This is a genomic window from Yersinia similis (assembly GCF_001053095.1).
GTDB lineage: Bacteria > Pseudomonadota > Gammaproteobacteria > Enterobacterales > Enterobacteriaceae > Yersinia > Yersinia similis.
Genome location: NZ_CGBP01000007.1, coordinates 57672 through 173014, shown reverse-complemented (window position 1 = coordinate 173014; position 115343 = coordinate 57672). Strand labels below are relative to the sequence as shown.

Below are 115343 nucleotides of genomic sequence, written 5' to 3'. Positions count from 1 at the left end.
CGGTAATATGACCGTCGGGGTAAAGTTGCTTACCGCACAAATAGCGGTCCGGCGGAATGTGACGTAGCTGTACAACCCAATAGATGCGGGCCAGTGGGCATAAAAACCGGAATAATTCGAGAGCGAATCAGCTCCTTCTGTAGGGCTAGGAATACCGGGACCTTTAAAGGAGATATAGGCATTCGGTTGCTTACGGTTATAGAGAAAAGACGGTGTGTTGTTCGCACCGCTACGGGCATAATCAATACGAAATAGCTCGGTATACACATTACTAAAATTTTTCACTTTGACTAAGATGCGTCCGCTACTGTCAGTATCAAGCCCGGTTAAACGGCGTGCTCTCCAGTAACGAGAGTAATACTCCCCCGTTGCCAGGTTAGTAAACCGAATAACCACATTCATCACTGTGGTGGCATAGCCATAGGGCACATTGCCTGCAATAGCGCCATCTTCAAATTTGCCACCATAGGTACTGTCACCGTTAGTGGCATACATCTCATAGAGCTGATCCACATCAGCCGCCAGGCATCTATAAATAACTTGTTCAGGACTATAACCGGTATTTCGAGCAAAGGTGGTGAAGTCTGATGTCGCCGATGCTAATAACGTACCATCAGGTTGAAAATTCGCATTGGTGCTGAGATCAACAATACTGGGTAAGTTGAGTGAACCATTATTATCGTCTCTGGAACCGGCCCATGGGCCGGCTATCCCATCACTGGGACTTATCTGATTTTGTGCGGTAATACGGGTACAGTTTGACCACGCGGAGGTGCTAAATAGCCCAATAAGTAATGTCAGCCCGGCAAGAAAATATGGGCGGCGGCAATAGACCGCAGTGGTGGGTTGCGAAATGCCGCAAGATATTAATAGCTTTATTGGTCTTAACATTATTTTTCTCATATTGTTAACGGCGGCAACTATTGTTAACGCTGGCAACTCGCGGTTATATGAATGATATCTTGCTCGGTATCCTGGCGATTAAAAGCATAAGGTAATTGACACTGATCACCGCTGTTTTCGCCCCAACGGACATAAAGCGTACCTTTGTCGCCAGCTACCCGTGCGTAGATCTGATTCCCCTGACCTACCATCCCAACCAGTTCATCTTTGCTGTTATACACATCAGCACCCAGTGGTAACCCTTCACCTTCAGTTTGAATTAACACCGCATAGCCAGTCAGCGTTTCAAATTTCACTTTTACCGCCGCCCCGGCATAAGGGACGACACGGCCCTGATTCTCTTTCAACTCGGTGTTGCGGTTAATCCCCTTGGTATCCAGCCCTATCGTGTTGTAGTTATAAGGTGTTAGCGCGGGTACCAGAGCAAATCCGTTACTATCAATCCTTGCCCCTTGGGCATTACGAACCGTCGCCCCTTCAGCACCATTAGCTTCAATTAAACCAAAGGTTTCACCCAGATAGGGGCCCAGAGTCACACCTTGTCGATGTATTACCGCCGCACCACGAGCGCCTGCGCCATATTGGGTGTAATTATTGCCGCGAGAATAGCTGCCATTAACGGTGGCATTGGGGAATTGCTTCTGTACGTTGGCCCCCCAATTATTTGAGCTGCTACCGATGTTGCTGTCGTCATAGCCTGCATTTAATGCATAGTTGAAGGAATTTCGCTCACCAGCGGTGCCTGATAATGATGTTTGATAGTTATTACCGCTTTTCGGATTACGGCTGGCTGACATTGATAGATATTGGTTGTTGCTACCAATATTCAGTGGAATAGAAACGGTGAATGTTGCAATGTTCTCGGTATTACCGTAGCGCGTGGTGGTTGCCGTCTCGTCGGTATCATCGCTATCCCAGTTATACAGGGTTGAGGTATAAACACTGCGCTGGCGGCTGATAGCCAAATTGTAACTGATTTGCTGATAACTATTTGAATAGCCTAGCTGTAACTGGGTATCTCTCGCCGTATCGTTATAATAATCACTGGTTGAGGCTGAGGCGTATAACTGGCCCAAATTACCGAGGTCTTGGTTAATGGTGGTTGTGAATTGGCTACGCTGTTTATAGGTTGATGAATCCCACGTTCCCCCGTTTTTTTGCACTGAACGCACCCCAAACACATCATTTAAATCACGATACCCTTTCGTTGAGTAGCGATACCCGGCTAATGAGAAAGTGGTTCCGGTTTGATTAAACGTCTGGCTATAGGTGGCCTGCATCCGCCAGCCATCTTGTGTTTTATCATTTTCGACTTTGGCGTGAGAATAGGTGGCATTAAGGCCTAAAGCACCTACCGGTGTCCCTAATACGCCACCGGCAAGTAATGCTGTGTAGTCTTTTGCTAAACGAACACCACTGTTGGCCGTCAATTGATTGGTGAGGCCGCGCTCATAGGTGAAGTCAGTGAAATAATTATCAATATTGGTGAAATCACGTGATTCCCCGATCACCGCATTATAGCGGCTAACGCCTGGCCGCATTGAATCAGGAACAGCACTGAATGGTACCGTAAATGTTGAGCGGCTACCATTGGCCTCGATAACCTCAACATTAAGGTCGCCCTGACTGCTAGTGCTGTATAAATCGTTAATAACGAATGGGCCAGGAGCGACGTTCGTTTCATAAATTTCACGCCCATTCTGACGAATGATAACGCGTGCGTTGGTACTGGCGACACCCCGGACCTCTGGGGAGAAACCGCGCATTGACACTGGCCACATGCGTTGGTCGGTAGCCATTTTCGCACCGCGGAACGACATACTGCCAAATAATGTACTGTCAGTGAAAGTTTCGCCTAACGTTAACTGGCTATCCAACTGTGGGATCGGGCGTTGCACATAAGTGCGGAGACTATTCCACTGGGTATCGCTGCCACTATCATTGCTGGCGTAACGGACGTTCGATTGCTGGCGTACTTGCCACAATCCCAGATTGATCCCACTTTTAAGGCCAATAAAACCAAAATCAGAGGTTCTCTTTTGCTGGCCGCGAGTATCACTGCGATAAGCGTTGGCGCTGTAGTTAATGAATGCGAGTTTTTCGCCTTCCTGCCATTCCGCCCGCTCAATGTAGCCTCTAGGCCGTTTTTGCAATAGAGCCTGTGGAATCGAAAGCTCTAAACGTAATTTAGCCTGATCAAATAGAAAGGATGCACCTTTTACCCGCGTAGACAGAGGTATACATTGGTCCGTTGGGACGCGAGTTTCAGGCATAGGAGTGCTAGCCTCGGTAACATGGGGTTCTTTGGTCGTCGTGCTATTTTCTCTACCCAGATCAACGCCAGCTGCGGTTAATAACTCGTCGCTCAGACAGGGATAAATCTCAGATGAGTTGGCATCTTTAATAAATTTCACGCTCATACGTTTGAACAGTTTGTTATTAACCAAAACATCTACAGCATCATAATTTCCGGCAGTTATAGAGTTCTTTTTATTAAGTTGGGTCAGACCTGATGCATATTTTGTCCCTAAAAAAAGAGATTCATCAAATTCGAAATTTTGTGGTTCTTCCTGACCAAAAGCGGTATCAATATGTAAAATTAAAGTGATACATAATGTTAATACTTTCCTACGGCCTGAGAAATTTGTTTTCGGAATAACTCGTGCCTGTACCATAAATGTTCCTTTACCGGAAAGTTACTGCTAAATACGATAACTACCTGCATCTTGCCCGCCGAAATCATTCATGATTAGAAAGTTAATAGTTGCTGAAGAGGGGGCAGATGCATTTGGGATCACCCACTCAACTTGGGACATAGGAGCGATCATATTTGATTTTATTTTAAGTTTTATACTCCCACTCACTATTTCACCACTGGCAATTGTGGCATAGAAGCCGGTTGGGTTTTTACCTGTTAAAACAAGGTCTTTCCCCTGTTTTCGTAGGCTAAAAGTCAGTGCGGTAGAGACTTGGTCAACACGGCCGATAATGCTCTCGGGCCGATAAAATACTTTAATGCGGTTACGCAACAGCACTAACATCTTGTTATCTTTCTCTACTTTATTGACGGGAGGGATCTGTAAAAAATTAAGATAAAATATGGATTCCCTATCTGTAGGAAGACCATTCCCCGTATATTTTAACCGTAATGTTTGGCCCGAATTTGCTTCAATACGAAAGAAAGGCGGGGTCACTATAAAGGGTGATTTGCCCGTTTCTGGTGTCGATTTTTCATCTCCACTGTCTAACCATACCTGAACAGCATTAGGGAAACTGTCATTATTGGTTAGCTGTATGCTGTGCTCGCTTGTCCCCGCAGAATATACGATACGACTCCCTGTCATCACGACACTGGCATTAGCAAAAGACAGACTCATAGCCACTAATAAAGTTACAAACAGATAATGATAGTGGCGGGCATATATACTAAGCATGATGAGCGTACCCTCTGAAGTCATTTACCGAGTGGTTATACCACCCGGTAATAAATACATTTATTACAAGTAAGAAACGGCATACTGTACAGATGCAATTACAGACCCTGGCGTTGATTGCCCAGTGGCATAATACTGAACAGCAAAATCATGCTCCGCAGATGTATCACCTGCTAGCAACACGATGCCGTCTTGTGCCAAACCACTATTCAGGTCGATACCCGTCGTTGTCGTTGCATCTTTCAATAATTGAAGTTCAACGTTCCCTGCGGTACCTGTATTTTGTAAATTACCAGTAGCAGTAACCAGGCTACCGATGAAAATAGTTTTGATATCAAGATCATCTGTTCCTGATGTACAGCCAGATACACCTAGCGTAAAGGTTGTTTTGCCCTTAGTTTGGCCCGAATCGCTTAGATCGCTACTCGATACTGTAGGCAACAAGACAATTGGATTTGCTTCAAGGCCGTTTACGGTCACAGAACAGGTTTGTGCTGTAACTTCCCCTTGGAATGTAATCGTATTATTACTGGCAGACATGGCAACTGTTGTAGATGCAGAGAATAACGCGATAGCTAAAGTAATTTTTTTCATTTAAAACCCCGATGTAATCATTGAAATGGAGTTAATTCCCCATTCGGATTTTAATGAAATCCGAATGGGGAATGTGACTTAATGAATATATATTCTTATTTTTCAGAGTTATATTTTGTGCTTCCAATTTATCTTTTTATTTTAAAAGTAATCTGGAGGATTTTCTCTGATTTATTATTATTTGATGAAAGGATGATATAGAAACTAATGTTGGTTTTACATAGGAAAAGATAACCGAATTGTGTAGGAATATTCCCACTCTATATTTATTGTCTTTTATTAACTGATTGTATTTATTGGTTTTTAAATTTCATGAAAAGTATGTAAAATAAATTGTATTTACTGTTTTCATTGCCAACTATACTCTTAGTTACTATTTCCCATGTATTTAAATACCGATATTTTTAATGTTTCTGTCGGTCTACTTTCTACAGTGAGGCACGATAAATCCATATTCAATACAAGGGTATGATGGCAGAGAGAAGAAATTACATTAATATTTTTACTATAATTAAGGCGCGTAATGCCTTCTGAACTAAAGATATGATGGAGTGTTGTTACCGTAAAATAGAACGTTATTATTAAAAATTACTAATGTAATGCGAGTTAGAGTATTAACTATTGTTAATGAAATATGGGTTATTATAACAGGGTTTTTTATTAGCGTGCGTTGGAATGGGTTATCTTAGGCTTATGGTTAAAAGGGGGTGAATAAAACGGTGATATAAAAAATTAAGCTTAATGCAACGATTCACTCAAATCCTGTACTCTAGCGATGGATGACATCAGCCTCTCTGAGAGTGATACTGTCGACGACCAAGAAGTATTGTCAATGACAGATTATTTTAAAATTACATAGAAATAAACTCGTCTGTGCATAATAAAATAACGAAAATATACGACTAATATCAAAACTATAATGCTATGGAGTAATATAATTATATCTTGTTTGGGAGACTACGAGGAGATAAATTCATGAGTATGAATTACGCCACCTTTTATAGCGTGGCGCATTTCAGGATTAGCTGCGGTACAACACTTTAATGATGTGATATCCAAACTGAGTTTTGACCGGGCCATAAGGTTGCAGCAATTCGCAGCTAAATACCGCTTTATCGAATGCCGGGACCATATCCCCTTTATTGAACTCACCCAGATCGCCACCGTTGCGTTTTGACGGGCAGTTAGAGAACTTTTTCGCTAACTCCTGGAAATTAGCCCCGTTATTCAACTGGGCCAGAATGTCATTTGCCTGCTTTTCATCATCAACCAGAATATGCAGTGCAGAAGCTTTATTTGCCATAGTAACAGTCACCATCAGATTATTTTAACGACAGGGTTATTTTAACGCAGAGTCTCTTCGATAGGCTCGCGGAGCGCGTCAGTGTAACGTATTTTGGTTGCCGCTGCGTGCGTATTGCCAATCAAAAAAGCAGGCAGTTTTTTTTCATCTGTGGCTTTCTGGTACAATTCGCTTCCCCGTAAACCCACTGAGCAACCGAGCGTCATGCGATTAAACCCCAGTCAACAAGAAGCCGTCGAATTTGTCACTGGACCCTGTCTGGTGCTGGCCGGTGCGGGATCGGGTAAAACCCGAGTCATTACCAACAAGATTGCCCACCTGATCCGCCAGTGTGGTTATCAGCCTAAGCATATTGCTGCCGTGACCTTCACCAATAAAGCGGCCCGGGAGATGAAAGAGCGTGTTGCTCAAACGCTGGGGCGTAAAGAAGCGCGGGGATTGATGATCGCGACTTTCCATACCTTGGGGTTGGAAATTATCAAGAAAGAGTATGTAACGCTGGGGATGAAGTCGAACTTCTCACTGTTTGATGCACAAGATCAGATGGGGCTATTGAAAGATCTGACCCATAAGTGGTTGGAAGATGACAAAACGTTGCTACAACAACTGGTGTCGGCGATCTCCAATTGGAAAAATGATCTGCTGGATCCAGCCGCCGCCGCTGCGACAGCACGATCCGAGCGTGATAAGTTATTTGTCCATTGCTACGGCTTATATGACGCCCATTTGAAAGCCTGTAATGTGCTGGATTTTGACGACCTTATCTCGCTACCTACGTTATTGTTGCAAAAAAATTTGGAGGTCCGTGAGCGGTGGCAAAATCGTCTGCGTTACCTGCTGGTTGATGAATATCAGGATACCAATACCAGCCAGTATCAAATGGTGAAATTGCTGGTAGGGAATCGGGCGCGTTTTACTGTCGTGGGTGATGACGACCAATCTATCTATTCATGGCGCGGTGCCCGGCCACAGAACCTGGTACTGCTAAATGAAGATTTCCCTGCGCTACGGGTGATTAAGCTGGAACAGAATTACCGTTCTTCAGGTCGCATCTTGAAGGCGGCAAATATTTTGATTGCCAACAATCCACATGTTTTTGAAAAAAAACTCTTTTCTGAACTGAGTTACGGCGATGAGTTGAAAGTGATTACCGCCAATAACGAAGATCATGAAGCGGAGCGGGTGGTCGGCGAACTTATTGCACATCACTTTGTTAAAAAGACCCAATATAGCGATTACGCCATTTTGTATCGTGGGAATCACCAATCGCGGTTGTTTGAAAAATTGCTGATGCAAAACCGTATTCCTTATCGAATTTCGGGTGGCGATTCATTTTTCTCTCGTCCAGAGATTAAGGATTTGTTGGCTTACTTACGGGTATTGACTAATCAGGATGATGACAGCGCATTCTTACGAATTGTGAATACACCAAAGCGTGAGATTGGTGCGGCTACGGTCCAAAAATTGGGTGAATGGGCTAATGTACGCAATAAGAGCCTGTTTCGGGCCAGTTTTGATTTAGGGTTAGGTGAGCACCTGAAGGGCCGTGGCCTGGAGTCATTGCAACGTTTTACTCATTGGATGGATGGGGTTATTCGTTTGGTTGAGCGTGAACCCGTGGCGGCAGTGCGGGATTTGATCCACGGTATTGATTACGAAAGCTGGTTATTCGAAACCGCGCCCAGCCCGAAAGCCGCTGAAATGCGTATGAAAAACGTTAATTTATTATTCAGTTGGATGACCGAAATGCTTGAAGGGTCGGAACTGGATGAACCGATGACGCTGACTCAGGTGGTAACGCGTTTTACCCTGCGTGACATGATGGAGCGAGGGGAGAGTGATGAAGAACTGGATCAAGTGCAATTAATGACGTTGCATGCGTCTAAAGGGCTGGAGTTCCCTTATGTATTCTTAGTGGGGATGGAAGAGGGTTTACTGCCGCATCAAAGCAGCATTGATGAAGATAATGTGGATGAAGAACGGCGATTGGCTTATGTGGGTATCACCCGCGCCCAGCGTGAACTGTTCTTCACCCTGTGTAAAGAACGGCGGCAATACGGCGAGTTGATTCGGCCAGAACCTAGCCGTTTTCTGATGGAGTTACCGCAGGACGATTTAAACTGGGAAAACGAGCGTAAAGCCGTCAGCCCGGAAGAGCGTATGCAAAAAGGCCAGAGTCATCTGGCCAATCTTCGTGCTCAGTTAGCGAATGCGAAGAAACCGTAGCTAACACGAAAAACAGTAATGAAGACAATAACGGGCAGTATATTGCCCGTTAGCCATGCATTAAGGCGCGACTGATTTACCATCAACCGTGACATTTTTAACGTCGCTGAAGTGCCATGGGGTATCACCTCGCAATTCAGTGAATACCACGTTATTAAATTCACTGTCACGTAAATCACTGATTGCCGTTGGAGCGACTTGTTTCAATTGCAGATTATCGATATGTACCAAGCGGTGCCAGGCTTGGTTTGCGCTGTCCCCTTTGATTTCAATCACTGCACTTTTGCCTATGGTGTTATCTAACGTCACATTTTTCACTGTAAAATCATAGAACTGTGCAGGAACCTTCGCTGGGGGGTAATCCAGATTGGCGTTACTGTCGGCATAATCCAGGGTCATGACCATCGCTTGTTTAGCTAAGTCACGCATCGCATTATTACGGAACATAATATTGCGAGCGCCACCGCCAATAGTACTGGTGCTCTTGGCTCGTAGGCCGATATCGGTCAGATACATCACATTATTTTCGGCCAGAATATCTTCAATCCAAGCTCCGGTATGGCTACCGGTCACAATCGCCCCGTGGCCCATACGGAAATAGTTATTAAATAACCATGCGCCTTTCATCGGCTCTTGTTGCTGTGCTTTCTCTCCAGTACCGGCGGCAAAGTTGATACAGTCATCGCCAGTATCAAAGAAGTTATTAAACACCATCACATTCTGGCTGTTACCAAACTCAATCCCATCACCGTTGTTGGCATCATAAGTTTGATGAATTAAGCCGTTGGCGACGACATTGTGGTTTTCTAAATTCATAATGCCGTGGAAGGCGGGATTACGCACAGTGAAATCGGCCAGATAAACGTTTTCTACTCCACGTAATGTCATCAGACTGGAGCGGCGTTGACCGTAGGCATTCTTCAGGTCCATACCGTCAGAAACCGCCTTTTCAACCTGATTTTTTGCCAGAATGCCGTCTTTATGTACTTGGCTGTTCTTGCTTGCCACATATTGTGGTAATGGGCGACCTAGCTCATCGTTAATCTCAGCTGTTTCTGCCCGTAGCCAGCCATTGCCGTCAATCACCCCTGAACCGGTAATGCGGATATTACGGAATGTACCTGGTTTGCTGTTGTTGGGGTCAATAGCGTTGATCAGCGACGCCGGGCGTTCAATCGTGGAATAGGGATACAGGCGGTAACCAGCGGGATAATCGTCTGGGTTTTCTGAACCTAGTAGGGTCGCTCCCGCTTGCAGGTTGAGGGTCATATCACTTTTCAGCCAAAGTGCGCCACTTTTATAGATACCAGCTGGGATTTCAACACGACAACCGGGCTTACAACTCTCTATGGCCTGCTGAATCGCCTTGGTATTTAAGGTCTTGCCATCATCTACTGCGCCAAAATCACGAATATTGACAACCTGCGGCTTGGCGCTGGTTTTCGCTGTAATGAGATTGCTGTCGGCAGATAAAGAGCCATCGGCATAACGCGCTTTTACCGTAAATTGGTAGCGAGTATCTGGTTTTAGCCCCGCCACGGTGAAGTTTTGCATAACAATTTTATGCTGGAAATTATTTTTGTCATTAGCATAAAACTGGTCGATATAGGGTTTAGCAGGCGAGAATTTAGTATTGTTCTCGTTGGCGTTACCCAGCAGCTTACCAGCAGAATAAATTTGATAATCGACGATTTTTCGGGTGTCTTCCGGCGCTTTCCACACCAGAACAATGCTGCTCTCGTCATAGGCGAGCGTGGGAACCTGCAATTGCTGTGGGGCGTCGGGGCTACTGGTTTTCGCTGCCATTGCCATCGGTGTTCCCACCATCAGGCTGGAGACAATCACTAACATACCTTTGGTACAAGAGGATTGAAGCTGTGCTCGCATTATTATCCCTTATGAATGAATATCCTTCAGTCTTGGCGTTACAGCATTGTTAGCGGCTCTCGTCACAGGCCTCATTTCTGTGAGACCACTGCAAACAGAGTTCAAATTCTTGCTGCCTGGCTGTCGCGCCAATGATGTTGGATATAAGATGGATGCCCCAACAAAGAAACGATGTTTTATAAAAATACACACAACGTTTCTTTTTTAAGCTGAAGATGATCACAATCTGGCAATTTGCTTGGTTTTATAAGGGACTAGAATGAAAATAACAGGACGTAATGAAGAGAGGACTATACAGCGAAACGAAAGGGCGATCGAGATCGCCCTACAAACAGACTTAGCTAAACTCTTCCAATAGTAGTGGCCATTGGACATAACTTTGCCAGTGACTCTCTTGTTCTAACGCTTCAGCGCGGTAGGGGTGCAGTTTCAACCAACCGTGGGGGACCAGCACATAAAGTGCATTATTATCGGCCCGCAATCTGACCGCTGGCAGGGTATCATCCCGGCGACGGCTGGAAAAAATAATGGCCAAGCGCAGTAAACGGCACAGATGCTGTGCCATATCGGCAGGTAATGCATTTTGCTGGTTTAATAGCAATAGGTCGATAGTGCCACTCTGATTTTGTAACAGAGCAGAAAACAGTAACTTTTGTGCAGGGGTAAAACCGGGTAGATCCAGATTACGGATCAGGTAAGCGGCATGTTGCGGAGCACGTTTAAAATCGACACTGAGGCCAATTTCGTGGATCAAACAGGCGTTTTGCAAAAACTCGCGACATCGGCCATCAAGACGCCACTCTTTTTCCACTTGTAGGAAAAAGTTATCTGCCAAACAACTGACGCGCTTAGCTTGCTCGATATCCAGTAAATAGCGACGCTGTAAATTACGCACTGTCCGGCGGCGAATATCTTGCTCAACCGGTAAATGGAGCATGCCATAGACCAGCCCTTCGCGTAGTGCACCACCTGCCAGTGTCATGCTTTCAATGGACAACTCCTGGAATATCGCAATTAAGATAGACAGACCACTGGGGAAGACCAGCGCCCGTTCCAGGGTTAAACCGGGGATTTCCAACTCTTCTAATTTGCCACATTGAATCGCTCTTTGTTTGAGCTGTTGCAGCTTGGCTAAGGTGATCAGCTCATCCATACCTTGAGCGACCATGATCTCTTGTAGTGCCTGAACGGTGCCTGAAGCTCCGACACAAACTTGCCAGCCATGTTCACGAAAACGTTGGGCGACCGGTTTGATCATCTCATGAGCGGCCAATTCAGCGCGTTCAAAATTTTCCTTTGCCAGATTGCGATCACCGAAATAACGTTCTAACCAGGTAACGCAACCCATTGATAGGCTGACTAAAATATTCGCCTGAGCACCATTGCCTGTAACCAGTTCGGTGCTGCCCCCCCCAATATCGACGACTAACCGCTGCTCTGGCCCGCCAGTCGTATGCGCTACGCCGTGATAAATCAGACGGGCTTCTTCTTCGCCACTGATTACTTGAATAGGGCAGCCGAGGATCTCGGTTGCAGTACGCAGGAATTCATCGGCATTAGAGGCCAGGCGCAAGGTTGCCGTTGCGACCACACGGATTTGATCCAGAGGGATATCCTGCAAACGCTCTGAAAAAAGCTTCAGGCATTGCCAGCCTCGCTCCATCGCTTCCTGCGATAGATGATTTTGGTTATCCAGACCTGCCGCCAGACGGACCTTCCGCTTAATACGCGCCAGCGTTTGGATACTGCCAGCCACCTCACGTACTACCAACATATGAAAACTATTGGAGCCAAGATCGATGGCAGCATAAAGTGAGGTGGAACTTAGCATCATTTATCAGCCTGGTCGCTTACGGTTATTCCGTGGTGCTCCACTGCGACGTGGGGCAGAATTACGGCGTGGGCCATTCCCGGTACGGGTACGGGCCAGGCGTTTAGGCGCTGGTAGATCAGTTAATAGCGCATCACTGTTATATTTGCTTACCGGGATGCTATGACCCGTGTAGGTCTCAATAGCTGGCAAGTTTAATGCATACTCTTCACAGGCCAGACTGATGGAGTGACCACTCTCGCCAGCACGGCCAGTACGGCCAATGCGGTGAACGTAATCTTCACAGTCATCTGGCAGGTCATAGTTGAAGACATGGGTCACTAATGGGATGTGTAAACCACGGGCAGCAACATCGGTGGCAACCAGAATATCCAAATCGCCTTTGGTGAAATCTTCCAGAATACGCAGGCGTTTTTTCTGAGCAACATCACCTGTCAGTAAACCGACGCGGTGGCCATCAGCAGCCAAATGCCCCCAGATCTCTTCACAACGGTGTTTGGTATTAGCAAAAATAATACAGCGATCAGGCCATTCTTCTTCAATTAACGTCTGTAACAGACGCATTTTTTCTTCATTTGAAGGATAGAACAGCTCTTCTTTGATGCGGTGACCGGTTTTTTGTAACGGTTCCACTTCAACATATTCTGCATTATTCATTTGTTCGAATGCCAATTCACGTACTCGATACGAGAGAGTGGCAGAAAACAGCATATTTAAACGTTTATCAACGGAAGGCATACGGCGGAACAGCCAGCGGATATCTTTAATAAAGCCTAGATCGTACATGCGATCAGCTTCATCCAATACCACGACTTGAATCGCACCGAGGTTAATATAATTTTGTTTCGCGTAATCGATTAAACGGCCAGTTGTACCGATCAAGATATCAACGCCACTTTCCAGCACTTTGAGCTGTTTGTCGTAGCCATCCCCACCATAAGCCAGACCTAACTTCAGCCCGGTTACCTGGGAAAGTGATTCTGCATCGGAGTGAATTTGCACGGCTAATTCGCGCGTTGGTGCCATAATTAATGCGCGTGGTTGATTAGTCTGGCGACCCTCTTCTGCCGGGTGAGAAAGCAAATAATGGAAAGTAGACGCCAAGAATGCCAGCGTCTTGCCTGTACCGGTTTGCGCCTGACCTGCTACATCACGCCCAGAGAGGGTGAGTGGCAATGCTAACGCCTGAATCGGCGTGCAATACTGAAACCCTTTGTTTTCAAGGGCTTCAACAACTAGCGGGTGCAGGGCGAAGTCGGAAAACTTCTGTTCAGTCAAGTGTGTTTTGCTCATAGTGTGGTAGAATATCAGCTAACTATTGCTTTACGAAAGCGTATCCGGTGAAATAAAGTCATCCTACTGTTGGTTAATGCTACACCAACGAGGTAGACACAATCCTTTGGAGTAGAACATGAGCGATAAAATTATTCATCTGAGTGACGACAGTTTCGATACTGATGTGCTGAAAGCCAGCGGCTTGGTCTTAGTCGATTTCTGGGCTGAATGGTGTGGTCCGTGCAAGATGATTGCTCCGATTTTGGATGAGATCGCTGAAGAGTATGAAGGTAGACTGACTATCGCTAAATTGAACATTGATGATAATCAGGGTACAGCACCAAAATACGGTATCCGTGGGATTCCTACGCTGCTGTTGTTTCGTGACGGCGAAGTTGTCGCCACCAAGGTCGGCGCCTTGTCTAAGGGGCAACTCAAAGCGTTCTTGGATGCAAATCTGTAATTGGTGCTAGCCGTCTATACCCCAAGTCATTGGAGTAACAAGAGCTGCTAACACAGTGGCGGCCCCAAGGACGTAGGGTATGTTTAGCGGCAGTTGTGATTTCTCACACTGACCGCTAGACGCCTGCAAAGAAGCGTGTTAAGTTTACCTCACTGCATATAGAACATTCCTGTGTATTGAGTCCGGGTCTGTAGCATCTAAACAGTTTGAATCTAAAGTTTTACTCTATGTCGAATTGATTTGTGTTGAGAATGTTTATGAACTCAATCATTTTTTTGACAGTCTAATGGCTTTACAAAATCAGTCTAAGGCACCTTCAATCTTTATACCGTTGTGTCGCAAAAATCTTGCGTAAGTCATTACTTATGTAGTTTGCCCAAGGCCGGTGGTTGAATGTCCCATTAACAGGCACGTATGACGCTGCCATACCATTCACGACCATAGTTCGAGACATACCCCGAGTTTAAGAACCCACCATTATGAATCTTACCGAATTAAAGAATACGCCGGTTTCTGATCTGATAACACTTGGCGAAAATATGGGGCTGGAAAACCTGGCCCGGATGCGTAAACAAGATATTATTTTCTCTATTCTAAAGCAGCATGCCAAAAGTGGAGAAGATATCTTCGGTGACGGTGTATTGGAGATATTGCAGGATGGATTTGGTTTTCTCCGTTCTGCAGACAGCTCCTACCTCGCCGGTCCCGACGACATCTATGTATCCCCAAGCCAAATTCGCCGTTTCAACCTCCGCACTGGTGATACCGTTGCCGGTAAGATTCGTCCGCCTAAAGAAGGCGAGCGTTATTTTGCATTGTTGAAAGTTAATGAAGTTAACTATGACAAGCCGGAAAACGCCCGTAATAAAATCCTATTCGAAAACTTAACACCGTTACATGCCAACTCTCGTCTGCGCATGGAACGTGGTAATGGTTCGACTGAAGATTTAACCGCCCGTGTACTGGATTTGGCATCGCCAATCGGTCGTGGCCAACGTGGTCTGATTGTGGCACCACCGAAAGCCGGTAAAACTATGCTGTTGCAGAACATCGCGACCAGCATTGCTTACAACCACCCTGATTGTGTTTTGATGGTATTGCTGATTGACGAGCGTCCAGAAGAAGTAACCGAGATGCAACGTCTGGTCAAAGGTGAAGTCATTGCTTCTACTTTTGATGAACCAGCCTCCCGTCACGTTCAAGTCGCTGAAATGGTTATCGAGAAAGCAAAACGTCTGGTTGAGCATAAAAAAGACGTTATTATCTTGTTAGACTCTATTACCCGTTTAGCCCGTGCTTACAACACCGTAGTACCTGCTTCAGGCAAAGTATTGACCGGTGGTGTTGATGCGAACGCGTTACATCGTCCTAAACGTTTCTTTGGTGCCGCACGTAATGTTGAAGAGGGCGGAAGCCTGACCATCATTGCAACCGCGCTGGTTGATACCGGTTCTAAAATGGATGAAGTTATCTACGAAGAATTTAAAGGTACCGGTAACATGGAATTGCATCTGTCCCGTAAAATTGCGGAGAAACGTGTATTCCCAGCCATTGACTTCAACCGCTCTGGTACCCGTAAAGAAGAGTTGCTTACTACGACTGATGAGCTACAAAAAATGTGGATCTTGCGCCGAATTCTTCATCCAATGGGTGAAATTGATGCAATGGAATTCCTCATCAGTAAGCTGGCGACTGCGAAAACTAACGATCAGTTCTTCGATAATATGAGACGCTCGTAAGTTTATATGCCTAAAGAAACTGGTGCTGCAGGTAAATGTGTGTAGTTAGCACCTCTGCGGCGTCAAGTACTATAAGGTATAGTTGAATCACTAAAGGTATTAGTGTTGAATCAGTCAAAACGCCACGCCAGTCGTGGCGTTTTTTGCTTTTGGAATATACGATAGTTGGGATCATTGTCCATGGAGAGGGTAAAAATATCGAACTGACAAATATTTTTGTATCTATACCCAAAATAATTCGAGTTTCAGGAAGGCGGCAACTGAGGGCGTCCCAAAGAGCTTACACAGGCAAGTAACTGGGGTGAACGAAGACAGCCAGCGACATACAACTTGAAGTATGACGGGTATATTCTCATAACCAATGAGACAATACCAAAATAGAGTTTGGAATAGCCGGTAAGGCTATCATCATATTCAGATATAACTGAAAGCGTGTTGGAGGCATAGCAAGTGCTAATCTACATGCTAAGCTGTCGTATCTTTTTGCAGAGAGCGGTTAAACGTGAACCTACTCACTATGAGTACTGAATTAATCTATATATTCCTATTTTCTATGGTATTTCTATTTGTTGCTCGCAAAGTTGCCATAAGAATTGGACTTGTCGATAAACCCAATTACCGTAAGCGCCATCAAGGACTCATCCCTTTGGTGGGTGGAATATCGGTATTCGCGGGGGTCTGTTTTGCTTTTCTGATTACCAATCAGCAAATTCCCCATTTTCGTTTATATCTTGCGTGTGCCGGGTTATTGGTCTTCGTTGGTGCTTTAGATGATCGTTTTGATATCAGCGTAAAAATTCGCGCTTTTGTTCAAGCACTGGTCGGCATTGCGATGATGGCAGTCGCGGGGCTATATTTACGTAGCCTGGGGCATGCCTTCGGTCCATGGGAAATGGTATTAGGGCCATTTGGTTATGTGGTCACCCTATTTGCGGTTTGGGCGGCAATCAATGCTTTCAACATGGTTGATGGGATAGATGGCTTACTGGGTGGCCTATCCTGTGTTTCCTTCGGGGCCATGGGGATTTTGTTGTACCAAAGTGGGCAGATGTCATTGGCGTTATGGTGTTTCGCCATGATAGGCACGATTATTCCCTATATCTTACTGAATCTAGGGTTACTGGGTCGCCGCTATAAAGTCTTCATGGGCGATGCTGGCAGTACTTTGATTGGTTTCACCGCGATCTGGATCCTGTTACAGGCGACTCAGGGTAATGCTCATCCAATCAACCCTGTGACTGCATTATGGATTATCGCCATTCCGTTGATGGACATGATTGCCATCATGTATCGCCGTTTACGCAAAGGCATGAGTCCTTTCTCTCCGGATCGCCAACATATTCATCATTTAATCATGCGGGCCGGTTTTACCTCCCGGCAAGCTTTTGTTCTCATCACACTGGCTGCCGCGTTATTAGCCATGATTGGTGTTATCGGCGAACGGCTGACATTTATACCCGAATGGGTCATGTTGGCATTGTTCTTGCTTGCATTTCTATTGTATGGCTACTGCATTAAACGGGCGTGGCGGGTGGCGCGTTTTATTAAACGCTTCAAGCGTCGGATGCGGCGGGCATCGAAAAATAAGCATGAATCTTAACCAGAGGCGTTTAGGCAGTGATGAAACCAGAATCTATGTCGACTGATAAAACAGGGTCTACCAATAATGAACCGTCTGTGGATAACGAATTAGATATCCGTGGCCTGTGTCGTACTCTATGGCGTGGCAAGGTATGGATTATCGGTATGGCAATTATTTTCGCTGCAATTGCACTGGGAGTCTCCTATCTGGTGAAGCAGCAGTGGAGTGCGACAGCCATTACTGACAGACCAACAGTCAACAATTTGGGAGGGTATTATTCGCAACAGCAGTTTTTACGTAATCTTGATACCCATCTCAATAGCGGGCTTGTCAGTGAACAGCCGGGCATTTCCGATGAAGCTTACAGTGAGTTCATTACTCAGCTAGCGGCTTACGATACCCGTCGTGATTTTTGGCTACAAAGCGATTACTACAAGCAACGGCTTGAGGGAGACGCTAAAGCGGATGCGGCATTACTCGACGAGTTAGTGAATAACATTGTTTTCACGGCGCGTGATGACAAAAAAATCCCGAATGACAGCATTAAATTGACGGCAGAAACGGCCAGTGATGCGAATAAGCTACTGCGTGGTTACATTGATTTTGCCAGTCAACGTGCGTCAAGCCACCTGAATGATGAAATTCAAGGCGCTTGGGCCGCGCGGACTCAATCAATGAAAGCGCAGGTTAAACGTCAGGAAGCGGTGGCTCAAGCGGTCTTTGATCGTGAAGTGGCGGCGGTTAAGCAAGCATTGAAAGTGGCTGGGCAACAAGGTATTACCCGTAGCCAGACAGATACGCCAGCCGAGCAATTGGCAGACTCCAAGATGTTCATGTTGGGTAAGCCGATGCTTGAAGCCCGTTTAGAAACATTACAGGCTACTGGCCCAAGTTTTGATATTGATTATGATCAAAACCGTGCCATGCTGGCAACATTGAACGTTGGTCCGACGCTAGATGATAAATTCCAGACTTACCGCTACTTACGTACACCAGAAGACCCGGTTACCCGTGATAGCCCACGTCGTGTTTTCCTGCTGATTATGTGGGGCGCTATCGGGGCATTAGTCGGTGCGGGAGTGGTGTTGGTTCGCCGTTCCAGTAAGTCACTGTGACTGGTATGGCCGGTGTCGTGTGGAATCAGTAACGATATGCGTCAGTAACTGCACGTGTCAGTAACTACACGTGATCGGCCATTGTATGTAATCGGCCATTGTATGTAATCGGTCATTGTATGTAATCAGTAGTTGGATGTAATCGATAGTTGTATGTTGCTCGTGATTGTATGTAGTTCATAGTCGTATGTAGCTCATCACTGTATGAACCCGTATCGAGTCACGCACTGAGTTACAAGAAATCGTTAATGGACGCATTGTGCGCCCAATTTGCAGGCATTGCCTGCGGCTAACTGACCTAAAGAGATTCACTGTGAAAGTGTTGACTGTTTTTGGCACCCGTCCTGAAGCGATAAAAATGGCTCCTCTGGTGCATGCCTTGGCTCAGGATGAAGCCTTTGAATCGAGAGTCTGCGTAACTGCCCAGCATCGTGAGATGCTGGATCAGGTATTGCGTTTATTTGAGATTCAACCGGATTATGATTTAGACATCATGAGGCCAGGACAGGGATTGACGGAAATAACCTGCCGCATTCTGGAAGGGCTAAAGCCGGTTCTCGAAGAGTTTAAGCCAGATGTTATCTTGGTGCATGGCGATACCACAACCACACTGTCAGCCAGTTTGGCCGGGTTCTATCACCGCATACCTGTCGGTCATGTCGAGGCTGGGCTACGGACCGGGGATCTCTATTCTCCATGGCCGGAGGAAGCCAACCGTCAACTGACTGGGCATCTTGCCATGTATCATTTTGCACCGACCGAGAATTCCCGCCAGAATTTGCTACGTGAATTGGTGCCGGAAAACCGTATTTTTGTCACGGGTAATACCGTGATTGATGCGTTGTTCTGGGTTCGTGATCGGGTGATGAATACCCCTGATTTGCGAGCAAGCTTGGCACAACGTTACGCCTTCCTTGATACCAATAAGAAGATGATTCTGGTCACTGGCCATCGTCGTGAAAGCTTTGGTGGTGGTTTTGAGCGGATTTGCAGTGCGTTAGCGGAAATTGCCCGGAAACACCCTGAGGTGCAGGTTGTTTATCCCGTGCATCTTAACCCCAACGTCAGCGAGCCGGTAAACCGCATCTTGAAGGGGATTGATAATATTATTCTGATCGACCCGCAAGATTACCTGCCATTTGTTTACTTAATGAACCATGCGTATTTGATCCTGACTGACTCAGGGGGCATTCAGGAAGAAGCGCCGTCATTGGGCAAACCTGTATTGGTGATGCGTGACACCACCGAGCGCCCGGAAGCCGTAGATTCTGGCACTGTGCTGCTGGTGGGGACAAATATTAATAAAATTGTTGATGCAGTAACCCGCTTGCTGACTGATGAGACGGCCTATCATCAAATGACCCGGGCACACAATCCTTACGGTGACGGGTATGCCTGTCAACGCATCCTTAAAGCTTTAAAGAATCATCAGGTGACGCTATGAGTTTTGAAACTATTTCTGTTATCGGTCTTGGGTATATTGGTCTGCCAACAGCGGCGGCTTTCGCATCGCGTAAAAAGAAAGTGATTGGTGTAGACGTCAATGCTCATGCGGTTGAAACCATTAATCGCGGTGCTATCCATATCGTGGAGCCAGATTTAGACAAAGTGGTGAAGATTGCAGTTGAAGGCGGGTACCTGCAAGCGGTGACGAAGCCACTGGCAGCTGATGCATTCCTTATTGCTGTACCAACACCGTTTAAAGGCGATCATGAGCCGGATATGATTTTCGTCGAATCAGCCGCTAAATCCATCGCACCAGTGTTGAAAAAAGGTGATTTGGTCATTTTGGAATCTACCTCCCCGGTGGGTGCTACTGAGCAAATGGCGCAATGGCTGGCTGAGGCTCGCCCTGATTTGAGTTTCCCACAGCAAGCTGGCGAAGAAGCCGATATCAATATTGCTTACTGCCCTGAGCGCGTGTTACCGGGCCAGGTTATGGTTGAACTGATCCAGAACGACCGGGTGATTGGTGGCATGACACCAAAATGTTCTGCCCGTGCCAGTGCGTTATATAAAATTTTCTTGGAAGGTGAGTGTGTGGTGACTAACTCACGCACCGCTGAGATGTGCAAACTGACGGAAAACAGCTTCCGTGACGTTAACATTGCCTTTGCCAACGAGTTATCGCTGATTTGTGATGAGCAAGGCATCAATGTGTGGGAGCTGATTCGTCTGGCGAACCGCCATCCACGCGTTAATATTTTACAGCCGGGTCCGGGTGTAGGTGGTCACTGTATCGCCGTCGATCCATGGTTTATTGTTTCTCAGAATCCACAATTGGCCCGCCTGATCCACACGGCACGTCTGGTGAACGACGGTAAACCGTTGTGGGTGGTTGACCGGGTTAAAACCGCTGTTGCTGATTGTCTGGCTGCCAGCGATAAACGCGCTTCTGAAGTGAAAATTGCCTGCTTCGGTCTGGCTTTTAAACCTGATATTGATGACCTGCGTGAAAGTCCGGCAGTGGGTGTTGCCCGTTTGATCGCAGAATGGCATGTGGGTGAAACACTGGTTGTCGAACCCAATGTTGAGCAATTGCCAAAATCACTGACCGGTCTTGTCACCTTGAAAGATACCGCAACTGCTTTACAACAGGCTGATGTCTTGGTCATGTTGGTGGACCACAAACAATTCAAGGTCATCAAACCTGAAGATATTAAGCAACCGTGGATTGTTGATACCAAAGGAGTATGGCGTTGAGGCGAATTCTCGTCACCGGCGGGGCCGGTTTTATCGGCTCTGCAGTGGTCAGGCATATTATTGATGGTACTTCAGATAGCGTGGTGGTGGTCGATAAACTCACCTATGCCGGTAATCTGGAGTCGCTGTCAGTTGTCGCGGGCAGTGAGCGTTATGCTTTCGAACAAGTCGATATCTGTGACCGCAGTGAGTTGGATCGGGTTTTCGCACAGTATCAGCCGAATGTGGTGATGCATTTGGCTGCCGAGAGCCATGTTGACCGCTCAATTGATGGCCCCGCCGCGTTTATCGAGACGAACGTGGTTGGCACTTACACCCTGTTGGAAGCTGCTCGTCACTATTGGCAACAAATGAGTATTGATGCCAAGCAGGCTTTTCGCTTTCACCATATCTCAACAGATGAGGTGTATGGCGATTTGCACGGCACTGACGATTTGTTTACCGAAACCACACCGTATGCGCCAAGCAGCCCATATTCGGCGTCTAAGGCGTCCAGTGACCATTTAGTACGGGCTTGGTTGCGTACTTATGGTTTACCGACTTTAGTGACCAATTGTTCAAATAATTATGGCCCGTATCACTTCCCAGAAAAGCTGATCCCGTTGGTTATTTTAAATGCGTTGGCGGGTAAGCCACTGCCCGTTTATGGCAATGGTGCTCAGGTCCGCGACTGGCTGTATGTAGAAGACCACGCCAGAGCGTTGTATCAGGTGGTTACTGAGGGTGTGGTGGGTGAAACCTACAATATCGGCGGCCATAATGAGCGCAAGAATATTGAAGTAGTTGAAACCATTTGCACGCTATTGGATGAGTTGGTGCCAGCAAAACCGGCGGGTATCGCACACTACCGTGATTTAATTACCTACGTAAAAGACCGGCCTGGTCATGATATGCGCTATGCCATTGATGCTGGCAAGATTGAGCGGGAACTGGGTTGGCGTCCACAAGAAACCTTCGAAAGCGGTATCCGTAAAACGGTCTTGTGGTATTTGAATAATGAATCTTGGTGGCGTCGTGTTCAGGATGGCTCTTACGCCGGAGAGCGTTTGGGCTTGAGTGACTAATACCCGTCATCTTTCACGTTGTAGGTGTATTGGCTGCGCTCAGTCACCCGAATAACTTACTTATGTAAGCACCTCGGAGTTCGCTTGCTTGCCGCCTTCCTGCACCTTGAAATCTATATGTCTATCTTTGGGTGACCTACGATAGACACAAAAATCGATTAATCATCGGGATGACGTCATCCAGTCGTTTGCATGATGTTTTGCCTGCGTATAGCCTCTGCCTGATGGTCTCAGGAGATGGTATGTATCAGGAAATTGTATGTATCAGGAGATTGTATGTATCAGGAGAACGTATGAAAGGCATAATTCTGGCTGGTGGTTCAGGTTCCCGATTACACCCCATCACCCGTGGCGTCTCTAAGCAACTACTTCCCATTTACGATAAACCCATGATCTATTACCCGCTGTCAGTATTGATGCTGGCAGGGATCCGTGACGTGTTGATTATCTCAACTCCGGAAGACTTGCCGTCGTTTCAGCGTTTGCTGGGCAACGGTGATGAGTTTGGTATTAATCTGAGTTATGCCGCGCAGCCCAGCCCAGACGGGCTGGCACAGGCATTTATCATCGGTGAAGCGTTTATTGATAATGAGCCATGCTGTTTGGTGCTCGGTGATAATATCTACTTCGGCCAAGGCTTTAGTCCAAAACTGAAAGCAGTCGCTGCACGTCAGCAGGGCGCGACTGTTTTTGGCTATCAGGTGATGGACCCAGAGCGCTTTGGCGTAGTGGAGTTTGATGACAACTTCCGCGCCTTGTCTATAGAAGAAAAACCGAGCCAGCCAAAATCAAATTGGGCGGTGACCGGGCTTTATTTCTACGATAACCAAGTGGTTGATTTTGCCAAGCAGGTTAAGCCTTCTGCTCGTGGTGAACTGGAAATCACTAGCATTAATCAAATGTATCTGGATCGCAGTGAGTTAACGGTTGAGCTGCTTGGGCGTGGTTTTGCCTGGCTGGATACCGGTACCCATGACAGCCTGATCGAAGCCAGTACCTTTGTTCAAACGGTTGAAAAACGTCAAGGTTTTAAAATTGCCTGTTTGGAAGAGATCGCCTGGCGCAATGGTTGGTTGGATGATGATGGCGTAAAACGTGCGGCAACAGCGCTGGCGAAGACCGGTTATGGCAAATACCTATTGGATCTGTTACATGCCCGTCCACGCCAGTATTGAGCCATTGGGCTGGGAAAGTGAATTTTTCCAGCGCCAAAGTGCAAAATTGATTTTTTCCGACTCAGCCCCGCAACTTAACCCGGCTGAGTTGGCTGCTTTTACTCTCGTTCAGGCTAAAGTGCCTACCCATCGCCTTGATCTGATCGATGCCCTGAGTCAGCTTGATTTTCATTTGGTTGAAGGGGAAATTGATCTGTCGCTGGCCGTGGGTGAAAAAGAAAGTATTGGCACGGAAAATGCTACATCAGAACCCAATATGGGGACCTACTCGCAACGGGTTGCTACCGAGGCAGATATTCCGCAGTTGCGCAGTGTTGCCGCCAGTGCTTTTGCCTTAAGCCGCTTTCGTGCGCCTTGGTATGACACACAGGATAGTGGGCGATTTTATGCATTGTGGGCTGAAAAGGCGGTGCTGGGAACCTTTGATCACCAATGTTTATTGGTGCTCGATCCTACGGATCAACCCGTCGGGTTTGTGACGTTGCGTGACTTGCAAGACGGGAGTGCGCGTATTGGCCTGTTGGCTGTATTTCCCGGTGCACAGAGTAAAGGTATAGGGTTAAGATTAATGTCGGCGGCAAAGCAGTGGTGCCAGCATCATGGGTTACACCGGTTACGGGTAGCCACACAAATGAGCAATATTGCTGCTTTACGTCTCTATATTCGTAGTGGTGCCTCCATTGAGAGTACCGCGTATTGGTTATGCAGGGGATGAGATGATTCCATTTAACACTCCACCGATAGTGGGCACCGAACTGGGTTATATGCAGGCTGCGATGAGCAGTGGCAAGTTATGCGGTGATGGTGGTTTTACCCGTCGCTGCCAGCAGTGGATGGAGAAGCGTTTTAACTGCCCAAAAGTGTTACTGACGCCATCTTGCACCGCCTCGTTGGAAATGGCCGCGTTATTGCTGGATATCAAGCCCGGTGATGAAGTGATCATGCCAAGTTTTACCTTTGTTTCCACTGCTAATGCCTTTGTGCTGCGTGGGGCCAAAATGGTGTTTGTCGATATCCGTCCAGATACCATGAATATCGATGAAACCAAGATTGAAGCGGCAATTACCGATAAAACCCGGGTTATTGTGCCAGTCCACTATGCAGGGGTTGCCTGTGAGATGGATACCATCATGGCACTGGCGAAAAAGCATAATTTGTTTGTGGTAGAAGATGCGGCTCAAGGCGTGATGTCAACCTACAAAGGCAAAGCTCTGGGCACCATTGGCCATATTGGTTGCTTCAGCTTCCATGAAACTAAAAATTACACTGCAGGTGGTGAAGGTGGTGCGACGCTGATCAATGATCCGTCATTGATTGATCGTGCAGAAATCATCCGTGAAAAGGGCACCAACCGTAGCCAATTCTTCCGTGGTCAGGTGGATAAATACACCTGGCGTGATATCGGCTCCAGCTACTTGATGTCTGATTTACAAGCCGCTTACCTGTGGGGCCAGTTAGAGGCAGCAGAGCAGATCAACGAACGTCGTTTGGCGCTATGGCATGGTTATTATAATGCTTTCAAACCGTTGGCTGATGCTGGACGCATTGATTTACCGGTGATCCCAGACAACTTGGTGCAAAACGCCCACATGTTTTATATCAAGCTGCGTGATATTGAGGAGCGCTCTGCATTTATCAGCTATTTAAAAGAAGCTGACATCATGGCGGTATTCCACTACATCCCATTACATGCGTGTCCGGCAGGTGAGGAGTTTGGTCGTATGGCTGGCGAAGACTGCTTTACCTCCAAGGAGAGTGAGCGCCTGGTGCGTTTACCTATTTTCTACAACCTGACCGATGTTAGTCAGAACACGGTCATTAATACTGTGCTGAGTTTCTTCGTCTGATATGTCTCTGGCAAAAGCATCAATTTGGACTGCCTGCTCTACGCTAATCAAGATTGGCGTAGGGCTGTTGGTGGTTAAACTGTTGGCGGTCACCTTTGGCCCTAGCGGTGTGGGGCAGGCGGGTAATTTTCGTCAGCTAATTATAGTATTAGGCGTGCTGTCTGGCGCGGGTATCTTTAACGGTATTACTAAATATGTTGCTGAGTATCATCAGCAACCTGAACGTTTGCGGGCCATGCTGGGCACCTCGTCCACCATTGTTCTGGGGTTCTCGACCCTATTGGCCTTGGTTTTTCTGCTGGCCGCGAAACCTGTCAGCATCGCGTTATTTGGCCATGCGGATTATCAGAATGTGGTACGCGCGATAGCATTTATCCAGATGGGGATTGCCTACGCCAACTTGTTTTTGGCGATCCTCAAAGGTTATCGCGATGCCATGGGCAATGCGCTGGCGATCATTGGCGGTAGCCTGATTGGGGTCGTAGCATATTATATTTGTTTTCAGATCGGGGGCTATTCTGGTGCGTTAGTTGGCTTAGGATTAGTCCCGGCGTTGGTTGTGCTCCCCGCTGCGGCGATGCTGTACCGCCGTCGGACGATCCCGCTAAGTTACCTTAAACCGCATTGGGATAAAGTGCTGGCCAGCCATTTGGGCAAATTCACGCTGATGGCGCTGATTACGTCAGTGACCTTGCCTGTGGCCTATGTAATGATGCGTCACTTACTGGCGAATAACTATGGTTGGGATGCCGTCGGGATCTGGCAAGGGGTAAGCAGCATTTCAGATGCTTACCTACAATTTATTACGGCCTCATTTACCGTCTATCTGTTGCCAACACTGTCTCGGCTGAAGGATAAAGGGGCGATTTCCCGTGAAATCCTCCGCTCACTAAAGTTTGTGTTACCTACGGTGGCGGCAGCCAGTCTGACAGTTTGGTTATTACGTGATTTTGCTATCTGGTTGTTGTTCTCTCACCAGTTTACGGCGATGCGTGATCTCTTTGCCTGGCAGTTAGTGGGCGATGTATTAAAAGTTGGGTCTTATGTGTTTGGCTATTTGGTCATTGCCAAAGCATCGCTACGTTTTTACATTTTGGCGGAAGTAAGCCAGTTCTTACTGTTGACCGGGTTTGCCTACTGGTTAATTCCAATGAATGGCTCTCTTGGTGCGGCACAGGCGTATATGGCAACTTATATCGTCTATTTTGCGCTCTGTAGCTGCGCATTCCTTGTGTATCGTAGACACTCATCACCGTAAACACTCTTTACAGTAGAAAAAAATGATAACCCTGACTCATGTACTGGGATCTGATATCCCGCACCATAATCTGACCGTGTTGCGTTTCTTTAATGACGTGCTGGCGAAACGCCTGCCTGTAGAACGGGTACGGCACTTTATGGTAGCGGCAAAAGAAACGGCCCCCTTTTCGTCATTCCCGCAGTTAGATATCGACACCTACAGTGATAAAAAAACCTTGGCGGAGGCGGTTATTGCCCGTGCGCAGGCGGATCGCAGTACGCGTTTCTTTTGGCACGGTCAGTTTAATGCCACTCTCTGGCTGGCGCTGCTAAGCGGTAAAATTAAGCCAGGGCAGGTGTATTGGCATGTATGGGGGGCGGATTTATACGAAGATGCCAAAAGCTTGAAATTTCGCCTGTTTTACCTGCTGCGCCGTATAGCACAAGGGCGGGTTGGGCACGTGTTTGCCACCCGGGGCGATTTAATTCATTTCCAGCAGCGGTATCCTCGCGTGCCAGCGTCATTACTCTATTTCCCGACCCGTATGGATCCGGCCCTGACGGCTATCAATATTGATAAACCCTTAGCTGGGCCGATGACAATCTTGGTGGGGAATTCCGGTGACACCACTAACCGCCATATAGAGGCGCTGAAGGCGATTCATCAGCAATTTGGCGCTGACGTCCGAGTGATTATCCCAATGGGTTATCCGGCGAATAATGAGGCGTATATTGAACAAGTCAGGCAGGCTGGGCTGGCACTGTTCTCGCAAGACAATCTACGTATCTTAACCGAACAGATCCCCTTTGATGATTATCTGAATATTCTGCGCGAATGCGACTTAGGCTACTTCATTTTTAACCGTCAACAAGGTATTGGTACCCTGTGTTTATTGACACAGTTTGGCGTGCCCTTTGTGCTAAGCCGTAAAAATCCGTTCTGGCAAGATTTGGCTGAGCAGCATATTCCCGTATTCTTCTACGGTGACACTCTGGACGAGCCGCTGATCCGTGAGGCACAACGTCAACTGGCGGGGTTAGATAAACAAGCGATCGCTTTCTTCAATCCAAATTATATTGAGGGTTGGCAGCAAGCGTTGGCTCTGGCTGCGGGGGAACACCCATGACGCTGGGGCAATTTGGTGGTCTATTTTGTGTTTATTTGATAGCAGTCATTTTTATTCTGACATTAACCTATCAGGAATTTCGACGGGTTAAATTCAATTTTAACGTTTTGTTCTCAATGCTCTACCTGTTGACCTTCTATTTTGGCTTCCCATTGACCTGCATGCTGGTATTTCAGTTTGGGGTGGCGGTGGTGCCAGTTGAGTATTTGTTGTACGCCATGCTGTCGGCTACGGCCTTCTATGGCATTTACTATGTAACCTATAAAACACGGTTGCGTCAGCCCCGTAGCCAGGCACGCACGCCAATATTCACCATGAACCGGGTAGAAACCAATCTGACCTGGGTTCTGCTGGCTCTGGTCGCGATAGGGACCGTCGGCATCTTCTTTATGCAAAACGGTTTCTTGCTGTTTAAGCTGGATTCCTACAGCAAAATATTCTCCAGCGATGTCTCTGGTGTTGCCCTGAAGCGTTTTTTCTATTTCTTTATCCCGGCGATGCTGGTGGTCTATTTCCTCAAGCAGGATATGCGGGCCTGGTTCTTCTTTCTTGCAAGTACGGTAGCGTTTGGCATTCTAACTTATGTCATCGTTGGCGGGACGCGTGCCAATATCATTATCGCGTTCTCATTGTTCCTGTTTATCGGTATTGTCCGTGGATGGATAACCTTGTGGATGCTGGCGGCGGCAGGTGTCTTCGGAATTGTCGGTATGTTCTGGCTGGCCCTTAAGCGTTATGGCCTGGATGTGAACGGTGCAGAGGCATTTTACACCTTCCTCTATTTAACGCGGGACACCTTCTCGCCTTGGGAAAACCTCGGGTTATTGCTACAGAACTACGACAAAATAGATTTCCAGGGGCTGGCACCGATTATCCGTGATTTTTATGTTTTTATCCCCAGTGCTCTGTGGCCAGAGCGCCCTGATCTGGTACTGAATACCGCCAATTACTTTACCTGGGACGTTTTGGATAATCACTCTGGGCTGGCTATCTCGCCAACGCTGATTGGTTCTCTGGTGGTCATGGGAGGAGTGCTGTTTATCCCATTGGGGGCCATTGTCGTGGGGCTTATCATCAAATGGTTCGATTGGTTGTATGAACAAGGCAAGGCAGAGAGCAATCGCTATAAAGCGGCTATTCTGCAAAGTTTCTGTTTTGGGGCGGTGTTTAATATCATTGTCCTGGCACGTGAAGGGCTAGATTCCTTTGTCTCACGAGTGGTGTTTTTCTGCGTTATCTTTGGTGCCTGTCTGGTACTGGCAAAATTGTTGTACTGGTTGTTCGATACGGCGGGTTTGATAAAGCGTCAGGGGATTAAATCCAAACGATTATCAACGCCTAACGCGGGCAGTCAACTGTAAGGATCGTAATGGAACCAAATACTGTCATTCCAAAATATAATGTCCGTGGCTTCGAAATCTGGGGGTTTCGTGACATGGCTCAGGTGCTGGATCATCTACTGGGCAGTGGGCCGGTAAAGACGGGCACCTTGGTGGCGATGAATGCGGAAAAGCTATTAAAAGCCGAAGATGATGCCGCACTGCGTGAACTGATCAAGAACGCGGAGTATCTGTATGCCGATGGCATCAGTATGGTCCGGGCTATCCGCCGTAAATATCCGCAGGCTGAGCTATCACGCGTTGCGGGTGCTGACCTCTGGGAAGCCCTGATGCAGCGCGCTGGGCAGCAAGGGACGCCAGTATTTTTGGTTGGCGGTAAGCCTGATGTATTGGCTGAAACCGAGGCGAAATTGCGTGCCCAATGGAACGTGAATTTAGTCGGTAGCCAAGATGGCTATTTCACACCGGAGCAGCGTGAAGCCCTGTTTGCCCGTATTGCCGCCAGTGGTGCAGCAATTGTAACCGTGGCCATGGGGTCACCTAAGCAGGAGATCTTCATGCGTGACTGCCGTAAATTTTACCCTGATGCCCTGTATATGGGGGTTGGCGGCACTTACGATGTCTTCACCGGTCATGTCAAACGTGCCCCCAAAATTTGGCAGAATATGGGGCTGGAGTGGCTATACCGGTTGTTGGCGCAACCTAGCCGTATTCGTCGCCAGCTTAAGCTGCTTAAGTTTGTTGGTTATTACTATAGTGGCCGTCTGTAGTTTTTGTTCTTAGTAGCGCCCCTTCTTATCTTGACGCCGCAGCGGTTAGCGGCGTCACTCAGTTGAATTACATCTCTGCTCTGCGTCAGTTCGTCTAACTAATTTCCTTATGGAATCAATTTTCTTATTTTTATTCCATAAAGTTTTAGTTTGCTGTTTGCTAATTTGCATCAAATACGGAACGATACGGACCGGTTACGGTTTTGAGGGTAGATGGTCGTTCTTTCCTGGTGGTAGTGGTTCCCTTCGTTAACCTACAAAATAACAATTAATATTTTGATAAATATACTGAATATTTAAATTCGGTCATTAAATTCATTTGCATAATAACGATAATAACCGGGGATTCCGGAGCAGACATACACCAGTCAGTTAACAGAGGATATATGGCAGACAACGCAGAGAAAAAAGGATTACACCGTGGGCTGGAAGCTCGGCATATCGAACTGATAGCGTTGGGCGGTACCATTGGTGTCGGGTTATTTATGGGGTCAGCAAGCACGCTGAAATGGGCAGGGCCATCAGTATTACTGGCTTATATTATTGCGGGCTTGTTTGTCTTCTTCATTATGCGGGCAATGGGGGAAATGCTGTATCTGGAGCCCGTGGCTGGCTCCTTCGCAGTATATGCGCATAAGTATCTCAGCCCCTATTTTGGCTACCTGACGGCTTGGGGCTACTGGTTTATGTGGATTGCGGTGGGGATATCTGAAATTACCGCCATTGGCGTGTATGTTCAGTTCTGGTTCCCGGAAATCCCCCAGTGGCTACCGGCTATCGCTGGGGTAGCGATTGTAGCATTGGCGAATCTGGCCGCGGTCAAACTATATGGCGAGCTTGAGTTTTGGTTCGCGATGATTAAGGTCACGACGATCGTTGTGATGATTCTGGTTGGCTTGGGCGTGATATTTTTTGGCTTTGGTAATCACGGCCAGCCGATTGGCTTCGATAATCTGACCGCTCATGGCGGTTTCTTTGCGGGGGGATGGAAAGGCTTCCTGTTTGCGCTGTGTATTGTGGTCGCGTCTTATCAAGGTGTTGAACTGGTCGGTATTACGGCGGGAGAAGCCAGAAATCCACAGGTGACGTTGAGAAGAGCGATCAACAACATCTTATGGCGCATTTTGATTTTCTACGTCGCTGCAATATTTGTCATTATCACCATTTTTCCCTGGAATGGGATTGGTACAGAGGGCAGCCCTTTCGTGCTGACCTTCGCCAAAATAGGTATAGTGGCCGCGGCGGGTATTATTAACTTTGTGATACTGACCGCAGCTCTCTCAGGTTGTAACAGTGGTATGTATAGCGGCGGGCGCATGTTGTATGCTTTGGCAAAAAACCGTCAACTACCGGCCTGCCTAACCAAACTGTCGGCCAGTGGTGTGCCGGTGTACTGCATTGCGATCACCATCCTGTGTCTGCTAGTGGGTTCGAGCCTGAATTATATTATTCCCAACCCGCAGCAAGTGTTTGTTTATGTCTACAGTGCCAGCGTGTTACCTGGTATGGTGCCGTGGTTTGTGGTCTTGGTCTGTCAGTTGCGTTTCCGGCAGGTACATAAAGCGGCACTACAGCAGCACCCGTTTAAATCGATTCTATTCCCATATGTAAACTACCTCACCATCGCATTCCTGATTTGTGTATTAGTGGGGATGGGGATAAATCCAGATACGCGCTTATCTTTACTGGTTGGGGCCATTTTTCTGGCATTAGTGACGGGATGCTATTTTGTGCTGGGAATGCATAAACCCAAGGCGACGGAAGCGGAGTGCCTATAAAATCGGCGATAAATACGGTGTGGGAGCTATTATTCGCTGAGTTTTGTGGCAGAGTGAGCAAAGCGTAAGCAAACGCATCATTTCTTCTAAAAAAGCACTAGACAGCCAGGTATTAAAACCGTAGTATCCCCACCCGCAACGGCGCTAAGCGCCCGTAGCTCAGCTGGATAGAGCGCTGCCCTCCGGAGGCAGAGGTCTCAGGTTCGAATCCTGTCGGGCGCACCATTAATTTTGTGTGCAAGAGCTGCGGTGGTAAGATTGCCGCGTACGACGATGTAAGCTGTAAGAAAGGTTGTAAAGAAGTGATGGTGGCTATAGCTCAGTTGGTAGAGCCCTGGATTGTGATTCCAGTTGTCGTGGGTTCGAGTCCCATTAGCCACCCCAATTTTTTGTGGAACATGCGATGGTGGCGGAATTGGTAGACGCGCTAGCTTCAGGTGTTAGTGTTCTTACGGACGTGAGGGTTCAAGTCCCTCCCTTCGCACCACACAAACATGTAGATATTTATTAATATTTACATGGACATAGGTCGAGAGACCATGTAGAGTAAGCAGCAAGAAATCGGCGAGTAGCGCAGCTTGGTAGCGCAACTGGTTTGGGACCAGTGGGTCGGAGGTTCGAATCCTCTCTCGCCGACCAATTTCAGAAGAAACCCCGCAATGCGGGGTTTTTTTTCGCCTGAACATAATGACTCTATTTTGTCAGACCGACAGACCGACAGACCGACAGACCGACAGACCGACCTGCAACTTTCCCCCTTTTATACCGCCGTATCCTCCGCGCAGCGTTAAGCCATCGCGTGCTATAACCAGCTTTTCTGACATCCAAAACCATTATGGTCTTCCTTTGATTAAATTCTGCTGTCAGTTCCGTTAGCGGTGTTGTTTCGTTGAGTTGGGAGCCTGTGTTGGCTTTTCACGACAATAAACGATCACATTGTCGTGAGAAAGAGACATTTAATTCATTGAAAAATATATTAAAAACTAATATCGGTTTATAGCGTCGTTTTGTAGCGACAGTTCATTCCGGTTGTCTGGATATCACTCTGTTAGGCGATGGAGATGAATGAAATGCAGTTAAAAAATAAACTTATTGTTTATCAATTGATTAGCAATTTTCGAGTGGGTGTTTGAGATAAAAGGCCTGCCTGCTGCCAGATTTGGCACGCTAAGTGCAATATCTAACATGTAGATGCTCATCCCACTTATTATGACAGCTTAGCCATTAGGGCTAATTTAGCTTCATAAACCCAGGGATGACGCAGAGCCGATTTTAGAGTGCCTATTGTCCATGTAAACGATGTTGAGTATTTTCATCACATACCGGGCATAACGTTGAGTGAGGCACTGATATTGTTGTCTATCGACCTGAAAATTTTAGACACTTGCCCTTTTCGGCAAGTGTTTTTTTTTGCATACACTTCGCACTTCAAGCTGCATGTGCGTTGGCAACGCTCGCTACTTGGCCCGTCCATGGGCCTCATCTGCGGGCTAGCATCAATGTATTAACTTGGTTAGAGTGATGGCTCGCCGTTCTGCCGTAGGGTCAGCAATAACCCCTCACGACGCGCTTGAGCGGCATCCTCAGGGCGATGCAGTTTATCCAAGGCATCTGCCAGCCATGCGTAATCATAGCCATCAGGCCGCTGTGCAAGCGCTGCTTTAAAGGCTTCGCTGGCTTTCTCCCATTCACCGTGTTTCAGCATCAACTGACCCAAGGTACTATTGAGCAACGGTGTGGCCCCATGCTGTTTGATTTGCTGACGCAAAGACTTTTCCAACGGCTCTGGGTTACCTGACTTCAGACGCGGGATCAACAGTACCAGACGTTCATCATATTGGTGTTTCAGGCTGTCCAGAATGATCTTTTGAGCCACATCATGATCATCACATTCAATCAGATGTTCTGCTAATGCGACCTGTAATGGGATCTCATTCCGTACTTTGCGGCTTTGATCTTTCCACCAGCGCTTCAGACCCTCGCTGCCTTCGTCCGCCATACACTGATTCATGATGCCAATATAGGCTTGTTGCTCAAGGGTAGCGACTTCTTCAGGGGTGTGGATCTGTGTTTTACCCATCGCCGGTAAAACGTCCAGTAATGAGCGATAAGCACCGGAGCGCAGGTAAGCTTGTTCAGCCAGACGCAGTACTTCTGGATGTCGTGGTGCTTGATCTAACAAGCGGTCAATACCGTGGCGGGCGGCATGAATATGCCCCTGCGCCAATTGAATACGCACCCTGGTGATATTCACCGGCAGTTGGTCGCCATCGGCAACTTCTGCCGCGCGCTCCAGATATTGATTGGTACGAAATTCATCCCCACGTTGCTGGGCCGCTTCGGCTGCCAGCAGGTAGTTAACCATGGGTTGTTCCGCGTGGTCAGCATTGCGGGTGAGGAGCTTTTCAACTTGCAGAAAATCACCTTCAGCCAGTTTAATCAACGCCGCTTTCATCTGGTTACGGGCGCGGGTACGTTTACGGCCAAGGAACCAGCCACGAGTGCGGGCACCTGTGCGGAAAATACGACGTAGTACCCATTCAATAATAAAGAAAGCCACCAATAACAGGACCAGCATGATGGCTAACCCGGTCACACTGGTTGTAACGTTATAGTTGTCAGTCTGGATCAGCACATAACCCTGATGCCCGGCCAACATCGGGCCAAGCACGATACCCACAGTTAAAATAAGGAATAACAGCAAGACTCGCAGCATATTTATTCCCCCTGAGCATCAACTGGCGTTTGTGCCAGTAAGTTACGGACCCTGGTTTGCATCAATTTTTCCAGCATTGGTTGGCTTTTCAATTGATCAGGTACGTCCATTGAGATAGGTTGCTGGCTCAGATTTTCCAGCTCATCCAAGAACGCTTTGGTACTTGGGTCGTTCACATCAAAATAAGCGCGGACCCACGTAGAAATAGTTTCCAATGACTGCTTATAAACTTCGTCTTGATGGCGGGGGACTGCCTGAGCGGCAACCAGCAGGCGGGAGCGAATGTTTTCTCGCAGATACACGTCCTGATTCGGTGCCAGCAAAGGTTCCGCGCTACTATCACGGCGGCGAATACTAATGAAGTCAGACATAAAGCTGCGCCAGCTTTTGCTCAGATTCTGACGCCATTCAGAGAGTGAACTGGAGAGTTCGTCACTGTTGGCATCCATGGGAGAGTCATCAATATTGTTATCGGCCAAACGCAAGTTATCTACTTGATTAGACAACTGGTTTAACTTGAGGATAATACCGTCAAAGTCCACCTGACTGACGGCAGAGAGTGTGCTGATATCTTCTGTAATCGCGCGGCGGACATCGATAAGACTTGGGTCATTCATATCGGCAAGACTGGCATCGGCGCTTTTCAGTAAGGTGACTGCAGTGGTGACATCTTGATCATTCCACAGCTTGCGCCCGGCCATTTTCACCAAGAAATCAGCCTGAGCTAGCAGCCAGGTTTTGGCATCGTTGCCTGAAATAGTCGCGACTTTTTCTTGTAATTCATTGAGCTGGCGAGTCAGCGAGGCCTGCTGATTTTCTGCCGACTCCAACGCTTTCCCCTGCTGTTGCAGTAAGGACTCCAGTTGCTGTTTTTCCTGCAATAGCGTCTGTTTTAGTGACACCAACTGTTCTTGCAGCGCAATATTCTCTGCATTCTGTAACTGGGCCTGCTGCTGTCCATGATAATAAAGCCCCGCTCCCAACGCTATTACCAAGGCGATAGCAATAACACCCAGAATTGGTCCAGTCCGTTTTTCACGATGGCCTTTTGGTTCTGGCTGTTGGGGCCTCTCAACCGCAGTGGTTGGCTCTTCCACTGGTGCGGATGGGGTATTTTGTTCCGTCATATTGGGCATCCCATAAGTCAGGTTTTAGGTTTATTGAAGGTCTTGTAACGCACGGATCAGTGCGTCATTGTCGGCATTTTCTGCTATCTGGACCTCCGTCCACCCCATTTGGGTGGCTAAGGCCGCTAAACGATCACTCACAACGATTAAACGACAACGCAGTAACCAGGAAGAACGATAGTAATCAGGAACTAAATTATAGATCTGTTGTAACATTTCGCCGCTGGTGACCACCAGAATATCAACACCGGCACGTTGCCAGTGAGCACTTTGTTCGCTGCCATCATAATAGATGGGACTGCGTTGATAGCATTCACAGAAGGTCACGGCCACTCCGCGTTCTGCGAGGGTTGCGCCTAGCAACTCCCGGCCCCCATTGCCGCGCAATAACAGTGCTTTTTTACCGGCTAAATTTTGCAACTGGGGTAATGATAACAGCATTTCACTTGTCTCTCCCATTGGCGGGAAAGCAACATGCAAACGGCTGGCGGTATGCAGTGCTAATGCGGTTGTACGGCCAATAGCATAATAAGATAACTGCACAGGCCATGACAGTTTATTTCTTTTTAACAGCGGGTTAGCGTAGCGGACTGCGTTCTGTGACAAAGCAAAAACCAAGTCTCCAGCCTGCATATCTTGCAATAATTCCGGCAGTTTGGGCAGGTCTCTTCCTGGGGAAAAATCAATCAATGGCGCATGATAGGCAACCCGGCCCAGAGCACGTAGGCGAGTGACTAATTGCTCCCCCGCAGGGGATGGACGGGTTACCAGGATTGTCATCGCGCAGGATTATCCAGATAAACCGTAGCCAGGATTTCCCGTGCGCCGCGTGATAGCAACTCATCGGCAAGTTCAATGCCCATCTGCTCTGCATCCGCCGCAGGGCCACGGCGTTCACCCCGGATCATCTGGCTACCATCGGGTGCTCCCACCAGCGCCCGTAGCCATAAAGTATCACCTTCCAATTCAGCATAGCTACCGATGGGGACTTGGCAGCCCCCTTCAAGGCGAATATTCATTGCCCGCTCTGCACATACCCGTAATTCGGTGTGCCGATGATTCAATGGGGCCAGCAACTGGCGGGTAAGGTCATCATCCAGACGGCATTCGATACCTACGGCACCTTGGCCGACAGCGGGCAGAGACTCCTCCGCTGACATGGCATAGCGAATCCGTGTTTCCAGACCGAGGCGCTTGAGACCCGCGACAGCCAGAATAATGGCCTGATAGTCACCATTATCCAGTTTGGCAAGGCGGGTACCGACGTTGCCCCGTAGATCGCGAATAATCAGGTCCGGTCGCCGTTCGCGTAGCTGACACTGGCGGCGTAGGCTGGAGGTACCGACAACACTGCCCGCTGGGAGATCATCCAGATGGGCATAATGTGACGAGACGAACGCATCACGCGGGTCTTCACGTTCACAAATCGCGACTAAACCCAGCCCTTCGGGGAAGGCAATGGGCACATCTTTCATCGAATGCACGGCAATATCCGCTCTGCCGTCCAGCAGCGCCAGCTCTAACTCTTTGACAAATAGACCCTTACCACCGACTTTGGCCAATGGTGTATCCAAAATGATATCCCCACGGGTGACCATTGGGACTAGTTCTATTTGCAGGCCAGGGTGATTGGCTTGCAATAAATGTTGAACATAATGTGCTTGCCATAAGGCGAGCGGGCTTTGTCGTGTGGCAATTCGAATAATTTTGTCTAACATGCTTGTTACCGTTTTATATTTTACGGCCCATCCTATCACTGACCGGTGAACACTGTCAGTGTGATAGCCGCATGAACAAGGCGGATAAATGCATAAGAAAGCAACTATTGCAATGAATGCATGACTGTAATAAGTGAGTGATTGTAACAAATGTGTGATGAGATTAGTGGGAGAACCCCGTTTCTTTACGCAGCGGCGCGGTGATCAGCGCTTATGACTCCGAGAAACTCATTGGAGCCAGTGATTCGGGCATAAAGAGGCTTTACAATGGTAGAGATAGCTTTACTTTCTTTACGGTTAATCGGCAAGGTGTTAGATTGATCACGTTTCCAGCAATAATTCGCTAAATATTCTTCAAATAAAATGTTTTTTGTGTTTTTCAACAAAAAACGCAAAGCAATAAGCGAATTTGGAACACGGGCTTTTTTTCCAGACACCGGAATAATCAGGCGAGACGTCTTGTACCTCTACATCGAGACACTGAAACAGCGACTGGATGCGATCAACCAATTACGAGTCGATCGCGCTTTGGCGGCCATGGGTCCAGCCTTCCAAAAGGTCTACAGTCTGCTACCGATCCTACTACATTGTCATCATCCGCAGATGCCAGGTTACCTTGATGGTAACGTTCCCCATGGCGTCTGTCTTTTCACACCTAATGAAATACAACAAAATTATATTGCTGATGTTGAAGCTCGGTGGGGCGAACCTCTGGCACCAAGTGCGGGGGGCGAATTGCCTATTACCGGCGTCTATTCCATGGGGAGCACCTCCTCTATTGGGCAGTGCCACACATCGGATTTAGATATCTGGGTGTGCCATCAGGCCTGGCTGGATATTGAAGAGCGTAATCAACTCCAGCAAAAATGTAGCCTGTTGGAAAAATGGGCGGCGTCAATGGGGGTCGAGGTCAGCTTCTTCCTGATTGATGAAAACCGCTTCCGCCATAATGCCAGTGGCAGCTTGGGGGGGGAGGATTGCGGCTCGACTCAACACATCCTGTTATTGGATGAATTTTACCGTAGTGCGGTTCGTCTGGCAGGGAAGCGTATTCTGTGGAATATGGTCCCGGTTAAAGAGGAAGAGCATTACGACGATTACGTGCTGTCACTTTATGCGCAAGGTGTACTGACGCCGAACGAATGGCTCGATCTGGGCGGTTTAAGCACACTGTCAGCAGAAGAGTATTTCGGTGCCAGTTTGTGGCAACTGTATAAAAGTATCGATTCGCCGTATAAAGCGGTGCTTAAAACATTATTGCTGGAAGCTTATTCTTGGGAATACCCAAATTCCCAACTGCTGGCGATGGAAATCAAACAACGCTTGCACGCTGGCGAAATTGTCTCGTTTGGTCTTGATGCTTACTGCATGATGCTTGATCGTGTTACCCGTTATCTGATCCAAATTAATGACACCACCCGTTTAAATCTGGTGCGTCGCTGCTTCTACCTGAAAGTGTGTGAGAAACTGTCTCGCACGCCAGCCAGTACGGGTTGGCGGCGTGAGGTACTCAGCCAATTGGTGAGTGAGTGGGGTTGGAGCAATGAAAAACTGGCAGTGCTGGATAATCGTGCCAACTGGAAGATAGAACGGGTGCGTGAAGCGCATAACGAATTATTAGATGCGATGATGCAGAGCTATCGTAATTTGATCCGCTTTGCCCGCCGTAATAATCTGAGTGTCAGTGCCAGCCCACAGGATATCGGTGTCTTGACCCGTAAGTTGTATGCGGCATTTGAAGCATTGCCGGGTAAAGTCACATTGGTTAACCCGCAAATTTCACCCGATTTATCGGAAGAGCATCTGACATTTATCCATGTCCCAGCGGGCCGTGCTAACCGCCCTGGCTGGTATCTGTATAATCAAGCGCCGTCAATGGATGCTATTGTCAGCCATCAACCGCTTGAATATAACCGCTATCTGAACAAACTGGTCTCTTGGGCTTATTTCAATGGTTTATTGACCAGTAAAACGCACCTGCATATTAAAAGCGCCAATCTGTGTGATACGGTCAAGTTACAGGAGCTGGTGACCGACATTTCGCATCACTTCCCGTTGCGCTTAGCTGCACCAACACCGAAAGCACCGTACAGCCCATGTGAAATTCGCCATTTGGCGATTATCGTCAATTTGGAACATGATCCGACGACGGCCTTCCGTAATCAGGTGGTGCATTTTGATTTCCGTAAACTAGATGTGTTCAGTTTTGGTGAGCAGCAGCAGTGTCTGGTGGGCAGTATCGATTTGTTGTATCGCAACTCATGGAATGAAGTGCGCACCTTGCATTTCAGTGGCGAGCAGGCGGTACTGGAAGCACTGAAAACCATTTTAGGCAAAATGCATCAGGACGCTGCGCCACCGGAATCGGTGGATGTGTTCTGCTACAGCCAGCATTTGCGCGGTTTGATCCGCACCCGTATCCAGCAATTGGTGTCTGAATGTATTGACCTGCGCTTGTCCAGTACTCGTCAGGAACCAGGCCGTTTTAAAGCGGTACGGGTTTCCGGCCAGACGTGGGGCTTGTTCTTTGAGCGCTTGAGTGTCTCGGTACAAAAGTTGGAAAATGCTGTTGAATTTTACGGTGCGATTTCCAATAACAAATTGCATGGGTTATCGGTTCAGGTCGAAACTAACCAAATTCATTTGCCGCCAGTGGTTGATGGCTTTGCCAGTGAAGGGATTATTCAGTTCTTTTTCGAAGGTACCGCTGATGAAAAAGGGTTCAATATTTATATATTGGATGAAGCAAACCGGGTTGAGGTTTATCACCATTGCGAGGGCAGTAAAGAAGAGTTGGTGCGGGATGTCAGCCGGTTCTATTCGTCTTCTCACGATCGCTTTACTTATGGCTCCAGCTTTATCAACTTTAACCTGCCGCAGTTCTACCAAATTGTGCAGTTAGATGGCCGTACTCAGGTGATCCCGTTCCGCAGCAGTACCTTATCGCAGCTGTGCGCTAATATTGCCGGAAAAGAAGCCAGCTTACCGAGCAAACAATGCCAGTTGCATTGATATGGCCTTTAATGGCGCAGGTGTGCGGGATACGGCAAGAACGCTAAAAATCGGTATCAATACCGTTAGACGCACTTTAAAAAACGCTCGCCGAAGCGAATAACGTCCTTGCCAGTCGCTCATGTAGACGTGGCGCTCATCTGTGAACTCGATGAGCAGAGTGGAGTTTTGTCGGCAAAGGCCCGTCAGCACTGGCTCTGGTATGCGTACAATACCAAAACAGGTGGCGTACTGGCCTACACCTTCGGCCCGCGAACTGATGAAACCTGCCGTGAATTGCTGGCACTGTTGACCCCCTTCAATATCGGGATGATAACCAGCGACGACTGGGGTAGTTATCGCCGGGAAGTGCCGAAGGATAAACATCTGAACGGTAAAATATTTACTCAGCGTATTGAACGTAACAACCTGACATTACGAACTCGCATAAAACGTCTGACCCGTAAAACAATCTGCTTTTCACGCTCAATTGAATTGCATGAAAAGGTCATTGGGGCCTTTATCGAAAAATACATATTCTACTCATTGGCGTCATTACCAAGCAAGGGAGCAATATTTGCAATTGTTTATTATCCAATTGATACAGTCTGTTCTGTTCTGTTCTGTTCTGTTCTGTTCTGTAATTTATTTATTTATTTGGTCTAGTGTTTTTCTGAATGCATCAGTTTCTTTCATCTCTTTCTGATAGAAATTACTACCGAGGTGTATTTCTATGGACTCTTCTGGTTTTATATACTGTTATTTCTTAGAGAGAGGAAGGTATGGGATATTATCCAAATCTATTTGGACATGGTCAAGGTTTGTATTCCACCAATAAATGCCATTGAGTTTTGCATTGATCATGGATGATCCGCTTAGGTCTGCATTCATCATGTTTGTGTGACTAATATTAGCACCATTAAAATTAGCACCGCAAAGATTGGTTGACGTTAAATCAGCGCCAGATAAATCAAGGTTACTTAAATTCACTCCGCTGAGATCCATATTTGATAAGAAGAGTGTTATATCTGCACGTTTATTTTGGCATATATTCACTAATATCTCTCTTTTTAATTCTCGAAGAGATTTTTTTCTATCTGGAGTGAGATCTTCTGATATTACTTTCTTTAATACCTTATATTCATCAGTCTGCATAGATTCTTCATTGTTATAAAGAGGTATAGTTAAAAATAATTTGTCATTGAGATTGTTAATAGGGGGCATAGATCTTCTCGCTATAAAAATAGTTAAATTATTTTTCGAAGGAAATAATTTTAATTTTTTTATTCTTATTACGTATCGGTTGATGACCTGATTGGATATTCGGCTAGACTTAAAACGAAAGAATATATTGATATCTATAACCAAGTTACTTCAAGATGCAGGTAGCCAACGTACATGCCGCTTGAAGTATGGCGGGTATATTAATACCAACCGAGTTGCTCGGCTGGTATTGCGATTTTACTCACTGAAACTGACTTTTTCACCCGCCTGTGTGGTCACCGCCTCGGACAATTTGGCAAAAAACTCTTCGCCACTGCGTGAGCAATACCAGTGGCCGTCACGATAATTAAAGTGGTAGCCACCCGCTTTGGTCGCCAGCCATACCTGATGCAAGGGTTCTTGACGGTTAATCACAATCTTGCTGCTATTCTCGAAGGTCAGGGTCATCACCCCGCCATTGGTTTCATAATCGATATCACTATCGCCAGTAAAACCATCCAGTGTCTCTTCAATGTAAAGCATCAATTGATCGGCTAACTGATGAAACTCGCTATCGTTCATATTCAATTCCTATTGCTTTTCATGATCCACCTGCGATTATAGAGAGCTTGGACGCATGAGTGACAGGTTTAATACGATTTACAGGTTTAATACGATTTACAGGTTTAATACAATTTACAGGCGTTAAAAAATGAAAAAAGAACTACGTTGGCCGATGGCTGCAATGATGGTACTTGCACTTGCCGGTTGTGGCCTGAAAGGCCCGTTATATTTTCCACCGGCGGATAAACCCCCGGTCAATGCGGCGCAACAAGAGAGTGGGCAGGTAGAGAAAAACCAGCAGGTTCTGTCTGGTACACAACAGACCCCCCCTAGTGCCGAGCCACAGTGATCTGAAAACCCTGAGTTTGATACCTTAGCGGTGTATGATCTGCAAGACATTAGGCTAAGGTGAGCATGAACACCGCCACATGACATCAGTATCAACGTTAGCCCTGTATCGACGTTAGCCAGTACCGGACTTAGCCAACACCGAATTTAGCCAACAATAAGAATAGTAGTCAGCGGAGTATGATATGCAGTTCTCCAAAATGCACGGTCTTGGCAACGACTTTATGGTTGTTGATGCAGTGACTCAAAATGTTTACTTTTCGCCGGAATTGATCCGCCGATTAGCAGACCGGCACACGGGTGTGGGCTTTGATCAGATGCTGGTAGTTGAGCCGCCCTACGATCCTGAGCTGGATTTTCACTACCGTATTTTTAATGCCGATGGGAGCGAGGTCTCTCAGTGTGGTAATGGTGCACGTTGCTTTGCCCGTTTTGTTCGTTTGAAAGGGCTGACCAATAAGCGCGAGATAAGCGTCAGTACTCAAACTGGCCGTATTATCCTAAGCGTGACAGAAGATGAACAGGTCTGCGTCAATATGGGCGAGCCTGATTTTGATCCGCAAACTGTCCCTTTCCGCGCCGTCAAAGCGGAGAAAACCTATATTTTGCGCGCCGCGGAGCATACGGTGCTGTGTGGCGTGGTGTCGATGGGCAACCCCCATTGTGTGATGCAGGTCGATGATGTTTCGGTTGCCAACGTGGCGTTGCTGGGTCCAGTATTGGAAAACCATGAGCGTTTCCCTGAGCGGGCGAATATCGGCTTTATGCAGGTTGTCAGTCGCGACCATATTCGTTTACGGGTGTATGAGCGTGGGGCGGGTGAAACGCAAGCCTGTGGCAGTGGTGCATGTGCTGCGGTGGCCGTCGGGGTGGTGCAAGAGTTGTTGAACGAAAATGTGCATGTTGAATTGCCGGGCGGCAGTTTACACATCCGTTGGCAGGGACCAGGCCATCCGTTGTATATGACCGGGCCTGCCACCCATGTCTATGACGGATTTATTCATTTATGACGAGTGTTGATACATGGCGAGCGTTAATATATGAAGGGCATTGATATATGAAGAGCATTGATATATGAAGAGTTATGAGGAGCAGGCGTTAGCGGGCATCGAATTAGACGATGATGCAGTGATGCAGTACTTATTGCAAAATCCCGACTTCTTTATCCGCAATGCCCGTTTGGTCGAACAGATGCATATCCCTCATCCGGTCAGAGGCAGTGTCTCGCTGGTGGAGTGGCAGCTAGGACGCCAGCGTAATCAGATAGGCCAGTTGGAAGAGGAGATTACCTTGCTGATGGAACAGGCGGGATTGAATGAAGTGTTGTTCAGCCGTTTGTTACAATTGCAAGCCAATCTGGCGGCGGCAGATAGCTTGCAAGATATGCTCAATCGTCTGCAACGTTGGGCCAGAGACTTCGGGTTGGCTGGTGCTAATATTCGGTTATTCAATGACCGTTGGCAGATTGGCGCACCCTCTGATTTTACCCATTTGGCGCTATCCCGCCACGCGTTCGAACCACTGCGTATTCAGCGGTTAGGTAACCGCCACCATTATCTGGGTAGCCTGAATGGGCCAGAATTATTGCTACTACTGCCTCAGGCCAAGCTGGTGGGGTCTGTAGCGCTGTCACTACTAGGTACGGACGGCGATTTGGGTGTCGTTATTTTTAGCAGCCGCGATGCTCAGCATTATCAACAAGGCATGGGGACGGTGATGCTAAATCAGCTATCCACGTTGCTGCCGGGCCTGCTGGCACGTTGGATCGAGCCGGTATGACCGAGTTCAGTGCCTCACTGACTCCGCAGGTAGAGGCTTTTCTCCGTTATCTCAGTATTGAGCGTCAGCTTAGTCCACTGACGGTCACCAGTTATCGACGTCAGTTGTCTGCACTAATGGAAATAGGTGAACAGATGGGCTTGGCTCACTGGCAGACACTAGATGCCGCTCAGGTTCGTTCGTTGGTCTCCCGCAGCAAACGTGCGGGTTTACATGCTTCAAGCCTGGCATTACGGCTCTCCGCGTTGCGCAGCTTTCTCAATTGGTTGGTCAGCCAGGGCGTGTTGGCAGCGAACCCCGCTAAAGGGGTCAGTACGCCGCGCTCGGGCCGTCATTTGCCGAAAAATATTGATGTTGATGAAGTCGATAAACTGCTGAGTATTGATCTGAACGATCCGCTGGCGGTACGCGACCGGGCGATGCTGGAGGTGATGTACGGTGCGGGTCTGCGTTTATCTGAATTGGTTGGCATGAACTGTAAACATGTAGATCTGGCGAGCGGCGATGTCTGGGTGATGGGGAAGGGCAGTAAAGAGCGCAAGGTGCCGTTAGGTAAAACGGCGGTGACCTGGTTACAGCATTGGCTGGCGTTGCGTGAGTTATTCGAACCGCAGGATGACGCTATTTTTCTGGCCAATACCGGCAAGCGCATTTCAGCCCGTAATGTGCAAAAGCGCTTTGCTGAATGGGGGGTGAAGCAGGGGGTCAGTAGCCATATTCACCCGCATAAATTGCGGCACTCTTTTGCCACGCACATGCTGGAATCCAGCGGTGATCTACGCGCAGTACAAGAGCTACTGGGCCATGCCAATCTGACCACCACGCAAATTTATACACATCTCGACTTTCAACATCTGGCGACAGTGTATGATGCTGCTCATCCACGGGCCAAACGAGGCAAATCCTAATGCATTTTTATCGTCCACTTGAGCGTATTTCCGCTATTACCTTCGATTTGGATGACACGTTGTACGACAATCGGCCAGTGATCACCCGCACTGAGCAGCAGTCTGTGGCTTTTTTACAACAGTATCACCCCAATTTAACCCTGTTGCAGATTGCGGATTTCCAGCGCTTACGTGCTGAGTTATTGGCACAAGATCCCGGTATCTACCACGATGTCACGCAATGGCGTTGGCAGGCGATTGAACTGGGCTTGATGCGCCATGGCCTGAGTAAGGCAGAGGCGCAAGCGGGAGCAGATGCGGCAATGGAAAACTTCACGCTATGGCGCAGCCGTATTGATGTGCCGCAAGCCACGCACGATACACTGAGCGCATTAGCGGAGCATTACCCGCTGGTGGCCATCACTAACGGCAATGCTGATCCTAAAGCTTGCGGGTTGGATCGCTATTTTCAGTTTGTCTTGCGCTCAGGCCCTCATGGTCGCGCCAAGCCATTCCGCGATATGTATCATAAAGCGGCGAATCATTTGGATATTCCGTTAAAACACATTCTGCATGTTGGTGATGACCTAACGACGGATGTTGCCGGTTCGCTGCGCTGTGGTATGCAAGCCTGTTGGATTAACGATAGGCAACAAAACCTGATGACTGCCCGTGATAGCCGTTTACTGCCACATATTGAAATTTCCCAGTTGGCATCCCTGACAGCATTGCTATAATCCCCAGCAATAACCCTGTGTAAATCTACAGTGGAAGGGGGGCAAAATACCGGATACCCGGCATTGTGGCTATTTTCCCTTACCCGATAAACGGTGCCTATGGACGTTTCTGATCTGCTCGACAGCCTGAATGAAAAACAACGTGACGCCGTAGCCGCGCCACGCGGTAACCTGTTGGTACTGGCCGGTGCAGGCAGTGGCAAAACGCGGGTGCTGGTTCACCGTATCGCCTGGCTGTTGTCGGTGGAGAATGCCTCGCCGTATTCGATTATCTCGGTAACTTTTACCAATAAAGCGGCGGCTGAAATGCGCCACCGTATTGAACATCTGATTGGCACCAGTCAAGGCGGGATGTGGATCGGTACTTTCCACGGTTTAGCGCACCGCTTGCTGCGTGCTCACCATCTGGATGCCAATCTGCCACAAGATTTTCAAATCCTTGATAGCGATGACCAACTGCGGTTATTGAAACGCCTGGTCAAAGCACTCAATTTAGATGAGAAACAATGGCCACCGCGCCAGGCGATGTGGTACATCAACGGCAAAAAAGACGAAGGGTTGCGCCCGCAACATATTGAGAGCTACGGTAATCCGGTTGAGGCCACTTGGTTACGTATCTATCAGGCTTACCAGGAAGCGTGCGATCGTGCGGGTTTGGTTGATTTTGCCGAGTTGTTGCTACGGGCACATGAGCTGTGGCTGAACAAACCACATATTCTTAATCATTATCGTGAACGCTTCACCAACATTCTGGTGGATGAGTTTCAGGATACCAACAACATCCAATATGCCTGGATCCGCTTGTTGGCCGGTGAACGTTCCAATGTGATGATCGTTGGCGACGATGACCAGTCAATCTATGGTTGGCGTGGCGCACAGGTTGAGAATATCCAACGTTTCTTGAAGGATTTCCCCGGTGCAGAGACCATCCGTCTGGAGCAGAATTACCGCTCGACCAGCACCATTTTGGCCGCCGCCAATGCCCTGATTGCCAACAATGATGGCCGCATGGGGAAAAATCTGTGGACCGATGGCGCGGAGGGCGAACCTATCTCCCTCTATTGTGCGTTTAACGAGTTAGATGAAGCCCGTTTTGTGGTCAATCGTATTAAAGCCTGGCAGGACAACGGCGGTGCGCTGAATGATTGTGCCATTTTGTACCGCAGCAACGCCCAATCGCGCGTATTAGAAGAAGCATTACTGCAAACGGCGACACCGTACCGTATTTATGGGGGGCAGCGCTTCTTCGACCGCCAGGAAATTAAAGACTCACTGGCTTATCTGCGCCTGATTTCCAATCGTAATGATGACGCCGCGTTTGAACGGGTGGTGAATACACCCACTCGGGGAATTGGCGATCGCACATTGGATGTGGTGCGTCAAACCGCCCGTGACCGCCAGTTAACGCTATGGCAATCAACCCGTGCCATGTTGCAGGAAAAAGTGCTTGCAGGGCGTGCAGCGTCCGCATTACAACGCTTTGTCGAGCTGATCGATTCACTGGCGCGCGAAACGGCGGATATGCCGCTACACGTGCAAACTGATCGCGTTATTCGTGATTCTGGCTTGTGGTCGATGTACGAACAGGAAAAAGGCGAAAAAGGTCAGGCACGTATCGAGAACCTTGAGGAACTGGTTACAGCGACCCGCCAATACAGCTATCAGGATGAAGATCAGGATCTGATGCCGCTACAGGCTTTCTTATCCCATGCCGCGCTGGAAGCCGGAGATGGCCAGGCCGATGCCTATCAGGATGCGGTGCAATTAATGACTCTCCATTCAGCGAAAGGCTTGGAGTTTCCACAGGTATTTATTGTGGGAATGGAAGAAGGGATGTTCCCGAGCCAAATGTCATTGGATGAGGGGGGGCGCCTGGAAGAGGAGCGGCGTTTGGCCTATGTTGGGTTAACTCGTGCAATGCAGAAGCTGACGCTATGTTACGCTGAGAGCCGCCGCCTATACGGTAAAGAGGTCAACCACCGCCCTTCACGCTTTATTGGCGAACTGCCACAGGAGTGTGTCGAAGAGGTTCGGTTACGCGCCAGTGTTTCCCGCCCGGTGAATCACCGCCGAATGGGGACCCCAATGCATGAGAATGACAGCGGTTTCTCACTGGGCCAGCGAGTGCGGCACCCTAAATTTGGTGAGGGTACTATTGTGAATCTGGAAGGTAGCGGTGAGCATAACCGCTTGCAAGTTGCTTTCCCTGGCGAGGGGATTAAGTGGCTGGTCGCGGCCTATGCGCGTCTGGAAGCCGTATAATCTGACATTTGTGGTGGTTGCATTGTCAGTGCGGCCACCTATTTGCTCTTATACTCTCTCTCATTATTCTCACGAGTGAGTCTTGTCTTGAGCCGCCAGTTGGGCATCGGTTTCTGCTTGCAACAAAATGGCCTTGCCCATCCATTGGGTCACATCCTGAATCCCCGCCTCGTCCAGATGCCAAATATCTTTTAGTACCATAAAAACTTCAGAGCCATAGATTAATGAAAAGGCATGGATCACCCGTTGCAAGGCCTCCGGCGCCAACTTCCCTTCCAGTGGCTCGACTGCTAATTTCAGTAATCGTTTCCGGTTCCCACGTATTAACTTCTCTTCATGGCTGTTGTTACTGTTGCCGCTGCGGGTGTCAGCCCATTGCTGTAGCGATAAATGCAGAGCTGCACGTAACACGCCTTCATGTTGCAACATGCGCGGATAAGCAAAGGACAATAATTCGGCAATACGCTGCCGCGTATCCGGTTGGGTGGGCTGCCAAGCCAATATTGGACCGAGGCTCTCATCAACCATAGCTGCAACCAACGCGCTTTGCGTCGGGAAGTAACGGTAAGCAGTAGCACGAGAAAGCTGGGCCGTGCTGGCGACTTCGGTGATTGATGGGAATGCACCACGCTCATACATCGACATCGCGGTATCAATAAGTAACCGCCGGGTTCTGGCTCTAATGGTCGTTAACGATGGAGAGAAACCTTCTTGTTTATCCTGAGTATTCACGGTTGCTCCATGGTTTATAGACTTAATGAGTTTGCTGATCTAATGAATTTATCGATTTAATGAGTCTGTGGACCACATTCGTATACTGATTATATCTGCTTCACTATACCAAACCGCTAGCACAAATCACTATCCATGCGTTTCACTCTGACATGAATTTTGAGACTACCGTCTCATATTCTACATGTGCCCTTTGCGATAATGATACTGCTGTCTCAATATGGTGCTATCTTAATCATTCGGTGCTGTCAGTTGACCCATAAAACGCATCGCTTGAGCCATAAAAAATATCAGTTACCCCATAAGAAATGTCACCTCAAAAAATAAGCCGTTATAAATAAGCATGTTGAAACCGATAGGTGGCAACAGGAAGTGAGTCGCTACCACATTCATAGAAGGATGTTCAGATGCCTCGTCATATTTATATTGCTACCACTACCGATACCAAAGGCCAGGAACTGGCGTATGTCAGTGAACTGATCCAGGCAACCGGTCTGACAACGGTCACCGTTGATTTATCAACCAAAGAGAGCCAGAGGGATAGCGGTACTGATGTCCGCGCTGAAACGGTAGCGGGCTATCACCCCGATGGTCGTCAGGCGGTTTTTTGTGGTGATAGAGGGCAGGCCATTAATGCTATGGCTATCGCTTTCGAGCGTTTTATGGCGAGTCGCGTTGATGTTGCCGCTTTACTTGGTATGGGCGGTTCTGGTGGCACAGCGCTGATCACCCCAGCGATGCAAAGTTTACCCATTGGTATCCCTAAACTGATGGTGTCCACCATGGCCTCTGGTGATGTTTCCGGTTATATCGGGGCCAGTGATATCGCGATGATGTATTCCGTCACCGACATTGCCGGGCTTAACCGTATTTCCCGGCGGGTCCTCAGTAACGCGGCTCACCAAGTTGCGGGGGCGGTTTATTTTGCTCAAGAAGCGTCTCCGGTTGATGACAAACCCGCGCTGGGTCTGACTATGTTTGGGGTAACAACACCGTGTATTCAGGCGGTTAGTGCAGAATTATCGGATGAGTATGACTGTTTGGTATTCCATGCCACGGGCAGCGGTGGCAAAGCGATGGAGAAATTGGCCGAAAGCGGTTTATTGGCTGGCGTGCTTGATCTGACGACCACGGAAGTTTGTGACCTGTTATTTGATGGCGTATTGGCCTGTGGGCCGGAACGGTTTGATGCAATAGCCCATACCAATATTCCCTACGTCGGCTCCTGTGGTGCACTGGATATGGTCAATTTTGGCGGCCCGGCCACCATCCCGGCTAAATATGCTGGCCGCCTGTTCTATAAACATAATGCTCAGGTGACGCTGATGCGCACCACTGAGCAAGAGAATATTGAAATGGCCCGCTGGATTGGCGAGAAGTTAAATCGTTGTCAGGGTGAAGTGCGCTTTTTAATTCCTGAAGGGGGGTTCTCAGCATTGGATGCCGCCGGTCAACCGTTCTGGGATAAAAACGCGCTAACGGCCTTTATCCGCACACTGGAAGAAACAGTGATTCAAACCGATAAGCGGCGTGTGGTCCATTACCCATTCAATATTAATGACCCGCTGTTTGCCCAGGCAGCCATCGAAAACTTTAAAGAAATTGTGAATAAAGAAATAGTGAATCGCCCTTCCCATTAGGGGTATTTTATTTGTGGAGAAGCACATGCCTAAATTTCAACGTCAGGACATATTGGCCAAGTTTCGGGAAATGATTGCCCGCCGTGAGCCTATCATTGGTGGCGGTGCGGGCACGGGGCTATCAGCCAAATGTGAAGAGGCGGGGGGGATTGATTTAATCGTTATTTATAACTCAGGCCGCTATCGTATGGCTGGTCGTGGCTCATTGGCAGGGTTACTGGCGTACGGCAATGCCAATGACATTGTGGTCGATATGGCAAAAGAAGTGTTGCCGGTGGTCAAAAATACCCCGGTTCTGGCCGGTGTCAATGGGACAGACCCCTTCTGCCAATTTGATCACTTTTTGGATCATCTGAAAGCACTTGGTTTTTCAGGCGTACAGAATTTCCCCACCGTTGGATTAATCGACGGTAATTTCCGCGCTAACCTTGAAGAAACGGGTATGGGCTATGGGCTGGAAGTGGAGATGATCCGTTTGGCTCATGAAAAAGATTTACTGACCACACCCTATGTCTTCAGCGCCGAAGATGCGATCGCGATGACACAAGCCGGTGCCGATATTATTGTGCCGCACATGGGGTTGACCACCGGGGGTAACATTGGTGCGGATACGGCACTGAAACTGGCCGACTGTGTTCCTCTGATTAATGATTGGGCAGCGGCAGCTAAAGGCGTCCGTGAAGATGTGATTGTGCTGTGCCATGGCGGGCCAATCTCTACACCGGAAGATGCACAATACATTATGGATCATTGCCCACAATGTGATGGTTTCTACGGTGCCAGCTCAATGGAGCGTTTACCGACAGAAATTGCCCTGACTAACACCACCAAAAAATTTAAAAATATAACGCGTTAATACTTTTTGCCAACACCAGTGGGAAGCCTGCCTTGTGAGTTTTGTCCGGTAATCGGCTAAATGAATACGCAGGATACGCAAAACCGAAGTTGTTACTGGCTTCGGTTTTTTTTTGTCTTTTAGCGCGAATAGTGCCCCCCTCTAAGACTCGAAATGTGATACCTCGCCAGTCTATACCTCTAGTCAGAGAGTTGATCGTGAGATCGCCAACAGTAACAGACTGATAAATTTCGTATTATACGCAGACGATGAGCGGATCTTTGGCGAGTATGATAAGCCATGCTGGCTAACAATAAATTTTATCGGCAACAACTGAAAATAGTGCTCATGAATTAACTATTTTTAACCGGTTGACAGTCTTTTTCTTCTCGGCGTAACATGCGCGCACTATTCTTTATGAGGACATTCGCCTTGGACACACCCAGTAGATACTGGCTCAATAACCTATTCATATGGTGCAACTTCTAAGGCTATCCTCTTTTTTGCTGATAGCCTTCGTGGTTGTCAGCGGCCCCGCTAAATTGTCGCTGTGAGTCAGGTCTCTTATGGTCTGAAACATAGGTATTTCGATATTCACCTGTTTCTGTGCTTCAATGCGTATCCCTATCCATCACCGCAAGGGAGTTTTGGCACATGCTGAGCGCATTTAAATTACACAACAATCGCTTATCTCGCTTGGAGCTGGATGAATCAGATGATCTGGCCTCCTCACTGTGGGTCGATCTCGTTGAACCGGAAGAAGGTGAGCGGGAACGCGTCCAGACGGAGTTAGGCCAAAGCCTGGCAACCCGGCCAGAGCTGGACGATATCGAGGCTTCTGCCCGTTTTTTTGAAGATGAAGATGGTCTGCATATTCACTCATTCTTCTATTACGAAGATGCTGACGATCATGCCGGTAACTCGACCGTGGCATTTACTATTCGTGATGGTCGTCTTTACACCCTGCGTGAGCGTGAATTGCCGGCGTTTCGTTTGTACCGTATGCGCGCACGTAACCAGACGTTGGTTGATGGCAACGCTTATGAACTGCTGCTGGATTTGTTCGAAACTAAAATTGAACAGTTGGCAGACGAAATTGAGAATATTTATAGTGATCTGGAGGCCTTAAGCCGCGTCATTATGGAAGGCCAGCAGGGTGATGAATACGATGCTGCCTTGTCCACATTGGCAGGGCAAGAGGATATCGGCTGGAAAGTGCGTTTGTGTCTGATGGATACCCAACGGGCGCTGAATTTCCTGGTACGTAAAGCCCGCTTGCCCAGCAGCCAGTTAGAGCAGGCCCGCGAGGTTCTGCGTGATATCGAATCCCTGTTGCCACATAATGAATCCCTGTTCCAGAAGGTTAACTTCCTGATGCAGGCCGCGATGGGCTTTATCAATATTGAACAGAACCGCATCATCAAGATCTTCTCGGTGGTTTCCGTGGTCTTCCTGCCACCAACGCTGGTGGCATCGAGCTATGGGATGAACTTTGAGTTTATGCCAGAGTTACGTTGGTCATTTGGTTATCCGGGGGCCATTGCTCTGATGATCATTGCCGGTTTGGCTCCTTATCTGTATTTCAAACGTAAAAACTGGCTCTAGCGTTGTATGGATAAAAATATCCGGCAACGAATAAAAAAGCCCGGTCACTCAATATTGGGGTTAGTCCAATTGAGTGACCGGGCTTTTTTTTGCATTTTACCGGCGTAGTTTGCGTTGGGTATAGAGTGCATCCAAGGTAAACAGTAACAGGGCCGCCCAGATAAAGATAAAGGTCACCATCTTGTCATTACCAATGGTTTCACCGTAGAACGTCACCGCCAAAATAAACATCAATGTTGGCCCGAGATACTGGAAGAAACCCAGTGTCGAAAGACGCAAACGGGTGGCCGCCGCAGTGAAGAACAGCAGTGGGATTGTGGTAATGACGCCCGCAGCGGCTAGCAGCAGGTTCAGCGACCAGGCATTGGCGCTCAGGTGGCTGGTCGGGCTGTCGGCGATGAAAAACAGATATACGGCGGCTACTGGTAGCAGCCACATGGTTTCAATGAGCATACCAGTTTGGGCATCAACGCCCAGTTTTTTACGCAACAATCCGTATAAAGCAAAGGTGATGGCCAGACCCAGCCCAATCACTGGCAGTGAACCAAATTGCCACAGTTGAATCAGCACCCCAGCAAAGGCGAGTGCTACGGCGACCCATTGCATCCGGCGAAAGCGTTCGCCGAGAAATAACATGCCAAACAGCACATTTACCAACGGATTAATGAAATATCCCAGACTGGCTTCCAGCATGTGATTGTGGTTGACCGCCCAGATAAACAGCAGCCAGTTACTGGCAATCAAAACGGCTGTCACCGCCAGTAACAATAGGCGCTTACGGTTTTTGCAGGCGTCGCGCACCTGTGGCCAATGACGGCTGACGGTAAGCAGAATCAACATAAAGAAGAATGACCAGATGACCCTGTGGGTCAGGATCTCATCAGCGGGCACTTGTTGGATGAGTTTGAAATACGCGGGAGCGAGGCCCCAAATAAAATAGGCAGCCAGAGCAAAAAAAATGCCCTGACGAGTTTGTTGTTTATCCATGGTGTGGCTCGGTACAGAGTACAAGGAAGGAGATGCGGTTAGTGTACTTAACTTTGCGTGACGAATCACCAACGTAGTAGGTTAAATTAGCCAACCAGATAGGTCGCCGTCGCGCTGGCGATATGAATTTGTTTTTCATTATGCAGTTCAACCCGGGCGACAGCCACTTTGTTTCCACTGCGTAAAATACTGCTTCTGGCGATAAAATGCTCACCACGGCCGGGGCGTAGATAGTCGACTCGTAGATCGATAGTACCCATTTTAGCCAGCCTTATTTGCAGTTGCTCTTGAATCAGTGGTTCATGGCGTATCAGGCTATTACCAACACAAACCAGGCCCGCGGCAACATCCAATACGGCGGCAATGACACCACCATGCAAGATCTTTTGCGCGATATTACCCACCAACTTGTCATCATTATCGAAGGTGATTTCGGCATAATCTTGTTCAAAACGGACTAATTTCAGCCCTAATTCACGGTTGAATGGCATGTGATAAACAAAGTTTTCGCCGATCATGCGGCGAGCGTCTTCCAGTGTTAAGGGCGTTACTGACATTATGTTCTATTCTCTTAGTTATCGCTTAGAAGCAACCGTTATCGATCAGAAGCAACCACATCATACGTTAATTAATTGTTTATTTTATGCTTGTATTTTGTTGTTTTCCAGCCATTAAATCATAAAGATAAACAACACTAATCCAATGTAACATTTGTGTGTAGAATGAGCTGTTTTCATTAAAAATAGCAATAATCTGAGGGTGATGGGGGAATTATGGCGAGATTTTGGCAGATATTGATTGCGTTATTACTGGTGCCGACATTGGCACAGGCTGAAGAAGCAACGATTGAAAAGATTCATGATGCGCCCGCAGTGCGGGGCAGTATTATCGCTGCAATGTTGCAGGACCACGATAATCCTTTCCTACTTTATCCGTATGAAACAAACTATTTGCTATACACCTATACCAACGAGATCAATAAACAAGCCATTAGCTCGTATGATTGGGCTGAACATGCAAATAAAGATGAAGTAAAATTCCAACTGAGTTTAGCTTTCCCTATCTGGCGTGGTATTGCCGGGGATAACTCATTATTGGGGGCTTCTTATACCCAGCGTTCATGGTGGCAGGCATCCAACAGCGAAGAATCTTCACCTTTTCGTGAAACCAACTACGAGCCACAGCTGTTTTTGGCGTGGTCAACGGATTACGAATTAGCTGGCTGGACTTTCCGTGAAGTTGAGTTTGGTGTTAACCACCAGTCCAACGGTAAAGCTGACCCAACCTCACGTAGCTGGAACCGTGCTTATACCCGCGTAATGGCACAACGTGGCAATTTGGAAATCGACCTGAAGCCTTGGTATCGTATTCCTGAAAGCGATAGTAAAGATGACAACCCTGATATTACTAAATACATGGGGTATTATCGCCTGAAAGTCGGTTATGCCATGGGTGACAGCGTATTCAGCCTTGATGGTCGCTATAACTGGAATACCGGTTACGGTGGCGCGGAAATGGGCTGGAGCTACCCAATTACCAAACATGTTCGCTTCTATACTCAGGTATTCAGTGGCTACGGTGAGTCAATGATTGACTATAACTTTAGGCAAACACGGGTGGGTGTAGGTATCATGTTGAACGATGTCCTTTAACGTCATCCGGCGTTATAACAGTTTCAGACACAGGCCGGTTAGCCGGCCTGTGCAGATCTAATAGTTGGGGAAAAGTGTGTCGACCGCAGCAGTGATAAACAGGGAATTACTGGCAGTGCAGGTATTGCGAGATACTTTCGGTTATCAGCAATTTCGGCCAGGGCAGCAGGAGATTATCAACGCGACATTGTCAGGCCAGGATTGCCTGGTTGTGATGCCAACCGGCGGTGGTAAATCCTTGTGTTATCAGATCCCCGCCTTGGTGACCGATGGTCTGACATTAGTGGTCTCGCCGCTTATCTCTCTGATGAAAGATCAGGTTGACCAACTGTTGGCCTATGGCGTGGGCGCAGGCTGCCTAAACTCATCGCAAACCCGCGAACAGCAACTGGCGGTGATGGACGGTTGCCGCAGTGGGCAGATTAAACTGTTGTATATCGCGCCAGAGCGGTTGGTGATGGAGAGTTTTCTTGATCAGCTGTATCAATGGCGGCCCGCCTTGCTGGCAGTGGATGAAGCTCACTGTATTTCCCAGTGGGGGCATGATTTCCGCCCGGAATACCGTGCTCTTGGTCAGTTAAAGCAGCGTTTTCCTGATCTACCGGTTATTGCATTGACCGCGACGGCTGATGAAGCCACTCGCAGCGATATTGTGCGCCTGCTGAATCTGGACCAACCTCTGATTCAGGTCAGTAGTTTTGATCGCCCGAATATCCGCTATACCTTAGTTGAGAAGTTTAAACCTCTCGATCAACTGTGGCGTTTTGTACAAGACCAGCGCGGCAAGAGTGGCATTATTTACTGTAATAGCCGAGCGAAAGTGGAAGATACGACAGCCCGTTTGCAAAGCCGTGGCTTGAGTGTTGCCGCCTATCACGCTGGGCTGGATAACGAACGCCGTGCGCAGGTACAAGAGGCTTTCCAGCGCGATGATTTACAAGTGGTGGTCGCCACCGTAGCGTTTGGGATGGGGATTAACAAACCGAACGTCCGCTTTGTCGTGCATTTTGATATCCCGCGAACTATCGAATCCTACTATCAGGAAACGGGCCGCGCTGGGCGCGATGGCTTACCGGCCGAGGCCGTGCTGCTGTACGATCCGGCAGATATGGCGTGGTTACGCCGTTGCCTTGAAGAGAAACCTGCGGGTGCTCAGCAAGATATCGAACGACATAAACTCAATGCGATGGGGGCGTTTGCCGAGGCACAAACCTGTCGCCGTTTGGTGCTGCTCAACTATTTTGGTGAAGGCAAACAGCAACCTTGCGGTAACTGCGATATCTGCCTGGATCCGCCGAAGCGCTACGATGGTCTGGCAGATGCGCAGAAAGCGCTCTCTTGCGTTTATCGGGTGGGGCAACGCTTTGGCTTAGGGTACATCGTTGAGGTGCTGCGTGGGGCGAATAACCAGCGTATTCGCGAGATGGGCCATGACAAGCTTTCGGTGTACGGTATTGGCCGTGAACAAACCCATGAACACTGGGTCAGTGTTTTGCGCCAGTTGATCCACCTGGGGCTGCTAAGCCAGAATATTGCCCAGTTCTCTGCCTTGCAACTGACTGAAGCGGCGCGCCCGGTCTTACGTGCAGAGCTGCCATTACAACTGGCGGTACCGCGGATTCAGAGCCTGAAAGTGCGTAGCAGTGCCAATCAGAAATCCTATGGAGGCAATTACGATCGTAAGTTGTTTGCGAAGCTGCGCAAACTGCGTAAGTCGATTGCTGATGAAGGTAATATCCCGCCTTATGTGGTGTTTAACGACGCGACCTTGCTGGAGATGGCTGAACAGATGCCCATTACCGCCAGCGAGTTGTTAAGCGTTAATGGTGTCGGTCAGCGTAAACTGGAACGTTTTGGTGCGCCGTTTATGGCCCTGATCCGTGATCATGTGGATAACAACGATGACGAATAGATCGGGTTAGCCATTGGTGCTACTCGATGATCCTATCAACGATAAAAATTGAATCGCGTGTTAGCATAATTTTTCGATCTTCCCTGTTATTAGTGGTTTATCTATGTTGATGCTATTTCTCACCGTTGCGTTTATTCATCTGGTTGCTTTGATTAGCCCAGGGCCTGATTTCTTTTTTGTATCGCAAACCGCTGCCAGCCGCTCACGTGGTGAGGCTATGATGGGTGTGCTTGGGATCTCGCTAGGAATTGTTATCTGGGCTGGGGTAGCACTGATGGGGTTGAATCTCATCTTGCAGAAAATGGCTTGGTTGCATCAAATTATTATGGTCGGCGGTGGGATGTATCTGTGTTGGATGGGGGTGCAGCTATTGAAATCGGCCCGAGCTAAACATGATGTCGCCGAAGGCGAGGTACAGGTGGTTTTGCCCGCCCGTGGCCGTACATTTATCCGTGGTCTGCTAACCAACCTATCGAACCCAAAAGCCGTTATCTATTTCGGTAGTGTATTCTCATGGTTTGTCGGTGATGACGTGGGTGCAGGTGCGCGCTGGGGGTTGTTTATCCTGATTGTTGGTGAAACCTTCTTATGGTTCACCGTGGTGGCCTGCGTATTTGCGTTACCCACCATGCGCCGTGGTTATCAGCGGCTTTCCAAGTGGATTGATGGGCTGGCAGGTGTGTTATTTGCCGGTTTTGGTATCCAACTGATATTGTCTCGCTAACGGGTTAGCCAACTGGGTATTTAACCCGGTTGGCTAGCCTGACAGGCTCTTTATACTTTGCGCGCTGTGGCTAATAATGCGCCAACTAACATAAACAGGCCGCCAAATATTCGGTTCAATAATTTCATTTGCTGTGGTGATTTAATCCAACTAGCTATACGTGTAGCCAGCGTGGCATAACCAATCATCACGATAATATCGACAATCACACTGGTGCAGCCCAGAATCAGATACTGCGCCACCTGCGGTTGCTGTGGCAGCACAAATTGTGGAAATAGCGCGGCCAGAAAAACAATGCTTTTTGGGTTGGTCAGGTTAACAAACACCGCACGTTTAAACAGCTTACGCCTGGGCATACTGTTTGCCAGTGTATGCAGATCAAGCGACCCGGCGGCACGCCATTGTTGAATACCAAGCCAGATTAAGTAAGCCGCACCGAGCCACTTTAATATTTCAAATGCCAGTAGGGACTGAGAAAGCAGGGCACCGAGACCAACGCCAACCAAGACGATATGCACCGCCAGGCCCAGTTGTAACCCGCAAATGGAAGCAAAGACCCCACGCGTACCATGGCTGATGGCAGTGCTCATCGTGTTAATGGCCCCCGAACCGGGAGAAAGACTGAGGATCAATGTTGTCAGCAGATAGGTTAACCACCAGTCTAAGGTCATCGGCAAAGCTCCCTGAATGGGTAAATTTATGCCACAATACCCCATTGCCAATAGTTGTGCTATGGCTCACAAAACTCTGAGTAACGTCGGCTAAAGCATGCCATCAATATTCTCTATGTTATTAAAATATAACATCAGGGCTATAAACTCAGGCTATGTAACCAGGGCGATATAGCTAAGTCTGTCTAAGTCCGTATAGTTAAGCTCGTATAACCAGAGCCACATAACTACGCTATGCTGTTAGGTCATCACATGAATAATTGGTTAACCCGAGAAGAGCAATTTGCTGCTTTTGTTAATGGGCCATTGTTGGATTTTTGGCAGCAACGAGACGAACAAGTGTTTATCGGGGTCGATAATATCCCCATTCGCTATGTCCGTTTTTGCGCACCGCACCATACCCGTGTGGTGGTCGTGGTGCCAGGTCGTATCGAGAGTTACATCAAATACCCTGAAGTTGCTTATGATCTGTTCCAGCAAGGCTATGATGTTATGGTGCTGGATCATCGTGGGCAAGGGCGTTCAGGGCGTATGCTGGATGATCATAACCGTGGTCACGTGATTAAATTCGATGATTATATTGATGATTTTACACAACTGGTGCAGCTCGAAATTACCGGTAGCCATTATCAGCAGCGTTTTGCGCTGGCCCACTCAATGGGGGGCGCGATCTTGACGCGTTTTCTAGCCAAAGAGCCTAATGTATTTAATGCCGTTGCGTTATGTGCGCCCATGTTTGGTATTCATTTACCCCTGCCGGGCTGGTTGGCACACTGCATTGTTAACTGGGCTGAAGGGCACCAGAAGCTACGGGATTATTACGCGATTGGTACAGGGCACTGGCGGCCACTGCCGTATTTGGTCAATATGCTGACTCACAGCCGCGAGCGTTATCGCCGCTATTTGCGCCAATATTCAGACACACCCGAAATCCGCGTGGGTGGCCCCACTTACCATTGGCTACGTGAAAGTTTGCTGGTGGGGGAGCAAATTATTGCTGAAGCGGAGAAAATCACCACTCCGGTATTATTGTTACAGGCCAGTGAGGATCGGGTGGTTCATAACCCAGCCCACGATGCTTTTTCTCAGGCAATGACGTTGGCGGGGCACCCCTGTGAAGGGGGGCGGCCTTTGGTCATTCAAGGTGCTCGCCATGAGATCCTGTTTGAGCGGGACACACTGCGTGCCGAGGCGCTTAGCGCCATATTGCGTTTTTTCGCGCGACATCAATCATCAGTCGGCCATTAGGCGCCGACGCCACCAGAGGTTAGAACATACCACTATGTATCATGTTGTTGCTTCCGATTTAGATGGCACGCTGCTATCGCCTAATCATACGTTGACCCCTTATACGAAAGAAACACTCAAATTGCTGACGCAGCGTGGTGTGCATTTTGTCTTTGCCACCGGGCGGCACCATGTCGATGTGGCACAAATCCGCGATAATTTGGAGATCAGTGCTTTTATGATCACCTCTAACGGTGCGCGCGTGCATAACACTGAGGGAGAATTGATTTTCAGTCATAACCTTGATGCGGATATTGCCCGTGATTTGTACAATCTTGAACATCATAATCCGGATATCCTGACTAACGTCTATCTGGGCGACGAATGGTTTATGAACCGCGAATGTCCTGAACAAGAAGAGTTCTTCCGTGAGTCTGTGTTCAATTATCAGGTATTTGAACCCGCATTGCTGCCGACTGACGGTGTATGTAAGGTTTATTTCACCTGCGAAGATCATGACAAGTTACTGATCTTGGAAGAGGCTATTAATGCCCGCTGGGGAGATCGCGTTAACGTCAGTTTCTCCTTCCCAACCTGTCTTGAGGTGATGGGAGGCGGTGTGTCCAAAGGCCATGCCCTTGAACAGGTTGCTAAAATTATCGGTTATTCACTAAAAGACTGTATCGCCTTTGGTGATGGCATGAATGATGTAGAAATGTTGTCGATGTCTGGCAAAGGTTGCATCATGCGCGACGCACATCAACGGCTAAAAGATGTGTTGCCGAATTTGGAAGTGATAGGCTCTAACGCTGATGATGCCGTACCACACTACTTGCGTAAGATGTTCTTAGGTAAGGAAGAGTAAGGTTAACGCAGTAGTATGATGATGTTATAGAGTAGGGTGACCCCGGTCACCCTTCGTCCTTGGCGTTGCAGGGATATTAGCGTCGTACACTCATCTTTAAAAATTATATATTCCATGAACCAATGCTAAATACTTATATAATGACATTAAACTAATTATAATAAAGACTAATTAGTCGTTCTATATATTCATGAAGATAATAGTATCTCAGTGTTTTAATTTAATATTAAAACAAAATTTATCTGAATGGAGTTAATATATGAGTGATGTAAACGTTACCCCCCCCCATTTCATACCTATGAAAAGCCCTATTGCTACAAGATTAGATAGTAGTGATTTGATCGATGAACGGCCTCAGCAGATTAATTTTCTCGGTAATAAATTAAACTCCATGGCCGATATTAATATTGACTCAAAAAACAAAAAAATAAATATAAACATTGCTGAGAAGAAATTTAGTAGTGACTACATTCCTGAGGAATATATCTATATTGTCGTGTGGGATGCTAAAGGAACAATGGTTTTCCAAAAAAAATTATCAGATGCAGAGATAAAAGAAGAGAAAATAGAACTCCCGTTTGAGGTGGGCTATCAACTTGAGATGTACCACCCTATACCCAGCAGACTCGTTAGTTCTCCTGATCTTTATAGTATTATTGACCCCAATTCTCCATTTGCTCTTCTTGTAATGACGCCATTAGGCGTGACAGATCCTAAGATGGAATCTTATCCTACCGATATTATAGAAGCCGATTTTATTCATCCAAACTCAGTTTCAGTGGGGAGTAACGCAGATATTATTGAATCTGAATCTGAATCTGAATCTGAATCTGCACCGGAACCGGAACCTACAACTTCTGCACTTACAACTTCTACACCTATCATTCCTGATACCCCTCCTGCCAGCACAGACCCCATCGTCAGCGTGGGTATCGATTCGGCTACAAAATTGATGGTATCGTTCCAGTTCAAGCTGTTGGGCTTCTGTGATCGTGATATTGCGACAGTGACCATCGATGACGAGAGTAAACTGGCAGGTATTAATATTATCACTGACTCTCCCCATTGTTATTTCGGTGCTGAACTGTATGCCAGTATTAAAGTGATCGATAAACAAGGGAACATTACGTTTGAGGAAAAACTTTATGGCACTAATGCGAATATTTCCAATACCATTATTCCCTTCGAGAAAGGTTATAAATTAGATATCTTCCATGCTGAGCCTAGCAGGCTACGTGTTTCATCCGGTGATAGCGACACTTTAATTCCAGAGTCCAAGCAGAATAGTTTTATTATGACACCAACTGGAATAGAAAATACCAGGCAGGACAGTATCAAGACAATAATATCAGATCAATTCGATATAGAAACATTAGTTCAGGATATGTCCTCTTTAGGTGATTCCTCCATTGCACCCGTGGATAATGTTTACGGAAACATAAATGACAGAAATCACTATCTTAATGTAGTGAGTACCGTTGAGTAATTAATTATGGCTCTCTTTCCTCTGAAGAAAAGAAATAGAAAAAAGAGAGCCATGTTTACGGTGAGTTACTTATGCTGCTGCTGTTTTTGCAGGAACTGTACGCCTTGGTCCGGGAAGTCAGTAAATACACCGTCAACTTGTGCCTGATTGTAAATAATATCAAACAGTTGGTTAATATCGGTGGCGTATTTAGGTAGCCTGTCAGCCCGTATTGTGAACGGATGGACCATCATATTGCTGGCATGGGCTTCTTTGACCATATCGGTCAGCTTGATGTCTTTTGGTGTTGATGTTTTAACCACTAACATGTGATAGTCAGGGCCGATGCCATCAGCATATTGCGCCACTTCCTGCATTGCCCCTGGTTTGAACATCCAGTCATAGCTGTAATTAACCCATTTGCCATCAGGTAGCTGCTCGTAGGTTTCATTCCAGTCAGTGTAAGCGATCAGTTGGATCAGTTTCAGATCCATCCCCATCTTAGGTTCCAGCTCATTCTTAATGCGCTTTAATTCATTTACATCAAAGGATTGCAGATAAACTTTATCGTCTTTATTGGTGTAACCGTATTCTTTCAGGACTTCCAACACTTTCGTGGAAATGTCTTTACCTTCCTGATGATGGAACCACGGCGCTTTTATTTCAGGGTAAATACCGATATTTTTACCTGTCGAGTGGTTCAACCCCTGAACGAATTCAATTTCCTCTTGGAAAGTGTGCACCCGAAAATCAGATTTACCCATTGGGAAACGGTTCGGATAGCTCTGTACTTTCTTGCCGTTTTTATCAATATCAAAGCCTTCGGTAAATTTCAGAGACTTGATTTCTGGCAACGTAAAATCAATTGCATAATAGCGGCCATCTTTCCGTGCGCGATCTGGGAAGCGTTCGGCAACATCGGTTACACGATCCAGATAATGGTCGTGCAACACCACCAATTCATTATCTTTAGTCATCACCAGGTCTTGCTCTAGATAATCAACACCTTGTGCGTAGGCCATGGCTTTGGCTGGTAGTGAATGCTCAGGTAAATAGCCACTGGCACCACGGTGAGCGATGACGACTTTATCTATGGCAGGTGCAGATTTATCAGCAGATGCTGGCTCCACAGCATAGACCGGGCCTGCGATAGAGGCCGCCAGAATCATACTTGCCAATAGTGTTTTGACGTGTGTTTGCATCAATAGTGCTCCATTTGTCGGTTTTATACCCTTCTTACTTGGGGTTGCTGTTTGTTAGCGGTTTCGATCGATTTGTCATTCGTTTGCTGCCTGGCAGCAACGCCAATAATGTTGGGTTTGGGATATAGGGATGAAGAGGGCTGTGACGCGATGAATAGCGGCACAGCCTAACTACCTGGTGCTAATCAGCCGTTCTTTTTAGCCAATTCTGCGTGATGTTTTTTCTCACTGAACATCACAACAATCAGTAACAGAACCGCGATGATGCTGCCGCCGATCATAACCATAAAGCCGCCGTCCCAACCGAAGTAGTCAACGGTGTAACCTACGATAGCACTGGCTGCTACCGAGCCACCCAGATAACCGAACAAGCCAGTAAAGCCTGCGGCGGTACCGGCTGCTTTCTTCGGTGCCAATTCAAGTGCGTGTAAGCCGATTAACATCACTGGGCCGTAAATCAGGAAGCCAATGGTGATCATACAGGCCATATCAATGCCTGGGTTACCGACTGGGTTCAGCCAATAAACAATCGTGGCAATAGTCACCAGTGTCATAAAGAACACACCGGTTGCACCACGGTTACCTTTAAAGACTTTGTCAGACATCCAACCGCAAAGCAGTGTCCCTGGGATCCCCGCATATTCATACAGGAAGTATGCCCATGAGGATTTATCCAGCGCGAAATGTTTGACTTCTTTCAGGTAAGTCGGTGACCAGTCAAGGATGCCGTAGCGCAGTAAATAAACAAAAACGTTAGCAATGGCGATATACCACAACAGCCTGTTGGGTAACACGTATTGCATAAAGATCTGTTTTGCCGTCAGCTCTTCTTCGGCTTCTTCGCTGTAATCATCTGGATAGTCGTTTTTGTACTCTTCAATCGGCGGTAAGCCAACAGATTGAGGGGTATCACGCATCAGACCAAAGACAATTAATGCCACCAAAATGGCACCGAACGCGGGCATATATAACGCCGCTTTCCAGTCGTTAAACCACGCCATGCCTAGCAGGAACAGTAATGGTGGTAAACCACCACCCACGTTATGGGCGCAGTTCCATACTGATACGATGCTACCGCGCTCTTTCTTCGACCACCAGTGAACCATGGTACGGCCACATGGCGGCCAACCCATACCCTGGAACCAACCGCAGAGGAATAGCAGCACGAACATCACGGCAATACTGGATGTTGCCCAAGGAACAAAGCCCATGAACAGCATGACGGCCGCAGAGAGGATCAAGCCTGCGGAGAGAAACACCCGTGGGTTCGAACGGTCAGAAACCGACCCCATGATGAATTTTGAGAAACCGTAAGCAATAGATATACCGGATAATGCGAAACCAAGATCTCCGCGCGAGAACCCTTGTTCGATTAAATATGGCATGGCTAGTGTAAAGTTTTTACGCACCAGATAGTAGGCAGCGTAACCAAAGAAGATACCCATAAAAATTTGCCAGCGTAAACGGCGATAGGTTGGGTCGACCCGGTCTGCGGGTAGCCTTGCCTGATGTGGCGCGGGCTTGAAAATGCTCAACATGTTATGCCTCCGATGGCGTTTTATTGTTTTCTGACTCCGGTATAGCCTGGTATCTACCCGGTGGTTAAACAGTTAACTAGCTGTCGTTTATGTTCCATAACGAGCGTCATGCTAGATAACATTGGTTGCTTTATCTGTGAGTGATGGCGCAATTGTTACACTTTTATGAAATCGGCGGCAATTTTGGGCGATTATTCGATATTTTGAAACAAGTAATAACAAATCACCTGTGACTTTGATCACAATCATGGCTTTTAAACACCATGTTGTTTTCGTTTTTGGTTCGTTTTTGTTCCTTATCAAACAATGCCTATAAAGACTGTGGCTCAATAGGGATATAACTCGCCAGCAGGCGGCTGTCTGATAATCTGGGGTCTTTCATGACGAACAGTTCTCCTTATATAGAAACGGATGTCATCATTATCGGTGGCGGAGCAACCGGTGCCGGAATCGCTCGCGACTGCGCCCGCCGTGGTTTGGCTTGTATTTTATTGGAACGGCATGACATCGCTACCGGGGCCACGGGGCGTAATCATGGCCTCTTGCACAGTGGCGCTCGCTATGCGGTAACCGACGGTGAGTCAGCCCGTGAGTGCATCGAAGAAAACCGCATTCTCAAACGGATTGCTCGCCATTGCATTGAACAAACTGATGGCTTATTTATCACCTTGCCGGAGGACTCTCTGGCATATCAGCAGCAATTTATCGCCCGCTGTCGGGATGCAGGTATTGAGGCTGAAGCCATTGACCCCGAACAGGCACTGCGTCTGGAGCCTGCCGTCAATCCCGCACTGATTGCAGCGGTTCGGGTACCTGATGGCACTGTCGATCCTTTCCGTTTAACCGCTGCCAACATGTTGGATGCCCAAGAGCATGGTGCGAATATTCTGACATATCATGAAGTTATCGGTTTGTTGCGGCAGAGTTCCCGAATCAACGGTGTGCGCGTTTTCGACCATAAAAATCAGCGAAAATACGACATTCATGCGCAGATTGTGGTGAATGCCGCCGGGATTTGGGGACAACATATTGCTGAATATGCCGATTTGCGTATCCGCATGTTCCCCGCCAAAGGGGCGCTGCTAATCCTCGGGCATCGGATCAATAACATGGTGATCAACCGTTGCCGTAAGCCTGCGGATGCCGACATTTTGGTGCCAGGCGATACCATTTCGTTGATCGGTACCACTTCAACCCACATCGATTACGATCAGATAGACAATATGGTAGTAACGGCACAAGAGGTGGATACCTTAATTCGTGAAGGTGCCAAACTTTCTCCCCAACTGGCGCAAACCCGTATTTTACGTGCCTACGCAGGAGTGAGGCCACTGGTTGCCAGCGATGATGATCCATCAGGGCGCAATGTCAGCCGTGGCATCGTACTACTGGATCATGCCAGCCGGGATGGGTTGGACGGCTTTATCACGATTACCGGCGGCAAACTGATGACCTACCGGCTGATGGCGGAATGGGCAACCGATAAAGTGTGCGAAAAGTTGGGTATCAGCGCCGCTTGTACCACAGCACAAGTGCCATTACCCGGCTCACGGCAATCCGCAGAACAGACCTTAAGCAAAGTGATCTCCTTGCCTGCCAGTATTCGCGGCTCGGCGGTTTATCGCCATGGTGATCGCGCCACGCAGTTGTTGGCCGGAAATCGGCTAGATAACAGTTTGGTGTGTGAATGCGAGGCGGTCACCGCCGGTGAAGTTCGCTACGCGGTTGAATCTTTATCCGTCAATAACCTGCTGGATTTACGTCGTCGTACCCGTGTGGGTATGGGCACTTGCCAGGGAGAACTGTGCGCGTGCCGTGCTGCGGGTCTACTCAGCCGCTTTAAGGTGACCACCCCGCAGCAATCCCGTGAGCAACTGACACAATTTCTCAACGAGCGCTGGAAAGGTGTACGCCCAATAGCTTGGGGTGATGCATTGCGTGAGAGTGAGTTTACCCAGTGGGTCTATCAGGGGCTCTGTGGTTTGGATGAGACTCCAGCCGCAGTGAATGCGCAGGAGAAACACGATGAAATTTGATGTGATCATCATTGGTGGTGGATTGGCCGGGTTAGCCTGCGGTATTCGTTTGGCTGAACAAGGTAAATATTGCGCGATTGTCAGTGCTGGACAAAATGCACTGCATTTTTCCTCTGGCTCTCTGGATCTCTTGGCTAAATTGCCCGATGGGCGGGCGGTCAACCAGCCGTTATCGGCACTCAGTGCATTAGCTGAATTAGCCCCTGAACATCCTTACAGTAAAATGCGGCATATCAAGCAATTGGATGAGTTGGTGCAGGAAGCAGAAGCTCTATTACGGCGGTGCGGTCTGGATATCGTTGGGAGTAGCGCCGAAAACCATTTACGTCTGACGCCATTGGGTAGCTACCGTCCAACATGGTTGAGCCTGGCGGACATCCCGGTTGCACCGTTAAATGGCCCGCTGCCGTGGCAACGTGTGGCTGTGATTGGTATTGAAGGCTTTCTCGATTTTCAACCACAGATGGTTGCGAGTTCCTTACAGGATCAGGGCATTGATGCGACGGCAGATTATTTACATTTACCGGCGCTGGATCGGTTGCGGGATAATCCGAGCGAATTCAGAGCGGTAAACATCGCTCGAATACTGGATCTGCCGGAAAATCTACAACCCTTGGCGGATGAGTTATCCCGCCTGTCACCTACCGCTGACATAATTTTATTACCTGCTTGTATCGGGCTGGATAAGTCTGCTCCGTTAGATGCCCTACGCGCCGTGGTCGGGAAACCTATTCAACTGTTGCCGACATTACCTCCTTCATTGTTGGGGATGCGCTTACATCAGGCACTGCGCCATCGCTTCCAACAATTGGGGGGCTTAGTCATGCCCGGTGATGCGGTCGTGCGGGCTGAATTGGTCGATAACCGGGTCACCGGCCTGTATAGCCGCAACCACGGTGATATTCCTTTGCGAGCAGCACAGATGGTACTGGCCAGTGGCAGTTTCTTCAGTAATGGGCTGGTTGCCACCTTTGATCAAATCTATGAACCGATACTGGACCTGGATATTTTATCGCTGCCTCACCGTGCAGATTGGAGCCACAGCAATATGTTTGCACCGCAGCCTTATCTGAAGTTTGGTGTTAACACGGATAACCATTTGCGGCCGCTGCGTGGCGGTGTCGCCCTAGAGAATCTACATGCCATCGGTGCTGTGCTGGGGGGGTATGATCCGCTTCAACAAGGTTGTGGCGCGGGTGTTTCACTGACCAGTGCTTTGTTTGTTGCTGAACAGATTATTAGCGCGATGGAGGTGACATTATGACGTGGTTGTCAAAGCATGACGCTAGCCCCGTACAGGATGACACGATGGTGGGCGATCGCCGTCTCAAGCGAGATAATAGCTTCGAAAGCTGTATCAAATGTACGGTCTGTACGACCTATTGCCCGGTGGCAAAGGTTAATCCACTCTATCCAGGGCCGAAACAAGCCGGACCGGATGGTGAACGCCTGCGTCTGAAAGATCCGGCACTGTACGATGATGCGCTGAAATATTGTACTAACTGTAAACGTTGTGAAGTGGCTTGCCCGTCAGATGTCAAAATTGGCGATATTATCCAACGGGCGAAAGCCAGCCATAGCACTAACAAACCCAAATTACGCGATGCCATCCTCAGTCATACCGACATCATGGGCACGCTTTCGACACCGTTTGCACCGGTGATCAATGCGGTGACGGGGTTGAAACCCGTTCGGGTACTGTTGGATAAAGCGCTGAAAATTGATCATCGGCGTGAATTACCAAAATATTCATTTGGTACCTTTCGCCGTTGGTATCGTAAACAGGCAGAAAAACAGCAGCAATATACTGAGCAAGTTGCATTTTTTCATGGCTGTTTCGTCAACTATAACCACCCACAATTGGGCAAGGATTTAGTCAGCGTTTTCAATGCGATGAATATTGGTGTGCAGTTGTTGAAACGTGAAAAATGCTGTGGTGTCCCACTGATTGTGAATGGCTTTATTGAGCAGGCGAAAAAGCAGGCACGGGTAAATCTGGAATCACTCACCGACACGGTCATTGGTCGTGATATTCCGGTAGTCGCCACTTCCTCAAGTTGTACATTCACCCTGCGGGATGAGTATCCTCACTTGTTGGATGTGGATACCACCCCGGTGCGCGATAAAGTGGAGTTGGCGACTCGCTACCTTTACCGCTTATTGGATCAAGGGAGGGAACTACCTCTGAAGCCTTTATTATCATTAAATCCCTTATTGGCATCAAAAGCAGCACCATTGCGCATTGCCTATCACACACCTTGTCATATGGAGAAAATGGGCTGGACGGCTTATACCTTGGCTTTGATCCAACGTATACCTGGTATTGAGCTGGTGGTGTTAGATTCTCAGTGTTGCGGTATCGCCGGAACTTATGGCTTTAAATCGGAAAACTACGCGACATCGCAAGGGATTGGGGCATCGTTGTTCCAGCAAATTGAGGATAGCGGAGTTGATTTGGTGATTACCGATTGCGAAACCTGCAAATGGCAGATTGAAATGTCGACCAGTAAGAAATGTGAGCACCCGATTACTTTACTGGCGCGGGCATTGGCTTGATGGGGGTAAAAATTATTGTTTAGGAAATCAATAAAGCCGAGTAAGCCAATAAAACAGAGCGCGGGTGAACCGCGCTCTGCTGGGACAGATTATTTCAGTTTCAACGTACTGATAATGGATTCAGCTTCGGTTTGAGCTTGCTGCTGATTCTCGGCGGGTAGCGTAATCTGTAATGTCATTAATTGGTTACCGACGGTTCCCATGACGATTGATGAGTACGCTTTTTGACCGCTACTGGTAATAATGCTGTCTAGTTGCTGGAACGGTTGCCCGTTAATATTAATCGTCTTGTTGGTCACCACTTGCAGGTTTGCATCACGGGCGCGCTGTTGCTCTGCTAAACGGTTGGTCAGCACATCCAACTTTTCATTGGTGCCCTCACCTAAAATGACGATCACTGCTTTATCGCCAGTATTATTGGCGTAAACGTGCATGTTATTGGCTTGATTACCCATCTTCCCGCTTTGGTCTGATAGTTCTGCTGGCAAGTTAAAGGTCACTTTGCCATCTAACAGGCTGACGGTCTGGCCCATGTTGTTATCGCTACTGCTATCACAGGCGCTTAATCCTGCAACCAGCAGGCCGACGGCGAGAAATCGAGCTATTTTCTTGTACATGAGTGTCCCTTATTCATACGTGTTATGCCTTTCGAGCCACTGGCGGCTGTCGATAACTTATCAACAGCTGACAATTTATCAATAGTTGCTAAGTTATTCTATCGCACCTCATTCAGGCGCTAAAAGCAATCTATCGTTCAGTTGCCAGCACTGACTGACCCGTCTGCCGGGCAAAGTACTTCAGCAACACATTTAGCATCACGCCATAAGCTGGCAGGAAGAACAACATGCAAATTAACAGCTTAAAGCTGTAATCGACTAACGCAATTTCCACCCAGTGTGCGGCCATGAATGGGTCACTACTGCGATAGAAAGCAATAAAGAAGAATGCCATGGTGTCACTGATATTGCCAAAGAACATGGCTGCAGTAGGTGCAACCCACCAGGCATTACGCTGACGTAGGCGGTTAAACACCTGAACATCCAGAATTTGGCCAAGAACATAGGCCATAAAACTGGCGACGGCGATACGGGCAACCACCAGATTAAAACTGGTTAACGCAGGGAACCCCTGCCAGCTTCCCTGATAAAACAGCGCTGATATCAGATACGAAATCAACAATGCGGGCACCATAACGGAAAGAATAATCCGGCGCGCCAAAGGGGCACCAAAAATTCGCACGGTCAGGTCAGTGGCTAAGAAGATAAATGGAAAGGTAAAAGCCCCCCAGGTGGTATGAAAGCCGAAGATAGCGATCGGCAATTGCACCAGGTAGTTACTGGAGGTAATGATGACAATATGGAATAGCGATAGCCATACCAACGCGGTCATCCGCTGTTGGGCAGTAAACGAAAACATAAATGTAACCTTTTTGGTTATTGGGGTGAGGGAACCCAAACAAAATATGTCGCAAGACCTACGACGCGGCGGCATAATACGCGTTTGCGCAACGAATGCAACGGTTAATTTTAGCGCAAACGATAGCGTTTTAACGTAAATTATTGCGTTGCTTACACGAGAGAACGATCAAGGTGAATTCTTTACCTTCGTTAAGCTATTTATCTTCATTAAACTATTTGCTTTCGTTAAACCATTGGCTTTCGTTAAACTGACCGCCTTCGTAAGCTTGCTTACATTTTATATTTCTATCGAACTGTTTACTGCCGAAAAAGAGAACCGCCATGACCGATATTTTTGCTAATCCGGATAAAACCCTTGATGCTCTGGGCCTGCGCTGCCCAGAGCCGGTTATGATGGTTCGTAAGGCGGTCCGGCATATGGAAGAGGGCCAAACCTTACTGATTATCGCTGATGATCCCGCGACCACCCGTGATATTCCGGGTTTCTGTCGTTTTATGGACCACCAGCTACTGGCGCAAGAGACTAAACAGACCCCCTATCGCTATTTGGTTAGGAAGGGAATAACAGCCAGTTAATCCAGTATCTGGCTAATTAAACATTCGACTAATTAAACATTCAGCTAATTAAACATCCCGCTTGCGTAACAACCTTAACGCATTCGCCGTCACCAGTGCCGTTGCGCCAGAATCTGCCAATACTGCCAGCCACAAGCCAGTCAGACCCAGCAGAGTGGTGACCAGGAAGATAGCTTTCAAACCCAGCGCGATAGTAATGTTTTGACGAATATTCGCGTTGGCCGCCCGTGAGAGCAGAATAATCTCTGCCAGTCCAGTCAGCCGGTTATGGGTCAATGCAGCATCCGCGGTCTCCAGTGCAACGTCAGTGCCGCTGCCCATCGCGACCCCAATACTGGATGCTTTCATGGCTGGCGCATCATTAATGCCGTCGCCTACCATGACCGTCGGCTGCGATGCATTCAATGCCATCACCGCCTGTACTTTATCGGCTGGCAGTAACCCGGCGCGGTAATCAATCCCCAGTTCACCGGCAATGGCGGCGGCAGCACGTGGATTATCGCCCGTTAGCATGACACCCTGAATCCCCAATGTTTTCAACGCATCAATCGCCTGTTTGGCATCGGTGCGCAATGTGTCACGCAGTGCCAGTAAGCCGATGAATTTCTCATCCTCCAAGACCACAACGGCTGTCTTACCACTACTCTCCAGTTGGTCAATCTGTGCCTGCCACTCATCGGTCAGCAGTGCCGGAGACAACTTGCTGGGGGCGCTGACACGGACCATCAAGCCATTGACCACACCTTCAATACCGACCCCCGCCAACGCCCGGCGTTCTTCAGCCAGTGGCAGCATCGGCGTATTTTGCTGAGCACGTTGATTTTGCTGAGCACATTGTATGATAGCGATGGCCAAGGGGTGATGTGACCCCGCTTCTACCGCCGCGGCCAAGGCGAGCAACCGGGTTTCACTGATGCCTGAGATGGGCAGAACGTCAGTGACTTTTGGTTTACCCTCGGTCAATGTGCCCGTTTTATCAAATGCAATGATTTGGCTACGGCCCAGTTGTTCCAGTGCCGCACCGCCCTTGATTAAGGCCCCACGCCGTGTTGCCGCCGCCAGTGCTGAGGTAATCGCCGCAGGGGTAGAAATCACTAACGCACACGGGCAACCAATTAACAACAGTGTCAGGCCACGGTAAATCCAAGGTTCCCAAGGCGCGGCGAAAACTAATGGTGGGACCAGAATGACCAGTATGGAGAACAGTATAATTATTGGGGTGTATATACGGCTGAAGCGGTCAATAAACCGTTCAATTGGCGCACGACGCTCTTCTGCTAGCTCAATCAGTTGCAGAATACGGTCGATGGCATTATTCCCCGGTTCCGATACCACGCGCATTTCGACTGCCCGATCAACGGACAGGCAGCCAGCGGCGACTTTTTCGCCTTGTTGGCGCTCAACGGGGATGGACTCACCCGTTAGGGCGCTTTCATCGAAGCTGGCAAACGTGGCCTGTAGTTCAGCATCGGCTGGCAGGCGGCCTCCCGGTGGGATTTCGATAATATCCCCAGGGCGTAAATTTGCGACAGGAACTAATATGCGTTTACCATCCTTTAACAGTAATGCCTCTTCTGGTACCAGCGCCATCAGTGCGGTGACACCGCGCCGCGCACGATTCACTGCATAAGACTCGAGTAATTCACCCACCATAAACAGCAGCAATACCATGGCGGCTTCTGCGGTTGCACCAATAAACACTGCCCCGATAGCGGCGACGCTCATCAACGTTTCAATGGCGAAAGGTGTTCCTGAACGAATAAGTTTCCAGGATTTGATCACAAAGGGGATCAAGCCAACAATGGTGGTGATAGTGAACGCAATCTGGCTGATCTCAGGATTGAAGAGAGATAATCCCCAACTGATAAGCATTAATGTGCTTAATAATGCCAGTGGCAAATATTCACGAAAACGTGATTCCGTGGCAACGGTTTTCTGCCCGGAAGCGGTTTGGGTCTTTACCAGGCTAAATCCAGTATCAATAACGGCTTTCTGGACGAGGGAACGAACATCGGTACGGGCATCTACTACCAATCTCTCGGTGGTGAACAGCACTTTTACCTTCTCGACGCCATCAAGTCCGCTGATCGCATTTTCAATTTTCCGGGCGCAGCTCGGGCAATCCATCCCTTTAACTTGCCAACTGAAACGTTGGGTTCCGCTAACAATCGCGGTATCAAGTCGATCACTCTCTTCGTCGGCCTCATCGGCATGAGTATGACTGCAACTCTCTCCATCATGATGTGAGTGTTCACTTACATCATGACGGATGGCGTCGCTATTAGCCGCAGTAGCCAGATTGCTACAACCGGTTTGATGTTTGGCATGGGTATGACCACAGCCACAATTACTGTTGGTATCTACTGATTTCTGATGCTCAGAGTGTGAATGCATGATGCTGCTCCCTATGCAGGATGTAACAGGTGTATGCCCATGTCCTTTAACGCTGTAGTGGTGTTAGTGACCGCGCTACTACGCCAAGTCCTTGGGTATAGTTGTACTCTACACCTTGGAGTCAACTCCAGAGTCAAGGGGGTTAGATGAGAATAGTTGTTAAATAGGATTGTTTTTATTGACTGCCAACCGAGGGTAAAATGAAAGAAGGGTGCTGCTACGCACCAATATACTGAGATGAGGACATGAAGACTCGCTCCGTCCGTGGAGCAATTTAATGGAATACATATTCATGATGTTCTGTAACATGGCGATATGAATTATATTATTTATCAATGTACTCGCTGCCAATATCTTAGATATTGATACACTAGTTACCAATACATACGCTCAGCTACAGATACAGCGACCTGACAATTAAAAAGTGCCCGATAAAATAGCACCCGGCAGCGATGGCATCTGATGCTCGGAAGGAGAAACGGTAGCGATTCAGCAACCAGACAGCATGTGAAAGTAGGAGCAGAACGGTACCGGCCAGTAACGAGAAGCTCAAATCAGTACTGCGGGCAAAGTACTGTTCACCCGCCATCCAAACCATTAGCAAGGTCATACCGATAAAGGCGACTACTGGCCAGCGCATATCTTGTAGCTCCGTCCAGAGAGCGGTTAACAACAAAACGCCAACCACGATCAACACCAGAGGCAATGGCCAGAATAGCGTCAAGGTCATCTGACTGGCAAAACTGATGGTATACAGCAAGTGGGATAGGAAGAATGCTCCTAAAGCATAAAGTAAGCGCTCACTGGGTAGCAGTAATAATGCATCGGCAACCAGTGTTGCCAATAATCCTAAGACAATCAGATAACCCGCAGGGCCAAGAATAGGGGCTTGCCAGGCCAGTAACAGTAAGAGTAACAAGGTGACGGGTTTAAATACCCAACGCTGCCAGCGTGGGCCACGATAAGTGGCATCGACAAACAACCAACCAGAAAAAAATACAGCAAGAAATGGCCAGCTCATTATTTATCCTTTTCTCTATTCAGGCGTTAGCGAAGACACCTGCGTTGTTATGACAACTATACTGTTATGACAACTATACTGTTATGACAGCCATGCTGTTATGGCAATAATGTTGCTATGACACTAATGTTATTATGGCAATTCGCAATCCATGTACAACACCCATTAGTGTAAGGGATGGAGGCAAAGAGCGATAGTCAGGCAACTGTCATTTGCTCGGGTTATGCAACTTAATGCGTAACAGCGCGCAGATTAAACTTTAAGGCGCAGGCTCTGCACGCTGATATCTTGGTCTTGTTTGGCTCACATGCTATGTTAACGCCGATTTCCTCTCGTTATAACAAGGAATAGAGACAGGTCACGCTATGGCGAATGAACAACTGCTTTATCGTATTCAGTTTATAAATAATGGTAAAAACTATCAGCTTTATGTCCGTGAAATCGGCCCTAGCTCGTTATTTGGGTTTATTGAAATTGCTGATTTTGTCTTTGATAGCCAATCAACATTGTTGGTTGATCCCTCTACAGAGAAATTGAAAACTGAATTTTCTGGTGTCAACCGCAGCTATATTCCTCTACATGCGGTCATTCGTATTGATAGTGTCACCGAGAAAGGTAGCGCCCGGATATCTGAGCTTGGCAACAATGTGATGAATTTCCCCTATTTACCGGGTAATAAACCCTAAGAGTATTTAACAGGGGGGCTGTGGATGTCATCTTTTACGGCGTCCCTGTCGTGTCATTGATGGTGCGGGTATGCTGAATTTTTCCCATTAACAGTTTTTTTTGCCATTAATAGCTTTTAGTAGGTAATTATTTTGAGTTAATAATGGTTTTTAACGGATTATATTTAATCGATAGAATGCAGATATGAGCAAACTCCCTTTATTATTTATTGTCGTTGTGGCGCTGATCGTCGTGTTGGCGGCCCGACAGTATTGGCAGAAAAAACAGCAAGATGCAGAAAATGACCGCGCACCGGTGCGTAGTGTGCAAGTTGAGGTCGTTGATAAACGCGAAGTCCTTGCCCCCAATCGCCGATCAAGGCAGCGTGAGGAGATCGTGGCTGAAGAGAAACGCTACGAAGTTTATTTCCACCCACTGTCCAGTAACATAGAAATAAAGAACAGCCTCGAACTCTCTGGAGGCAATGAAATAAAGAGCGGCAGTGAAATTAAAATGGTATTGCCTCAGCAGGAATATAACCGCATTGAGCAAGGTGCACAGGGAATATTGCATTTACAAGGTACACGCTATATCCGTTTTACCCCGGATGCTCAGCATCCTTGACGCTCACCCCTCGGACAAGCGAATTATTTAGGGTATATAGCATTGGGTAACGATATTATTTTTTAGGCAGTTGTGGCTGTTTTTTCTGCCAGGCTAATAATTCAAATACGCCAAAAACAAAGATTTTAAATTGCTGCAAGCCACTGATAGGTTGATCCTTGGGTTGTGTCGATTTGAGCAAGACCAGTTGCAAGCCATGCATCAGAACCATAAATATCATGGCCACATGAATAAAGTATCTCAATGGCTTAGGGTAAGGATGGAACAGGTTCAGCAGTATAAAAAACCAGACGCCTAGCATCAGTAACCGGCCGAGATTAATCCACATGGTGTTGCTCCTGCTCTGCCACCGATGTACATGTTGGCAAATCGGTTTGTTGGCGAATAAATAAACGATAGGCAACCTGCCCGGCGATCTTTTCTCGATGTAACAGCCAATTGGCGGGGACATCAGCAACGGCGCTTTCTGCCTCAGCTTCAACATAGATCCAGGCATCAGCAGCCAGCCAGTTAAATTGCTCTAGCAAATTAATGGTTTCAGCCAGTAGACCTTTACGAAAAGGCGGATCCAAGAAGACCAGATTGAAAGGCTGCCCCGGTTGCGCCAACCATTGTAATGAGTTGGTGTTTACAACCTGCCCATTTTCAGCTTTTAGTAGCGTCAGGTCATCGCTCAGTTGTTTGGCAACCTGACGGTCAGCTTCCAGCAAGGTAGCTTCGCTTGCATAACGGGATAGGGCTTCCAGCCCTAACGCACCACTGCCAGCAAAACAATCCAGACAACGTGCACCCTGAATCATCGGAGCGAGCCAGTTAAATAATGTTTCCCTTACCCGATCCGTCGTAGGGCGTAGTCCTGGGCTATCTGGGACGGGGAGCTTACGCCCACGCCATTTGCCGCCAATGATTCTTATCTGCCCCGCTGACTGCGGTGATGCTTTTTTTACTATAGATCGCTTTGCTATAGGTTGCTTTGTCATAGATTATTTTGCTTTGAAAATTGGCCATTATTGCAGCGGTGAATAAAAGAATTAGCAACTATTCTACCGGTGTGTGCTGTGTGGGGGAAACGTTATATCCCCTTCGGACTTTAAGTTGTAGAGGTAGTAGCGATAACGATTGAATTCACAGTAGAAAGCATCTCGTGCGCGTGTTGCTGTTCAGGAGAAAGTGATAGACTTGCACATTATTATTGTACCCAAGGCTATTATTGTCCCTAAAGGTATAAGCCATGATTTAACCGCGAGGAGTGTAGTCGCAAATGGCAAAAGAAAAAAAACGTGGATTTTTTTCCTGGCTGGGTCTTGGCCGTCAGAGTGAAGAACCAGCAGTAGAGCCGCTGGCGACTGAAAAAGAAGGCGTTACAGAGCAAGAAGATGTTATTGAGCAAACAGATGTTATTGAGCCAATAGATGTTATTGAGCCAACAGTCGAGCACGTCATTAGTGAAAAAACGACTGAAGCTCAGGTGGAGGATGACCCTGTTGAGGCAGAACTGCACGAGCAGGTTGCCGCGGTAATTCCTACTGAGCCGAATAGTGCCACAATGAGTAAGGGTGCTTCTAACACCTTACCAGAAAGTGCGGTTGCCGAATCAGTAGATATCGGCGACAACGCGGCCATTGCTCATAATAAGGTCGTCGAACCAACCACGCAGGTAACGGAAGCAGGCGGTGACCTGTCTTTAGTAAAACCTGTCGCAGAGGGTGATACCACTGAACAGGGCGGTACCACAGACAATCTGTCAGAACGGTCGTTAACGGAAGACAACCTTATTATTGATGTTCCCACCCCGCAGGCGGTGGTAGAAGAATCGCTGGTTGATGTTTTCAAGCAACCTACCGAAGTTGAAGAAAAAATTATCCCGGTAGCGGTTCAAGAACAAGAGCGGCCAACCAAAGAAGGTTTCTTCGCGCGTTTAAAACGCAGCTTAATCAAGACTAAACAGAATCTTGGCTCCGGTTTTATGGGGCTGTTCAGCGGCAAAAAGATTGACGATGATTTGTTTGAAGAGCTGGAAGAACAGCTCCTGATCGCCGATGTTGGTGTCGAAACGACCCGTAAAATCATTACGTCTCTGACAGAACATGCCAGCCGTAAGCAGTTAAAAGATGCTGATGCGCTGTATGGCAAGCTCAAAGAGGAGATGTCCGAGATTCTGTCTAAAGTTGACAAGCCATTAGATGTTAGCGGCAAGAGCCCGTATGTCATTTTAATGGTTGGTGTTAATGGTGTGGGCAAAACCACCACTATTGGCAAACTGGCGCGCCAATTTCAGGCTGAAGGTAAATCTGTCATGTTGGCGGCAGGTGATACATTTCGCGCCGCTGCTGTTGAACAATTACAAGTTTGGGGTGAGCGCAACAAGATTGCGGTTGTTGCACAGCATACCGGTGCAGATTCTGCTTCGGTTATTTTCGATGCGATTCAGGCGGCTAAAGCCCGTGGTATAGATGTGCTGCTGGCTGATACCGCCGGGCGTTTACAAAATAAAGCCCACTTGATGGAAGAACTGAAGAAGATTGTCCGGGTAATGAAAAAACTGGACGGCGATGCCCCCCATGAGGTTATGCTGACACTGGATGCTAGTACCGGACAAAATGCGGTGAGTCAGGCAAAACTGTTTAATGAAGCAGTGGGCCTGACCGGGATTACCCTAACTAAACTAGATGGTACCGCCAAAGGCGGGGTGATTTTTGCCATTGCTGATCAGTTTGAGATCCCAATCCGTTATATCGGTGTCGGAGAAGGTATAGAAGATTTGCGGCCATTTAAGGCTGACGAATTTATTGAGGCTCTTTTTGCCCGAGAGGATTAATACGGATGATTCGCTTTGAACAGGTCAGTAAAGCTTATCTGGGGGGACGGCAGGCGCTGCAGGGAGTCGATTTTCATCTGCGCCCTGCGGAAATGGCGTTCCTAACCGGCCATTCTGGTGCAGGGAAAAGTACTCTGCTGAAACTGATTTGTGGTATTGAACGGCCTAGTGCCGGTCATATCTGGTTTGGTGGTCATGATATCAGCCGTCTGAAAAACCGTGAGGTACCCTTCTTACGCCGCCAGATCGGGATGATCTTTCAAGATCATCACCTTCTGCTGGATAGAACGGTTTACGACAATGTCGCTATGCCACTGATTATCGCGGGTGCGAGTACCGAAGATATTCGTCGTAGGGCCTCGGCTGCGCTGGATAAAGTCGGCCTATTGGATAAGGCGAAAAATTTCCCCATTCAGCTATCTGGTGGTGAACAACAACGCGTGGGTATTGCCCGCGCAGTGGTGAATAAACCCGCAGTATTGCTGGCCGATGAACCGACCGGTAACTTGGATGATGCCTTATCAGAAGGTATTTTGCGTCTGTTTGAAGAGTTTAACCGCGTGGGGGTTACCGTCTTGATGGCCACCCATGATACGTCGTTGATTGCCCGGCGGCGTTACCCGATCCTGACATTGAGTCAGGGGCGGATGTCAGGAGCACACCATGGCGAATAATGCGCGAAAAGCAAAAACCAAGGCGCTGAAAGGCGGTTGGCGCGAGCAGTGGCGCTATTCGTGGGTCAATGCAATTGCTGATATGATGCGACAGCCCATGGCGACACTATTAACGGTGATGGTGATCTCTATCTCGCTAACGCTGCCAAGCGTATGTTATATCGTGTGGAAGAACGTCAGCCAGGCTGCAGAGCAATGGTATCCAACACCGCAACTGACGGTCTATCTGGATAAAGCACTAGACGATAACGCGGCTGAGAATGTTGTGACGACGCTGAAAGCTGAAGCTGGTGTTGAGAAGGTCAATTATCTATCGCGGGAAGAAGCGATGGGTGAGTTCCGTAACTGGTCTGGTTTCGGTGGTGCGCTGGATATGCTGGAAGAGAATCCGTTACCTGCCGTCGCTATCATTACTCCCAAGTTAAATTTCCAAAGTTCTGAAACGCTGAATACATTGCGTGATCGCATTAGCCAGGTTGAAGGGGTGGCGGAAGTCCGTATGGACGACAGCTGGTTTGCTCGTTTAGCGGCGCTGACGGGCTTGGTCGGTCAGGTTGCGGCGATGGTTGGCGTACTGATGGTGGTCGCCGTATTCTTGGTGATCGGTAACAGTGTCCGGCTGAGTATCTTTAGCCGTCGGGATACGATCAACGTCATGAAGCTGCTTGGTGCCACTGATGGGTTTATTTTACGGCCATTCTTAAACGGTGGGGCGATGTTAGGGTTCGGCGGTGCGGTGTTATCGTTGATACTGTCTGAGGCATTGGTATGGCAATTGGGCTCAGTGGTCAAACAGGTGGCGACCGTGTTCGGTACCCAGTTTACCTTACATGGTCTGAGTTGGGATGAAAGCCTATTGTTGGTATTAATCTCGGCAATGATTGGCTGGATTGCCGCCTGGCTGGCGACGGTTCAACATTTACGCCGATTTACACCGCAGTAAAGAATGTTTGTTATACTCTTTCCCTACCGTGCTGAAATCAGGCAGGGAGAGAGTCGCTGTTCAGCCATTGACGATGTATATTCATACCATCGGTTATCTTTGATACATATGGTCAGATCGATATGGTTAGGGATCTGCTAAGATCCACAGCTAAAAAACGTGATCTATATTGAACTTTTAAAGCAATGCTCAGTCGAATATTGCAGCAAAATGATAAGTTGCTCAGTACTTGAATCTGTATAATCAGGTGCTAAAATACTGGCGCTGAGAGAAACCTGCACTAAACATGCAACTGAGAGGGTTTAAATGACCAAAGAAATGCAAACTTTAGCCTTAGTGCCCCAGGGTAGTCTGGAAGCCTATATTCGGGCTGCCAACGCCTATCCAATGCTGACCGCAGAGGAAGAACGGGAGCTGGCTGAACGGCTGCATTACCAGGGCGATCTGGGAGCGGCTAAACAGCTTATCCTGTCTCACCTGCGCTTTGTTGCTCATGTTGCCCGCAACTATTCCGGGTACGGTTTGCCGCAGGCTGACCTTATTCAGGAAGGTAATATTGGCTTGATGAAAGCGGTTCGCCGTTTTAACCCTGAAGTCGGGGTGCGTCTGGTGTCCTTTGCAGTGCACTGGATCAAAGCAGAAATTCATGAATATGTTCTGCGTAACTGGCGGATTGTGAAAGTCGCAACCACGAAAGCTCAGCGTAAGCTGTTCTTTAACCTGCGTAAAACCAAGCAGCGTCTGGGCTGGTTTAATCAGGATGAAGTAGAATTGGTCGCCAAAGAGCTTGGCGTGACCAGTAAAGACGTTCGCGAGATGGAGTCACGCATGTCCGCTCAGGATATGACGTTCGATCCTTCTCCTGATGACGAAGCACGTGACGGCCAATTCATGGCTCCAGTCCTGTATTTGCAGGATAAAACCTCTGATTTTGCTGATGGCATCGAAGAGGATAACTGGGACACCCACGCGGCAGATAAACTGTCTTATGCGTTGGAAGGGTTGGACGAGCGGAGCCAGCATATTATTCGTGCCCGTTGGCTGGACGATGAGAACAAGTCCACCTTACAAGAACTGGCCGATCAGTACGGCGTGTCTGCTGAACGTGTACGTCAGCTAGAAAAGAACGCGATGAAAAAATTGCGTATGGCGATTGAAGCCTAATAGCAACAAACAGATGCCGTAATCCGGCATGATGGCATGATAAAGAAGGGCGATATTGATTATCGCCCTTTTGCTTTTCTGCAGACTGGCTGATTACTGTTTGGTACCTCCGCAGCTAACGTCGGTAACTATCGTCCGCCGACTGTTTGTAATTACTGTCCACGGCCTACCGTTCGCCGCTACTGTACGTAATTATTGTTCGCACGACTTACCGCCGCCAGCCTTGTGCCTCATGGTTAAAACCACACGCGATCATAAAGCTATTCATCTGGGGGCGCTCGGCGGCCGTGAGATCATCACCGCTCAGGTACCAATGCTTAATTTCCGGTAACTGACGCAGCGTTTCCTCGATCAGATACAACCCCACACCTCGGCGGCGCGTCACTTCTCTGACACACAGATCCTGTAGCTCAGCCTGTTGGTCATATGCGGCCACTTTAACTGCACCTAACAAACGTTCATTAAAACGTGCAGCAAAAAGCGGTTTACCCTCAGTAATCCACTGTTGCCAGACAGCAGGCTGTTGATTCGGCCAGATTTTAGCTAAATCTATAACATCCTGATGAGTAAGGGTTATTAGTCGTATAATCGTCAGTTTCATCGCATAAAAACCATGATAATAAAGTGGACATAGCGCAGAGGTTCATTGTACTAGAACACAGACCAGAGAGCTGTGTAAGTTTTTCTGTACGTCCACGGGGGGAAATGTTTTTTCGCTACTGCGTTTTCCGAGTTTTACCAGAGTAAATGATCACATAACCAGCACAACACACTATCAATTGTTAAAAAACCACTCAATTCACGCCTAATTTTATGCTGTTTACACCGCTTGTTTCTGCTTGTCTGAGTTGATTTGCAGCATAAAACTCCTGTTTAATGGTATGAAAAATAAAGTCTTATTAGAAAAAATAAAGCCTTCAAAGACTAAATCATTATTACTTATGAATAAAATGTTACATCAGTGCTAAAACACTCAGACAAACACAACAAGCACGTTCACAATGACAGATGGGGAATTCGCGGATGAAATTAACAAAAGGTAAAGCGTTGCTGGCTGGGTGTATGGCAATGGCGATGAGTCATTCTGTGCTCGCGCAAGACATTAAGGTCGCTATTGTGGGAGCGATGTCTGGCCCGGTGGCCCAATATGGTGACATGCAATTTACCGGTGCGCGCCAGGCTATTGCTGATATTAATGCTAAAGGTGGTGTTAAAGGCGATAAACTGGTTGGTGTGGAATACGATGATGCCTGCGATCCAAAACAAGCCGTGGCTGTAGCGAACAAAGTGATAAATGACGGTATCCGTTATGTTATCGGCCATCTGTGCTCTTCCTCAACTCAACCAGCTTCAGATATTTATGAAGATGAAGGTGTGATAATGATCACCCCTGCTGCTACAAACGCGGATCTGACCACCCGTGGTTACAAAATGATTATGCGTACCACTGGCCTGGATTCAGACCAAGGCCCCACTGCCGCCAAATATATTATTGAGACAATTCAACCTAAACGTATCGCCGTGGTACATGATAAACAGCAATATGGTGAAGGTCTGGCACGTTCCGTGCGCGATAGTCTGAAAGAACAAGGTGCTGAAGTTGTGCTGTTTGAAGGTGTGACCGCAGGGGATAAAGATTTCTCTACTCTGGTTGCTCGTCTGAAGAAAGAGAACGTCGATTTTGTTTATTTCGGCGGTTACTACCCAGAAATGGGCCAAATTCTGCGTCAGGCTAAGCAAGCAGGTCTAACGGCCCGCTTTATGGGGCCAGAGGGCGTGGGTAACTCTTCACTCTCTAACATCGCTGGTGATGCTTCTGAAGGCATGCTGGTGACATTACCTAAGCGTTATGATCAGGTTCCAGCTAACCAACCTATTGTTGATGCGCTAAAAGCGAAAAAACTGGATCCAACAGGCCCATTTGTGTGGACCACTTATGCTGCGCTGCAATCACTGACGACGGCGATGGAACGTACTGGCAGCAAAGAACCGGCTGATTTGGCTAACGATCTGAAAACCGGCAAACCGGTTGAGACCGTGATGGGGCCATTGAGCTGGGACGATAAAGGCGATTTGAAAGGGTTTGAGTTTGGTATTTTTGAATGGCATGCGGATGGTTCTTCTACCGCAGTCAAATAACAAGAATAGTAGAACTATTGACAAGAATAGTAGAACTATCTCGTTTTAGGATTGCTCTCGCAGTAATCCGGCCCCTTCTATCAACTGCATCCCCTCGTATTCCGGGGGGATCTTTCCCTCTACAGCGTAGATTGGGACAGTGACTAGGGCAGCCAGGCAAGTGAATCAAAGGGTTAGGGTATGTCAGAGCAGTTTTTATATTTTCTGCAGCAGATGTTCAATGGTATTACGTTGGGCAGCACTTATGCGCTGATCGCCATTGGTTATACCATGGTGTACGGCATTATCGGCATGATCAACTTTGCTCACGGCGAAGTGTATATGATCAGCAGTTACGTCTCATTTATCGTGATCGCCGCATTAATGATGATGGGGATCGACGCCAGTTGGCTGTTGATTGGTTGTGCTTTCCTGGTTTCGATTGTGATCGCCAGTACTTACGGCTGGAGTATTGAACGGGTAGCCTATAAGCCAGTTCGTAGCTCCAAGCGGCTGATTGCGCTGATTTCGGCGATCGGCATGTCTATTTTCCTGCAGAACTATGTCAGCCTGACGCAAGGCTCACGGGATTTGGCATTACCCAGTCTGGTCACTGGGCAGTGGACCTTAGGTGAAAGTAATGGTTTTGCTGCGACGATCAGCACCATGCAGTTGACGATTTGGATTGTCACCTTCTTGGCCATGTTGGCGCTGACTCTGTTTATCCGTTACTCACGCATGGGCCGCGCTTGCCGCGCCTGTGCCGAAGATTTGAAAATGGCCAGTTTACTGGGCATTAACACTGACCGGGTTATCTCGCTGACTTTTGTGATCGGTGCACTGATGGCCGCTGTTGCGGGGGTGTTACTCGGGCAGTTCTACGGGGTGATCAATCCCTATATTGGTTTTATGGCTGGGATGAAAGCATTCACCGCCGCAGTATTAGGCGGTATTGGCAGTATTCCGGGCGCGATGATTGGTGGCTTGGTTCTGGGTGTGGCCGAAGCCTTGACCTCCGCTTATCTCAGCACTGAATACAAAGATGCAGTTTCATTCGCGCTGCTGATTGTGGTGTTGTTAGTGATGCCTACCGGGATTTTAGGCCGTCCGGAGGTTGAAAAAGTATGAAACAGCTCAACTTCGTTAATGCCATTATTTCCAGCTTTGTGTTACTGGTCCTCGCCTCGTTTGTGATGGGGCTGCAGTTGCAGTTAGACGGTACCCGATTGGTGGTACAAGGTGCTTCGGAAGTTCGTTGGTTGTGGATTGGTGCCGGTTGTCTGGTGGTTTTTTGCTTCCAACTGGTACGCCCGTTCATACAACAGGGGATTAAAAAAGTCTCAGGTCCGGCGTGGGTGCTGCCCAGTTTTGATGGCACGACACCGCGCCAGAAACTCTTTGCCGCCGCGATTATTATCGCCGCAGTCGCCTGGCCATTTTTAGTGTCTCGCGGCTCTGTCGATATCGCCACCCTAACGTTAATTTACGTTATGTTGGGGCTGGGATTGAATGTCGTCGTCGGGCTATCAGGTCTGTTGGTACTGGGTTACGGCGGTTTTTATGCCATTGGTGCCTATACTTACGCGCTGCTGAATCACTATTACGGTTTAGGGTTTTGGGAAAGCCTGCCGCTGGCCGGGATAACCGCCGCGCTGTCAGGATTCCTGCTAGGCTTCCCGGTACTGCGTTTACGTGGGGATTATCTGGCTATCGTGACACTGGGTTTTGGTGAGATTGTGCGTATTTTGCTGCTCAATAACACTGAGATCACCGGGGGGCCTAATGGCATCAGCCAAATCCCTAAGCCAACGCTGTTTGGTTTGGAATTTAGCCGTACGGCGAAAGATGGCGGTTGGGATACCTTCCATAACTTCTTTGGCCTGACTTACGATCCCAGCCACCGCATCATTTTCCTGTATCTGGTGGCACTATTATTGGTGATCCTGACGCTGTTCGTCATTAACCGATTACTGCGTATGCCGTTGGGCCGTGCGTGGGAGGCACTGCGTGAAGATGAAATCGCCTGCCGCTCACTGGGTCTTAGCCCGACCAAAATTAAGCTGACGGCATTTACCATCAGCGCGGCCTTTGCGGGTTTTGCAGGTACCTTGTTTGCTGCCCGGCAGGGGTTTGTCAGCCCAGAGTCTTTCACCTTCGTTGAATCGGCTTTCGTTCTGGCGATAGTGGTACTAGGCGGGATGGGATCGCAGTTTGCAGTCATTTTGGCTGCCGTGTTGCTGGTTGTTTCACGCGAATTAATGCGAGATCTCAATGCGTACAGCATGTTGCTGTTGGGGGCGTTAATGGTCTTGATGATGATCTGGCGGCCGCAAGGGTTATTGCCGATGAAACGGCCACAACTGAAGCTGAAAGTTGCTGATGTAAAGGCTAAGCAGGGAGAGCAGTCATGAATAGGCAACCTTTGTTAACAGTCGAAGGGCTGTCGATGCGTTTTGGTGGATTACTGGCGGTCAATAATGTTGGCTTGACGTTGAATCTGGGGGAAATTGTCTCGCTGATTGGCCCGAACGGAGCCGGTAAAACCACTATCTTTAACTGCCTGACCGGGTTTTATCGCCCGTCTGGCGGCACCATTAAGCTACGTGAGCGGCATCTTGAAGGGTTGCCGGGCCAGATGATTGCCCGCATGGGGGTGATTCGGACTTTCCAACATGTGCGTTTGTTCCGCGAAATGACGGTTATCGAGAACTTGCTAGTGGCGCAGCATCAACACCTCAAGAGCGGTATTTTTGCGGGGTTGCTGAAAACCCCCGGTTTTCGCCGGGCGGAAGCGGATGCACTGGCGCGAGCGGCAACTTGGCTGGAGCGGGTAGGGCTATTAGCGCTGGCAAACCGTCAGGCAGGGAATTTAGCCTACGGTCAGCAACGACGGCTGGAAATCGCCCGCTGCATGGTGACGCGCCCCGAGTTATTGATGCTAGATGAACCCGCTGCAGGTCTAAACCCGAAAGAGACCGATGAATTGAATCAGCTGATTATGGAGCTACGCGATCAACATCAGGTCTCGGTACTGTTGATTGAGCATGATATGAAACTGGTGATGGGTATTTCTGACCGAATTTATGTGGTGAATCAGGGAACGCCGTTGGCGCAAGGCATACCCGCAGAAATCCGTAACAATCCGGATGTTATCCGGGCCTATTTGGGTGAATAACATACTTTTGGTAAATGGAAAGCTTTTTGGTAAATGGAAAGCGGGCGAGGCATAAATAATAACATGTTGTCATTTAATCAAGTTTCAGCCCATTATGGCAAAATTCAGGCATTGCACCAGGTCAGTCTACATATTCAGCAAGGCGAAATTGTGACACTGATTGGGGCCAATGGTGCGGGAAAAACCACATTATTGGGGGCCTTATGTGGTGAGCCTCGAGCCACTGAGGGCAATATTGTCTTTGGTGAACAAGATATCACCCACTGGCAGACTGCACGGATTATGCGCGAAGCTATCGCGATTGTCCCTGAGGGCCGACGGGTTTTCTCTCGCATGACAGTAGAAGAAAATCTGGCAATGGGCGGTTTTTTTGCTGATCGTCAGCAATATCAGCAGCGGATCGAACGGGTTTATGATTTGTTCCCACGGTTGTTCGAGCGGCGTATCCAGCGGGCAGGAACCATGTCCGGTGGTGAACAACAGATGTTGGCAATAGGCCGGGCGTTGATGAGCCAGCCCAAATTGCTGCTACTGGATGAACCGTCACTGGGATTAGCGCCAATTATCATTTTGCAAATATTCGATACCATTCAACAACTGCGGGAAGAAGGGATGACCATCTTTTTAGTGGAGCAGAATGCGAATCAGGCCCTGAAATTGGCTGACCGTGGTTATGTGTTGGAGAATGGCCGTATTGTTTTGGAAGATACCGGCGCAGCTTTGCTCGCGAATGAAGCGGTGCGGTCAGCTTATCTTGGTGGCTAATATCCCCCTTCGTCCTTGACGTTGCAGGGGCGTTAGCGGCGTTCGTTACTCGGATCCTTATGTTCCGCGCAAGCCGCAGGAGGGGCGGCTTTGCCCTCCTGCTTCCCGACAGATAAGGCTAATAATATTCCAAAAGGTAGCTCATCGGTTCAATATAAAGCCTGATGCCACTCTCGTCTGCATAGGCTTAGTATCTATCCTTCACTGCACTTTAAAAAGGATAGGTTATGATTGGTGGTACAAGTAACACAATGGACTTACATGGATTATCTGCAGTTCGTTCCTTCGCTTTTTTGACAGCAGACGTCATGCTAAATATTACTAATAAGAACGGAGATAATCACGAATATAAAGTGACCAGTTCCCATGTGAATAACGATAAATTACAAGGCCCAAAAGGAATTTTAAAAGCCACAAAAAATCACTCAGAACTCAATAATGAAACTATTGCTTCTGGCGAAAAAAAGACGATTAAATTTGGCCAGTTGCACGTTCGAGAAATACCTAATAGAGAGCAAGCTAGCTATATCGACTATCTCAGCCTTAACCGTAATATTTACTTAGATACCCGTGCTGATCGCGAATATCGTATTCCTACCCAGGTTATTAGCCCTGATCAAAAAGTAGATTCTGGTACCAAAAAGCCATCCTGGTTCAGTAAATACTTTTGTATTACTACGTGATATTAACTCTATTTATACCCATTATATTTCGAGTTGCCTATGCGTTGATTGCTCTGTTGCAACTCGAATTATTGAGTGTTCAGTTTATTGATAACCTGGCTATTAATAACGTCATAGGGATCAGGCTAACGGCGTGATAGTAAAATTCAGCGTATCCGTGTAGTGACCTTTATCGGTGGTATCGGTACTGTAAACCCGAATGCGGGGTGACCAGCACATCTGTGCTTCGCCGCCGTTGCTATTATCACTCTTTAGCTGAATAAACTTTTTCTCTTTGGGTAATGAAAAATCAGCCTCACTATCTGCATGATTTTTTAGTGTGATCTTGTAGTTGATGATGTGCTCACCCCGGCTATCTTTTAACTGAAAATAGCGATTGCTCTCAGCTAACCCATTGAGATTACTGGCACTGATCATATAACGCCTATTTTGTGTACCTATCGCCGGGTAATGGATACAAAAACGGTTAGCTGGGGCGTTAATCAATGGCGCATGTAACCCATGGTTATCAGCTGTGCTATCGAGTAGATGATCCAGATCGAGGGTTTTTAACTGCCATATTGCGGACCCCAGCCGAAATTTAGGGTCAATATGCAAAGCATTAACGGGGGCTTGTTCTGTCAGCGGATCAAAGAATTCGCATTGATCACCTGATTGATTAAATGCCACGCCTTGTGGTGAACGCACGGAATAAAATAATCCTTCAGAATGGAGTACCCCCCCAATGGTGGCACCAATTCTGATATGTTCGAGGGCATTTGCCGCAATGTTGAATGACACGTGGTAACTTTGGTTTGAAAAGGGGTGGGTACTGACAAATTTTGCCTCTTGGAGATTGTAATCAATCTCTTGAACGGGTACGCCATTCAGTGACATATTTTGGATATCCCCAGGCCGGATACTAAAATCAGCTGAACCATCGGCATGATAAAAATAGAGAAACAGTAAAGCGTTATTCTGTACCAACAGAACATCTTGCTGAGTACCAATTATCTTTTTCCAGCGTTGAAGATGTGGGCCACGGTCTGTCTCAAATAAATGATCTACTAGTGTGAAATCAAAAGAAACCGCGACGCTATTATCTTCTAATAACGTGACTTTACAATTCGAATACTTATTGGCTAATGGATAAAAATAGTTATCGGCCCACTTGGTGGCCATCGCTGCGGGGTGAAGTAATAACAGCAATAATCCGATAAATAATGGTTTGTTTCTTATATTCATTTAATGGTCTCTCCGTGACTATCAGCTATTAACTTCGAATATCAATGTCAGCTGCCCGTGATATTTCCCCGCAGTATTTTCCCCTGTGGGGGCGTGTGCGGATATATGTAATACATAATCGGTGGTGTGGCTGGCCGTCTGTGGGGGTACGCTAAAGGATTCCGGTACCGCAGACAGTAAACGTAAGTTGGTGCGGTTATTTCCCCAACGTACATCCGCAGGTGAGAATGTCTGTTCTATTGAACTAAAAGCATCTGATTGGCGGGTGAGTATTAGCGGGCTTTTAATCGAGACTTGATACCCCTCTTGCCGCCGGAGTTTGACGGCTACCGGGACTTCTACCTGATAAACGGCATGGTTCTCCGGGCTATTGTGCAGCTTGATATTGTCGTACCAGCCACCATGTGGCTTTTCGATTTCTATTTTGGATTGGGCGGTCACCTCTAATTTGACGTCGATATCCCCCAATGGCGTTGCGGCCCAGCAGGTATGCCATGAGAGCAATAGCAACGTGATAGTCATTTTTATGGTATTCATTTTTTGGTTTGTCCTTCTTCTTGATGCTAATAAATCTGTTGATAGCCTATTACCTGGAGGCTAGCCCGAAGGGCATTGCAGGCTAACCGTCTGTTCTTCTACTTTTCCTTGCAACTCACTGAGGTCTAACTGCCGACGCTGGCCAGGGTAGAGCGTAAAATCGTCTATCATTTGCCCCTTTGCTTGCAGTTGATGCCAGTACAGGCGGGTATTACCGGTATTGTGTAATTCAGGCTTCCCAGCGATACAACGGTGTATCCATTGATGTTGTATTGATGCTGGCAAGTGCCTGATAAGCCCCATATAACTGATCTGCACGCCCACGACAGCCGCATTGCCGCCACTGATTTTCAAGTGGTTGTCTGGTACCACGGCTAACCGATAAACCTGTTCTTGTTCCGGTGCCCCCAAGGCATGTAGAAAAATTTTCCCGCTCTGTCGAGGGCCTAGCGTCAGTTTCAACGGTGCGGCAAAAAGTAAGGGCTGTTGCTGGTAGCCAACAGGTGTCAGCGATTCCAGTTCAGGGGCGACGCCGGGGTTATTCAACCGATATAACTGCACAGTAATATATTCAGCAGTTATGCCATGGTTGATCACGGTAACCACGGTATTCGCCTGCTGTATTTCCACGATTTGTGGCTGAATATCTATCACGCCGGTGGCACTGAGCGGTAAGAGGCTAATGACAGCGAAGACTAAAGCTTTCATCGTCCACCTCACCGTTGAGTTGTTTGACGGGCAGGGTAACCGCGGTACCCGGATACAGATTCAGACTGTTGGCCAGTACGGGGTTACCGTTCGATTCAAGCTGTTTAAACTTACTGTGCACTGTTCCGGTAGCGGTGAGTGTTAGCTCGCCAGTGGCTATGCATTGATGTTGCCACTGGCGAGTTTGTGCCGCAGCCGGTGGCAAATGATGAATCAGCACGCCATAACCAATACTGATGGTCATCGGGGCATGAACTTTACTTTTATCCTCCCCATCGCCAACCGCTTTGATATTGAGCACGGGGTTGATATACAGGCGGTAAAGGGTTTCCTGTACCGGTGATTTGAGTGGGATCAGCGTAATATCCCGCTTTTGTCTCGGCCCTAACGTAATGCGGTTAGGGTTAAAAATCATTTCAGGCTGAGAGATTTCACTGATGGGTGTTTTACGCTCGGGGTTCACGCCTGGGTTATCCACACGTTGTAATGTGATATCCAGATAAAGCGGTGTATCGCCGCTGTTATACACCTGTACGGTACGCTTCTGCTCTTGTGCCTCTACCGCAATACGGGTGGGGGTAGCAAGCAGTTGGCCATAAGTGGCGGTACCAGGGGCCAGTAACAGCGCGATGCTCAGTATCGAATAAAGGTATTTCATGAAGGTTCCTATCGGTATTAATCGGCGTGGCAAAGGTAAATATGAGTAGGTTGCGAGTGCATATCACAGCGGTAACGGCCAGAGGGGCCTTGGATGGTTATCGCTTGCAGCCTATTTTGGGCGTTAATGGAAAACAGCCCATTGGGATAAGCGGTATCGCCGGTCTCCTCAATCACCCCGCTCACCGGTAACCCTTGTGCATTTTTGAGAAAACCGCTGTATAGCAGGTTCAATGTGATGTCAGCTTCGCCTGAAAAAACTTGCCCAGGGTGAGCGCGTACAATATTGACCGGCAGTTGAATATTCATATCCATATCGCTACGGTTAGTATGAGTACGGACAAAGAAACGGTCTTGGTAGCGGGGAACCGGTATCGCATAGATGCCACCACCGGTTATTGGGCTATCCTCCACATGAAAACTATAGGGGGTGCCGCCCAAAGCGGGGGCTTTGATCAAGAGTGCCGCTCCGCTATAACTGCTGCGCCCCAAGGCAACCCCCTGTGAGCTGAGTGCCAACATGCCGTTATAGCTAATCCCCCCGTTGGTTATCTGGTTATCAATGCCTATCCGGCCAGATATCTCTCCCCGGCTCCCGCTGCGTTTAGCAAAACCGCCGACGCTATTTAGTTTCCCGCTGGCGCTACTGCTGACACCCAAGGCGCTGGCTCCATAGTTATCGGTAAACTCTTTCTGGTAACTGGCGCTAGTATTCAACTGTTGTTGGGTATAAGCCGTATTGATGCTGGCGTTACTTTGGCCGAATGACAGGGTGGTATTCAGGAAAACACCGTAATTATTGTGGCTGCTCCATTGCCCACCATTTTGCAACCCAAGGGATAATGCGAGGTTAAATTGTGGTAATTGCCAGTCCCAACTACTTTGGATACGGTGCTGCCGGTTATTACGGTACTGATTGAATTGATAACTTAGTTGGGTTGGGCCAATACGCCGGGTATAAGAGCCTGATGTACTACCGGAGTCTGGCGCGTATCGCGAGACATAAGGTGACTGATAGCGAGCTAACGAAAAGTAACCGAGTGTACTATTCCCGCCATTTAAGCGGACGTACCCCCCACTGTGTTTCTCTCCTGACATCAGGCCCCCTATTGGGGTGATATTCACATTATTGAGACTCAAGGGGCGTGATATGTTCGCTTCCATTGCCCAGTGATGGGCATCATCTTTTAGTAGCGTGATATTGGTTTGTACGCTTTTTATCACTCTGCTGTGGCCAAACTGGACTAAACGGGGGGCTTGTTTGCCCTTTGCTGGCCCTTTACCCATGGTCAGAAACCAACCATTATTGGTCTGATTGCCAATATTGCTGATGGTTTGGTTTTCCTGGCTGATGACCCGCCCAAGGCGATCAACTAAACGAATCTCAACGTTGTAATAGCCCCCTGGTAATTGGCTGTAATCTATCTCGTTGCGACCCAATTGAGCGGGGATGCGGCGAATTAGCTGATTATCACGATATATTTCGTAGTCACCGTCCTGAGCGGCATAGAGCACGATACTGCCGGTAGAGGGCTTATCGATGGTCAGATAGCTTTGGCTACCGAATGTCACAAATTGGTCCAAAGCAGGGTTGATCAGGGTGTGAACGCTACCTGCATTGTTATCCAGGTTGTTTTGCCTACCCACCCGTAAATAGAGCGCCGAGAAATTCTTTTGCAGATACCAACTACCGATCCCTTTTTGGGTCAGGCGTTGATATTGAGGGCGGTTAACTGACTGATAGGTGTTCTGCGATGGCATGGTATTTTGTGACTGTGTAGCGTTGTAAAACCAAGATGCAAAACCATAAGATTGCCATGGCAAGCCGATGTAGCTTTGACCACGAACTGACATCGCCCGATAGTGGGCTGCTGTCATTCGCAAATCGAGAGATTGATTGCTGACCAACCCCCATGTCGTAGTTGGCATTAAATAACGATTATTATTATTGGTGATCGTTAATGTGTTATTCACTTTATCCAACGCCACGCGGTGGCCCGATAAAATATAATCACAGCCGGTTTTACACTGTAAATACGGTATTTGAGATAATATCTTACCCAATAAAATAATAGATTCTTCACTGATGTTATTATGCTGATAGTTCTGTTGATTAAATTGCAGTTGTTGTTTTTCTTCTGAGAAGGTAATAGGGCTGGGCAATGTCTTGCTGTCTAATACCCCTAATAACTGAAGTGAGTTGTTCTCTTCAGCCGCGGAAAACCCCATTGGCACTAAATACTCTATTTTAACTGCTTCTGCATGAGCGGATTTTAGTGTGAATAAGGCTAAGGTAAAAAATAAACTATGATTAACTTTTGAGTAATAGGTCATAGAATTCCATTCCACTATAATCATAAGGAGATTTACAGGATGATTTTTTATTTTTTAACGCAATAATTCGAGTTGCAGGAGGGCGGCAACTGAGTAAGCCCCCAAGAGCTTACACCAGTAAGTGACTGGGGTGAGCGAAGGCGGTCAACGCACATGCAGCTTGAAATATGACGGATATATACAGCCAGGAAATAATTCCATGGCTGTATTCATTAAATTAACAAACTGTATTGAAACGAACTAAATTAAGCGCTTGGTTCCAGACGTAACTGAATTACCCCGCTATATTTTTCACCACCGACGGCATTATTAGGCTCTTTGGCGCTGACTTTCAGTTCTGCGTTGAGCTCAGAGCCATGGAAGGCAATCAGGTCTTGTGTGTCGGCCGTCTCAAGCAGCTTCTTCCCATCTAATAATACTTCAACGTGAGTAAACTCTTTATTGTTATCTGGCTCGCTCAAGATAACCGGTGCGGCAAGAGACACTTTTAGCTTCTCTCCGAGTTGTTTGCGTGCTTTTACTTTAATTGCTTCTGAATGGCTATAGGTACCATCATTCGCTACCGTATCATAGGTTAATTTTATTTTATTAATATTGCTATCATCTGCTCTCTTCACGTCCATGAGAGAAATAATCTCTGCTTCAACACGAATATCTTTCTCTATTGTGTTTGCATAAGTCGCAGTACAGGTCAATGTAGCCATAGTGATAATGGCAATAACAGTTTTCTTCATCATAAATACCTGATAGTCCTTTATATAAAAACCCATCCAGAATGGAATGGCATTACAATTTATTAGGGTTTGTTTCGATGGCATAATATAAAACGAGGATGTTAAATAATTGCACGTCATTATGCTAGTCACAAACCGGGGCGAACACTAACATGATGAATAACGTTATTTCAAGTGGTAATTATACCGTTTTGTCTGAATGATTTTAATTTATATCATCTTAAGGAATAAATACTTAAGTGTTATAGTTAATATTAATCGTTAGCTGTTTCCTTTAATATCTAGACTAACTGATTGTTACTTTTTATTTTACTCGATGATTCTATTGGTAATGAAAAAATAAAATGGAATTAAAAGGTTACTTTCATTTGATTGTTAATTTACTGTACACATTACAGATACTTTATTTTCATTAAATTGCCGTATTTCTGTCATATAATTGTTATATTTCTGTCATGAAAAGGTGTCATGTTTGCTTCCGAACAAAAACTGATTTATTTCGCTCATTCACACTTATTTTTTGATGTGAGCCACACAGATTTATTTAGGGGCCAGATATGTTTAATAATTCCATTCATAAGGTGTCGATCTGTATCGCACTGGCGCTTGCGTTTAGTGCCAATGCGATGGCAGTAACTGAAATCCCTTTTTGGCATTCGATGGAAGGGGAATTAGGTAAAGAAGTCGATTCAATTGCGGATCGTTTTAACCAGTCGCAGCCCGATTATAAAATTGTTCCTGTTTATAAAGGTAATTACGAGCAGAGTCTGGCCGCAGGTATTGCGGCATTCCGTTCAGGTAAGGCACCGGCTATTTTACAAGTCTATGAAGTCGGTACTGCCACCATGATGGCCAGTAAGGCGATCAAACCGGTTTACCAGGTTTTCAAGGATGCCAATATTGATTTTGATGAGTCCGTCTTTGTTCCAACGGTGGCGGGCTATTACACTGATTCTAAAACTGGGCGTTTATTATCTCAGCCGTTTAACAGTTCGACTCCCGTGCTGTATTACAACAAAGATGCCTTCAAAAAAGCGGGCTTGGACCCAGAACAACCGCCAAAAACATGGCAAGAACTGGCAGCGGATACCGCTAAGCTACGTGCTGCGGGTTCTGGTTGTGGTTACGCCAGCGGGTGGCAGGGGTGGATTCAAATTGAGAACTTCAGTGCCTGGCATGGTCAACCGATAGCCAGCCGCAACAATGGTTTTGACGGCACCGATGCGGTGTTGGAATTCAACAAACCATTGCAGGTCAAGCATATACAATTGCTGTCGGATATGAATAAAAAAGGCGATTTCACCTACTTTGGCCGTAAAGATGAATCCACGTCCAAGTTCTATAACGGTGATTGCGCTATTACCACCGCCTCTTCTGGCTCCCTCGCCAGTATCCGCCATTATGCCAAGTTTAATTTCGGTGTCGGCATGATGCCGTATGACGCAGATGCAAAAAATGCGCCGCAAAACGCCATTATTGGTGGTGCTAGCCTGTGGGTGATGGATGGCAAAGATAAAGACACTTACAAGGGCGTAGCGGAGTTCTTGCAATATTTGGTCAAACCAGAGATTGCCGCTGAATGGCATCAGAAGACGGGTTATCTACCCATCACGACGGCGGCATATGAACTAACGAAACAACAAGGTTTCTATGAGCAGAACCCAGGCGCTGATGTAGCGACCCGCCAGATGCTGAATAAACCGCCATTGCCATATACCAAAGGCCTGCGTCTCGGCAATATGCCGCAGATCCGTACCGTGGTTGATGAAGAGCTGGAAGCCGTATGGACCGGTAAGAAGACGCCTCAGGCGGCATTGGATAACTCTGTGAAGCGAGGCGATGTGTTACTGCGTCGTTTTGAACAAGCCAATAAATAACGTTATTTGGCTACGGTAGTTGCCCGTTTGATATTGGGCAGTGCTCGGTCTGCTCGCGTAATGCACTTGGTTTTATAACACCGGGTGTATACACCGGAACCGATGCGCTGCCCATAACAAAACCAAACTGACTGTATTTGTAACAAGCCTATGGTTTGTAACGAATAAATAAATAGTTTGTAACGAATAAATAGTTTGTAACGAATAAATGGTTTGTGACGAAAAATAGTTTGTGCGCTATTGAGTTAAGACGTCACTTTTTTGATTACCACTTTGGTGGTAATCAGTACTGCGTCTGATAAACGGTTAATTTTATGTCACCTTCTCGTCCCGGTTTTTCCTGTAGTTGGTTACCTTATCTGTTGGTATTACCTCAATTGGCGATCACCGCCATCTTCTTCCTATGGCCCGCGGGTGAAGCGTTGTGGTATTCAGTGCAAACGCTGGATCCATTCGGTCTCTCCAGTGAATTTGTCGGGCTGAGTAATTTTATTCAGCTATTTCAGGATGAGTACTATCTGGCTTCGTTTTATACCACGCTAATTTTTAGCGCGTTGGTTGCGGGGATCGGCCTGATCGTTTCGCTGTTTTTGGCCGCAATGGTGGATTACGTCCTACGTGGCAGCCGTCTTTACCAAACTTTATTGATCCTCCCTTATGCGGTCGCCCCAGCGGTCGCCGCCGTGCTCTGGATCTTCCTGTTTGACCCTGGATTGGGTCTGATAACCTATGCCCTTGATAAGGTGGGTTATAGCTGGAACCATGCGCAAAACAGCGGCCAGGCGATGTTCCTGGTGGTGTTGGCCTCGGTATGGAAGCAAATCAGCTACAACTTTTTATTCTTTCTGGCCGCGCTGCAATCTATACCAAAATCACTGGTTGAGGCTGCCGCTATTGACGGTGCCGGGCCGGTACGCCGTTTCTTCAATTTGGTATTGCCGCTGATTTCACCCGTCAGCTTCTTCCTGCTGGTGGTGAATCTGGTTTATGCCTTCTTTGATACCTTCCCGGTGATTGACGCCGCCACTGGCGGTGGCCCAGTGCAAGCTACCACCACGCTGATTTATAAAATTTACCGCGAAGGTTTCGCCGGGTTGGATTTATCCAGCTCCGCTGCTCAGTCGGTGATCCTGATGTTACTGGTGATTGGCCTGACGGTTATCCAGTTCCGCTTTGTTGAGCGTAAGGTGCGTTACCAATGATCGAGAATCGTCGTGGATTGGATATCTTTTGTCACATCATGCTGATTATCGGGGTGCTACTGATCCTGTTCCCGCTGTATGTGGCGTTCGTTGCGGCTTCATTAGATGACAGCCAGGTTTTTCAGGCACCAATGACGCTGATCCCTGGCCCGCATTTGTGGCAAAACATCAGCCATATCTGGCATGCCGGCGTGGGCAATAACAGCACACCTTTCGGGTTGATGCTGTTGAACAGTTTTGTGATGGCTTTTGCCATTACTGTCGGCAAAATCACTGTCTCAATATTGTCTGCTTATGCCATCGTTTACTTCCGTTTCCCACTGAGGAATCTGTTTTTCTGGCTAATTTTCCTCACGCTGATGCTACCGGTGGAAGTGCGTATTTTCCCTACCATTGAGGTGATTGCCAACCTGAACATGCTAGACAGCTATACCGGTTTAACATTGCCGCTGATGGCCTCTGCCACGGCGACTTTCTTATTCCGCCAGTTCTTCATGACGTTGCCGGATGAGCTATTGGAAGCCGCCCGTATTGACGGAGCCGGTGCCATGCGTTTCTTCTGGGACATCGTATTACCGCTGTCAAAAACCAATCTCGCAGCATTATTTGTTATTACCTTTATTTATGGCTGGAACCAATACCTTTGGCCGATCTTAATCACCAGTGATGCCTCAATGGGCACCGCAGTGGCAGGGATAAGAAGCATGATTTCAACCTCGGGCGCACCAACCCAGTGGAATCAGGTCATGGCGGCGATGATTTTGACTTTAATTCCACCGGTCGTGGTGGTTCTTTTGATGCAGCGTTGGTTTGTACGCGGCTTGGTAGACAGTGAGAAGTAATCTGATATGGCATGTTTAAAGCTACAGGCAGTAACCAAATCTTATGACGGCGTGACGCCAGTGATTAAGCAGATTGATTTGGATGTCGCCGATGGCGAATTCATCGTGATGGTCGGTCCGTCCGGGTGTGGTAAATCAACGCTGTTACGTATGGTCGCGGGGTTGGAACGCACGACCACTGGGGATATCTATATCGGGGAGCAGCGGGTAACCGATCTGGAACCTAAAGACCGTGGTATCGCGATGGTATTTCAGAATTACGCGCTTTATCCCCATATGAACGTGTTCGATAACATGGCTTATGGCTTGAAGATCCGTGGTTTTGGCAAAGAACAGATCCGCCAACGGGTGGATGAAGCGGCACGTATTCTGGAGTTGCAGCCGCTACTGAAACGCAAACCGCGTGAGTTATCCGGTGGTCAGCGGCAGCGGGTAGCGATGGGGCGGGCCATTGTGCGCGAGCCTGCAGTCTTCTTATTTGATGAGCCGCTCTCCAATCTGGATGCCAAGTTACGGGTGCAGATGCGCCTTGAATTACAACAACTGCACCGTCGCCTGAAAACTACCAGCTTGTATGTGACGCATGATCAGGTTGAGGCCATGACACTGGCACAGCGGGTGATTGTGATGAACAAAGGGGTTGCCGAGCAAATTGGTACCCCCAGCGAGGTTTATAAACGGCCGGCGTCATTGTTTGTTGCCAGTTTTATCGGTTCGCCTGCGATGAATTTATTAGACGGCATGGTTAGCCCAGATGGACGCACGTTTATGTTATCCGATGGTCTGACTTTGCCACTGGAGATCCCTCAGCCACAATGGGGTGGCCGGCGCTTGACTCTGGGTATTCGCCCGGAGCATATTCAGCAGACAACCTCAGCGCAGGGCGTGCCGATGAACCTGCTAACGCTGGAATTATTAGGCGCGGATAATCTGGCGCACGGCCTGTGGGGCGGGCAAAGTATTATTACTCGCTTATCCCATGAGGAAATGCCAGTGGCAGGCAGTACATTGCATTTATATTTACCGCCAGCAGCGCTGCACTTCTTTGATACCGATAGCGGACTACGGATAGAACCATGAATAAAGACTGGCCTTACCCTCCTATCGTTGCCCACCGGGGTGGCGGATCATTGGCACCGGAAAATACACTGGCAGCAATTGATGTCGGTGCGCGCTACGGCCATAAGATGATCGAATTTGACGCCAAGCTATCACAGGATGGGCAAATCTTTTTACTGCACGATGACACTCTGGAACGGACCAGTAATGGCTGGGGGGTAGCGGGTGAGTTGGTGTGGGAAAAATTGATTCAGCTAGATGCGGGTGACTGGTTCAGCAAGGCATTTCGTGGTGAACGCTTACCTTTACTCTCTGAGGTAGCTGCGCGTTGTGCGCAGCACGGTATGGCCGCCAATATCGAAATTAAACCGACAACCGGCACGGACGCGCCTACTGGCCGGGCGATTGCGCTAGCCGCTCGCGCATTGTGGCAAGGGCAGACTATCCCACCCCTGCTGTCCTCTTTTTCAGTTGACGCACTGGCCGCTGCACAACTCGCGGCCCCTGAGCTACCACGCGGATTGTTGCTGGATAAATGGGATGACAATTGGGCGGCCCTGACCACACAACTTGATTGTGTTTCGCTGCATATTAATCACAAACAGCTAACAGCAGAACGCGTGGCGTTACTCAAAGCCGCTGGGTTACGTATTTTGGTCTACACGGTGAACCAACCCGAGCGGGCGCGGGAATTACTCAATTGGGGCGTTGACTGTATCTGTACTGACCGTATAGATTTACTGGGTTCGGACTTTACCGGCTGCTGACCTTCTCCTATAAAGACCCTCAATACCCGCCATAATAAAAACAGGTCAGCCATTCTTACATTTACGGGCTGACCTGGCCCGGTCTGACAGGAAGTAAACCATGCCCGCCTTTGTTGTTTCGCTCTGGCACCAAATCGTTTTGTCTTCACCGTTATTTGTTTTGCTCGCACTGGGATATGCTCTGGTGCGATTCGGTAAGTGGCCATCCACCATTACGGATGGCCTGACTCGCTTTGTTTTCTCCCTCGCGCTGCCTGCCATGCTATTTCGCATGATGTGTGACTTCTCAGAACGCCCGGCGGTTGATGCTCGCCTATTGATTGCTTTTTTTGGCAGTTGTCTGGTGGTGTTTATCATTGGGCGGGTTATCGCCAAGCGGGTGTTTCATCTGGATGGCGTTTCTGGCTCAGTCTTTGCCCTCGGTGGGATCTTTTCCAATAACGTGATGCTAGGGCTACCTATTGCCACCATCATGCTGGGGGAGAAATCTATCCCTGCGGTGGCCTTGGTGCTGGTATTTAACGGGCTGATCTTGTGGACGCTGGTCACCATCTCGGTGGAGTGGGCACGAAATGGTTCGCCGACGCTGGCCGGTTTTGTGAAAACTGCCCGTAGCGTGCTGACTAACCCACTCATTATCGGGATTATTTCCGGCACCTTATTCAGCCTGACGGGGTTACATTTACCTGTGTTTATTGACCAGCCGGTCAGTATGTTAGGGCAGGTTGCGCCCCCGCTCTCATTGATTGTGTTGGGCATGGGGTTGGCAGAATACCGCGTGACCGAAGGTTGGCAGATTAGTACCGCTATCTGCTTTCTCAAGTTGATTGTGCAGCCGATGGTGATTTGGGCGCTGGCATGGGCGATGGATCTGCCTGCGCTGGAAACTCAGGTGGTAGTGTTGCTGGGGTCGATGGCAACGGGGGTGAATGTTTATCTGATGTCACGCCAGTTTAATGTTCTCACCGGCCCCGCCGCCGCCAGCCTGGTGATGTCGACGGTACTGGCCGCCGTCACCACGCCACTGATTCTGACCATTATTGGGGTGGGCATGTAGTGTGATAGGGAGTATGCAATGTGCAGTGGTCCTGTTGGGATGTCTGTCACATCATGATAAGAACTCATATATTGGCCTTGATGCCAAAACGAAAAAAACTAAGATAAAATCCGCTTAACGAAACCACGGCATCCAAAAATGAACCAGGTCGATGTGCAGAAAGACATTAGTGATTTGATTGTTAACGCCTTCCCAAGAGAGTTATGGCTAAACATACAAGATGTGTTTCATGCGAAATATGAGGCTGCACAGCAAGTCACTATGGGGTCAGCACTAAAGCTTGATAGTCCAGGGCAACTTCGGCTAAGACCTCAAATAAGACATTATACTTTGAATGCTGCATTCAAAGAGGCGGCCTTGAGCTGTGGGGTTATTCATAACAGTGTTGATACTTCACCAAAAGGTGAGCATTTTGTTGTCTTAAGTTCGGCTGGTGTCAAAATGAGCAGGATTGGGCTTAACTATGATGAACTCAATATCAAAGGTGCTAAGCATCGGACGCTTTTAGCCGAACTCAACGAAAGCTTGGAAGGGTACACACCTGATTTATTTAGCGAAAGAACCATAGATCATGGGCCAACAGGAACGTTAGGTGTCTTAATTCTAAATATCAATCCACCTTATCATGAGCCACAGAGCAGGATGCTCGATTTAAGGGTTGTGGTACCTTTCAGTAATTTGAAAGGATTCCATTTTAATTGGTCATTAACTCAACTTTTAGAGCGATATACTGGTGAGCAAAAAATTATCGTTCCTGATAATGTCTTGCCTACACTTAAACGGCATCTGAAAGATCAAGAAAATTAAGTCGGCGGTACTATGAGAGTGGGAATATCTGGATTTCAGCCAGAAAGACTAACCCAAATGCGAGAAGCTCGAGGGTTATCCAAAATAAACTTGGGTAGGTTGGTTGAACGTTCCCCATCAACAATAACAAAATGGGAGAACGGCAGTCATTCTCCTGATGCAGAGGGCCTTGCCAGTCTCGGCAAGGCTTTAAATTGCCCTGTGAGTTGGTTTACCAAAGTTGCTTATGAAAGAGAAAATAATCCCGTTTTCTTTAGAACATTGTCGGCGACGGCCAAAGATTTGTGTAAATCGTCAGAAGTTTATATGGGATGGTTACAAGAGATATCTGCATTGTTGCAGGAATATTTAGATTATCCAAATGTCAATATTCCGTACTTAGATGTTGATGATTATAGGTCCATTGATGATGAAGCCATCGAACGGGTAGCTTCTGATTGTAGAAAGAGATGGGGACTCGGTATTGCACCGATCCAAGACCTATTATTGGTCATGGAAAATGCAGGGGTGGTATGTTCTCGGTTTGAACAAGGTAGCGTAATGATGGATGGGTATTCTCAATGGAATGAGAAAGAAAATAGGCCTTATGTCGTATTGGCGAGTGATAAAAATAATTATTTTCGCAGCCGATTCGATGCAGCCCATGAACTCGGCCATTTGGTTTTACATCGATATGTAAAGCGCCTTGATAGTATTAATTTTAAGCCGATTGAAGAGCAAGCCCATAAATTTGCTGCCTGTTTTATGCTACCTGAAGAGGCTTTTTCTGCGGAATTACCCTCTTTTCCAAGTTTGGAAAACTTTGTGTCACTTAAAAGTCGTTGGGGCATGTCAGCACAATCAATGATTTTGAGAGCGCGTGATCTTGAGCTTATATCTTCTATAGAATATCAGCGGTTATACAAAAGCCTTTCATCTCGGGGGTGGCGTAAAGGTGAGCCCTTAGATGACCAGCGTAAGCCGGAGTCTGTGAGGCTGTTGCCCAGATGTATTAATCTATTACTTGAATCTACTATTTTTTCAAAACACGGCTTTCTTGAGTTTGTTAATTTGGCGCGAGGCGATGTTGAAGATCTATGCTCATTACCTAAAGGTTTTTTAGCAGAATCAGCGGTACTTAGCTTTGAATCAAAAATACAGTTGAAGAATAGTGTAAAAACCCTTTCTGAAATTGGTCATCGAACCAATGTAGTTGACATGTTTGATCGTCGCTAAACCGCACTCTCTATTATGTTGTGCTATTTTTCTGGAATGAGAAATGGCACAACAAATCAGTCTGACGAAAGAGACAAAGGAGCCAATAAGTTCGAAAAAATCACTAAATAGATTTAATTTCAACCACATGTAAACGAAATTTTTGGGAAATTTCTATACTGCTTCCGCTACAATTGCATTTTACCCTCTCACTGAGCCAATTTATTGTGTTGCTACTGGTCATTACCACTGTCTTGTGGGCTTTCTCTTTTAGTCTGATTGGCGAATATTTAGCAGGGCAGGTGGACAGTTGGTTCTCTGTTCTAATGCGTGTCGGGCTGGCCGCACTGGTCTTTTTGCCTTTTCTGCGTTGGCGAAATATACCCTGGCGGGTGATCCTGCTGTATATGGCGGTGGGTTCAATCCAATTAGGTATCATGTACTTATTCAGCTTCCGAGCGTATCTATATCTTACGGTTCCGGAATTTTTGCTGTTTACCGTGATGACCCCGCTGTATGTCACCTTGATCTATGATTTGCTGCGCCGACAGCGCCTACGCTGGGGTTATGCTCTCAGTGCGTTACTCGCGGTGCTAGGGGCTGCCATTATTCGCTATGATCAACTGAGTGAACACTTTTGGTGGGGATTGGCACTGGTGCAGGCAGCGAATATCTGTTTTGCCATTGGGCAAGTCGGTTACAAACGGCTGATGGAGATCCACCCGATCCCACAACATGTCGCATTTTCATGGTTCTATCTTGGTGCTTTTGCTGTTGCTGTCGTTGCTTGGTTTACATTTGGCAATCCACAGAGACTGCCAACCACGGGATTACAGTGGGGAATACTCGTCTGGCTGGGTGTCGGCGCTTCCGCACTGGGCTATTTTATGTGGAATTATGGCGCAACACAGGTAGATGCCGGCACACTCGGCATCATGAATAACGTACATGTTCCGGCTGGGCTACTGGTGAATCTGGCCATCTGGCAAGAAAAACCGCATTGGCCCAGCTTTATCATTGGGGCTGCGGTGATAATGGCCTCGCTATGGGTACACCGGCGTTGGATCGCTCCGCATCCTTTACAAACGGCAAATGATCGCAAGCGTGCTGGCGAGCAGAACGAATAAACGCTTCAGTGACCGGTTGGCGCTGTTCTCCATCACGGACGGCAGCGTATAACCGGCTCCACAACCCTTCCCCCAGTGTCTTAGTGACAATCAATCCTTGGCGCTCAAAGCTCTCCACCACCCAGTGAGGCAATGCCGCGATACCCATCCGTGCTGATACCATCTGGATCAGCAGCAATGTGTTATCCACATTTTTCAACGATGGGCTGACGCCTGCGGGTTGCAGGAAGTGCCGCCAAACATCCAGCCGCTGTCGCTGCACCGGATAAATCATCAATATTTCTGGCGCTAAATCTTCTGGTTCAATGCGGTCTTTATTGGCTAATGGATGGTCTGGAGCCAGTACCAGGCGCACTTCAAAATCAAACATCGGTGAATAGTGTAGGCCACTGCGCGGCAAAATATCCGATGTCAGCACCAGATCCAGTTCCCCTTGCTGTAATGCGGGTTGCGGGTCAAAAGTGACGCCTGATTTGAAGTCCATAGCCACTTGCGGCCAGTTCTTATGGAAATTATCCAACGCGGGTGTCAGCCACTGAATGCAACTGTGGCACTCGATTGCGATGCGTAACGCAGTTTGGTGCGGCTCATTGCAGGTTTGCAGTGCCTGTTTAATTTGTGGCAGTACTTGTTCTGCCAATTGTAACAAGATCTCCCCCTGCGTAGTGAAGCGCAACGGTTGGCTTTTACGAACAAACAGGCGAAACCCTAGACGCTGTTCCAGATCGCTAAATTGATGAGACAGGGCCGATTGGGTCTGATGAAGTTGTGTTGCCGCCCCTGCCAGCGAGCCAGTATTACGCAAAGCTTGCAGGGTGCGTAAGTGTTTCAGTTCGATCATGAGAGTCCTTCACATTGACTGTGAAAAAAATGCGCTTGTGGAATATACAGTACCTGCGGATTATAGATGTGTAAACATCTGGATGGCTAAATGGGGAATAAGACGATGACAATTTTAAATCACACACTGGGTTTTCCGCGTGTTGGTCTGAAACGTGAACTGAAGAAAGCACAAGAAAGTTACTGGGCAGGCAACTCAACACAGGAAGAATTGCTCAATGTGGGTCGTGAATTGCGTGCTCGCCATTGGCAACAGCAACAGCAAGCGGGCGTTGATTTAGTGCCGGTAGGTGACTTCGCTTGGTATGACCATGTCCTGACGACCAGCTTGTTGCTGGGTAACGTTCCAGAGCGCCACCAAAATGCTGATGGCTCGATTGATATAGACACTCTGTTCCGTATTGGCCGTGGCCGTGCTCCAACCGGTAAGCCCGCAGCAGCAGCCGAGATGACTAAATGGTTTAATACCAACTATCACTACATGGTACCTGAGTTCCAGCAAGGCCAGCAGTTTAAACTGGGTTGGACTCAACTGTTGGATGAGGTGGACGAAGCGCTGGCATTGGGCCACAAAATTAAACCTGTGCTGCTTGGCCCGATCACTTACCTCTGGTTGGGTAAAGTCAAAGGTGAGCAGTTCGATCGCCTCTCGCTACTGAATGATATTTTGCCGGTTTATCAGCAAGTGCTGACTGAATTAGCAAAACGGGGTATTGAGTGGGTACAGATTGATGAGCCAGCATTGGTACTGGAATTACCGCAAGAGTGGTTGGATGCTTATCAACCGGCTTATCAAGCCCTGCAAGGGCAGGTCAAATTATTACTGACGACCTACTTCGACAGTATCGGCCATAACATCGACACTATCCGTGTACTGCCAGTGCAAGGCTTACATGTTGATGTGGTTGCGGGTCATGACGATATTGCGGTTTTGAATAAAGACTTACCAAAAGAGTGGCTGTTATCTCTGGGGGTTATTAATGGTCGTAACGTATGGCGTGCTGACCTGAGCAGCTGGTTTGAGCGTTTACAGCCGTTGGTTAATAGCCGCCCGCTGTGGTTGGGTAGCTCTTGCTCCTTACTGCACAGCCCGATTGATTTAAATGAAGAGACCCGTCTTGATGCAGAAGTGAAGAGCTGGTTTGCCTTCGCCCTGCAAAAATGTGCTGAGCTGGCGCTGTTAACACAAGCGTTGAATGCACCTAATGACGCTAAGCTGGCAGAACTGGCGGCGTACAGTGCGCCGATCCGCGCCCGTCGTTCCTCCAGTCGCGTGCATAATGAGCAGGTTGAGCAGCGTTTGGCTGCCATTACTTCGCAGGATATTGAGCGTCAACTACCTTATGAAGCACGCGCTGAAACTCAGCGTAAACGTTTTAATTTGCCTGCCTGGCCAACCACGACCATTGGTTCTTTCCCACAAACGACAGAGATCCGAGGCTTGCGCCTTGATTTTAAACAAGGTCGTCTGGACGGTAAAAACTACCGTACAGGGATCAGCGAGCATATCAAGCAAGCTATTGCTGAACAGGAACGCTTGGGCTTGGACGTGCTGGTCCACGGTGAAGCAGAACGTAACGACATGGTCGAATATTTTGGCGAACACTTGGATGGTTTTGTCTTTACACAAAATGGTTGGGTACAGAGTTACGGTTCCCGCTGTGTGAAACCTCCGGTCATCATTGGTGATATTAGTCGTCCGGAAGCGATTACTGTTGAGTGGGCGAAATATGCTCAATCCTTAACAGAAAAACCGGTAAAAGGCATGCTGACAGGTCCGGTCACCATTCTATGCTGGTCGTTCCCGCGTGAAGATGTCAGCCGTGAGACGATTGCCAAGCAAATTGCGCTGGCTCTGCGTGACGAAGTGGAAGATTTGGAAAAAGCCGGCATTGGTATCATCCAGATCGATGAGCCTGCATTACGTGAAGGTTTGCCTCTGCGTCGTGCTGATTGGCAAGCCTATCTGCAATGGGCCGTCGATGCCTTTAAATTGAATGCTGCTGTCGCGCAAAACGATACACAGATCCATACCCACATGTGTTATTGCGAGTTCAATGACATCATGGATTCTATTGCAGCACTGGATGCTGATGTGATTACTATCGAAACCTCACGTTCAGATATGGAACTATTGGAATCATTTGAGGATTTCGCTTACCCGAATGAAATTGGTCCCGGTGTTTATGATATTCACTCACCGAATGTGCCAAGCGTTGAATGGATTGAAGCATTATTACGCAAAGCCGCTCAGCGTATTCCGGCCGAGCGTTTGTGGGTTAACCCAGATTGTGGTTTGAAAACCCGTGGCTGGCCTGAGACACGTCAGGCTCTGGCGAATATGGTGCTGGCAGCGCAGCGTCTGCGTGAAGAACAGATTTAATTAAACCGTTTTACTCTGTGTAGTGGGGCTTTTTGGGCGCTTTTCGCGCCCTTTTTTATTGCTTTTTTCTGGAACAGGGATGGCAGCGACGCCATGTTGGGCAAACCAATCCAGCATACGTTGCCAGCCATCTTGAGCCGACTCAGCATGATAGCTTGGGCGATTGTCGGCATTAAAAGCATGCCCGGCCTCGGGATAAACAATAATCTCAGCATCGGCATTCGCAGCGCGTAATGCCTGGCGCATAGTTTCAATATGTTCTGCTGTGATACTGCTGTCTTTACCTCCGTATAGCCCCAACACCGGAGCGCAGAGATCGACGGCAATATCGACCGGATATTTCGGTAGAAATAAGGTTTTTTCACCGACCAATTTGCCATACCACGCTACGGCTGCCTTTAACTGTGGATTGTGTGCAGCATACAACCACGCAATACGCCCGCCCCAGCAAAACCCAGTAATGGCCAATTTTTTGATATCCCCACCATGGCGGGATACCCAATGTGCAGTATGATCGAGATCGACCAAAACCTGACGATCAGGGACTTTTTTCACCAGATTATTAACTAATTCATTAATATTTTTATAGTCTTTGGCATCGCCCTGACGAAAATACAATTCGGGCGCTATTGCTAAATAACCCTGTTTGGCGAGCCGGCGGCAGATATCCTGAATGTGTTCATGCACGCCAAAGATTTCTTGCACGACAATCACCACAGGGTATGGCCCTGTATGTTGGTCAGGTTTAGCAATATAAGCGGGCAGCGCATCACCCTGAGAGGGGATCGTTGTTTCCCCACAATGAATACCTTTGGTTTGTGACAAACTCAATGGGTCAGTATGGTGGGCCATTGCAACTGATGGGGTTACGGCGGGTATGAAACCGCCCGCTGCTTGTCTGAGTATAATCAGTTGATCCGTTTTCACAGTGATCTCCTTACGATGTGAGGAAGTGTTCTCGGGTTGAATAACCCCCTGATGTTTGCTGCTGCCGAGTTTAACTATAGGTAATCTTTGATATTAATGAGATCAGGTTTTTGTCATTAACGCTATTGGATAATTCAAGCTGTAAATCTGCGCAGCCAGACTAACAGTGAGTGCGAAGATTTAATGTTGGTGCGGCTCATGCCTCGTTAATTACTCTTCACAGATAAAATGAATGCTATCTTTGTTTTTTTGTACAAAAAATAGACTTTAGGTGTTTTATCTGTGATTTAAATCACAATTAAAATGTATTGATATAGTCATTTTCTCTTTCTAAGTGACGTCAATCACGAAATGGTGTTCTTATTTTGAGTAAAGTATTTCTTTGTTCCTCCCTATAACATCTCTCATGAAAGAGGAGTCTCACACATGGCTAAATCCGATGTTTTTCACTTGGGCCTCACCAAAAATGATCTACAAGGGGCGACGCTGGCTATCGTTCCCGGTGATCCACAACGTGTTGAGAAAATCGCTAAATTAATGGATAACCCAGTACATCTGGCTTCTCATCGTGAATTTACCTCATGGCGTGCTGAATTAGATGGCAAGGCTGTGATTGTTTGTTCTACGGGGATCGGGGGGCCTTCTACCTCAATTGCCGTCGAGGAGTTGGCACAGCTTGGTGTGCGTACCTTCCTACGTATTGGTACAACAGGGGCTATTCAGCCACATATTAATGTCGGTGATGTATTAGTCACCACTGCGGCAGTCCGTTTGGACGGTGCCAGCCTACACTTTGCACCAATGGAGTTCCCGGCGGTGGCTGACTTTTCCTGTACGACAGCATTGGTCAATGCCGCTAAATCGGTAGGGGCGACGACTCACATTGGTATTACGGCCTCTTCAGATACTTTCTATCCAGGGCAGGAGCGTTACGATACTTTCTCTGGCCGTGTTGTTCGCCATTTCAAAGGCTCTATGGAAGAGTGGCAATCGATGGGAGTGATGAATTATGAAATGGAATCTGCAACTTTGCTGACCATGTGCGCGAGTCAGGGCCTGCGTGCCGGTATGGTCGCCGGGGTTATTGTTAACCGTACTCAGCAAGAGATCCCAAACGAAGAAACTATGAAAACCACTGAAAGCCATGCAGTAAAAATTGTAGTCGAAGCCGCTCGTCACCTGCTGTAATTCCAGCGATTGATGGAAGTAAAGGGTTTGCTATCGGGTCAGTTTACTGGCCCGTTCTTTATTTCATCAGATAATCTGATAAGGTCATAGCTCTTATAACGAACAATAATAAGAGGAAGACATGGCGACCTTCGCTCATCCCTCCCTGATCCCACTGGATGGTGGTATTAACTTTCGTGATCTCGGGAGTAACCTTGCCGCTGATGGCCGGCGGATAAAACCCGGTTTGTTATTTCGCTCTGGCTCGCTTGATCGTTTGAGTACCAACGATTGTGATTTTCTCAGTAATGGTGGCGTTACCCAAATTATTGATTACCGTGATACCGATGAAGTCCTGGCTAAGCCTGATGTTTTATGGCCCGGTGCTCACTATCACAATATACCGGCCAATCCGCTCAGTAGTGAGGTGAATGCCAATCTGGAAAAATTGACTAACGAGACATTAGCCGCATTTGATGCTCGTGCCTTTATGTTCGAGCTTTATCACCGCTTACCTTTTAACAACTTGGCTTATCAGCAATTGGTCAATTTATTGCAAAATTGTGCATCAACGGACCATGTCGCTAGCGGTGTTGTACAGCACTGTGCGGTTGGAAAAGATCGCACGGGTGTAGGGGCTGCGTTGGTGTTGTTTGCTTTGGGAGCTGATGAGTCTACTGTGCTGGAAGATTATCTGTTGACGGAAGCCACCCTGAAGCCTTTTCGTGAGCATATGCTGGCTGAATTGGCGCTAAAACTGAATGATCAGGCTCTGGAGCAATTTGCATTTGTTCTTTCTGCCAGAGAAGAGTTTATTCAAACTGCTCTGCGGAGCATTCATGATCGTTATGGAAGCAGGGAGCGTTGGTTAAAGCATGAGTTCGGTCTTGGCAGTATTGAGCGAGAAAAACTACAGTCTTATTTTTTAGAGTAACGGGTTATTTTTTATGGCATTCGTTTTTTAGCATAATGCGTTACCTCTTGCCTTTTATTTCTTGGCCTAGGCGAAGAGTTGGGGTCGGTACCCCCGTATTTTCTCAAGTAATGTTCAGCGCCCGTGTTTATAAAATCGCCACAGTTTTATGGCCCCAAGAGCTTCGCATTGGGGCCACACGGCCGTTGTCTATATCAATAGTCTATCTCCGGCTTATGGTATAGGCCCACCATTGGGTGACTCTTTTTAACCGCTTAATGATACAAACTACCGCTTAACCAGTTCGCTGATATTTCTCTTATGGTGAGGCGTATGTTTACGCCTGATAAATTCCCTGGAGAGAATGCTCATGCAACATGCGATTACCTTTGTTATCGCTTCCGCGTGTATCCTTACGATCTGTTACCGTTTATACGGTATCTTTTTTGTTCGTAAGGTGCTGCGCGTCGATGACAGTGAAGTTACCCCTTCCCATATCTTTGAAGATGGCAAAGATTACGTTCCGACTAAAAAGTGGGTGAACTTTGGTAGCCACTTCGCCGCAATCGCGGCGGCAGGCCCCTTGGTTGGCCCGGTGTTGGCTGCTCAATACGGGTATTTACCCGGCTTCTTATGGCTTTTGATCGGTTGTGTTATCGGCGGTGCAGTGCACGATACGGTCGTCTTGTTTGCCTCAATGAAACATCAGGGGAAATCCCTGTCAGAAGTGGCTAAATCCGAACTCGGGCCAGTTGCTGGCTGGTGTACCGGCTTGGCGATGTTGTTCATTATCACTATTACCATGGCCGGGTTGTCGATGGTGGTGGTACATGCTCTGGAACGTAACCCTTGGGGGACTTTCGCAGTGTTCATGACCATCCCTATCGCCATCTGTGTTGGCTTGTGGGAGCGCATGACTGGCAGCATGAAAGGGGCCTCGTATGTGGGGATCGTCGCCATCATGGTGTGTGTATTTGTTGGCCCATATATTGAAGGCACTTGGCTTGGCGAATGGTTAATGCTGAAAGCTGATACTGTCAGTATTATTCTGCCAATGTATGCTTTCTTTGCAACCGCACTGCCTGTCTGGATGCTGTTAACCCCACGAGGTTACCTTTCCAGCTTTATGAAGATCGGTGTGTTCGGTGCACTGATTGTTGGGGTTGTCTTCATTAACCCTGAAATTCAATTCCCTGCGGTAACACAGTTTATTCACGGCGGTGGCCCGGTTCTCGCGGGACCAGTTTGGCCGTTTATCTCTATTACTATTGCCTGCGGTGCTATCTCGGGGTTCCATGCCTTTATCGGTTCGGGTACGACACCGAAACAGATCGATAAATGGAGCGATATCTTGCCCGTCGGTTTTGGTGCGATGCTGGCAGAATGTATGGTTGGGGTTATGGCCCTTATCGCCGCAACCTCTTTGCATCCTGCTGACTACTTTGCCATTAACTCTTCGGCTGAAGCCTGGAGCGCGCTTGGTATGGAGGTTGTGAACCTGCCAAAATTGAGTGAAGAAATTGGTTTGGACCTGTATGGCCGAACTGGTGGTGCTGTCACTCTGGCTGTAGGGATGACCGATATCTTCATTCGTGTGCCATGGTTTAATAGTTTGGCTGCTTACTTCTTCCAATTTGTTGTTATGTTTGAAGCGGTGTTTATCCTGACTGCGGTTGACTCAGGTACCCGTGTTGCCCGTTATTTACTACAAGATTTCCTGGGCGATATATGGGCACCACTGAAACGGACCGATTGGTTACCAGGAACATTGGTTTGTAGTGTTATTGCCTGTGCATTGTGGGGTTACCTCCTTAACTCTGGTGACATTAACTCTGTTTGGGCATTGTTCGGTGTATCGAACCAACTAATGGCTTCTGTTGGCTTAATCATTGGTGCCACGATCATCCTGCGCTTGGCAACCAAGCGTGTGTATATGCTGACCTGTGTTATTCCTCTGGCTTACTTGTTTATCACAGTAAATTACGCCGGCTATTGGATGATCACTCACGTGTACTTTAACTCAGCGGCTAAAGGCTACAACCTGTTCAATGGCATCATCTCAATTATCATGATGACCTTGGGTGTAATCATCTTGATCTCCGCGCTGAGGAAATGGCGTGAGCTATGGATACGCAGGTCTGCTGAGATGGCTGGCAACAAAGTGGTCACCGCCAACGCCTGATATTACTGATTTATTGCGCTAATTTGTTTAAACGGCTGGAATCTTCTAGCCGTTTATTTTTTGTTAAGTTATAGCTACCGCATTTTGAGTATGCTGATATACCCTTCGTATTTGACGTTGCAGGGGTGTTAGCTGCGCTCACTCACCCGAATCACTTACTGATGTAAGTTCATCGGGATTCGTTCGTTTGCTGCCTACTTGCAACGCCAACTACTTTGGGTAATACCCTTTTTATTTGACGTTGCAGGGGTGTTAGCGGCTCTTACTCACTCGAATCACTGGCTTGTCGTTGACCTTACAGCGAGTAAGTTCATCGGGATTCGTTCGTTTGCTGCCTACCTGCAACGCCAACTAACTTTGGGTAGTCCCCTTTTTATTTGACGTTACAGGGGGTTAGCGGCTCTTACTCACTAGAGTCACTGGCTTGTCGTTGACCTTACAGCGAATAAGTTCATCGGGATTCGTTCGTTTGCTGCCTATCTGCAACGCCAACTACTTTGGGTATAGTTCGACTCTATCAATCACAGGACATAAGCGTGACCCTTAATGATGCCATTACTACCACTATTGATTTTGTTCGCGTACATGAAGCGTGGGCCATACCGATTGTTTTTATTCTAGCTTTTGGTGAATCATTGGCTTTTCTCTCCCTGTTATTGCCAGCGACGGTGATTTTGCTTGGGTTAGGCGCACTGATTGGTGAAAGTGGTATTCCTTTCTGGCCAATCTGGGCCGCTGCTGCTGCAGGTGCTTTCTTCGGTGACTGGGCTTCGTATTGGGTCGGAATTCATTACAAGGACCGCGTTGCCACCTTATGGCCACTCTCCCGAAATCCTCAGTTACTTGTTCGGGGCCATGCTTTCTTCGAGCGTTGGGGGTTCTTTGGGGCCTTCATTGGCCGTTTCTTCGGCCCGTTGCGCGCTATCGTTCCTCTCGTCGCCGGCATTTGTGCAATGCCCCAACGCTATTTCCAACTGGCTAATATTACCTCAGCCCTGATTTGGGCTTTTGGCATTCTGGCTCCGGGAGCGTTCGGCATTAAATGGCTTTCCAACTGGATAGGCTAACCTTATTTTTTGAAGTTATTGGTGGTTAGCGGGTGTTCAACGGCTAATAGTTTTAGCCTGTTTCTTATCCTCAGGGGAAACGTTTTTTTGCCTGTTTATTATTTATGCGTACAGCTTCGCAAGATGAGATGTAACGCAAAAACACTCTGGACATCCATACAGTATCCCCTTACCTTGACTGACATTAGAGTAGTAGGGGGATAACCGTGGATATCAGTTTATTTTATGGGCTGGGTGGCTGTTTGGTTGGGGGGCTGATCGGGTGGTTAATTGCCAGTTTGTCCCAGCAGCGAACAAAAGCACAGCAAGATATTGAACGGCGATTACTGGAGCAGGCATTACAGCAGGCACAACAAAGTGTTGCTGCATTGCAGATGACTCAACAACGTAATGAGCAACAGTTACGGCAAAGTGAGTTGGAACAACGTAATTTGCATAGCCAATTAGCGGCAAATAGCGAAAAATTACAGCAGTTTGCTCATTGGCGTAATGAATGTGAACAGCTTAATCAAGAATTGCGGACTCAAAGGGAAATCAACAGTGCCCAAGAAGCCGAGTTACGTGAAGTCACCATCCGCTTAGAAGAAACTCGCTTAGCCACAGAAGAAAAGCAGCGTTTATTACTTAATAGTGAGCAGCGGCTGACCACTCAGTTTGAAAATTTGGCAAACCGTATCTTTGAACAAACGGGGCGTCGGGCAGATGAACAGAATAAGCAAAGCTTAGATCGCCTGCTATTACCTTTACGTGAGCAGCTTGATGGCTTTCGCCGTCAGGTTCAGGATAGCTTTGGGCAAGAAGCTCGGGAGCGTCACACTCTGACTCACGAAATTCGGAGCCTGCAACAATTGAATGCCCAGATGGCGCGAGAGGCATTGAATCTGACCAAGGCTTTGAAAGGGGATAATAAAACGCAGGGTAACTGGGGGGAAGTCGTTCTGGCCAAAGTGCTTGAAGCATCAGGGTTGCGTGAGGGGCATGAATATCAAACACAGGTTAGTGTTAAAATTGACCAAACCAGTCGTATGCAGCCGGATGTTATTGTTCGATTACCCCAAGGCAAAGATGTCATTATTGACGCTAAAATGTCATTGGTTGCCTATGAACGTTATTTTAATAGCGAAGATGAGGCTGAACGTGAGGTTGCGTTGAATGAACATTTATCATCATTGCGTGGTCATATCAGGATGCTGGGGCGTAAAGATTACCAGCAACTCCCCGGTTTACGCTCCCTCGATTATGTGTTGATGTTTATCCCGGTAGAACCTGCATTTTTGGTGGCTATTGACCGCCAGCCTGAGTTGATCAACGAAGCACTACAACAC

General features: G+C 47.8%; 99 protein-coding genes, 4 tRNA genes and 2 pseudogenes (2 of these 105 cut by a window edge). 68 read left to right on the top strand and 37 right to left on the bottom strand.

Annotation, left to right across the window (positions count from 1 at the left end):
* From stbD to AC971_RS07875, 6 genes and pseudogenes are all read right to left on the bottom strand, one after another.
* On the bottom strand, nucleotides 1-891 hold the 5' portion of the coding sequence (gene stbD / locus AC971_RS07900; RefSeq protein ID WP_025382122.1) for a fimbrial usher protein StbD. 477 nt of this gene lie to the left of the window's left edge; 891 of the gene's 1368 nt are visible here — the first part of the coding sequence; it begins with the start codon at nucleotides 889-891; the stop codon falls past the left edge of the window.
* Nucleotides 892-926: 35 nt separating this feature from the next.
* Nucleotides 927-3578 carry a fimbria/pilus outer membrane usher protein gene (locus AC971_RS07895; RefSeq protein ID WP_025382123.1) on the bottom strand — a complete coding sequence of 884 codons (2652 nt, stop codon included), beginning with the start codon at nucleotides 3576-3578 and terminating at the stop codon, nucleotides 927-929.
* 27 nt (nucleotides 3579-3605) lie between these two features.
* Nucleotides 3606-4337 carry a fimbrial biogenesis chaperone gene (locus AC971_RS07890; RefSeq protein WP_025382124.1) on the bottom strand — a complete coding sequence of 244 codons (732 nt, stop codon included), beginning with the start codon at nucleotides 4335-4337 and terminating at the stop codon, nucleotides 3606-3608.
* 63 nt (nucleotides 4338-4400) lie between these two features.
* The gene (locus AC971_RS07885; RefSeq protein WP_025382125.1) at nucleotides 4401-4931 is read right to left on the bottom strand and encodes a fimbrial protein; all 531 of its coding nucleotides are present in this window, start codon (nucleotides 4929-4931) and stop codon (nucleotides 4401-4403) included.
* 1021 nt (nucleotides 4932-5952) lie between these two features.
* The gene (ppiC, locus tag AC971_RS07880; RefSeq protein ID WP_002211995.1) at nucleotides 5953-6234 is read right to left on the bottom strand and encodes a peptidylprolyl isomerase PpiC; all 282 of its coding nucleotides are present in this window, start codon (nucleotides 6232-6234) and stop codon (nucleotides 5953-5955) included.
* Between the two features lie 19 nt (nucleotides 6235-6253).
* Nucleotides 6254-6440 (bottom strand): annotated as a pseudogene (locus AC971_RS07875) (hypothetical protein).
* Here AC971_RS07875 and rep point away from each other — a divergent pair.
* A complete protein-coding gene (rep, locus tag AC971_RS07870) occupies nucleotides 6439-8460 on the top strand; it encodes a DNA helicase Rep (protein WP_025382126.1) in 2022 nt (673 codons plus the stop codon). The pseudogene AC971_RS07875 and the gene rep sit on opposite strands and share 2 nt — an antisense overlap.
* A gap of 60 nt (nucleotides 8461-8520) precedes the next feature.
* On the opposite strand, the gene AC971_RS07865 is transcribed toward rep, so the two are convergent.
* The 3 genes from AC971_RS07865 to rhlB form a co-directional block, all read right to left on the bottom strand.
* The gene (locus AC971_RS07865) at nucleotides 8521-10347 is read right to left on the bottom strand and encodes a glycosyl hydrolase family 28 protein (RefSeq protein ID WP_025382127.1); all 1827 of its coding nucleotides are present in this window, start codon (nucleotides 10345-10347) and stop codon (nucleotides 8521-8523) included.
* 337 nt (nucleotides 10348-10684) lie between these two features.
* On the bottom strand, nucleotides 10685-12181 hold the full coding sequence (ppx, locus tag AC971_RS07860; protein ID WP_025382128.1) for an exopolyphosphatase: 1497 nt from the start codon (nucleotides 12179-12181) through the stop codon (nucleotides 10685-10687).
* 3 nt (nucleotides 12182-12184) lie between these two features.
* Entirely contained in the window at nucleotides 12185-13471 is a 1287-nt protein-coding gene (gene rhlB / locus AC971_RS07855) for an ATP-dependent RNA helicase RhlB (protein ID WP_002228177.1), read from the bottom strand.
* 118 nt (nucleotides 13472-13589) lie between these two features.
* Here rhlB and trxA point away from each other — a divergent pair, with 118 nt between their 5' ends.
* The 19 genes from trxA to AC971_RS07760 all read left to right on the top strand — a co-directional run bounded on the left by trxA (nucleotide 13590) and on the right by AC971_RS07760 (nucleotide 32034).
* Nucleotides 13590-13916 (top strand): thioredoxin TrxA, encoded by a 327-nt coding sequence (gene trxA / locus AC971_RS07850; RefSeq protein ID WP_002211990.1) that lies wholly within the window; start codon nucleotides 13590-13592, stop codon nucleotides 13914-13916.
* A 479-nt stretch (nucleotides 13917-14395) separates the two neighbouring features.
* Nucleotides 14396-15655, top strand: a complete 1260-nt coding sequence (gene rho / locus AC971_RS07845) for a transcription termination factor Rho (protein WP_002211989.1) — start codon at nucleotides 14396-14398, stop codon at nucleotides 15653-15655.
* 502 nt (nucleotides 15656-16157) lie between these two features.
* Complete coding sequence (wecA, locus tag AC971_RS07840; protein ID WP_025382129.1) at nucleotides 16158-17255, top strand: UDP-N-acetylglucosamine--undecaprenyl-phosphate N-acetylglucosaminephosphotransferase; 1098 nt, start codon at nucleotides 16158-16160, stop codon at nucleotides 17253-17255.
* Between the two features lie 20 nt (nucleotides 17256-17275).
* Complete coding sequence (wzzE, locus tag AC971_RS07835; protein WP_025382130.1) at nucleotides 17276-18352, top strand: ECA polysaccharide chain length modulation protein; 1077 nt, start codon at nucleotides 17276-17278, stop codon at nucleotides 18350-18352.
* 313 nt (nucleotides 18353-18665) lie between these two features.
* Nucleotides 18666-19796 (top strand): non-hydrolyzing UDP-N-acetylglucosamine 2-epimerase, encoded by a 1131-nt coding sequence (gene wecB, locus AC971_RS07830; RefSeq protein ID WP_025382131.1) that lies wholly within the window; start codon nucleotides 18666-18668, stop codon nucleotides 19794-19796.
* The gene (gene wecC, locus AC971_RS07825) at nucleotides 19793-21055 is read left to right on the top strand and encodes a UDP-N-acetyl-D-mannosamine dehydrogenase (protein ID WP_025382132.1); all 1263 of its coding nucleotides are present in this window, start codon (nucleotides 19793-19795) and stop codon (nucleotides 21053-21055) included. Before wecB ends, wecC begins: the two co-directional genes overlap by 4 nt.
* Nucleotides 21046-22119, top strand: coding sequence for a dTDP-glucose 4,6-dehydratase (gene rffG, locus AC971_RS07820; protein WP_025382133.1), 1074 nt, complete (start codon nucleotides 21046-21048; stop codon nucleotides 22117-22119). Before wecC ends, rffG begins: the two co-directional genes overlap by 10 nt.
* 293 nt (nucleotides 22120-22412) lie before the next feature.
* Nucleotides 22413-23294: a glucose-1-phosphate thymidylyltransferase RfbA gene (gene rfbA, locus AC971_RS07815; RefSeq protein ID WP_025382134.1), complete on the top strand. Its 882-nt coding sequence runs from the start codon at nucleotides 22413-22415 to the stop codon at nucleotides 23292-23294.
* Entirely contained in the window at nucleotides 23272-24009 is a 738-nt protein-coding gene (rffC, locus tag AC971_RS07810; protein ID WP_025382135.1) for a dTDP-4-amino-4,6-dideoxy-D-galactose acyltransferase, read from the top strand. Before rfbA ends, rffC begins: the two co-directional genes overlap by 23 nt.
* A gap of 1 nt (nucleotide 24010) precedes the next feature.
* The gene (gene rffA / locus AC971_RS07805; protein ID WP_025382136.1) at nucleotides 24011-25141 is read left to right on the top strand and encodes a dTDP-4-amino-4,6-dideoxygalactose transaminase; all 1131 of its coding nucleotides are present in this window, start codon (nucleotides 24011-24013) and stop codon (nucleotides 25139-25141) included.
* A gap of 1 nt (nucleotide 25142) precedes the next feature.
* On the top strand, nucleotides 25143-26399 hold the full coding sequence (wzxE, locus tag AC971_RS07800; protein WP_025382137.1) for a lipid III flippase WzxE: 1257 nt from the start codon (nucleotides 25143-25145) through the stop codon (nucleotides 26397-26399).
* Nucleotides 26400-26421: 22 nt separating this feature from the next.
* Nucleotides 26422-27507, top strand: coding sequence for a TDP-N-acetylfucosamine:lipid II N-acetylfucosaminyltransferase (locus tag AC971_RS07795; protein WP_025382138.1), 1086 nt, complete (start codon nucleotides 26422-26424; stop codon nucleotides 27505-27507).
* Entirely contained in the window at nucleotides 27504-28868 is a 1365-nt protein-coding gene (gene wzyE, locus AC971_RS07790; RefSeq protein WP_025382139.1) for an ECA oligosaccharide polymerase, read from the top strand. Before AC971_RS07795 ends, wzyE begins: the two co-directional genes overlap by 4 nt.
* 8 nt (nucleotides 28869-28876) lie before the next feature.
* Nucleotides 28877-29617 (top strand): lipopolysaccharide N-acetylmannosaminouronosyltransferase, encoded by a 741-nt coding sequence (gene wecG, locus AC971_RS07785; protein WP_025382140.1) that lies wholly within the window; start codon nucleotides 28877-28879, stop codon nucleotides 29615-29617.
* Between the two features lie 386 nt (nucleotides 29618-30003).
* On the top strand, nucleotides 30004-31395 hold the full coding sequence (gene thrP, locus AC971_RS07780; protein WP_025382141.1) for a bifunctional threonine/serine APC transporter ThrP: 1392 nt from the start codon (nucleotides 30004-30006) through the stop codon (nucleotides 31393-31395).
* A 148-nt stretch (nucleotides 31396-31543) separates the two neighbouring features.
* Nucleotides 31544-31620: transfer RNA gene (locus AC971_RS07775), tRNA-Arg, on the top strand.
* Between the two features lie 83 nt (nucleotides 31621-31703).
* A tRNA-His gene (locus AC971_RS07770) sits at nucleotides 31704-31779 on the top strand.
* 16 nt (nucleotides 31780-31795) lie between these two features.
* Nucleotides 31796-31882: transfer RNA gene (locus tag AC971_RS07765), tRNA-Leu, on the top strand.
* A gap of 75 nt (nucleotides 31883-31957) precedes the next feature.
* Nucleotides 31958-32034: transfer RNA gene (locus AC971_RS07760), tRNA-Pro, on the top strand.
* 874 nt (nucleotides 32035-32908) lie between these two features.
* Here the strand turns inward: AC971_RS07760 and hemY are convergent.
* From hemY to AC971_RS07735, 5 genes are all read right to left on the bottom strand, one after another.
* The gene (gene hemY, locus AC971_RS07755) at nucleotides 32909-34111 is read right to left on the bottom strand and encodes a protoheme IX biogenesis protein HemY (RefSeq protein ID WP_038402100.1); all 1203 of its coding nucleotides are present in this window, start codon (nucleotides 34109-34111) and stop codon (nucleotides 32909-32911) included.
* Between the two features lie 2 nt (nucleotides 34112-34113).
* Nucleotides 34114-35238 carry a uroporphyrinogen-III C-methyltransferase gene (gene hemX / locus AC971_RS07750; protein ID WP_025382142.1) on the bottom strand — a complete coding sequence of 375 codons (1125 nt, stop codon included), beginning with the start codon at nucleotides 35236-35238 and terminating at the stop codon, nucleotides 34114-34116.
* Nucleotides 35239-35268: 30 nt separating this feature from the next.
* Nucleotides 35269-36018: a uroporphyrinogen-III synthase gene (hemD, locus tag AC971_RS07745; protein WP_025382143.1), complete on the bottom strand. Its 750-nt coding sequence runs from the start codon at nucleotides 36016-36018 to the stop codon at nucleotides 35269-35271.
* Nucleotides 36015-36956 (bottom strand): hydroxymethylbilane synthase, encoded by a 942-nt coding sequence (gene hemC, locus AC971_RS07740; RefSeq protein ID WP_025382144.1) that lies wholly within the window; start codon nucleotides 36954-36956, stop codon nucleotides 36015-36017. The genes hemD and hemC overlap by 4 nt, the downstream gene beginning before the upstream one ends.
* A 185-nt stretch (nucleotides 36957-37141) precedes the next feature.
* Nucleotides 37142-37342, bottom strand: a complete 201-nt coding sequence (locus AC971_RS07735) for a hypothetical protein (protein ID WP_002211467.1) — start codon at nucleotides 37340-37342, stop codon at nucleotides 37142-37144.
* Nucleotides 37343-37415: 73 nt separating this feature from the next.
* Here AC971_RS07735 and AC971_RS07730 point away from each other — a divergent pair, with 73 nt between their 5' ends.
* The gene (locus AC971_RS07730) at nucleotides 37416-39968 is read left to right on the top strand and encodes a class I adenylate cyclase (protein ID WP_048677499.1); all 2553 of its coding nucleotides are present in this window, start codon (nucleotides 37416-37418) and stop codon (nucleotides 39966-39968) included.
* A pseudogene (locus AC971_RS07725) lies at nucleotides 39967-40490 on the top strand (IS1 family transposase); the annotation flags it as partial. The gene AC971_RS07730 and the pseudogene AC971_RS07725, both read left to right, overlap by 2 nt.
* A gap of 216 nt (nucleotides 40491-40706) precedes the next feature.
* On the opposite strand, the gene AC971_RS21895 reads toward AC971_RS07725, so the two are convergent.
* Nucleotides 40707-41102 (bottom strand): pentapeptide repeat-containing protein, encoded by a 396-nt coding sequence (locus AC971_RS21895; RefSeq protein ID WP_025382148.1) that lies wholly within the window; start codon nucleotides 41100-41102, stop codon nucleotides 40707-40709.
* 306 nt (nucleotides 41103-41408) lie between these two features.
* The gene (cyaY, locus tag AC971_RS07715; RefSeq protein WP_025382149.1) at nucleotides 41409-41732 is read right to left on the bottom strand and encodes an iron donor protein CyaY; all 324 of its coding nucleotides are present in this window, start codon (nucleotides 41730-41732) and stop codon (nucleotides 41409-41411) included.
* A 130-nt stretch (nucleotides 41733-41862) separates the two neighbouring features.
* On the opposite strand from cyaY, the gene lptM reads away from it, so the two are divergent.
* The 6 genes from lptM (at nucleotide 41863) to uvrD (ending at nucleotide 47727) form a co-directional block, all read left to right on the top strand.
* Nucleotides 41863-42063, top strand: a complete 201-nt coding sequence (gene lptM / locus AC971_RS07710; RefSeq protein ID WP_025382150.1) for an LPS translocon maturation chaperone LptM — start codon at nucleotides 41863-41865, stop codon at nucleotides 42061-42063.
* Between the two features lie 184 nt (nucleotides 42064-42247).
* Nucleotides 42248-43072 (top strand): diaminopimelate epimerase, encoded by an 825-nt coding sequence (gene dapF / locus AC971_RS07705; protein ID WP_025382151.1) that lies wholly within the window; start codon nucleotides 42248-42250, stop codon nucleotides 43070-43072.
* Between the two features lie 64 nt (nucleotides 43073-43136).
* Nucleotides 43137-43841 (top strand): DUF484 domain-containing protein, encoded by a 705-nt coding sequence (locus AC971_RS07700; RefSeq protein WP_025382152.1) that lies wholly within the window; start codon nucleotides 43137-43139, stop codon nucleotides 43839-43841.
* Nucleotides 43838-44749: a tyrosine recombinase XerC gene (gene xerC, locus AC971_RS07695; RefSeq protein WP_025382153.1), complete on the top strand. Its 912-nt coding sequence runs from the start codon at nucleotides 43838-43840 to the stop codon at nucleotides 44747-44749. The genes AC971_RS07700 and xerC overlap by 4 nt, the downstream gene beginning before the upstream one ends.
* Nucleotides 44749-45465 (top strand): 5-amino-6-(5-phospho-D-ribitylamino)uracil phosphatase YigB, encoded by a 717-nt coding sequence (gene yigB / locus AC971_RS07690; protein WP_025382154.1) that lies wholly within the window; start codon nucleotides 44749-44751, stop codon nucleotides 45463-45465. Before xerC ends, yigB begins: the two co-directional genes overlap by 1 nt.
* A gap of 99 nt (nucleotides 45466-45564) precedes the next feature.
* A complete protein-coding gene (gene uvrD, locus AC971_RS07685; protein WP_025382155.1) occupies nucleotides 45565-47727 on the top strand; it encodes a DNA helicase II in 2163 nt (720 codons plus the stop codon).
* Between the two features lie 69 nt (nucleotides 47728-47796).
* On the opposite strand, the gene AC971_RS07680 is transcribed toward uvrD, so the two are convergent.
* Nucleotides 47797-48459, bottom strand: coding sequence for a TetR/AcrR family transcriptional regulator (locus tag AC971_RS07680; RefSeq protein WP_025382156.1), 663 nt, complete (start codon nucleotides 48457-48459; stop codon nucleotides 47797-47799).
* A gap of 407 nt (nucleotides 48460-48866) precedes the next feature.
* On the opposite strand from AC971_RS07680, the gene AC971_RS07675 reads away from it, so the two are divergent.
* The 3 genes from AC971_RS07675 (at nucleotide 48867) to corA (ending at nucleotide 52539) form a co-directional block, all read left to right on the top strand.
* Nucleotides 48867-50099 (top strand): Tm-1-like ATP-binding domain-containing protein, encoded by a 1233-nt coding sequence (locus AC971_RS07675; RefSeq protein ID WP_025382157.1) that lies wholly within the window; start codon nucleotides 48867-48869, stop codon nucleotides 50097-50099.
* Between the two features lie 25 nt (nucleotides 50100-50124).
* Nucleotides 50125-50955, top strand: coding sequence for a phosphoenolpyruvate hydrolase family protein (locus AC971_RS07670; RefSeq protein ID WP_025382158.1), 831 nt, complete (start codon nucleotides 50125-50127; stop codon nucleotides 50953-50955).
* Between the two features lie 633 nt (nucleotides 50956-51588).
* Nucleotides 51589-52539, top strand: a complete 951-nt coding sequence (gene corA, locus AC971_RS07665; protein WP_025382159.1) for a magnesium/cobalt transporter CorA — start codon at nucleotides 51589-51591, stop codon at nucleotides 52537-52539.
* A 96-nt stretch (nucleotides 52540-52635) separates the two neighbouring features.
* On the opposite strand, the gene rarD is transcribed toward corA, so the two are convergent.
* Both rarD and AC971_RS07655 read right to left on the bottom strand, forming a co-directional pair.
* Entirely contained in the window at nucleotides 52636-53526 is an 891-nt protein-coding gene (rarD, locus tag AC971_RS07660; protein ID WP_002211481.1) for an EamA family transporter RarD, read from the bottom strand.
* Between the two features lie 86 nt (nucleotides 53527-53612).
* The gene (locus AC971_RS07655; protein ID WP_025382160.1) at nucleotides 53613-54083 is read right to left on the bottom strand and encodes a thioesterase family protein; all 471 of its coding nucleotides are present in this window, start codon (nucleotides 54081-54083) and stop codon (nucleotides 53613-53615) included.
* Nucleotides 54084-54299: 216 nt separating this feature from the next.
* On the opposite strand from AC971_RS07655, the gene pldA reads away from it, so the two are divergent.
* From pldA to rhtC, 3 genes are all read left to right on the top strand, one after another.
* Nucleotides 54300-55178, top strand: coding sequence for a phospholipase A (pldA, locus tag AC971_RS07650; RefSeq protein ID WP_025382161.1), 879 nt, complete (start codon nucleotides 54300-54302; stop codon nucleotides 55176-55178).
* Nucleotides 55179-55254: 76 nt separating this feature from the next.
* Nucleotides 55255-57090 carry an ATP-dependent DNA helicase RecQ gene (gene recQ, locus AC971_RS07645; RefSeq protein ID WP_025382162.1) on the top strand — a complete coding sequence of 612 codons (1836 nt, stop codon included), beginning with the start codon at nucleotides 55255-55257 and terminating at the stop codon, nucleotides 57088-57090.
* 103 nt (nucleotides 57091-57193) lie between these two features.
* Nucleotides 57194-57814: a threonine export protein RhtC gene (rhtC, locus tag AC971_RS07640; RefSeq protein ID WP_025382163.1), complete on the top strand. Its 621-nt coding sequence runs from the start codon at nucleotides 57194-57196 to the stop codon at nucleotides 57812-57814.
* 50 nt (nucleotides 57815-57864) lie between these two features.
* Here the strand turns inward: rhtC and rhtB are convergent, their stop codons facing one another.
* Complete coding sequence (rhtB, locus tag AC971_RS07635) at nucleotides 57865-58485, bottom strand: homoserine/homoserine lactone efflux protein (RefSeq protein ID WP_025382164.1); 621 nt, start codon at nucleotides 58483-58485, stop codon at nucleotides 57865-57867.
* 234 nt (nucleotides 58486-58719) lie between these two features.
* Between rhtB and pldB the strand changes: the two genes are divergently transcribed.
* The 3 genes from pldB to AC971_RS07620 all read left to right on the top strand — a co-directional run bounded on the left by pldB (nucleotide 58720) and on the right by AC971_RS07620 (nucleotide 62063).
* A complete protein-coding gene (gene pldB / locus AC971_RS07630; RefSeq protein WP_025382165.1) occupies nucleotides 58720-59733 on the top strand; it encodes a lysophospholipase L2 in 1014 nt (337 codons plus the stop codon).
* A 34-nt stretch (nucleotides 59734-59767) separates the two neighbouring features.
* Nucleotides 59768-60577 carry a sugar/pyridoxal phosphate phosphatase YigL gene (gene yigL / locus AC971_RS07625; protein ID WP_025382166.1) on the top strand — a complete coding sequence of 270 codons (810 nt, stop codon included), beginning with the start codon at nucleotides 59768-59770 and terminating at the stop codon, nucleotides 60575-60577.
* A 259-nt stretch (nucleotides 60578-60836) separates the two neighbouring features.
* Complete coding sequence (locus tag AC971_RS07620) at nucleotides 60837-62063, top strand: putative mucin/carbohydrate-binding domain-containing protein (protein WP_048677492.1); 1227 nt, start codon at nucleotides 60837-60839, stop codon at nucleotides 62061-62063.
* A 65-nt stretch (nucleotides 62064-62128) separates the two neighbouring features.
* Here the strand turns inward: AC971_RS07620 and glpQ are convergent, their stop codons facing one another.
* Together glpQ and glpT are read right to left on the bottom strand one after the other, a co-directional pair.
* Nucleotides 62129-63244, bottom strand: a complete 1116-nt coding sequence (glpQ, locus tag AC971_RS07615) for a glycerophosphodiester phosphodiesterase (RefSeq protein WP_025382168.1) — start codon at nucleotides 63242-63244, stop codon at nucleotides 62129-62131.
* Nucleotides 63245-63429: 185 nt separating this feature from the next.
* On the bottom strand, nucleotides 63430-64782 hold the full coding sequence (gene glpT / locus AC971_RS07610; RefSeq protein WP_025382169.1) for a glycerol-3-phosphate transporter: 1353 nt from the start codon (nucleotides 64780-64782) through the stop codon (nucleotides 63430-63432).
* Nucleotides 64783-65162: 380 nt separating this feature from the next.
* Here glpT and glpA point away from each other — a divergent pair, with 380 nt between their 5' ends.
* From glpA to glpC, 3 genes are read left to right on the top strand one after another with little or no spacing between them, the layout of a single operon-like run.
* On the top strand, nucleotides 65163-66818 hold the full coding sequence (gene glpA, locus AC971_RS07605; protein ID WP_025382170.1) for an anaerobic glycerol-3-phosphate dehydrogenase subunit A: 1656 nt from the start codon (nucleotides 65163-65165) through the stop codon (nucleotides 66816-66818).
* On the top strand, nucleotides 66808-68082 hold the full coding sequence (glpB, locus tag AC971_RS07600) for a glycerol-3-phosphate dehydrogenase subunit GlpB (RefSeq protein ID WP_025382171.1): 1275 nt from the start codon (nucleotides 66808-66810) through the stop codon (nucleotides 68080-68082). The genes glpA and glpB overlap by 11 nt, the downstream gene beginning before the upstream one ends.
* Nucleotides 68079-69374 carry an anaerobic glycerol-3-phosphate dehydrogenase subunit GlpC gene (gene glpC / locus AC971_RS07595; protein ID WP_025382172.1) on the top strand — a complete coding sequence of 432 codons (1296 nt, stop codon included), beginning with the start codon at nucleotides 68079-68081 and terminating at the stop codon, nucleotides 69372-69374. Before glpB ends, glpC begins: the two co-directional genes overlap by 4 nt.
* Nucleotides 69375-69463: 89 nt before the next feature.
* Here glpC and AC971_RS07590 read toward each other — a convergent pair whose 3' ends face one another.
* Together AC971_RS07590 and AC971_RS07585 are read right to left on the bottom strand one after the other, a co-directional pair.
* Nucleotides 69464-69991, bottom strand: a complete 528-nt coding sequence (locus AC971_RS07590) for a DcrB family lipoprotein (protein WP_025382173.1) — start codon at nucleotides 69989-69991, stop codon at nucleotides 69464-69466.
* Nucleotides 69992-70121: 130 nt separating this feature from the next.
* Nucleotides 70122-70790 (bottom strand): 7-cyano-7-deazaguanine/7-aminomethyl-7-deazaguanine transporter, encoded by a 669-nt coding sequence (locus AC971_RS07585; RefSeq protein ID WP_025382174.1) that lies wholly within the window; start codon nucleotides 70788-70790, stop codon nucleotides 70122-70124.
* Nucleotides 70791-71113: 323 nt separating this feature from the next.
* Between AC971_RS07585 and tusA the strand changes: the two genes are divergently transcribed.
* Nucleotides 71114-71368: a sulfurtransferase TusA gene (tusA, locus tag AC971_RS07580; RefSeq protein ID WP_025382175.1), complete on the top strand. Its 255-nt coding sequence runs from the start codon at nucleotides 71114-71116 to the stop codon at nucleotides 71366-71368.
* A 48-nt stretch (nucleotides 71369-71416) separates the two neighbouring features.
* On the opposite strand, the gene AC971_RS07575 is transcribed toward tusA, so the two are convergent.
* Together AC971_RS07575 and AC971_RS07570 are read right to left on the bottom strand one after the other, a co-directional pair.
* Entirely contained in the window at nucleotides 71417-73762 is a 2346-nt protein-coding gene (locus AC971_RS07575; protein ID WP_025382176.1) for a zinc/cadmium/mercury/lead-transporting ATPase, read from the bottom strand.
* Nucleotides 73763-74156: 394 nt separating this feature from the next.
* Nucleotides 74157-74783, bottom strand: a complete 627-nt coding sequence (locus tag AC971_RS07570; RefSeq protein ID WP_025382177.1) for a lysoplasmalogenase — start codon at nucleotides 74781-74783, stop codon at nucleotides 74157-74159.
* 365 nt (nucleotides 74784-75148) lie between these two features.
* On the opposite strand from AC971_RS07570, the gene AC971_RS07565 reads away from it, so the two are divergent.
* Together AC971_RS07565 and AC971_RS07560 are read left to right on the top strand one after the other, a co-directional pair.
* A complete protein-coding gene (locus tag AC971_RS07565; protein ID WP_025382178.1) occupies nucleotides 75149-75469 on the top strand; it encodes a DUF1820 family protein in 321 nt (106 codons plus the stop codon).
* 184 nt (nucleotides 75470-75653) lie between these two features.
* A complete protein-coding gene (locus AC971_RS07560) occupies nucleotides 75654-76073 on the top strand; it encodes a DUF2500 domain-containing protein (protein WP_025382179.1) in 420 nt (139 codons plus the stop codon).
* Between the two features lie 55 nt (nucleotides 76074-76128).
* On the opposite strand, the gene AC971_RS07555 is transcribed toward AC971_RS07560, so the two are convergent.
* Both AC971_RS07555 and rsmD read right to left on the bottom strand, forming a co-directional pair.
* The gene (locus AC971_RS07555) at nucleotides 76129-76401 is read right to left on the bottom strand and encodes a DUF1145 family protein (RefSeq protein WP_025382180.1); all 273 of its coding nucleotides are present in this window, start codon (nucleotides 76399-76401) and stop codon (nucleotides 76129-76131) included.
* Entirely contained in the window at nucleotides 76391-77053 is a 663-nt protein-coding gene (gene rsmD / locus AC971_RS07550; RefSeq protein WP_025382181.1) for a 16S rRNA (guanine(966)-N(2))-methyltransferase, read from the bottom strand. The genes AC971_RS07555 and rsmD overlap by 11 nt, the downstream gene beginning before the upstream one ends.
* Nucleotides 77054-77334: 281 nt before the next feature.
* Between rsmD and ftsY the strand changes: the two genes are divergently transcribed.
* The 4 genes from ftsY to rpoH all read left to right on the top strand — a co-directional run bounded on the left by ftsY (nucleotide 77335) and on the right by rpoH (nucleotide 81672).
* Nucleotides 77335-78891 (top strand): signal recognition particle-docking protein FtsY, encoded by a 1557-nt coding sequence (gene ftsY, locus AC971_RS07545; RefSeq protein ID WP_048677490.1) that lies wholly within the window; start codon nucleotides 77335-77337, stop codon nucleotides 78889-78891.
* A 5-nt stretch (nucleotides 78892-78896) separates the two neighbouring features.
* On the top strand, nucleotides 78897-79565 hold the full coding sequence (ftsE, locus tag AC971_RS07540; RefSeq protein WP_025382183.1) for a cell division ATP-binding protein FtsE: 669 nt from the start codon (nucleotides 78897-78899) through the stop codon (nucleotides 79563-79565).
* Nucleotides 79555-80508, top strand: coding sequence for a permease-like cell division protein FtsX (gene ftsX, locus AC971_RS07535; protein WP_025382184.1), 954 nt, complete (start codon nucleotides 79555-79557; stop codon nucleotides 80506-80508). The genes ftsE and ftsX overlap by 11 nt, the downstream gene beginning before the upstream one ends.
* A 306-nt stretch (nucleotides 80509-80814) precedes the next feature.
* The gene (rpoH, locus tag AC971_RS07530) at nucleotides 80815-81672 is read left to right on the top strand and encodes an RNA polymerase sigma factor RpoH (protein WP_012104324.1); all 858 of its coding nucleotides are present in this window, start codon (nucleotides 80815-80817) and stop codon (nucleotides 81670-81672) included.
* A gap of 208 nt (nucleotides 81673-81880) precedes the next feature.
* Here the strand turns inward: rpoH and panM are convergent, their stop codons facing one another.
* Complete coding sequence (gene panM / locus AC971_RS07525) at nucleotides 81881-82273, bottom strand: aspartate 1-decarboxylase autocleavage activator PanM (RefSeq protein ID WP_025382185.1); 393 nt, start codon at nucleotides 82271-82273, stop codon at nucleotides 81881-81883.
* Nucleotides 82274-82695: 422 nt separating this feature from the next.
* Between panM and AC971_RS07520 the strand changes: the two genes are divergently transcribed.
* The 6 genes from AC971_RS07520 to AC971_RS07495 all read left to right on the top strand — a co-directional run bounded on the left by AC971_RS07520 (nucleotide 82696) and on the right by AC971_RS07495 (nucleotide 88413).
* Nucleotides 82696-83811, top strand: coding sequence for a branched-chain amino acid ABC transporter substrate-binding protein (locus AC971_RS07520; protein WP_025382186.1), 1116 nt, complete (start codon nucleotides 82696-82698; stop codon nucleotides 83809-83811).
* A 180-nt stretch (nucleotides 83812-83991) separates the two neighbouring features.
* Complete coding sequence (livH, locus tag AC971_RS07515; RefSeq protein ID WP_025382187.1) at nucleotides 83992-84918, top strand: high-affinity branched-chain amino acid ABC transporter permease LivH; 927 nt, start codon at nucleotides 83992-83994, stop codon at nucleotides 84916-84918.
* Entirely contained in the window at nucleotides 84915-86201 is a 1287-nt protein-coding gene (locus AC971_RS07510; protein WP_025382188.1) for a high-affinity branched-chain amino acid ABC transporter permease LivM, read from the top strand. The genes livH and AC971_RS07510 overlap by 4 nt, the downstream gene beginning before the upstream one ends.
* On the top strand, nucleotides 86198-86965 hold the full coding sequence (gene livG, locus AC971_RS07505) for a high-affinity branched-chain amino acid ABC transporter ATP-binding protein LivG (RefSeq protein WP_025382189.1): 768 nt from the start codon (nucleotides 86198-86200) through the stop codon (nucleotides 86963-86965). The genes AC971_RS07510 and livG overlap by 4 nt, the downstream gene beginning before the upstream one ends.
* A gap of 63 nt (nucleotides 86966-87028) precedes the next feature.
* On the top strand, nucleotides 87029-87730 hold the full coding sequence (gene livF / locus AC971_RS07500) for a high-affinity branched-chain amino acid ABC transporter ATP-binding protein LivF (RefSeq protein ID WP_025382190.1): 702 nt from the start codon (nucleotides 87029-87031) through the stop codon (nucleotides 87728-87730).
* Nucleotides 87731-87957: 227 nt separating this feature from the next.
* A complete protein-coding gene (locus AC971_RS07495; RefSeq protein WP_038402102.1) occupies nucleotides 87958-88413 on the top strand; it encodes a hypothetical protein in 456 nt (151 codons plus the stop codon).
* Nucleotides 88414-88533: 120 nt separating this feature from the next.
* Here the strand turns inward: AC971_RS07495 and AC971_RS07490 are convergent, their stop codons facing one another.
* From AC971_RS07490 to AC971_RS07465, 6 genes are all read right to left on the bottom strand, one after another.
* Nucleotides 88534-89637: a hypothetical protein gene (locus tag AC971_RS07490; protein ID WP_025382191.1), complete on the bottom strand. Its 1104-nt coding sequence runs from the start codon at nucleotides 89635-89637 to the stop codon at nucleotides 88534-88536.
* Between the two features lie 21 nt (nucleotides 89638-89658).
* Nucleotides 89659-90174 carry a hypothetical protein gene (locus AC971_RS07485; RefSeq protein ID WP_025382192.1) on the bottom strand — a complete coding sequence of 172 codons (516 nt, stop codon included), beginning with the start codon at nucleotides 90172-90174 and terminating at the stop codon, nucleotides 89659-89661.
* Nucleotides 90175-90234: 60 nt separating this feature from the next.
* Nucleotides 90235-90882 carry a hypothetical protein gene (locus tag AC971_RS07480; RefSeq protein ID WP_025382193.1) on the bottom strand — a complete coding sequence of 216 codons (648 nt, stop codon included), beginning with the start codon at nucleotides 90880-90882 and terminating at the stop codon, nucleotides 90235-90237.
* Nucleotides 90854-91540, bottom strand: coding sequence for a fimbrial biogenesis chaperone (locus AC971_RS07475; protein ID WP_025382194.1), 687 nt, complete (start codon nucleotides 91538-91540; stop codon nucleotides 90854-90856). Before AC971_RS07475 ends, AC971_RS07480 begins: the two co-directional genes overlap by 29 nt.
* A 17-nt stretch (nucleotides 91541-91557) precedes the next feature.
* On the bottom strand, nucleotides 91558-93873 hold the full coding sequence (locus AC971_RS07470; protein WP_025382195.1) for a TcfC E-set like domain-containing protein: 2316 nt from the start codon (nucleotides 93871-93873) through the stop codon (nucleotides 91558-91560).
* Between the two features lie 245 nt (nucleotides 93874-94118).
* Nucleotides 94119-94610, bottom strand: coding sequence for a CS1 type fimbrial major subunit (locus AC971_RS07465; RefSeq protein ID WP_025382196.1), 492 nt, complete (start codon nucleotides 94608-94610; stop codon nucleotides 94119-94121).
* Nucleotides 94611-95164: 554 nt separating this feature from the next.
* Here AC971_RS07465 and ugpB point away from each other — a divergent pair.
* The 9 genes from ugpB to AC971_RS21885 all read left to right on the top strand — a co-directional run bounded on the left by ugpB (nucleotide 95165) and on the right by AC971_RS21885 (nucleotide 104539).
* Complete coding sequence (gene ugpB, locus AC971_RS07460; RefSeq protein ID WP_025382197.1) at nucleotides 95165-96484, top strand: sn-glycerol-3-phosphate ABC transporter substrate-binding protein UgpB; 1320 nt, start codon at nucleotides 95165-95167, stop codon at nucleotides 96482-96484.
* A 314-nt stretch (nucleotides 96485-96798) separates the two neighbouring features.
* A complete protein-coding gene (gene ugpA / locus AC971_RS07455) occupies nucleotides 96799-97686 on the top strand; it encodes a sn-glycerol-3-phosphate ABC transporter permease UgpA (protein ID WP_025382198.1) in 888 nt (295 codons plus the stop codon).
* On the top strand, nucleotides 97683-98528 hold the full coding sequence (gene ugpE, locus AC971_RS07450; protein WP_025382199.1) for a sn-glycerol-3-phosphate ABC transporter permease UgpE: 846 nt from the start codon (nucleotides 97683-97685) through the stop codon (nucleotides 98526-98528). The genes ugpA and ugpE overlap by 4 nt, the downstream gene beginning before the upstream one ends.
* A 6-nt stretch (nucleotides 98529-98534) precedes the next feature.
* The gene (locus AC971_RS07445; protein ID WP_025382200.1) at nucleotides 98535-99608 is read left to right on the top strand and encodes a sn-glycerol-3-phosphate import ATP-binding protein UgpC; all 1074 of its coding nucleotides are present in this window, start codon (nucleotides 98535-98537) and stop codon (nucleotides 99606-99608) included.
* Nucleotides 99605-100354, top strand: a complete 750-nt coding sequence (gene ugpQ / locus AC971_RS07440) for a glycerophosphodiester phosphodiesterase (protein ID WP_025382201.1) — start codon at nucleotides 99605-99607, stop codon at nucleotides 100352-100354. The genes AC971_RS07445 and ugpQ overlap by 4 nt, the downstream gene beginning before the upstream one ends.
* Before the next feature lie 100 nt (nucleotides 100355-100454).
* Nucleotides 100455-101411: an AEC family transporter gene (locus AC971_RS07435; protein WP_025382202.1), complete on the top strand. Its 957-nt coding sequence runs from the start codon at nucleotides 100455-100457 to the stop codon at nucleotides 101409-101411.
* 138 nt (nucleotides 101412-101549) lie between these two features.
* Complete coding sequence (locus tag AC971_RS07430) at nucleotides 101550-102218, top strand: hypothetical protein (RefSeq protein ID WP_025382203.1); 669 nt, start codon at nucleotides 101550-101552, stop codon at nucleotides 102216-102218.
* 12 nt (nucleotides 102219-102230) lie between these two features.
* Nucleotides 102231-103433, top strand: coding sequence for a helix-turn-helix domain-containing protein (locus AC971_RS07425; protein ID WP_025382204.1), 1203 nt, complete (start codon nucleotides 102231-102233; stop codon nucleotides 103431-103433).
* 206 nt (nucleotides 103434-103639) lie between these two features.
* Nucleotides 103640-104539 carry a carboxylate/amino acid/amine transporter gene (locus AC971_RS21885; protein ID WP_025382205.1) on the top strand — a complete coding sequence of 300 codons (900 nt, stop codon included), beginning with the start codon at nucleotides 103640-103642 and terminating at the stop codon, nucleotides 104537-104539.
* On the opposite strand, the gene metR is transcribed toward AC971_RS21885, so the two are convergent.
* Complete coding sequence (gene metR / locus AC971_RS07420) at nucleotides 104427-105380, bottom strand: HTH-type transcriptional regulator MetR (protein ID WP_025382206.1); 954 nt, start codon at nucleotides 105378-105380, stop codon at nucleotides 104427-104429. The two genes, AC971_RS21885 and metR, sit on opposite strands and share 113 nt — an antisense overlap.
* A gap of 105 nt (nucleotides 105381-105485) precedes the next feature.
* Between metR and metE the strand changes: the two genes are divergently transcribed.
* Nucleotides 105486-107762, top strand: coding sequence for a 5-methyltetrahydropteroyltriglutamate--homocysteine S-methyltransferase (gene metE, locus AC971_RS07415; RefSeq protein ID WP_025382207.1), 2277 nt, complete (start codon nucleotides 105486-105488; stop codon nucleotides 107760-107762).
* On the opposite strand, the gene AC971_RS07410 is transcribed toward metE, so the two are convergent.
* Entirely contained in the window at nucleotides 107763-108689 is a 927-nt protein-coding gene (locus tag AC971_RS07410; protein WP_025382208.1) for a dienelactone hydrolase family protein, read from the bottom strand.
* Nucleotides 108690-109115: 426 nt separating this feature from the next.
* Between AC971_RS07410 and udp the strand changes: the two genes are divergently transcribed.
* The 5 genes from udp to rmuC all read left to right on the top strand — a co-directional run.
* Complete coding sequence (gene udp / locus AC971_RS07405; RefSeq protein WP_025382209.1) at nucleotides 109116-109877, top strand: uridine phosphorylase; 762 nt, start codon at nucleotides 109116-109118, stop codon at nucleotides 109875-109877.
* A gap of 121 nt (nucleotides 109878-109998) precedes the next feature.
* Nucleotides 109999-110790 (top strand): tyrosine-protein phosphatase, encoded by a 792-nt coding sequence (locus tag AC971_RS07400; protein WP_025382210.1) that lies wholly within the window; start codon nucleotides 109999-110001, stop codon nucleotides 110788-110790.
* A 349-nt stretch (nucleotides 110791-111139) separates the two neighbouring features.
* Nucleotides 111140-112951 (top strand): carbon starvation CstA family protein, encoded by a 1812-nt coding sequence (locus AC971_RS07395; protein ID WP_025382211.1) that lies wholly within the window; start codon nucleotides 111140-111142, stop codon nucleotides 112949-112951.
* 536 nt (nucleotides 112952-113487) lie between these two features.
* On the top strand, nucleotides 113488-114018 hold the full coding sequence (locus AC971_RS07390; protein WP_025382212.1) for a DedA family protein: 531 nt from the start codon (nucleotides 113488-113490) through the stop codon (nucleotides 114016-114018).
* Between the two features lie 206 nt (nucleotides 114019-114224).
* Nucleotides 114225-115343, top strand: the 5' portion of a protein-coding gene (rmuC, locus tag AC971_RS07385; protein WP_025382213.1) for a DNA recombination protein RmuC. Its footprint extends 387 nt past the window's final position; only the first 1119 of its 1506 coding nucleotides appear in the window; it begins with the start codon at nucleotides 114225-114227; its stop codon lies beyond the right edge, outside the window.

Excerpts from the sequence above, each read along its gene's own strand:
- AC971_RS07885 (WP_025382125.1), bottom strand. The coding sequence starts at position 4,931 with ATGAAAAAAATTACTTTAGCTATCGCGTTATTCTCTGCATCTACAACA.
- ugpQ (WP_025382201.1), top strand. The coding sequence starts at position 99,605 with ATGAATAAAGACTGGCCTTACCCTCCTATCGTTGCCCACCGGGGTGGC.
- AC971_RS07480 (WP_025382193.1), bottom strand. The coding sequence starts at position 90,882 with ATGAAAGCTTTAGTCTTCGCTGTCATTAGCCTCTTACCGCTCAGTGCC.
- AC971_RS07435 (WP_025382202.1), top strand. The coding sequence starts at position 100,455 with ATGCCCGCCTTTGTTGTTTCGCTCTGGCACCAAATCGTTTTGTCTTCA.
- hemC (WP_025382144.1), bottom strand. The coding sequence starts at position 36,956 with ATGTTAGACAAAATTATTCGAATTGCCACACGACAAAGCCCGCTCGCC.
- AC971_RS07495 (WP_038402102.1), top strand. The coding sequence starts at position 87,958 with ATGATTGGTGGTACAAGTAACACAATGGACTTACATGGATTATCTGCA.
- rsmD (WP_025382181.1), bottom strand. The coding sequence starts at position 77,053 with ATGACAAAGCAACCTATAGCAAAGCGATCTATAGTAAAAAAAGCATCA.
- AC971_RS07485 (WP_025382192.1), bottom strand. The coding sequence starts at position 90,174 with ATGAATACCATAAAAATGACTATCACGTTGCTATTGCTCTCATGGCAT.
- AC971_RS07590 (WP_025382173.1), bottom strand. The coding sequence starts at position 69,991 with ATGTACAAGAAAATAGCTCGATTTCTCGCCGTCGGCCTGCTGGTTGCA.
- rpoH (WP_012104324.1), top strand. The coding sequence starts at position 80,815 with ATGACCAAAGAAATGCAAACTTTAGCCTTAGTGCCCCAGGGTAGTCTG.
- AC971_RS07895 (WP_025382123.1), bottom strand. The coding sequence starts at position 3,578 with ATGGTACAGGCACGAGTTATTCCGAAAACAAATTTCTCAGGCCGTAGG.
- glpQ (WP_025382168.1), bottom strand. The coding sequence starts at position 63,244 with ATGCAAACACACGTCAAAACACTATTGGCAAGTATGATTCTGGCGGCC.
- hemX (WP_025382142.1), bottom strand. The coding sequence starts at position 35,238 with ATGACGGAACAAAATACCCCATCCGCACCAGTGGAAGAGCCAACCACT.
- ugpE (WP_025382199.1), top strand. The coding sequence starts at position 97,683 with ATGATCGAGAATCGTCGTGGATTGGATATCTTTTGTCACATCATGCTG.
- tusA (WP_025382175.1), top strand. The coding sequence starts at position 71,114 with ATGACCGATATTTTTGCTAATCCGGATAAAACCCTTGATGCTCTGGGC.
- AC971_RS07555 (WP_025382180.1), bottom strand. The coding sequence starts at position 76,401 with ATGTGGATTAATCTCGGCCGGTTACTGATGCTAGGCGTCTGGTTTTTT.
- rarD (WP_002211481.1), bottom strand. The coding sequence starts at position 53,526 with ATGGATAAACAACAAACTCGTCAGGGCATTTTTTTTGCTCTGGCTGCC.
- ppx (WP_025382128.1), bottom strand. The coding sequence starts at position 12,181 with ATGATGCTAAGTTCCACCTCACTTTATGCTGCCATCGATCTTGGCTCC.
- cyaY (WP_025382149.1), bottom strand. The coding sequence starts at position 41,732 with ATGAACGATAGCGAGTTTCATCAGTTAGCCGATCAATTGATGCTTTAC.
- glpA (WP_025382170.1), top strand. The coding sequence starts at position 65,163 with ATGACGAACAGTTCTCCTTATATAGAAACGGATGTCATCATTATCGGT.
- pldA (WP_025382161.1), top strand. The coding sequence starts at position 54,300 with ATGGCGAGATTTTGGCAGATATTGATTGCGTTATTACTGGTGCCGACA.
- AC971_RS07560 (WP_025382179.1), top strand. The coding sequence starts at position 75,654 with ATGAGCAAACTCCCTTTATTATTTATTGTCGTTGTGGCGCTGATCGTC.
- AC971_RS07575 (WP_025382176.1), bottom strand. The coding sequence starts at position 73,762 with ATGCATTCACACTCTGAGCATCAGAAATCAGTAGATACCAACAGTAAT.
- livG (WP_025382189.1), top strand. The coding sequence starts at position 86,198 with ATGAATAGGCAACCTTTGTTAACAGTCGAAGGGCTGTCGATGCGTTTT.
- rffG (WP_025382133.1), top strand. The coding sequence starts at position 21,046 with ATGGCGTTGAGGCGAATTCTCGTCACCGGCGGGGCCGGTTTTATCGGC.
- rhtC (WP_025382163.1), top strand. The coding sequence starts at position 57,194 with ATGTTGATGCTATTTCTCACCGTTGCGTTTATTCATCTGGTTGCTTTG.
- ugpB (WP_025382197.1), top strand. The coding sequence starts at position 95,165 with ATGTTTAATAATTCCATTCATAAGGTGTCGATCTGTATCGCACTGGCG.
- AC971_RS07475 (WP_025382194.1), bottom strand. The coding sequence starts at position 91,540 with ATGAAATACCTTTATTCGATACTGAGCATCGCGCTGTTACTGGCCCCT.
- ppiC (WP_002211995.1), bottom strand. The coding sequence starts at position 6,234 with ATGGCAAATAAAGCTTCTGCACTGCATATTCTGGTTGATGATGAAAAG.
- corA (WP_025382159.1), top strand. The coding sequence starts at position 51,589 with ATGCTGAGCGCATTTAAATTACACAACAATCGCTTATCTCGCTTGGAG.
- rhtB (WP_025382164.1), bottom strand. The coding sequence starts at position 58,485 with ATGACCTTAGACTGGTGGTTAACCTATCTGCTGACAACATTGATCCTC.
- AC971_RS07865 (WP_025382127.1), bottom strand. The coding sequence starts at position 10,347 with ATGCGAGCACAGCTTCAATCCTCTTGTACCAAAGGTATGTTAGTGATT.
- wecC (WP_025382132.1), top strand. The coding sequence starts at position 19,793 with ATGAGTTTTGAAACTATTTCTGTTATCGGTCTTGGGTATATTGGTCTG.
- yigB (WP_025382154.1), top strand. The coding sequence starts at position 44,749 with ATGCATTTTTATCGTCCACTTGAGCGTATTTCCGCTATTACCTTCGAT.
- glpC (WP_025382172.1), top strand. The coding sequence starts at position 68,079 with ATGACGTGGTTGTCAAAGCATGACGCTAGCCCCGTACAGGATGACACG.
- uvrD (WP_025382155.1), top strand. The coding sequence starts at position 45,565 with ATGGACGTTTCTGATCTGCTCGACAGCCTGAATGAAAAACAACGTGAC.
- udp (WP_025382209.1), top strand. The coding sequence starts at position 109,116 with ATGGCTAAATCCGATGTTTTTCACTTGGGCCTCACCAAAAATGATCTA.
- lptM (WP_025382150.1), top strand. The coding sequence starts at position 41,863 with ATGAAAAAAGAACTACGTTGGCCGATGGCTGCAATGATGGTACTTGCA.
- pldB (WP_025382165.1), top strand. The coding sequence starts at position 58,720 with ATGCTGTTAGGTCATCACATGAATAATTGGTTAACCCGAGAAGAGCAA.
- AC971_RS07620 (WP_048677492.1), top strand. The coding sequence starts at position 60,837 with ATGAGTGATGTAAACGTTACCCCCCCCCATTTCATACCTATGAAAAGC.
- hemY (WP_038402100.1), bottom strand. The coding sequence starts at position 34,111 with ATGCTGCGAGTCTTGCTGTTATTCCTTATTTTAACTGTGGGTATCGTG.
- metR (WP_025382206.1), bottom strand. The coding sequence starts at position 105,380 with ATGATCGAACTGAAACACTTACGCACCCTGCAAGCTTTGCGTAATACT.
- wzxE (WP_025382137.1), top strand. The coding sequence starts at position 25,143 with ATGTCTCTGGCAAAAGCATCAATTTGGACTGCCTGCTCTACGCTAATC.
- panM (WP_025382185.1), bottom strand. The coding sequence starts at position 82,273 with ATGAAACTGACGATTATACGACTAATAACCCTTACTCATCAGGATGTT.
- AC971_RS07675 (WP_025382157.1), top strand. The coding sequence starts at position 48,867 with ATGCCTCGTCATATTTATATTGCTACCACTACCGATACCAAAGGCCAG.
- wecG (WP_025382140.1), top strand. The coding sequence starts at position 28,877 with ATGGAACCAAATACTGTCATTCCAAAATATAATGTCCGTGGCTTCGAA.
- rep (WP_025382126.1), top strand. The coding sequence starts at position 6,439 with ATGCGATTAAACCCCAGTCAACAAGAAGCCGTCGAATTTGTCACTGGA.
- AC971_RS07465 (WP_025382196.1), bottom strand. The coding sequence starts at position 94,610 with ATGATGAAGAAAACTGTTATTGCCATTATCACTATGGCTACATTGACC.
- AC971_RS07400 (WP_025382210.1), top strand. The coding sequence starts at position 109,999 with ATGGCGACCTTCGCTCATCCCTCCCTGATCCCACTGGATGGTGGTATT.
- wzzE (WP_025382130.1), top strand. The coding sequence starts at position 17,276 with ATGAAACCAGAATCTATGTCGACTGATAAAACAGGGTCTACCAATAAT.
- wzyE (WP_025382139.1), top strand. The coding sequence starts at position 27,504 with ATGACGCTGGGGCAATTTGGTGGTCTATTTTGTGTTTATTTGATAGCA.
- rffA (WP_025382136.1), top strand. The coding sequence starts at position 24,011 with ATGATTCCATTTAACACTCCACCGATAGTGGGCACCGAACTGGGTTAT.
- AC971_RS07565 (WP_025382178.1), top strand. The coding sequence starts at position 75,149 with ATGGCGAATGAACAACTGCTTTATCGTATTCAGTTTATAAATAATGGT.
- rfbA (WP_025382134.1), top strand. The coding sequence starts at position 22,413 with ATGAAAGGCATAATTCTGGCTGGTGGTTCAGGTTCCCGATTACACCCC.
- AC971_RS07670 (WP_025382158.1), top strand. The coding sequence starts at position 50,125 with ATGCCTAAATTTCAACGTCAGGACATATTGGCCAAGTTTCGGGAAATG.
- AC971_RS07700 (WP_025382152.1), top strand. The coding sequence starts at position 43,137 with ATGAAGAGTTATGAGGAGCAGGCGTTAGCGGGCATCGAATTAGACGAT.
- AC971_RS07430 (WP_025382203.1), top strand. The coding sequence starts at position 101,550 with ATGAACCAGGTCGATGTGCAGAAAGACATTAGTGATTTGATTGTTAAC.
- trxA (WP_002211990.1), top strand. The coding sequence starts at position 13,590 with ATGAGCGATAAAATTATTCATCTGAGTGACGACAGTTTCGATACTGAT.
- AC971_RS07570 (WP_025382177.1), bottom strand. The coding sequence starts at position 74,783 with ATGAGCTGGCCATTTCTTGCTGTATTTTTTTCTGGTTGGTTGTTTGTC.
- hemD (WP_025382143.1), bottom strand. The coding sequence starts at position 36,018 with ATGACAATCCTGGTAACCCGTCCATCCCCTGCGGGGGAGCAATTAGTC.
- livH (WP_025382187.1), top strand. The coding sequence starts at position 83,992 with ATGTCAGAGCAGTTTTTATATTTTCTGCAGCAGATGTTCAATGGTATT.
- AC971_RS07520 (WP_025382186.1), top strand. The coding sequence starts at position 82,696 with ATGAAATTAACAAAAGGTAAAGCGTTGCTGGCTGGGTGTATGGCAATG.
- ftsX (WP_025382184.1), top strand. The coding sequence starts at position 79,555 with ATGGCGAATAATGCGCGAAAAGCAAAAACCAAGGCGCTGAAAGGCGGT.
- yigL (WP_025382166.1), top strand. The coding sequence starts at position 59,768 with ATGTATCATGTTGTTGCTTCCGATTTAGATGGCACGCTGCTATCGCCT.
- AC971_RS07795 (WP_025382138.1), top strand. The coding sequence starts at position 26,422 with ATGATAACCCTGACTCATGTACTGGGATCTGATATCCCGCACCATAAT.
- glpT (WP_025382169.1), bottom strand. The coding sequence starts at position 64,782 with ATGTTGAGCATTTTCAAGCCCGCGCCACATCAGGCAAGGCTACCCGCA.
- AC971_RS21895 (WP_025382148.1), bottom strand. The coding sequence starts at position 41,102 with ATGCAGACTGATGAATATAAGGTATTAAAGAAAGTAATATCAGAAGAT.
- livF (WP_025382190.1), top strand. The coding sequence starts at position 87,029 with ATGTTGTCATTTAATCAAGTTTCAGCCCATTATGGCAAAATTCAGGCA.
- AC971_RS07510 (WP_025382188.1), top strand. The coding sequence starts at position 84,915 with ATGAAACAGCTCAACTTCGTTAATGCCATTATTTCCAGCTTTGTGTTA.
- AC971_RS07490 (WP_025382191.1), bottom strand. The coding sequence starts at position 89,637 with ATGAATATAAGAAACAAACCATTATTTATCGGATTATTGCTGTTATTA.
- rhlB (WP_002228177.1), bottom strand. The coding sequence starts at position 13,471 with ATGAGCAAAACACACTTGACTGAACAGAAGTTTTCCGACTTCGCCCTG.
- AC971_RS07655 (WP_025382160.1), bottom strand. The coding sequence starts at position 54,083 with ATGTCAGTAACGCCCTTAACACTGGAAGACGCTCGCCGCATGATCGGC.
- AC971_RS07425 (WP_025382204.1), top strand. The coding sequence starts at position 102,231 with ATGAGAGTGGGAATATCTGGATTTCAGCCAGAAAGACTAACCCAAATG.
- thrP (WP_025382141.1), top strand. The coding sequence starts at position 30,004 with ATGGCAGACAACGCAGAGAAAAAAGGATTACACCGTGGGCTGGAAGCT.
- ugpA (WP_025382198.1), top strand. The coding sequence starts at position 96,799 with ATGTCACCTTCTCGTCCCGGTTTTTCCTGTAGTTGGTTACCTTATCTG.
- rffC (WP_025382135.1), top strand. The coding sequence starts at position 23,272 with ATGCCCGTCCACGCCAGTATTGAGCCATTGGGCTGGGAAAGTGAATTT.
- glpB (WP_025382171.1), top strand. The coding sequence starts at position 66,808 with ATGAAATTTGATGTGATCATCATTGGTGGTGGATTGGCCGGGTTAGCC.
- AC971_RS07890 (WP_025382124.1), bottom strand. The coding sequence starts at position 4,337 with ATGCTTAGTATATATGCCCGCCACTATCATTATCTGTTTGTAACTTTA.
- dapF (WP_025382151.1), top strand. The coding sequence starts at position 42,248 with ATGCAGTTCTCCAAAATGCACGGTCTTGGCAACGACTTTATGGTTGTT.
- AC971_RS07395 (WP_025382211.1), top strand. The coding sequence starts at position 111,140 with ATGCAACATGCGATTACCTTTGTTATCGCTTCCGCGTGTATCCTTACG.
- rho (WP_002211989.1), top strand. The coding sequence starts at position 14,396 with ATGAATCTTACCGAATTAAAGAATACGCCGGTTTCTGATCTGATAACA.
- AC971_RS07470 (WP_025382195.1), bottom strand. The coding sequence starts at position 93,873 with ATGACCTATTACTCAAAAGTTAATCATAGTTTATTTTTTACCTTAGCC.
- AC971_RS07585 (WP_025382174.1), bottom strand. The coding sequence starts at position 70,790 with ATGTTTTCGTTTACTGCCCAACAGCGGATGACCGCGTTGGTATGGCTA.
- xerC (WP_025382153.1), top strand. The coding sequence starts at position 43,838 with ATGACCGAGTTCAGTGCCTCACTGACTCCGCAGGTAGAGGCTTTTCTC.
- ftsY (WP_048677490.1), top strand. The coding sequence starts at position 77,335 with ATGGCAAAAGAAAAAAAACGTGGATTTTTTTCCTGGCTGGGTCTTGGC.
- ftsE (WP_025382183.1), top strand. The coding sequence starts at position 78,897 with ATGATTCGCTTTGAACAGGTCAGTAAAGCTTATCTGGGGGGACGGCAG.
- metE (WP_025382207.1), top strand. The coding sequence starts at position 105,486 with ATGACAATTTTAAATCACACACTGGGTTTTCCGCGTGTTGGTCTGAAA.
- AC971_RS07445 (WP_025382200.1), top strand. The coding sequence starts at position 98,535 with ATGGCATGTTTAAAGCTACAGGCAGTAACCAAATCTTATGACGGCGTG.